99 protein-coding genes and 1 pseudogene (2 of these 100 running past the window's edge) are annotated in these 115,343 nt (G+C 68.2%); 36 read left to right on the top strand and 64 right to left on the bottom strand.

Annotated elements, in window-relative coordinates:
• The 5 genes from recC to BO226_RS02445 all read right to left on the bottom strand — a co-directional run.
• Positions 1-1,161: the start of an exodeoxyribonuclease V subunit gamma gene (gene recC, locus BO226_RS02465; protein ID WP_033097262.1), read on the bottom strand. The gene continues 2,133 nt to the left of window position 1, outside the view; the window shows 1,161 of its 3,294 coding nt (coding positions 1-1,161); the start codon lies at positions 1,159-1,161; its stop codon lies off the left edge, out of view.
• A gap of 129 nt (positions 1,162-1,290) precedes the next feature.
• The gene (locus tag BO226_RS02460; RefSeq protein WP_006550649.1) at positions 1,291-1,521 is read right to left on the bottom strand and encodes an RNA-binding S4 domain-containing protein; all 231 of its coding nucleotides are present in this window, start codon (positions 1,519-1,521) and stop codon (positions 1,291-1,293) included.
• A gap of 100 nt (positions 1,522-1,621) precedes the next feature.
• Positions 1,622-1,819: a hypothetical protein gene (locus BO226_RS02455; protein ID WP_019287992.1), complete on the bottom strand. Its 198-nt coding sequence runs from the start codon at positions 1,817-1,819 to the stop codon at positions 1,622-1,624.
• A gap of 165 nt (positions 1,820-1,984) precedes the next feature.
• Positions 1,985-2,485 carry a DUF2505 domain-containing protein gene (locus BO226_RS02450; protein ID WP_033097261.1) on the bottom strand — a complete coding sequence of 167 codons (501 nt, stop codon included), beginning with the start codon at positions 2,483-2,485 and terminating at the stop codon, positions 1,985-1,987.
• A gap of 66 nt (positions 2,486-2,551) precedes the next feature.
• Positions 2,552-2,887 (bottom strand): hypothetical protein, encoded by a 336-nt coding sequence (locus tag BO226_RS02445; RefSeq protein ID WP_033097379.1) that lies wholly within the window; start codon positions 2,885-2,887, stop codon positions 2,552-2,554.
• 341 nt (positions 2,888-3,228) lie between these two features.
• On the opposite strand from BO226_RS02445, the gene BO226_RS02440 reads away from it, so the two are divergent.
• Positions 3,229-4,188, top strand: coding sequence for a hypothetical protein (locus BO226_RS02440; protein ID WP_006550653.1), 960 nt, complete (start codon positions 3,229-3,231; stop codon positions 4,186-4,188).
• Between the two features lie 15 nt (positions 4,189-4,203).
• On the opposite strand, the gene BO226_RS28365 is transcribed toward BO226_RS02440, so the two are convergent.
• Positions 4,204-4,329 (bottom strand): hypothetical protein, encoded by a 126-nt coding sequence (locus BO226_RS28365; protein ID WP_257785272.1) that lies wholly within the window; start codon positions 4,327-4,329, stop codon positions 4,204-4,206.
• 41 nt (positions 4,330-4,370) lie between these two features.
• On the opposite strand from BO226_RS28365, the gene BO226_RS02435 reads away from it, so the two are divergent.
• Positions 4,371-5,084, top strand: coding sequence for a type 1 glutamine amidotransferase domain-containing protein (locus BO226_RS02435; RefSeq protein WP_006550654.1), 714 nt, complete (start codon positions 4,371-4,373; stop codon positions 5,082-5,084).
• Here BO226_RS02435 and BO226_RS02430 read toward each other — a convergent pair.
• The gene (locus BO226_RS02430) at positions 5,074-6,096 is read right to left on the bottom strand and encodes an alpha/beta hydrolase (protein WP_071934549.1); all 1,023 of its coding nucleotides are present in this window, start codon (positions 6,094-6,096) and stop codon (positions 5,074-5,076) included. The two genes, BO226_RS02435 and BO226_RS02430, sit on opposite strands and share 11 nt — an antisense overlap.
• Before the next feature lie 609 nt (positions 6,097-6,705).
• On the opposite strand from BO226_RS02430, the gene BO226_RS02420 reads away from it, so the two are divergent.
• Complete coding sequence (locus BO226_RS02420; protein WP_006550656.1) at positions 6,706-8,163, top strand: benzaldehyde dehydrogenase; 1,458 nt, start codon at positions 6,706-6,708, stop codon at positions 8,161-8,163.
• Positions 8,164-8,227: 64 nt separating this feature from the next.
• On the opposite strand, the gene BO226_RS02415 is transcribed toward BO226_RS02420, so the two are convergent.
• The 3 genes from BO226_RS02415 to BO226_RS02400 all read right to left on the bottom strand — a co-directional run bounded on the left by BO226_RS02415 (position 8,228) and on the right by BO226_RS02400 (position 11,402).
• Entirely contained in the window at positions 8,228-9,205 is a 978-nt protein-coding gene (locus BO226_RS02415) for an NAD(P)/FAD-dependent oxidoreductase (RefSeq protein WP_071934547.1), read from the bottom strand.
• Between the two features lie 32 nt (positions 9,206-9,237).
• Positions 9,238-10,511 (bottom strand): IS3 family transposase gene (locus BO226_RS02410; protein ID WP_156354424.1). Its coding sequence is split into 2 segments (ribosomal slippage): positions 9,238-10,232 and positions 10,232-10,511, totalling 1,275 coding nucleotides; the frame shifts between segments, so codons are not numbered across the junction.
• Between the two features lie 48 nt (positions 10,512-10,559).
• Complete coding sequence (locus BO226_RS02400; RefSeq protein WP_071934546.1) at positions 10,560-11,402, bottom strand: class I SAM-dependent methyltransferase; 843 nt, start codon at positions 11,400-11,402, stop codon at positions 10,560-10,562.
• A gap of 48 nt (positions 11,403-11,450) precedes the next feature.
• Here BO226_RS02400 and BO226_RS02395 point away from each other — a divergent pair, with 48 nt between their 5' ends.
• Complete coding sequence (locus BO226_RS02395; RefSeq protein WP_019287984.1) at positions 11,451-12,035, top strand: helix-turn-helix domain-containing protein; 585 nt, start codon at positions 11,451-11,453, stop codon at positions 12,033-12,035.
• Positions 12,036-12,053: 18 nt separating this feature from the next.
• On the opposite strand, the gene BO226_RS02390 is transcribed toward BO226_RS02395, so the two are convergent.
• The 4 genes from BO226_RS02390 to map all read right to left on the bottom strand — a co-directional run bounded on the left by BO226_RS02390 (position 12,054) and on the right by map (position 15,098).
• Positions 12,054-12,542, bottom strand: a complete 489-nt coding sequence (locus BO226_RS02390; protein WP_006550660.1) for an FBP domain-containing protein — start codon at positions 12,540-12,542, stop codon at positions 12,054-12,056.
• Positions 12,543-12,628: 86 nt separating this feature from the next.
• Complete coding sequence (fmdA, locus tag BO226_RS02385; protein ID WP_039586368.1) at positions 12,629-13,882, bottom strand: formamidase; 1,254 nt, start codon at positions 13,880-13,882, stop codon at positions 12,629-12,631.
• 40 nt (positions 13,883-13,922) lie between these two features.
• A complete protein-coding gene (locus tag BO226_RS02380) occupies positions 13,923-14,213 on the bottom strand; it encodes an FmdB family zinc ribbon protein (RefSeq protein WP_039586433.1) in 291 nt (96 codons plus the stop codon).
• A 105-nt stretch (positions 14,214-14,318) separates the two neighbouring features.
• Positions 14,319-15,098 carry a type I methionyl aminopeptidase gene (gene map / locus BO226_RS02375; RefSeq protein ID WP_006550663.1) on the bottom strand — a complete coding sequence of 260 codons (780 nt, stop codon included), beginning with the start codon at positions 15,096-15,098 and terminating at the stop codon, positions 14,319-14,321.
• Between the two features lie 91 nt (positions 15,099-15,189).
• Between map and BO226_RS02370 the strand changes: the two genes are divergently transcribed.
• Positions 15,190-15,456, top strand: a complete 267-nt coding sequence (locus BO226_RS02370) for a helix-turn-helix domain-containing protein (RefSeq protein WP_016693921.1) — start codon at positions 15,190-15,192, stop codon at positions 15,454-15,456.
• 81 nt (positions 15,457-15,537) lie between these two features.
• Positions 15,538-16,452, top strand: coding sequence for a hypothetical protein (locus BO226_RS02365; protein ID WP_052227346.1), 915 nt, complete (start codon positions 15,538-15,540; stop codon positions 16,450-16,452).
• 16 nt (positions 16,453-16,468) lie between these two features.
• On the opposite strand, the gene BO226_RS02360 is transcribed toward BO226_RS02365, so the two are convergent.
• Positions 16,469-17,740 (bottom strand): MFS transporter, encoded by a 1,272-nt coding sequence (locus tag BO226_RS02360; RefSeq protein WP_071934545.1) that lies wholly within the window; start codon positions 17,738-17,740, stop codon positions 16,469-16,471.
• Between the two features lie 116 nt (positions 17,741-17,856).
• On the opposite strand from BO226_RS02360, the gene BO226_RS02355 reads away from it, so the two are divergent.
• The 3 genes from BO226_RS02355 to BO226_RS02345 all read left to right on the top strand — a co-directional run bounded on the left by BO226_RS02355 (position 17,857) and on the right by BO226_RS02345 (position 20,264).
• Positions 17,857-18,816, top strand: a complete 960-nt coding sequence (locus BO226_RS02355; RefSeq protein ID WP_071936331.1) for a pseudouridine synthase — start codon at positions 17,857-17,859, stop codon at positions 18,814-18,816.
• 74 nt (positions 18,817-18,890) lie between these two features.
• Positions 18,891-19,679: a hypothetical protein gene (locus tag BO226_RS02350; RefSeq protein WP_006550668.1), complete on the top strand. Its 789-nt coding sequence runs from the start codon at positions 18,891-18,893 to the stop codon at positions 19,677-19,679.
• Between the two features lie 105 nt (positions 19,680-19,784).
• Positions 19,785-20,264: an AAA family ATPase gene (locus BO226_RS02345; protein WP_232238039.1), complete on the top strand. Its 480-nt coding sequence runs from the start codon at positions 19,785-19,787 to the stop codon at positions 20,262-20,264.
• Here BO226_RS02345 and BO226_RS02340 read toward each other — a convergent pair.
• Entirely contained in the window at positions 20,261-21,235 is a 975-nt protein-coding gene (locus BO226_RS02340; protein ID WP_232238038.1) for an ABC transporter permease, read from the bottom strand. The two genes, BO226_RS02345 and BO226_RS02340, sit on opposite strands and share 4 nt — an antisense overlap.
• Positions 21,236-21,238: 3 nt before the next feature.
• On the opposite strand from BO226_RS02340, the gene BO226_RS02335 reads away from it, so the two are divergent.
• From BO226_RS02335 to BO226_RS02325, 3 genes are all read left to right on the top strand, one after another.
• On the top strand, positions 21,239-21,709 hold the full coding sequence (locus BO226_RS02335; RefSeq protein ID WP_232238037.1) for an SbtR family transcriptional regulator: 471 nt from the start codon (positions 21,239-21,241) through the stop codon (positions 21,707-21,709).
• Between the two features lie 87 nt (positions 21,710-21,796).
• Complete coding sequence (locus BO226_RS02330) at positions 21,797-23,422, top strand: LuxR family transcriptional regulator (protein ID WP_006550672.1); 1,626 nt, start codon at positions 21,797-21,799, stop codon at positions 23,420-23,422.
• Between the two features lie 114 nt (positions 23,423-23,536).
• Entirely contained in the window at positions 23,537-24,712 is a 1,176-nt protein-coding gene (locus BO226_RS02325) for a flavin-containing monooxygenase (protein ID WP_006550673.1), read from the top strand.
• A gap of 25 nt (positions 24,713-24,737) precedes the next feature.
• Here the strand turns inward: BO226_RS02325 and BO226_RS02320 are convergent, their stop codons facing one another.
• Positions 24,738-26,501 (bottom strand): GNAT family N-acetyltransferase, encoded by a 1,764-nt coding sequence (locus BO226_RS02320; RefSeq protein WP_071934543.1) that lies wholly within the window; start codon positions 26,499-26,501, stop codon positions 24,738-24,740.
• A 55-nt stretch (positions 26,502-26,556) separates the two neighbouring features.
• Here BO226_RS02320 and BO226_RS02315 point away from each other — a divergent pair, with 55 nt between their 5' ends.
• On the top strand, positions 26,557-27,336 hold the full coding sequence (locus BO226_RS02315) for an alpha/beta fold hydrolase (protein ID WP_006550675.1): 780 nt from the start codon (positions 26,557-26,559) through the stop codon (positions 27,334-27,336).
• A gap of 88 nt (positions 27,337-27,424) precedes the next feature.
• Here the strand turns inward: BO226_RS02315 and BO226_RS02310 are convergent, their stop codons facing one another.
• Entirely contained in the window at positions 27,425-28,390 is a 966-nt protein-coding gene (locus BO226_RS02310; protein WP_039957861.1) for an arabinofuranosidase, read from the bottom strand.
• A gap of 200 nt (positions 28,391-28,590) precedes the next feature.
• Here BO226_RS02310 and BO226_RS02305 point away from each other — a divergent pair, with 200 nt between their 5' ends.
• The 3 genes from BO226_RS02305 (at position 28,591) to BO226_RS26555 (ending at position 33,207) form a co-directional block, all read left to right on the top strand.
• Entirely contained in the window at positions 28,591-31,344 is a 2,754-nt protein-coding gene (locus tag BO226_RS02305; protein WP_071934542.1) for an AAA family ATPase, read from the top strand.
• 5 nt (positions 31,345-31,349) lie between these two features.
• On the top strand, positions 31,350-32,564 hold the full coding sequence (locus tag BO226_RS02300) for an McrC family protein (RefSeq protein ID WP_006550678.1): 1,215 nt from the start codon (positions 31,350-31,352) through the stop codon (positions 32,562-32,564).
• Between the two features lie 325 nt (positions 32,565-32,889).
• A complete protein-coding gene (locus BO226_RS26555) occupies positions 32,890-33,207 on the top strand; it encodes a helix-turn-helix domain-containing protein (protein ID WP_083543569.1) in 318 nt (105 codons plus the stop codon).
• Positions 33,208-33,529: 322 nt separating this feature from the next.
• On the opposite strand, the gene BO226_RS02290 is transcribed toward BO226_RS26555, so the two are convergent.
• The gene (locus tag BO226_RS02290) at positions 33,530-34,066 is read right to left on the bottom strand and encodes a hypothetical protein (RefSeq protein ID WP_156895098.1); all 537 of its coding nucleotides are present in this window, start codon (positions 34,064-34,066) and stop codon (positions 33,530-33,532) included.
• A 51-nt stretch (positions 34,067-34,117) separates the two neighbouring features.
• On the opposite strand from BO226_RS02290, the gene BO226_RS02285 reads away from it, so the two are divergent.
• Positions 34,118-35,362 carry an IS256-like element IS1164 family transposase gene (locus BO226_RS02285; RefSeq protein WP_071934540.1) on the top strand — a complete coding sequence of 415 codons (1,245 nt, stop codon included), beginning with the start codon at positions 34,118-34,120 and terminating at the stop codon, positions 35,360-35,362.
• A gap of 40 nt (positions 35,363-35,402) precedes the next feature.
• Here BO226_RS02285 and BO226_RS02280 read toward each other — a convergent pair whose 3' ends face one another.
• The 18 genes from BO226_RS02280 to BO226_RS02195 form a co-directional block, all read right to left on the bottom strand.
• Positions 35,403-35,753, bottom strand: coding sequence for a hypothetical protein (locus BO226_RS02280; RefSeq protein WP_156895096.1), 351 nt, complete (start codon positions 35,751-35,753; stop codon positions 35,403-35,405).
• Positions 35,754-35,816: 63 nt separating this feature from the next.
• Positions 35,817-36,056, bottom strand: coding sequence for a hypothetical protein (locus BO226_RS02275; RefSeq protein ID WP_071934538.1), 240 nt, complete (start codon positions 36,054-36,056; stop codon positions 35,817-35,819).
• On the bottom strand, positions 36,056-36,265 hold the full coding sequence (locus BO226_RS02270; RefSeq protein ID WP_156895094.1) for a hypothetical protein: 210 nt from the start codon (positions 36,263-36,265) through the stop codon (positions 36,056-36,058). The genes BO226_RS02275 and BO226_RS02270 overlap by 1 nt, the downstream gene beginning before the upstream one ends.
• 26 nt (positions 36,266-36,291) lie before the next feature.
• Entirely contained in the window at positions 36,292-36,651 is a 360-nt protein-coding gene (locus tag BO226_RS02265; RefSeq protein WP_232238036.1) for a P27 family phage terminase small subunit, read from the bottom strand.
• A gap of 177 nt (positions 36,652-36,828) precedes the next feature.
• Positions 36,829-37,425 (bottom strand): hypothetical protein, encoded by a 597-nt coding sequence (locus tag BO226_RS02260; RefSeq protein ID WP_156895093.1) that lies wholly within the window; start codon positions 37,423-37,425, stop codon positions 36,829-36,831.
• The gene (locus BO226_RS02255) at positions 37,391-37,834 is read right to left on the bottom strand and encodes a helix-turn-helix domain-containing protein (RefSeq protein WP_071934534.1); all 444 of its coding nucleotides are present in this window, start codon (positions 37,832-37,834) and stop codon (positions 37,391-37,393) included. Before BO226_RS02255 ends, BO226_RS02260 begins: the two co-directional genes overlap by 35 nt.
• The gene (locus BO226_RS26550) at positions 37,831-41,103 is read right to left on the bottom strand and encodes a phage tail tape measure protein (RefSeq protein WP_156895091.1); all 3,273 of its coding nucleotides are present in this window, start codon (positions 41,101-41,103) and stop codon (positions 37,831-37,833) included. The genes BO226_RS02255 and BO226_RS26550 overlap by 4 nt, the downstream gene beginning before the upstream one ends.
• 515 nt (positions 41,104-41,618) lie before the next feature.
• Complete coding sequence (locus BO226_RS26895) at positions 41,619-41,801, bottom strand: hypothetical protein (RefSeq protein ID WP_156895089.1); 183 nt, start codon at positions 41,799-41,801, stop codon at positions 41,619-41,621.
• Positions 41,798-42,136 carry a hypothetical protein gene (locus BO226_RS02240; RefSeq protein ID WP_071934533.1) on the bottom strand — a complete coding sequence of 113 codons (339 nt, stop codon included), beginning with the start codon at positions 42,134-42,136 and terminating at the stop codon, positions 41,798-41,800. Before BO226_RS02240 ends, BO226_RS26895 begins: the two co-directional genes overlap by 4 nt.
• Positions 42,133-42,432 carry a WhiB family transcriptional regulator gene (locus BO226_RS02235; protein ID WP_071934532.1) on the bottom strand — a complete coding sequence of 100 codons (300 nt, stop codon included), beginning with the start codon at positions 42,430-42,432 and terminating at the stop codon, positions 42,133-42,135. Before BO226_RS02235 ends, BO226_RS02240 begins: the two co-directional genes overlap by 4 nt.
• On the bottom strand, positions 42,429-44,408 hold the full coding sequence (locus BO226_RS02230; RefSeq protein ID WP_071934531.1) for an AAA family ATPase: 1,980 nt from the start codon (positions 44,406-44,408) through the stop codon (positions 42,429-42,431). Before BO226_RS02230 ends, BO226_RS02235 begins: the two co-directional genes overlap by 4 nt.
• Positions 44,405-44,536, bottom strand: a complete 132-nt coding sequence (locus tag BO226_RS28360; protein WP_258913726.1) for a hypothetical protein — start codon at positions 44,534-44,536, stop codon at positions 44,405-44,407. Before BO226_RS28360 ends, BO226_RS02230 begins: the two co-directional genes overlap by 4 nt.
• Positions 44,537-44,827: 291 nt before the next feature.
• Positions 44,828-45,028 carry a hypothetical protein gene (locus tag BO226_RS02220; protein ID WP_071934529.1) on the bottom strand — a complete coding sequence of 67 codons (201 nt, stop codon included), beginning with the start codon at positions 45,026-45,028 and terminating at the stop codon, positions 44,828-44,830.
• A complete protein-coding gene (locus BO226_RS02215; protein ID WP_071934528.1) occupies positions 45,025-45,273 on the bottom strand; it encodes a hypothetical protein in 249 nt (82 codons plus the stop codon). The genes BO226_RS02220 and BO226_RS02215 overlap by 4 nt, the downstream gene beginning before the upstream one ends.
• Positions 45,270-45,569, bottom strand: a complete 300-nt coding sequence (locus BO226_RS02210) for a hypothetical protein (RefSeq protein ID WP_071934527.1) — start codon at positions 45,567-45,569, stop codon at positions 45,270-45,272. Before BO226_RS02210 ends, BO226_RS02215 begins: the two co-directional genes overlap by 4 nt.
• Positions 45,569-46,060: a hypothetical protein gene (locus BO226_RS02205; protein ID WP_071934526.1), complete on the bottom strand. Its 492-nt coding sequence runs from the start codon at positions 46,058-46,060 to the stop codon at positions 45,569-45,571. Before BO226_RS02205 ends, BO226_RS02210 begins: the two co-directional genes overlap by 1 nt.
• An 8-nt stretch (positions 46,061-46,068) precedes the next feature.
• A complete protein-coding gene (locus BO226_RS27585) occupies positions 46,069-46,302 on the bottom strand; it encodes a hypothetical protein (protein ID WP_198040680.1) in 234 nt (77 codons plus the stop codon).
• Positions 46,251-46,490: a helix-turn-helix transcriptional regulator gene (locus BO226_RS02195; protein ID WP_442977169.1), complete on the bottom strand. Its 240-nt coding sequence runs from the start codon at positions 46,488-46,490 to the stop codon at positions 46,251-46,253. The genes BO226_RS27585 and BO226_RS02195 overlap by 52 nt, the downstream gene beginning before the upstream one ends.
• 90 nt (positions 46,491-46,580) lie before the next feature.
• On the opposite strand from BO226_RS02195, the gene BO226_RS02190 reads away from it, so the two are divergent.
• Both BO226_RS02190 and BO226_RS02185 read left to right on the top strand, forming a co-directional pair.
• Positions 46,581-47,219 (top strand): helix-turn-helix domain-containing protein, encoded by a 639-nt coding sequence (locus tag BO226_RS02190; RefSeq protein ID WP_083543567.1) that lies wholly within the window; start codon positions 46,581-46,583, stop codon positions 47,217-47,219.
• Positions 47,203-48,411, top strand: a complete 1,209-nt coding sequence (locus BO226_RS02185; protein ID WP_071934523.1) for a tyrosine-type recombinase/integrase — start codon at positions 47,203-47,205, stop codon at positions 48,409-48,411. Before BO226_RS02190 ends, BO226_RS02185 begins: the two co-directional genes overlap by 17 nt.
• Here BO226_RS02185 and ychF read toward each other — a convergent pair.
• On the bottom strand, positions 48,408-49,487 hold the full coding sequence (gene ychF / locus BO226_RS02180) for a redox-regulated ATPase YchF (RefSeq protein ID WP_016693933.1): 1,080 nt from the start codon (positions 49,485-49,487) through the stop codon (positions 48,408-48,410). The genes BO226_RS02185 and ychF overlap by 4 nt on opposite strands.
• 36 nt (positions 49,488-49,523) lie before the next feature.
• Positions 49,524-49,961 (bottom strand): hypothetical protein, encoded by a 438-nt coding sequence (locus BO226_RS02175; protein ID WP_083543721.1) that lies wholly within the window; start codon positions 49,959-49,961, stop codon positions 49,524-49,526.
• A gap of 172 nt (positions 49,962-50,133) precedes the next feature.
• Between BO226_RS02175 and BO226_RS02170 the strand changes: the two genes are divergently transcribed.
• A complete protein-coding gene (locus BO226_RS02170) occupies positions 50,134-51,351 on the top strand; it encodes an AI-2E family transporter (protein WP_232238035.1) in 1,218 nt (405 codons plus the stop codon).
• Between the two features lie 7 nt (positions 51,352-51,358).
• Here the strand turns inward: BO226_RS02170 and BO226_RS02165 are convergent, their stop codons facing one another.
• The gene (locus tag BO226_RS02165; RefSeq protein ID WP_071936327.1) at positions 51,359-54,337 is read right to left on the bottom strand and encodes an AAA family ATPase; all 2,979 of its coding nucleotides are present in this window, start codon (positions 54,335-54,337) and stop codon (positions 51,359-51,361) included.
• Positions 54,334-55,512 (bottom strand): exonuclease SbcCD subunit D, encoded by a 1,179-nt coding sequence (locus BO226_RS02160; protein ID WP_006553912.1) that lies wholly within the window; start codon positions 55,510-55,512, stop codon positions 54,334-54,336. Before BO226_RS02160 ends, BO226_RS02165 begins: the two co-directional genes overlap by 4 nt.
• Positions 55,513-55,589: 77 nt before the next feature.
• On the opposite strand from BO226_RS02160, the gene BO226_RS02155 reads away from it, so the two are divergent.
• Together BO226_RS02155 and BO226_RS02150 are read left to right on the top strand one after the other, a co-directional pair.
• The gene (locus BO226_RS02155) at positions 55,590-56,753 is read left to right on the top strand and encodes a DNA recombination protein RmuC (protein WP_071934521.1); all 1,164 of its coding nucleotides are present in this window, start codon (positions 55,590-55,592) and stop codon (positions 56,751-56,753) included.
• A 54-nt stretch (positions 56,754-56,807) separates the two neighbouring features.
• Entirely contained in the window at positions 56,808-57,677 is an 870-nt protein-coding gene (locus tag BO226_RS02150; RefSeq protein ID WP_019288719.1) for a DUF6542 domain-containing protein, read from the top strand.
• Between the two features lie 78 nt (positions 57,678-57,755).
• On the opposite strand, the gene BO226_RS02145 is transcribed toward BO226_RS02150, so the two are convergent.
• Positions 57,756-58,754, bottom strand: a complete 999-nt coding sequence (locus BO226_RS02145) for a 4-hydroxy-3-methylbut-2-enyl diphosphate reductase (protein WP_006553909.1) — start codon at positions 58,752-58,754, stop codon at positions 57,756-57,758.
• A gap of 99 nt (positions 58,755-58,853) precedes the next feature.
• Here BO226_RS02145 and BO226_RS02140 point away from each other — a divergent pair, with 99 nt between their 5' ends.
• The 3 genes from BO226_RS02140 to BO226_RS02130 are packed head-to-tail and all read left to right on the top strand — an operon-like array spanning position 58,854 to position 61,080.
• Positions 58,854-59,558, top strand: coding sequence for a lipid droplet-associated protein (locus tag BO226_RS02140; RefSeq protein WP_071934520.1), 705 nt, complete (start codon positions 58,854-58,856; stop codon positions 59,556-59,558).
• The gene (xseA, locus tag BO226_RS02135; RefSeq protein WP_033097245.1) at positions 59,555-60,820 is read left to right on the top strand and encodes an exodeoxyribonuclease VII large subunit; all 1,266 of its coding nucleotides are present in this window, start codon (positions 59,555-59,557) and stop codon (positions 60,818-60,820) included. Before BO226_RS02140 ends, xseA begins: the two co-directional genes overlap by 4 nt.
• Complete coding sequence (locus BO226_RS02130) at positions 60,817-61,080, top strand: exodeoxyribonuclease VII small subunit (RefSeq protein WP_033097244.1); 264 nt, start codon at positions 60,817-60,819, stop codon at positions 61,078-61,080. The genes xseA and BO226_RS02130 overlap by 4 nt, the downstream gene beginning before the upstream one ends.
• Positions 61,081-61,124: 44 nt before the next feature.
• On the opposite strand, the gene BO226_RS02125 is transcribed toward BO226_RS02130, so the two are convergent.
• On the bottom strand, positions 61,125-61,694 hold the full coding sequence (locus BO226_RS02125; protein ID WP_024103281.1) for a DUF4245 domain-containing protein: 570 nt from the start codon (positions 61,692-61,694) through the stop codon (positions 61,125-61,127).
• Positions 61,695-61,877: 183 nt separating this feature from the next.
• Here BO226_RS02125 and glpX point away from each other — a divergent pair, with 183 nt between their 5' ends.
• Positions 61,878-62,912, top strand: coding sequence for a class II fructose-bisphosphatase (glpX, locus tag BO226_RS02120; RefSeq protein WP_006553904.1), 1,035 nt, complete (start codon positions 61,878-61,880; stop codon positions 62,910-62,912).
• 149 nt (positions 62,913-63,061) lie between these two features.
• Complete coding sequence (locus BO226_RS02115) at positions 63,062-64,477, top strand: class II fumarate hydratase (protein ID WP_006553903.1); 1,416 nt, start codon at positions 63,062-63,064, stop codon at positions 64,475-64,477.
• Between the two features lie 124 nt (positions 64,478-64,601).
• On the opposite strand, the gene BO226_RS02110 is transcribed toward BO226_RS02115, so the two are convergent.
• Positions 64,602-65,192, bottom strand: coding sequence for an LGFP repeat-containing protein (locus BO226_RS02110; RefSeq protein ID WP_232238033.1), 591 nt, complete (start codon positions 65,190-65,192; stop codon positions 64,602-64,604).
• Between the two features lie 160 nt (positions 65,193-65,352).
• On the opposite strand from BO226_RS02110, the gene BO226_RS02105 reads away from it, so the two are divergent.
• Together BO226_RS02105 and BO226_RS02100 are read left to right on the top strand one after the other, a co-directional pair.
• Positions 65,353-65,775: a limonene-1,2-epoxide hydrolase family protein gene (locus BO226_RS02105; protein WP_071934519.1), complete on the top strand. Its 423-nt coding sequence runs from the start codon at positions 65,353-65,355 to the stop codon at positions 65,773-65,775.
• 91 nt (positions 65,776-65,866) lie between these two features.
• Positions 65,867-66,295 carry a carboxymuconolactone decarboxylase family protein gene (locus BO226_RS02100; protein WP_019288724.1) on the top strand — a complete coding sequence of 143 codons (429 nt, stop codon included), beginning with the start codon at positions 65,867-65,869 and terminating at the stop codon, positions 66,293-66,295.
• Positions 66,296-66,349: 54 nt separating this feature from the next.
• Here BO226_RS02100 and BO226_RS02095 read toward each other — a convergent pair whose 3' ends face one another.
• The 5 genes from BO226_RS02095 to BO226_RS02075 form a co-directional block, all read right to left on the bottom strand.
• Positions 66,350-67,714 carry a PhoH family protein gene (locus BO226_RS02095; protein WP_198040601.1) on the bottom strand — a complete coding sequence of 455 codons (1,365 nt, stop codon included), beginning with the start codon at positions 67,712-67,714 and terminating at the stop codon, positions 66,350-66,352.
• A gap of 325 nt (positions 67,715-68,039) precedes the next feature.
• Positions 68,040-69,293, bottom strand: coding sequence for an enterobactin transporter EntS (gene entS / locus BO226_RS02090; RefSeq protein WP_071934518.1), 1,254 nt, complete (start codon positions 69,291-69,293; stop codon positions 68,040-68,042).
• Positions 69,294-69,303: 10 nt separating this feature from the next.
• Positions 69,304-70,347 carry an ABC transporter substrate-binding protein gene (locus BO226_RS02085; RefSeq protein WP_006553897.1) on the bottom strand — a complete coding sequence of 348 codons (1,044 nt, stop codon included), beginning with the start codon at positions 70,345-70,347 and terminating at the stop codon, positions 69,304-69,306.
• Positions 70,344-82,571, bottom strand: coding sequence for a non-ribosomal peptide synthetase (locus tag BO226_RS02080; protein ID WP_071936325.1), 12,228 nt, complete (start codon positions 82,569-82,571; stop codon positions 70,344-70,346). Before BO226_RS02080 ends, BO226_RS02085 begins: the two co-directional genes overlap by 4 nt.
• Positions 82,572-82,646: 75 nt before the next feature.
• The gene (locus BO226_RS02075) at positions 82,647-93,272 is read right to left on the bottom strand and encodes a non-ribosomal peptide synthetase (protein ID WP_071934517.1); all 10,626 of its coding nucleotides are present in this window, start codon (positions 93,270-93,272) and stop codon (positions 82,647-82,649) included.
• A gap of 137 nt (positions 93,273-93,409) precedes the next feature.
• On the opposite strand from BO226_RS02075, the gene BO226_RS02070 reads away from it, so the two are divergent.
• Positions 93,410-94,285, top strand: a complete 876-nt coding sequence (locus tag BO226_RS02070) for a siderophore-interacting protein (protein WP_071934516.1) — start codon at positions 93,410-93,412, stop codon at positions 94,283-94,285.
• Between the two features lie 85 nt (positions 94,286-94,370).
• On the opposite strand, the pseudogene BO226_RS02065 reads toward BO226_RS02070, so the two are convergent.
• The 4 genes and pseudogenes from BO226_RS02065 to BO226_RS02050 form a co-directional block, all read right to left on the bottom strand.
• Positions 94,371-94,472, bottom strand: a pseudogene (locus tag BO226_RS02065) (aspartate 1-decarboxylase); the annotation flags it as partial.
• Between the two features lie 33 nt (positions 94,473-94,505).
• Positions 94,506-95,192: an isochorismatase family protein gene (locus tag BO226_RS02060; protein ID WP_071934515.1), complete on the bottom strand. Its 687-nt coding sequence runs from the start codon at positions 95,190-95,192 to the stop codon at positions 94,506-94,508.
• Positions 95,193-95,354: 162 nt separating this feature from the next.
• Complete coding sequence (gene glyA, locus BO226_RS02055; protein ID WP_071934514.1) at positions 95,355-96,650, bottom strand: serine hydroxymethyltransferase; 1,296 nt, start codon at positions 96,648-96,650, stop codon at positions 95,355-95,357.
• A 95-nt stretch (positions 96,651-96,745) separates the two neighbouring features.
• Positions 96,746-97,936 (bottom strand): hypothetical protein, encoded by a 1,191-nt coding sequence (locus BO226_RS02050; RefSeq protein WP_016691281.1) that lies wholly within the window; start codon positions 97,934-97,936, stop codon positions 96,746-96,748.
• Between the two features lie 151 nt (positions 97,937-98,087).
• Here BO226_RS02050 and coaA point away from each other — a divergent pair, with 151 nt between their 5' ends.
• Positions 98,088-99,020, top strand: a complete 933-nt coding sequence (gene coaA, locus BO226_RS02045) for a type I pantothenate kinase (protein ID WP_016691280.1) — start codon at positions 98,088-98,090, stop codon at positions 99,018-99,020.
• 74 nt (positions 99,021-99,094) lie between these two features.
• On the opposite strand, the gene BO226_RS02040 is transcribed toward coaA, so the two are convergent.
• On the bottom strand, positions 99,095-99,862 hold the full coding sequence (locus BO226_RS02040) for an isoprenyl transferase (protein WP_006553884.1): 768 nt from the start codon (positions 99,860-99,862) through the stop codon (positions 99,095-99,097).
• A 157-nt stretch (positions 99,863-100,019) separates the two neighbouring features.
• Between BO226_RS02040 and trhA the strand changes: the two genes are divergently transcribed.
• The gene (trhA, locus tag BO226_RS02035) at positions 100,020-100,688 is read left to right on the top strand and encodes a PAQR family membrane homeostasis protein TrhA (RefSeq protein WP_024103272.1); all 669 of its coding nucleotides are present in this window, start codon (positions 100,020-100,022) and stop codon (positions 100,686-100,688) included.
• Positions 100,689-100,762: 74 nt separating this feature from the next.
• Complete coding sequence (locus BO226_RS02030) at positions 100,763-101,680, top strand: mechanosensitive ion channel family protein (protein WP_033097237.1); 918 nt, start codon at positions 100,763-100,765, stop codon at positions 101,678-101,680.
• A 64-nt stretch (positions 101,681-101,744) separates the two neighbouring features.
• Here BO226_RS02030 and BO226_RS02025 read toward each other — a convergent pair whose 3' ends face one another.
• From BO226_RS02025 to mca, 3 genes are read right to left on the bottom strand one after another with little or no spacing between them, the layout of a single operon-like run.
• Positions 101,745-103,739 (bottom strand): thioredoxin domain-containing protein, encoded by a 1,995-nt coding sequence (locus BO226_RS02025; RefSeq protein WP_071934513.1) that lies wholly within the window; start codon positions 103,737-103,739, stop codon positions 101,745-101,747.
• 43 nt (positions 103,740-103,782) lie between these two features.
• Positions 103,783-104,103, bottom strand: a complete 321-nt coding sequence (locus tag BO226_RS02020) for a hypothetical protein (protein WP_006553881.1) — start codon at positions 104,101-104,103, stop codon at positions 103,783-103,785.
• Entirely contained in the window at positions 104,100-104,978 is an 879-nt protein-coding gene (mca, locus tag BO226_RS02015) for a mycothiol conjugate amidase Mca (protein ID WP_006553880.1), read from the bottom strand. The genes BO226_RS02020 and mca overlap by 4 nt, the downstream gene beginning before the upstream one ends.
• A gap of 162 nt (positions 104,979-105,140) precedes the next feature.
• On the opposite strand from mca, the gene BO226_RS02010 reads away from it, so the two are divergent.
• Together BO226_RS02010 and greA are read left to right on the top strand one after the other, a co-directional pair.
• Entirely contained in the window at positions 105,141-105,569 is a 429-nt protein-coding gene (locus BO226_RS02010) for a DUF4307 domain-containing protein (RefSeq protein ID WP_039584586.1), read from the top strand.
• A 247-nt stretch (positions 105,570-105,816) separates the two neighbouring features.
• The gene (greA, locus tag BO226_RS02005; protein ID WP_033097234.1) at positions 105,817-106,311 is read left to right on the top strand and encodes a transcription elongation factor GreA; all 495 of its coding nucleotides are present in this window, start codon (positions 105,817-105,819) and stop codon (positions 106,309-106,311) included.
• Between the two features lie 92 nt (positions 106,312-106,403).
• Here the strand turns inward: greA and BO226_RS02000 are convergent, their stop codons facing one another.
• The 7 genes from BO226_RS02000 to BO226_RS01970 all read right to left on the bottom strand — a co-directional run bounded on the left by BO226_RS02000 (position 106,404) and on the right by BO226_RS01970 (position 115,112).
• Positions 106,404-107,765 carry a C40 family peptidase gene (locus BO226_RS02000; protein WP_006553877.1) on the bottom strand — a complete coding sequence of 454 codons (1,362 nt, stop codon included), beginning with the start codon at positions 107,763-107,765 and terminating at the stop codon, positions 106,404-106,406.
• Between the two features lie 149 nt (positions 107,766-107,914).
• Entirely contained in the window at positions 107,915-109,825 is a 1,911-nt protein-coding gene (locus BO226_RS01995; RefSeq protein WP_232238032.1) for an SEC-C domain-containing protein, read from the bottom strand.
• A 141-nt stretch (positions 109,826-109,966) separates the two neighbouring features.
• On the bottom strand, positions 109,967-111,118 hold the full coding sequence (locus tag BO226_RS01990) for a cystathionine gamma-synthase (RefSeq protein WP_019288736.1): 1,152 nt from the start codon (positions 111,116-111,118) through the stop codon (positions 109,967-109,969).
• Between the two features lie 13 nt (positions 111,119-111,131).
• Positions 111,132-112,517 (bottom strand): cystathionine beta-synthase, encoded by a 1,386-nt coding sequence (locus BO226_RS01985; RefSeq protein WP_006553874.1) that lies wholly within the window; start codon positions 112,515-112,517, stop codon positions 111,132-111,134.
• Positions 112,518-112,666: 149 nt separating this feature from the next.
• A complete protein-coding gene (locus BO226_RS01980) occupies positions 112,667-113,509 on the bottom strand; it encodes a Bax inhibitor-1/YccA family protein (RefSeq protein ID WP_071934511.1) in 843 nt (280 codons plus the stop codon).
• 96 nt (positions 113,510-113,605) lie between these two features.
• Positions 113,606-114,748 carry a class I SAM-dependent methyltransferase gene (locus tag BO226_RS01975; protein WP_071934510.1) on the bottom strand — a complete coding sequence of 381 codons (1,143 nt, stop codon included), beginning with the start codon at positions 114,746-114,748 and terminating at the stop codon, positions 113,606-113,608.
• A 7-nt stretch (positions 114,749-114,755) separates the two neighbouring features.
• Positions 114,756-115,112: a hypothetical protein gene (locus BO226_RS01970; RefSeq protein WP_006553871.1), complete on the bottom strand. Its 357-nt coding sequence runs from the start codon at positions 115,110-115,112 to the stop codon at positions 114,756-114,758.
• A gap of 159 nt (positions 115,113-115,271) precedes the next feature.
• Between BO226_RS01970 and BO226_RS01965 the strand changes: the two genes are divergently transcribed.
• Positions 115,272-115,343: the 5' end (the start) of a serine/threonine-protein kinase gene (locus tag BO226_RS01965; protein ID WP_071934509.1), read on the top strand. It continues 3,429 nt past the right edge of the window; the window shows 72 of its 3,501 coding nt (coding positions 1-72); its start codon is at positions 115,272-115,274; the stop codon falls past the right edge of the window.

Here is a 115,343-nt window from a genome sequence, read left to right as displayed (position 1 = left end):
GTGGACGAGCGGCGCGTACGTCTCGACGTCGGGGCACATGACGACGACGTCGCGCGGTTCGAGCGTGGGGTCGTCGCGGAACAGGTGCAGCAGGCACTCGCGGAGCACCTCGACCTGCCGGGTGGGGCCGTGGCAGGCATGGATCATCACGGTCCCGTCGGGCGCGGCCGATCCGTGTGCGGGGGCGCGGTCGTCGCGGAGATCGGCCTGCAACCGGCCGAGGAGCGTCGCCGGCGGCCGGGGTGAGGGATGCGGAAGGTCGGTGCACTCGAGGCCGGAGAGCCGGCTCTGAAGTTCGCGCACGTCGCGGCCGAGCGCGGCCAGCAGCGGGTGCTGCACCCCGAGAGCGCTGTGGTCGTCGGCGCGACGCATCGACTCCGGACGCCGGGTCAGTCCGTCCCACATCACCGGGCTCGGATGCGGAAGCCAGATGTGCACGTCGCGGTGGTGCCCGAGCGCGGTCAGCACCTCGACGAGGACGGTGTCGAGGCGGGTGGGACCGAACATCGAGAGTCGTTCGGGCAGGTCGACGACGTCGGGGTCGTCTCGCAGCCGGCCGCACAGTTCGTCGAGTCGCTGCGACGGGCTGTCGACGCCGATGCGGGCGCGCAGCCGTCGCCACAGCTCGGCTTGCCAACGCAGATGGTCGTCGAGAGGCGCACCCGTGCCGTCGGTGTCGTTCCCCGCCGCCCACTGGGAGATCATCCCGGGGCGCTGGAGTCCGTAACTGCGGAGAAGGCCGGTGAGATGCGCTGCGGTGGCGTACCGGCGTCCGGCCCGGTGGTCGCCGGCGCCGTGACCGAGATGCCGCGCGAGGGTGGCGCACCACGGTTCGCCGACGCACTCGTCGATCACCCCGAGCAGCGACCACAACATGCGGGAGGGATGCCACGGATCGTCGTCGGCGGTGATGCCGGAGGCCGCGGCGAGCGCTTCGTCGACGAGGCGGGACGGGGACGGGAAGTCGATGTTGGCGGCCACCCCGTCGCCGGCGGAGGAACCGAGCATTCCCGACAACCGCTGGGTGAGCCATCTTTCGACACCGCGCGCGGGCACCGCGACGACCTCCCGCGCGAACGGATCGTCGAGGGGCTCGGCGAGCACCTCGGCCAGCGCATCCGCCAGGATGCCGGTGCGCTCGGCACGGTGCAGTATCAGCACGCGTCGCTCCCCCTCGTCGTCGCTCGTTCCCGTCCGGTACGGCTTATCACACCGCCCGGACAGGCGACTGCGTCGCAGGTCGCGAGTGCTCCGTGCCGGAGGTTGCGGGCGCTCCGTGCGACGGACGAGCTACAGGACGGGACGAACCCCGCCGGGAGAGACGCCGAAGACCGCCATCGATCGCGTACCCACGATCGAGACGACGTCCCCGGCACGAAGTGGAGTACGGGGACTGCGGACCTGGCGATGATTGACGCGGACGAGACCTTCCATGAGCAGCGCCGCCGCTTCACCGCCCGAGCCGGCCAGTCCGCTCTCCTGGAGGAAACCGAACAGGGAGTCGCGCACGAGTGCCTCCATGACACCTACGGTCCCCTCCGGAGGAGACGATGCCTCCTCACACGGGGTCCGTGCGGGTGCACATCCGATGAACACACGGCGAACACCGGCGGGCCGGGATTCAGGTCTCGGTCGAGATGTCGAACAACGACAACTGGTTCCTCGTCATCTCGGCAGTGATATCCGCGCGGTAGCGCTCCCCCAGATTCTGTGCGACATGGGCAGGGCAACCGAGTTCGCTGCCGATCTGCTCCCAGGTGTATCCGGCCTCGCGGCGTTCCCACGCGTAGCCGCCGTCCTCGTCCCACGGCATCGACATGATCCGATGGTGGCCTGGGTCACACCCCTCTTCAACGACCTGACCCGGTGTGTCGCCGACGAATCCGGCGGGAACGACGATGCCGCCGTACCTCGGAAGAGGAACGACGGCATCGGACCAGATGATCCGTCGATCGGAAGCCGATCGATCGGGCGCCCCTGCGAATCAGTTCTCCGTGAGCCACTTGTCGAGGTCGGTCCGATCGTTCTGGACGATGTTCTCGACGAGCTGGACGATCAGGCCCTCGATCTGCCCACCGACGACGGGAACCTTGACGGTGGCCTCGCCACGCACCTCGATCTCGGTACCGCCGTCCGCGTTGCCACGAAGCTCCGAACGGGCCGCGATCGTGATCGGCAGCCCCGACGTGCTGCCGGCGAGGGTTCCCTGCGCCGTACCGTCCCCGAGTCCGCCCCATTCGTCGGTGCGCTCGATGATCAGAGGTCCTCGCACCACGCCCCGGACGACCGCGGGCAGCGCGGAGGTGTCGATCTGGTCGGAGACCTTCGCGCGGAAGGTCCCGGGACCGGAGCCGACCTCGAGCTGCGCCACGCCGGTCTGGCTCGCAGCCAGTCGGCTGTTCCAGAAGTCCTCGCTGGTCAAAGCGCCGTGGACGCGTTCGACGCTGTGGTCGAGCGTGGACGTGAAAACGAATTCCTTGGACATGACCGGAGACGATATCCTCCCGCTCGGATCTGGACGAAACGGGCCTACCGGTGTCGTTCTGCCACGTCAGAGAACAGCGACGAGGGTCGCCGCCACTCCTCCGACGACACCCACCAGAGCGAGCCCGGCCGCCAGGGATCCTGCGACCACCGCGGCGGCTGCGAATCCGCAGACGGCGAGGACGACGAACATCAGCATGCCCGCGATCGGGTGCTCGAGCAGGGCCGGCATCTCCTCCGTCACCGGAGGTTCCACCTCCCTCGACGCCACGGCGGCCGACGGCGGGGCCTCGACGGACCGCGCGTCGATCGTCTGCGCCGGAATGTCGGCCGACTGCGACGGAGCAACCGTCGCCGGAGCGGTGATCACGTCCGTGGGCATGACGGGTGCTGCCGTGGTCATCGTGTCGTCCCCGCTTTCCTTTGTGCTGCTTGCGGCCGTCTCACGGTCGCCGATCACCTGAGGAGTCAGGCGGACCGCGTCTCGTCCCGGCCTCGATCTCTCACGTCAAGGTGTGCTCCGAAGTTTCCCCGCGAGTAACCGGCTCAAACCGAGACCCGTGCGACTCGCGTGCGCCGAGTGGTCACTGCAGCAACGAACCCGACCAGAGGGTGTGTTATGGATCACATAGACGTTAGCAGTTACGGGGGTCGGGTAGCCGACAGTTGTCACGTCATTTCTCGATGGATGTGAATTCGTCGGTAGATCACCGACTCTTCCAGTGCGAAGGAGGCGAACGCACGATGACCGAGAACCGAACTCCCGCGTTGCTCACCCAGTTGCGCACTCTCCACGAACTGACCCATGCAGAGACCCAGGTCGCCGAAACGCGTGTCGCGCAGGCCCGAACCGAAGCGGTACGCAAGGAGCTGACCGAGAACGCCGAGAACTGCCGCATCCGTGCGGTGGCGATCGAAGAGGCGATCCGCGATCTGGGCGGACTTCCCGATGTGGTCGGGCCGTTCATCGGCCGCGCCGCCATCATGGTGAAGACCCTCACCGAGCAGGCGCAGCCGTTCGACGAAGCACTGCTGTCGGACCTCGCCCTCGAACATCAGCTCCTCGACCGTGCCCGCTACGTGAAGGCGCTGGCCATCGCGGGCGGACACAAGTCGATCGTGTCGCTGGCGGACCGTCTGATCACGGCTCACACGGCGACGGTCGAGTGGCTCACCACCGTCATCGCGGAGGAGGCGCTCGGTGGTCCTGCCGCTCTGCGTCGCACTCCTCTGCAGGCCGCGGCCGGCGCAGCGGTGCGCCTGGTCAACACGCCGGTCACCTGGTCGGCGCGCAGCATCGATCGAGCGATCGATGTCGCCCGCTCGACGCGTCCCCGCATCGAGTCGCTGCTCTCGCGCGGCGCGCATGCCGGTGACGTCGCAGCCAAGACCATCGGTGCCTCGCGCGATGCGGCTCTCGAGACGGCCGAGCGCGTGAGCCGTCGTGAAGGCGCCGACGGTACCGCCGACGCTCTGCACAAGGCACGCAGCGCCTCGGGTGTCCTCACCGAGGAGGAGTTGCCGATCCGGAACTACGACGATCTCACCGTCCCGAAGGCCGTGGCGGCGGTCAAGGAACTGACCGAGCCCGCGGACATCCGGGCGATCGTCGCCTACGAGGAAGCGCACAAGGCACGACACGGTGTTATCTCCGCGGCCCAGACCCGTCTGGCCGCCATCGCGCAGGAGGTGGTCGGCATCTGATCCGCCGCACCCCAGTCACGTCACACGATCGCCGGGTCCCTCGTGGGCCCGGCGATCGTCGTCACTGTCGCGGACCCGGCGACCGTCGTCACTGTCGCGGACCCGGCGACCGTCGTCACCGCCGGTGTCGGTCCCGCTCACAGCGGGTACCCGGCCTCTGCGTTCATCAGAGAGGACACACCATGACCCGCATCCTGTTCGTCGTCAGCTCCGCCGATCATTGGACATTGCAGGACGGCACCCGCCATCCCACGGGCTTCTGGGCGGAGGAACTCGTCGAGCCGTACACCGTCTTCGACGAAGCCGGCTACGACATCACCGTTGCCACTCCGGGCGGCCGCACGCCCGTCGTGGACCAGGCCAGCCTCGAACCCGACGCCGCAGGCGGTGAGGACCGCGTGGCCGAGTTGAAGTCGTCGCTCGAGAAGCTGCAGCCGGTACTCACCGGTGCGGCGGTGCTCGAGGACCAGCGGGCCGAGGACTTCGACCTGCTGTTCGTGCCCGGTGGCCACGCCCCGATGGAGGATCTGGCCGTCGACGAGCGGTTCGGTGAACTCGTCCGGCACTTCGTCGAGGCCGACAAAGTGGTCGCGATGGTGTGCCACGCCCCGGCTGCCCTGCTTCCCGCCCACGAGTCCGGCGGTCGCTGGTTGTTCGAGGGTTACAGCCTGACGGCGTTCACGAACGTCGAGGAGGTCCAGGCGGGACTGGCCGACAAGGCACCCTGGTTGCTGCAGGACCGCCTGCAGGAGGCCGGGGCCGTCTTCTCGTCCACGGACGCCTGGCAGCCGCACGTGGTGGTCGACCGCGTCCTGTATACGGGCCAGAACCCGGCCTCCTCGCGGCCGCTCGCCGAACGCATCGTCGCCGAGATCCCCGCGCGCGCTACGTCGTGACCTTGCGGACGAAATCGATCGTCCGCTCGAGCGCGGCACGCGCATCCGGTGTCGACAGATCGAACTGGTACTCGTGTGCCAGTTCCGGTGTGTGGTCGTCCGGATAGAACAACGCATCCACCTGCACACCCAGTCCGGTGAGCCGCTGCGCGAGCCTCTCGGACTGGGTGGCGGTGAGCGGATCGGCGTTGCCACCGGAGATGTAGGTGGCCGGGAAGTTCTCGGTGACCGAGTTCAATACCGACATCTGGCCCGCCGCATCCGAAGTGGCGAACTCCCGGGCGCCGGTGTAGGCCCACATCGCCTGCTCCACGCCCCATCCGGTCAGCCCGCCGCTCCCACCGATCGCGGACACGTCGTAGATGCCGCAGTTGAGCACGACACCGCGAACGTTCTCCCGAGTGAACGCCGGGTCGACACCGAGGGTCGCGGCGTAGTCGGGGTCGGTGGTCGCCGCGGCGATCTGCGCGGACAGTTGCGCCCCGGCCGAGTCACCGGCGAGCACGATCCGCTCGGTGTCGATGTGCAGTTCGTCGGCGTGCTCGAGCAAGTAGCGCTGTGCATCGACGAGTTGCCGCACCGGGGTCGGATAGCGGTGGCCCGGTGCGAGCGAGTAGCCGACCGACACCACGGTGAATCCGGCGGCCGCGAGACGCCTGTAGTAGCCCGCGTAGTTGGTGCGGTTACCCGACAACCACGCGCCACCGTGCGTCCACACGATCGTCGGCAGCGCCTCGGTGGTCCCCGGCGGTGTGTACACGTCGAGATAGGCGTCCGGGTCGTCCTCCCGATAGTGGAGGTCGGCGACGAAGTCCGTCTCCGGAGCGTCCACCGCGAGCTTCGCGGTCTGCTCCCGCGCGTCGCGTTCGAACACCTTCCGCACCACCAGTGATCCCGGCACAGGGGTGAGGACGAACGCCGCCGCCACGCCGACGAGCACCACGACGAAGACGATCAGGATCCATCGACCGACGCGCCGACGCGGCGCTCTGTCCGTACTGCCCTCCGACACCTGTCACTCCTACCCGGGTCACGACGCGCCCGGGCGGATCCGGACCGAACGATCATGTCAAACAGTGCGGCGGGATGCGGGTTCTCGGGCGGGGCGTCCGCGCCGCGAGACGACCGTCAGGGTTGTTCGCTCAGCGCCTGCAATCGGGTCTCCTCGAGGTCGAGGCGGCGCTGGGCCGCACCGAGCGTCTGCGAACTGTAGGTACCGCGCGCCCGGCCCTCGAGCAGGGCCCCGCGTTCGGCCGCGATGGTGAGCAGCCGCAGTGGTCACGACGACGAGAAGGACCCCGAGTCCGCTGATGGCCTTGAAGTTCCGGCGGAAGTCCTGGGCCGGCATGCTCAGCGCGGCCGAGTACAGCCGCGATGCTCACGGTGCCGGCGATGCCGACCACTGCCATGAGAGCCAGATCCATTCGGATCATCGTGCTCGCTCATGACCCTTCGGCCGCGGAGCGATGCACGTGGTGTTCGTCGTGCGTAGACGGATATCGCGGGCTTTCTCGTTGAATGAGAAGAATCGATCCTACGAGCCGTCATCGCTCCCACACTCGTGGAACACATCGGTGTCCCACGCGCGCGGGACGGCGACGACCACGCTGAGGAGAACTCTATGGCCTTGCTCGACGAAGCCCTGTGGACGGGAAAGATCCATCTCGACGGCTGGCGCCCCGGCAACGGCGGCACCACGAAGGTCACCAACCCCGCGACCGGGGAACAAATCGCCGAGATCGGCCTGGCCGACCCCGATGACGTCTACGCCGCCGCCCGCGCTGCCGCCGCCGCACAGAAGTCCTGGGCCGCCACGGCGCCGTCCGAGCGTGCGGAGATCCTCCGTCGCGCCGGCGAGAAGTTCCGTGAGCACGCCGACGAACTCATCGGCTGGGGACTCCGCGAGGCCGGGTCCATTCCGGACAAGGCCGCCATGGAGGTGTTCGGTTCCGCCACCGAGTGCTTCGAGGCGTCGGCGCTGCCCACCCATCCGCACGGTGAGTACCTGCCGTCGGACAACGGTCACTGGTCCATCGCGCGCCGCCTGCCCGCCGGCGTCGTCTCGGTGATCGCACCGTTCAACTTCCCGTTGCTGCTCGCGATGCGCTCGGTTGCCCCGGCTCTCGCCCTCGGCAATGCGGTGCTGCTCAAGCCGGATCCGCGGACCACCGTCATCGGTGGTGTCGCCGTGGCCCGGATCTTCGAGGAGGCCGGACTACCCGCCGGTGTGCTGCAGGTGCTGCCCGGTGGTGGTGACGTCGGCGCCGCAACCGTCGATGCTCCCGAGGTGCGGGTGGTCTCGTTCACCGGATCCACCGCCGCCGGACGCCACGTCGGCAAGGCCGGCGCGGAACATCTCAAGCGCACCCACCTCGAACTCGGCGGCAACAACGCGATGATCGTGCTCCCCGGCGCCGACGTCGATCTCGCTGCCGGTGTCGGAGCGATGGGATCGTTCTTCCACCAGGGCCAGATCTGCATGACCACCGGCCGGCACCTGGTGCACGAGTCCGTCTACGACGACTACGTGCGCGCCCTCGCCGCGAAGGCGGATGCACTCGTCGTCGGCGATCCCGCAGGCGGCCCGGTTCACCTGGGCCCGATCATCGACGAGCGTCAGCTGGCGAACATCGACACGATCGTGCAGGACACCGTCGCCGCGGGCGGCACTCTCGCTGCCGGAGGCACGCACGAGGGGTTGTTCTACCGGCCCACCGTCCTGACCGATCTGACCACCGAGATGCCCGCCTGGGGCCAGGAGATCTTCGGTCCCGTCGCGCCGGTGCTGAAGTTCTCCGACCCGGACGAGGCCGTCGAACTGGCCAATGCGTCCGAGTACGGCCTGTCGGTGAGCATCGTCGGCGACGTGGGACAAGCGATGAAGATCGCCGACCGGATCCACTCGGGCAAGATCCACATCAACGAGATGACCGTCGCCGACGAGGCCAACGCTCCCTTCGGCGGGGTCGGGGCATCCGGTACCGGTTCCCGTTTCGGCGGTCCAGCCGCGAACATCGAGGCGTTCACCGAGACCCAGTGGGTCACGGTGCGTCCCGACATCGCGCCCTACCCGTTCTGACGCAGATCGCGAATCGGCCGGGCGAGCGTGTGCTCGCCCGGCCGTTCTCGTATGCCCGACAGGACTATTCGGCGAAGGTGAGTCCGCGGGCGGCTCGTTCCTCCACCGCCGCGGCCGTCTCCTCCGCGATCAGGTCGGCGTTCACGGCCGCCCCTGTCATCACGCCGGCGCCTGCAGCGACCACGACCACCGCGGAGAGGTCGGCGGAGTTGCCCGCCGCCCATACGCCGGGCAGAGCGGTCTTCCCCGTCGGATCGGTCTCGATGAGGGTCCCCACGGGATGGTCGGTGACCGTTCCGCCGAGCTGCTCGTACAGGTCGGCGCGGGCGACGAAACGCGGCGCGACCACCACGGCGTCGACCTCGATCTCGGTGCTGTCCTCGAGCACCACGGCACGGACCTCCTCGCCGTCCGCTCGCAGTTCCGCGACCGCGCCGTCGACGATCCGCACGTCGCGCGCCTCGAGCTGGTCGCGGGCCTCGCTCTCCAGGGCGGGCGCCGAGTGGGTGAAGAAGGCGACATCGTCGCTGAGCTGACGGAACAACAGGGTCTGGTGCACGCTCATCGGCCCCGACGAGATCACGCCGACGCGCCGGTCCCGAACCTCCCAGCCGTGGCAGTACGGGCAGTGCAGGACACTCTTCCCCCACAGTTCGCGGACTCCGGGCAGGTCGGGCAGCTCGTCGACCAGTCCCGTCGCGAGGATCAGTCGACGTGCCTGCACGGTGGTGCCGCCGGAGAGACCGATCTCGAATCCCGTGCCGCTGCGACGAGCGGATTCTGCTCGTGCGGACAGGATCTCGGCGCCGTATCCGACGGCCTCCTTCCGCCCGAGAGCCAGGAGTTCGGTCGGCGCGATGCCTTCGTGCCCGATCACGTTGTGCGCGGCCGCGGCAGGGGCGTTGCGCGGTTCACCGGCGTCGACGACGAGCACCGAGCGGCGCGAGCGTGCCAGCGCGGTTGCGGCACTCAGTCCGGCCGAGCCGCCGCCGATCACGACGACGTCGTAACCGTCCTGTGTGGGGTTCTCCTGGGTGTTCATCGGTTTGATCCCTCCCGGCGTTTCCGGAGAGCTCATGGTGTGAGCGCTTCCTCCGGATTGAGGGTGCGCATGCGATCGTAGTGGAGTTGCTCTGCCCGGTCGGGGGTGAGGTCGTGGCAGTAGCTGTGTGGTCGTTCTCGGTTGTAGAACGCCACCCATTCGGCGGTGCCCAGCGACAACTCAGTGGCTCCATGGAACAGGGGCTGGTTGTCGACCAGTTCGTTCTTGTAGTCCGAGTTCACCGATTCGGCCAGGGCATTGTCGAAACTGTCCCCGACGGTGCCGATAGAGGCCGCGATCCCTTCCTCGGCCAATCGCTGCCCGAACACGATGGCAGTATACTGCGATCCGGCGTCGCTATGATGGACGAGTTTGCTCAAATCGACTACCCCGCAACGTTTTCTGTTGTCGATCGCATTGTTGATCGCATCGGTCACCAAGTTCACCGTCATCTCCGTGGCCACCTTCCAGCCGACGATCTTGCGGGCGAACACGTCAGTCACGAAGGCTGTGTACGCCCAACCGGATTCGGTGCGGCAGTAGGTGAAATCGGCCACCCACAGGCGGTTGGGTGCCGCGGCATAAAACTGCCGGTCGACCAGATCCGTCGGCCGCTTGGCCGCCGCGTCAGGGATGGTCGTGCGCACCCGTTTCTTCTTGATCGCGCCGTGCCATCCCATCTCCCGCATGACCCGTTCAACCGTGCAACGGGCGACATCTAATCCGTTGCTGCGCAGCATTATCCATGTCTTTCGTGAGCCCAGAACGCGGGTCAGGGGTTTGTTCTTGCGGAGCATGAAGATCGCATCGATGACCTGCGCGTCAGCGAGCATACGGGCGCTCGGCCCGCGGTTGATGTGGTCGTAGTATGTGGACGGGGCGATGCGCCAGCCGTGCTCAGAGAGCACGGCGCACATCGAATCGACACCCCAGATAAGACCATCCGCACCCACCCGATGTCCCTGGTGGGTGCGGATGAAGTCCACAATTACCGGTGTGGCCGGTCGATTTCGGCCGCGAAGAAAACCGACGCCGCTTTCAGGATGCCGTTGGCCCGTTTGAGTTCGGCGACCTCCTGTTTGAGCCTGCGGATCTCCTCGTTGTCGGCCCTCGAGGCGCCTTCCGCATCAGCGGCCGGGGCCTTACGAACCCACTGACGGACAGTCTCCGCCGAGGTCACCCCCAACAGATCTGCGGTCTTGCGCATCGCCGGCCACTCCGCCGACCCGTGGGCCACCAACTGGGCCACCATGTCCACGGCGTCTCGCTTCAACTCAGCCGAGTACCGCTTCGATCCTGCTGCCATAGGTTTCATCCTCCCTTGAGAGGAGCCCTCCGGAAATCCCGGGAGGGATCAGTTCTCCTCCTTGATTGCCTGTGCGATCCACACGGTTCGGGATCCACGCACCACCAGATCTGCCCGGTGCAGCACCGAATCGGGGCCGTCGCCGACGAGTCGATCGAGCGTGTCGAGATCCTCGTCGGACACGGCGTTGTCGAGGCCGGTCCGCATCCGGCTCAGCACCGCGTGGGCGTATCGGCGTGCGGTGTCGTCGACGTCGGCACCGAGTTCGTCGCGGCGCATCTCGACCATCTCGAACCCGGCGCGACGCAGGTTGTCGCTCCAGTCGGGCCACCTGTTCCACCCTCGGGACGCCGCGGCCTCGTGACATCTCGCTTCGAGTCCCGGTGTACCGATACCGATGTCGTCGGGCAGGAATCGTGGTTGCGACTCCATCTCGGTGACGACCACCGTCCCCCCGGGTGTCATCGCCTCGGCGAGTTGCCGGAGCGTTGCATCCGGATCCTCGACGTGGTGCAGGGACAGGGCCGCCCAGGCGAGGTCGATCGCACCGACGGCCGGAAGTCCTGCATCGAGGTCGGCCTCGACGGTCCGGATCCGATCACCGAACCCGTTGTACGCGGCGGTCTTGCGGAGTCGTTCGAGCATCCCGGCGGACCGGTCGAGAGCGACGAGCTGCGCGTGAGGGAACCGGCGCGCCAGGGCGAGTGTGCCTGTTCCTGTGCCGGCGCCGATGTCGACGACGGTGCGCGGTTCGCGCTCGAGCTGTCCGGCGACCCGGTCGAGCAACGACTCGAAGTAGGGCCGGTTCATCGCGGCGTCGAGGTCGAGCACCTCGGCCATCGACTCGTCGTGCGCGTGGTCGTGCGGTGCGTGGTGGGCGTGGTGGTGCATGACTCCACGTTAGGACGCGTCATCCAGTTTCGGCATATACTCTTGCCTATGGAGCAAGAATCGTCCGATCTGGACCAACTCATCCGTCAGCGCATCCGCAGCCTGCGGCTCGCGCGGGGGTGGACCCTCGACACTCTCGCAGGCCGGTGCCACATCAGCCCGTCCAACCTGAGCCGCATCGAGACGGGCCGTCGCAGGATCGCACTCGACCAGCTCGTTCCCATCGCGCGGGCACTCGACACCACGATCGACCAGCTCGTCGAATCCGGCGAGGACCAGGACGTGGTGATCAGGCCCCAGGCGTGCGACACCCCGGGGTACACGACCTGGCTATTGTCGCGGGAACGATCACTGGGCGGCGTCACCATCGCCAAGATGCGGATCACGAAGCAGGAGCCGGTGCCGGCCGACACGCTCCCCGTGCACCCGGGGCACGAATGGTTCACCGTCCTGACCGGCACCGCCCGGCTCCAACTCGGCGAACGGACGATCCTCATCCAGGAGGGCAACGCAGCCGAGTTCTCGACGATGACACCGCACGCCATCAGCGCGCACGACGGACCGGTGGAGATCCTCACGATCCTCGATCAGAACGGGGAGCGTGCGCACCTGCGCAACCCCGCATCGCACTGAAAGGGCCGGGTTCGCCCGTCAGGCATACAGGCGATCGACGAACGCGCCGAGATTCTCGCGGACGCGCTCGGCCTTCTCCTCCGGCTCGAGATCCTCGCGGTACCGGCTGCCCAGTGCGGGCTTCTTCTTGCCGCGCGCGTACAGCGAGCACTGCAGGTCGATGCACATGTAGGTTCCGACCGCGTTGCCCGCTCGACCCGCATCGCCGACCTTGTTCGCCGTCATCAAAGCGATGCCACCCCGGGTGTGGGTGGTGAGGCAGATCGTGCACATCTGCGTCTTGCCCGAGCCCTGCTGTTCGAACCGCATGGCGACACCCACGAGTTCGCCGTCGCGGGGGACCACGATGTAGCCGCGACCGGGGAACGACGGGTCGGTCCAGCCGAGGAAGTCGAGTTCGTCCCACGGCCGGTCGTCGAGATCGCGCGGCACCGGAAGCCGCTTCGCATCACCCTTGGAGCAGTTGACGAAGGATGTTCGAATGTCCCGTTCGGTGAGCGGGTCCATGGCGGGGACCACCTTTCGTTCGCATATGTACCGACCCGAGGACGGTACGCGCACCGCTCACACCGGGCAAACGATTTTCGCGGCCCTCACGCCGACGAACGCGGTGCTCCGATACCCGGATCGATCGTCACCGGACCGGATGCGGTGGGCGCGACCGGGAAGTCGAAGATCGCCGTCGGAAGATACACCGTGGCACACGAATTCGGGATGTCCACGACACCCGACAAACGTCCCTCGATGGGTGCAGCCCCGAGCAGGAGATACGCCTGCTCGGGGCTGTAGCCGAATTTCGTCAGATAGTCGATGGCGTGCAGACACGCCCGCTGGTACGCCAATTGCGAATCCAGATACCGCTGTTCGCCGTCGAGCGTCACGGACGTGCCGGAGAACGCGAGCCACTCGGAATACTGCGGGTCGGTGTTGCCCGGCATGAAGATGGCGTTCTCGCTCACCCCATAGGTCTCCATACCGCCGGGGATCAGATCGACGCGCAGGTCGATGAACCCGCCCATTTCGATGGCACCGCAGAAGGTGATCTCGCCGTCACCCTGCGAGAAGTGCAGGTCGCCGACCGACAGATTCGCGCCGTCGACGAAGACCGGATAGAAGATCCGGCTTCCCTTCGTGAGGTTCTTGATGTCCTGGTTGCCGCCGTTCTCCCGCGGTGGAGCGGTGCGCGCCGCTTCGGCCGCGACCCGGTCGAAATCGGCGCCCGACAGGCTGCCGAGAATCGCGCCGTTCGGCTCGGGTGGCAGCGCCAGCGCCGGCTCGCGGTCGGGATCCGTCGCGATCAAAGCAGCTTCCCGAGTGTTCCACGTCGACAGCAGTTCGTGCGACGGCGCCGTCCCCATCAGGCCGGGATGCACGATGCCGGTGAACGACACGTGGGGCACGTGGCGGCTCGTCGCCTTCTGCCCGGAGAAGTCCCAGATCGCCTTGTAGGCGTCGGGGAACTGGTCGGTGAGGAATCCCCCGCCGTTCGTCTTCGCGAAGATGCCCGTGTAGCCCCAGCCCTGCCCGGCGAGCGGACCCGAGTCCTCCTGCGGAATCGGGCCGAGGTCGAGGATGTCGACGATCAGCAGGTCGCCGGGCTTGGCACCCTCCACTGCGAACGGTCCCGACAACGCGTGCACGATGTGCAGCGGGGCATTGCGGATGTCGTCGGCGGAGTCGTCGTTGTGGATCTCGCCGTCGAACCATTCGCGGCAGTGCACGCGGAAGGAATCCCCCGGTTTCAGCGTCGCGACGGGCGGGATATCCGGGTGCCAGCGGTTGTGGCCGATCTTCTCCTGATCGGTGAACCGGCGGGTCGAATCGAGGGGGAACACGACGTCGGGCACGGGACCTCCTGCAGCGGTGACGGATCAGGGGCTGTGACGATCAGGGACGTGGTAAGGATCGGTGTCGGGGGTCGGTGGTGACCGGCCGTGACGGACGCCTCGGCACACCCGGCAGGGCGCCCGAGACGACGTCGGGTTCGGATGCGGTCCGTGCCGTGGCGTCGTGCAGGCGCATCGCTGCCGAACCGCCGCGGCCGAGACGGGGCGCAGTGAGCGAACGACGAGCCTGCCGAGCACACTGGGGGCACGGGGTCGACGCGGAGACCTCGCTCATCGGGAGGGAGACGTCGAACGGCCCGCAGTCGGCACATCGGAACTCGTACAGCGGCATCGGCATCGCCTTTCGCCCGTCGGTGCACCGACCATAACGGACCGCACGCAAGCCCGCTCCCCTACTCCGAATGTTCCTGCTGTCCGGAGCTGTTCGGTGCCATCTCTATTCGGTGACACGCTCTCGCTTCGTCAGCACCAGCGGTCCACCCTCGGTGATCGCGATCGTGTGCTCGCTGTGCGCCGTGCGCGAGCCGTCGGCGGAACGGATGGTCCAGCCGTCGGGGTCGTAGACGATCTTGTCCGTCCCCGCCGCGAACCACGGCTCGAGGGCGAGCGTCAGGCCGGGACGCAGCACGAGCCCGCGACCCGCACGTCCGGTGTTCGCCACGTGCGGATCCTCGTGCATGGTGCGGCCGAGTCCGTGACCACCGAACTCGGTGTTGACGGGATAGCCGTACTCGGCGGCGACAGCGCCGATCGCTGCGGAGATGTCTCCGAGGCGGTTACCGGGGAGCGCGGCGGCGATGGCCGCGTCCAGCGCCACCTCGGTCGCCTCGACGAGGTGCCGGTCCTCGGGACGTTCCGCGCCGACGATGATGCTGCGTGCCGAATCGGCGACCCAGCCGTCGATCGAGACGGCGATGTCCATGCTGAGCAGGTCGCCGTCCCGGAGTACGTAGTCGTGCGGGAGCCCGTGCAGCACTGCGTCGTTGACGGACAGACAGATGACGTTGCGGAACGGTCCGCGCCCGAACGAGGGCGCGTAGTCCCAGTAGCACGAGACCGCGCCGCGTTCCTCGATCATGTCCCGCGCGCGCTGTTCGAGATCGAGCAGGTTCACGCCGGGTCGGGCGCGGCCCGTCAGATCGTCGAGCAGCTCGGCGATGAACGTGCCGGTCACGTCCATTGCCGCGATCTCACCGGGGGTTTTCAGTTCCAACACGGGGCACTCCTCAGGATCACAGAACGGTATTTAAATACCACCCTAACGCGACGATCGGTATTTTCATACCGACGCGGCTAGACTGCGGGTCATGGTGCGACTCCCCCTGACCCCGGAACAGCTGGCCGCCGGCAAACGCCTGGGTGGTCGGCTGCGCGAAGCCCGAGGCAGCAGGACGCTCACCGAGGTGGCCCGGGCCGCCGACATCTCGCCGGAGACCCTTCGGAAGATCGAGACCGGACGACTGGCGACGCCGGCCTTCGCGACGATCGCCGCTCTCGCACGGGTGCTACCCGTCTCTCTCGACGATCTCGCCGAACTGGCCCTTCCCTGCACCGACCTGCAACGCACCGGATAGCGCCTCCCCACCGGACGTAACAGCAGGAGACATCGGCAGCGATATCCGGAGGCACACCACCGCGACAGCGAAGGGATCCGGATGTCGATGCAGCCTCCGCAGGACGGGTACGGCTACGGCTACGGCGCTCCCCCGCCGCCCTGGCCCACCCCGACCCCGCCGCGACGACCGAAGTGGCCGTGGCTCGTGGGCGGTGCCCTGCTGGTCGCCGTCATCGCCGCAGTTGCCGCGCTGGTCGTCGTCCTGACCCGCTCGTCCGATACGGACCCGGAAAGCACTGTCGCCGCGAGCCCGCCCCCGTCGACCGTGACGGTCACCGTCTCGCCGTCCGCAGTTCCGCGTGCGGAAACGGATCCGCCCGCCCCACGAGCACAGGCGAGTCGGTCCCTCACCCCGAGCGGCTTCCCGACCAACGGCACTCTGAAGGTCGGGGTGGACATCGCCCCCGGCGAATACGCGCTACGCCCGACGGGTTCGCTCGGCGGTTACTGGGAGCGGTTGTCGTGCCTGACCGGAGACTTCGAGTGCATCACGGCCAACAGCATCGTGCAGGGCAACAGCTACGTCACCGTGCTTCCGGGCGACGTGGCCCTGCGGATCGAGGATCTCGAACTCACGGCCACCGGCAATCCCGCGCCCGCAGCCGGGCCCGCTCGGCCACTACCGCCCGTGTCGGCCTCCGAGGACACCGACGCACAGGGCTTCGTCGGCATCCCCGAGGCACGGTGCAACCACACGAATCCCGCCGTCGCCATCGGCCAGACGGCCGACTCGCTCGTCGTGGTGTGCGAGACCGGGGCCGGCCGGTACTACTACAAGGGCGTTCGTACGAACGACGGTGCGGCGATCGAGATCGACGACCCCGTGCCCTCGGGCGACGGTTTCACCGCCACGAACGCCGGTGTGCAGTACAGCATCTCGTCGCGTGCTCTCGTCATCTCCGAGGGGTCGACGGTGCTCGCCGAGGAGCCGATGCTGCAGTACTGGTCGCAGTGATCGGCGGTACCGGTGATCACCGGGGACGCGAGGCCGCCCGCCCCGCGCCGCTCTGCCACACACCGTGCACCCCGCTCGGCCCGATGCCTCGATCAAGAGCGAGCAGCAGGACGGCACATCCGATTCCCGACAGCACCAGGCTCGTGCCGAACAGCGCGGGATAACCGAACACGTCTCCGACCACACCGGCGGTGAAGCCCGCGATGCCCTGCACGACGACGATCGCGCACGCGAGCAGGGTGTAGTCGCTGCCGGCGTGGTCCCTGTCCGCGGCGTCCATCATGAGCGTGAACACCGCGACCGTCGCGGCGCCGCCGAGGACGTGTTCGGCCAGGCTCGCGGAGACGATGAGCCCGAACCCGCCGTAGCCGAGCGACGCGACGACGTACAGCGCGAGGCTCGCCGTCTGGGTCACGCCACCGATCAGCAGGGCTTGCCGACGACCGCGACGGAAGCACAGCCACCCACCGAGGGCGGCACCGCCGAGAGCGCCTGCCGAGGACAGCACACCCTTGACCAGCGCGATCTGCCCGAGGGTGAGTCCCGAGTCGGACATGAACGGACCGACCATCGCCGAGCCCATCGAGTCACCGAACTTGAAGCCGCCGATGAGCAGGATGAACGCGAGCATCCCGGGGCGGCGCAGACGCGTCCACCACGCGACCGTCATGCGGGTCGCGCTTCGCGGTTCCCGATCCGTCGTGGCTCGTCGCTCCGTGCGCGGCAGTCGCCACACCGGGATGGTCGTCAGCACCAGCAGGAACGCCATCGCGAGGAACAGGCTGCGCCAACCCGCGAGGGAGAACACCCACAGCAGCGCTCCCCCACCGACGATCATCCCGATGCGGTACGCACCGACCTGGATGCCGTTCCCCAGCCCGCGTTGTTTCGGTCCGAGCAGTTGCACGGCCAGACCGTCGGTCGCGACGTCCTGCGTTGCCGAGAGGGCGTTGACCACCGCGATGCCGACGAGCAGCCACCGCAGCGTCGACGACAGGTCGAGGCACGCCAGGATCAACGACACCGCCGACGCCGCGAGCTGAAGCGAGAGCAACCACTGCCGCCTCGTCCCGTAGTGGTCGACGTACGGCGCCCACAGGAACTTCAGCGCCCACGGCGCGAAGAGCACACCCGTCGCGCTGATCGCGATCAACGAGAAGCCGGACTCGCGGAGCACCACCGGAAGCGCCTGCGTGAAGAACCCGTACGGCAGACCCTGCGCGAAGTACAGGGCGGCCAGCAGTGCGAGCGTGCCGGTCGGGATGCCGAGCCGGGCCGGTGCAGTCATGCGGACATGGTGTCAGAACGGTGTGCCCGTGGATCTCGACAAGTCCTGATCGCGCCGTCGCCGATCACCCGAGGCGCAGCTCACGTCGCGGCCGATGGGAGGATGGTGCCGTGCCGATGCCCTCACCGTTGCCCGTCAGGAACGGGGTCGGGCCCACGCGACTGCGTGTTCCGACCTCCGGTCCGTGGTCGACGGTCGCCGAGTACGTCGTCGCGCGTTTCGACCATCTCGACGCCGACGATCTCTACCGTCGCTTCGACGCCGGCGAGATCGTGGGGATCGACGGAGAACCCATCGGTCGCGGCACCGAACTCGGAGCGCACCGGTTCGTCTGGTACTACCGCGATCTGCCCGTCGAGGAACCGGTGCCGTTCCACGAGGAGATCCTGCATATCGACGACGACCTCGTCGTGGTCGACAAACCGCACTTCCTGCCCACCACTCCGGGCGGGCGCTACCTGCGCGAATCGGCACTGGTCCGTCTGCGGACCCGCCTCGACAACCCCGATCTGACACCGATCCACCGGCTCGACCGGGCGACCGCCGGGCTCGTGATGTTCTCGGCCCGGCCCGAGACGCGCGGCGCCTACCAGTCGTTGTTCGAGAAGCGCCGGGTCACCAAGGTGTACGAGGCGGTGTCCGCACTGCCGGCGGAGTGGGATCCGGCAGCGCCGCAGATCGCCGGACGTCCGGTCCCCGTGCTGTACCGCAATCACATCGAGGCGCGACGCGGTGAGTTGCGCGTCGTCGCCGACGACACCCGCGAACCCAACTCCGAGACCCTGATCGAGGTGCTCGGATCCGGGGTGAGCGGGTCGGGACGGGCCGTTCTGCACACCCTGCTGCGCCCGCACACCGGTCGGATGCATCAGCTGCGAGTGCACCTGGCGGCGCTCGGTATCGGGATCCTCGGCGACCACTGGTATCCCGTGCTGCTGCCCGAGACACCGGACGACCATTCGCTTCCTCTCCAATTGCTCGCGCGGGAACTCGAATTCGTCGACCCCTTGTCGGGGGTCGAGCGTCGCTTCGCCACCCGGCGCAGCCTGGCCGAAGCACCGACCACGCAGGACTGAGTGCGCCCGAGCGGATCCTGGTCGATCCTCCGAAAACTCCGACATGCCCGGCTTCACGAAATACGCTGGTAGGCATGACCAAGGTCGTCGACGGTTACCTCCGGTCGCCACTGTCGGGCATCGCACCGTGGATCCTCATGTCCGTCCTGTCGGCCCCGGGACGGTTCGAGGAAGCGGTGTGTTTCGCTCTCGGCCTCGTCCTGCTGACGATGTGGGTGGGCGCGCGACGCGGCATCAAGATACACGCCCTCGACGTGTTCGGCGCGGCGTTCTTCGTCGTGCTGGCCGCGGTGGGCCTCATCGCGTCGGACGGCGTCATCGACTGGATGGAGATCTGGGCCGGTGAACTCACCAACATCGCGCTCGCGGTGTTCGTCGTCGCCACCCTGATCGCGCGTAGGCCGTTCACACTCCCCTACGCGAAAGAGGACACGCCCCAGGAGTACTGGACGTCTCCCCTGTTCATGAAGATCAACTACGTGATCTCCGCGGTCTGGGCCGGTGCGTTCACCTTCTCCGCCATCGTCGGGTTCATCGGCGACGCCGTGATGCGCGACCCGGGCAACTTCTGGACCGGCTGGGTGCTCCAGCTCGCGGCGATCTTCTTCGCGGTCTCCTTCACCGAGTTCTATCCGGACTACGCCGGTGCGAAGTTCGCGGCGTCGCAGGGCGAGTCCGAACCCGCCCCGTCGCTCCTGAAGCTGATCGACTGGATACCGACGTTCGTGCTGGTCGCGGGGATCTTCGGGTGGGTCACCGACTCGATACCGGACGCGGTCGGGATCGGCATGATCGTCGTCGGCATCATCGGAAGCGCCGTGATCGGCAGACTCTCACCGAAGACCGAGAAGGCCTCCACGTGACGCGGTGCCCTGGCGCCCAGGGGTGCGGATCGGGCCCGATTCGATTCGGATCAGCGATGAGCGTTATCGGTCTCGATCTCGGTGGCGGTGTGTACCGTCGGGCCGGTGGCAGCGAACAGGACCCGAGTGTCTCGCGTCGTGATGATGTGCGGCCCGGCCGGTGCCGGTAAGACCACCTATGCCAAGCGCCTGGAGCGCGGGGGTTGGTTGCGTCTGTCGTACGAGGTGGAGTTCTGGGATCGCGGGATCACGACCATGCCCTCCGCCGACGTGGTGGCCGAGGTATCAGCAGATCTGAAGGCGCGTTTGCTTCGCCATGTCACGGCCGGGAACGATGTCGTGCTCGACTTCGGATTCTGGTTCCGTCGACAACGTGACGAGTTCCGCGCACTGCTCGCACCGCAGGGCATCGTGCCGGAGACCGTGTACATCGCGACGGAGCTCGAGACCATCCTGAGCCGGGTCGGCGACCGGCACGGGAGGTGGGCGGACGATTGGCCGCTGACCGAGCGGACGGCGACGGAGTACTTCGAGCGGTTCGAGCCGCCGACGCCCGAGGAAGGACCGCTCGACGTGGTCCGCTAGGCCGCGACCTGCGCCGAAGGACGCTCTGTCGCTTCCTCACCCACCGCACGTCGCATGCCCACCACGTAGAGCACGAGTCCCACGACGATCCACGCGGCGAGGGTCGACAGCGCGACGAATCCGCCGGCACCGTCGAAGTATGCCGCGGAGCGCACGAGGGTTCCGGCAGCCCCCGGGGGAAGGATCTGACCGAAGGTACCGAGTCCGGACGGCAGCCATGCCGACGTCGTCGCGATACCGGCCAGCGGATTGCCGAGGAACATCATGGCCATCGCACCGATGGTGAACCCTTTGGCGCCGAAGGCCTTCTGGAGTCCGGCCAACGGGAGTGCAAGGGCGGCGATACCGAGGGCCATGGATCCCGCGACCGGCCAGAAGGTCGATTCGATGCTTCCGAACGCGAAGGTGAGGATGGACGCGACGACGATGCCACCGACGGCAGCGAAGACGAACAGGCCGGTCAGGTACCAGGCGTCGCTGCGCGGCAGGATCTTCCGGAATGCGACGACCGGGACGATGCCACCGAAGACGAGCGGGAAGGCGAGACCACCGATGCCGATACCGGTGGGGTCGGATTCCGGCAGCGGGACGACGTCCTCGACGCTCACATCGGCCCCGAGTGCTCCGCCGACCGCCTGCGAGGTTCCGGCGAGCGAACCGGAGATGGCGGTCGAGCCGGCGCCGGCGACCAGCGTGCGGACGCCCGACTCGTCGACGACGAACCCTCCGATGACGTCGCGGTCGTGGATGGCGTCGCGCAGTTCCTGCTCGAAGGCGAATCGCTGCGAGGTGTATGCGTCGGGGGCGGCCGTCGCGAGCGACGTCTCGAATTCTTCTGCCGCTGCGGAGGTCCCGACGATACCGACCTGCAGGTCGTGCGGTCCGCTCTTCAGCGACGGCATGATGAAGACCAGCAGCATCAGCACCAGGATCACCCCGAGCCCGCACGTCATTCCCAGCAGCGACAGCACGGGATGACGCTTGCGCGCGGTGGAGTCACCCGCGTCGGGAACTGTCGTCGTAGCGGCGTCTGCCATCGCGCGCTGGCCGACGAGGTCGCGCTGACGATCCTCGCCGACATGCGCGCAGCGGGCACCGAGGCCCTGGAGCGCGTCGGCTCCTCACCCGAGGACGCCTGGGTGGGCTACGTGCAACGGCTGGTCGAACTCGACCTGGGTGCACTCTCGGCCACCCTCGCCGAATTCGTGACCGACGAGATCTCCGGATCGGTGCGCGACGCCCAGACCCAAACGGTCGCCGGGGTCGAGGAACTGCTCGACGCGGTGCGATCCGCCGGCATCGTGCGCCCCGACCTCGACGCGCTGGAACTGGTCCTGGCGATCGGCCTGATCACCCGCCCCTTACCCGACGCGATCCGTGCGGTGACACCGGATCTCGTTCCACGATTGGTGTCGATCGTTCTGGCGGGCATGCGACCGTCGTGAGCCGCGCGCACACCGACGACCCTGCGTATCTGCGGGCGTAGGATCGCAATCAGCCGGTGTCGGCGGCGCTCGATCGCGGGAGCGAACATGGGCAGGTCGGCGGTCCTGGACCACGCGCGGGCAGCGTACCGCGCGCGCGAGTGGCCGCGTGCCCTGGACGGATTCCGCAGCGCCGACACACTCGCTGCCCTGTCCGCGGACGACCTCGATCTGTTCGCCCGAGCCGCGTACCTCGCGGGCCACGACGACGACAGCGTCGCACTGTACGAGCGCGCCTTCGCCGCACATCTCGAAGCCGGCGAAACCGAGAGCGCGGGTATCAGCGCCTTCTGGTTGTGCTTCCTGCTGATGGGACGCGGTGAAGCAGCACGGGCCGGAGGTTGGCTGGAGCGAGCCCGACAGTCGGGTGTCCCGGACCGACCGGACTGCGCGACCAGCGGCTTCCTGATGATCCCCGGAGCAGTACAGCAGATGTACGCGAACCGGCCGACCGAGGCACTGCCGATCTTCACCGCAGCTCAGCGCATCGGACGGGCCTGCCACGACGCCGACCTTCTCGCTCTCGGCTCACTGGGCATCGGACAGTGCCGAGTCCTGCTCGGCGACGTCGACGGCGGGCTGCGGACACTCGACGAGGTGCTCGTCGCCGTCGGATTGGGCGAGGTCTCGCCCGTCGTCTCCGGCCTGGTGTACTGCGCGGTCATCGAGACCTGCTACGGCACATATCATCTGCAACGGGCGAAAGAGTGGACTCGGGCCCTCGGCCGCTGGTGCGACGATCAGTCCGGACTCGCGCCCTTCCGGGGACAGTGCCTGGTCCATCGCGCCCAGATGCTGCAACTCGAGGGCGACTGGTCGCAGGCGATGGACCTCGCCCGCCTCGCACTGCAGCGGCTGTCGGATCCGCCCGGTCAACCCGCGATGGGAATGGCCCTGTACGAGCAGGGCGAACTGCATCGTCTACGCGGTGAGTTCGCCGAGGCGGAAGCCGCCTACAGGTCAGCGGGCATGTACGGGCAGGAGGTACAGCCGGGTCTTGCTCTGCTGCGTCTGAGACAGGGCGACACCACCGCAGCGGTCGCCGGAATCCTCCGGGGTCTCGGCGAAGCCTCGAATCTCGACAGGCCGCGGATGCTCGCCGCCCACACGGAGATCGCGCTCGCCACCGGAGATGTCGCCGCAGCCCGGCGCAGCACCGACGAACTCGAGGCGCTGACCCGGACGCAGGACGCCCCTGCACTGGCAGCGATGGCCGACCACGCGCAGGGCTCGGTCCTGCTCGCCGAAGGTGACCCCTGCGGCGCCCTCGAACGGCTGCGGCGATCCGGCAGGCGCTGGCGTGACCTCGGTGCACCCTACGAACGTGCCCGGGTACGAGTGCTGCAGGGTCGATGCTGCGCCGCACTCGGCGACGACGATGACGCCCGGCTCGAATTCGACTCGGCAGCATCGATTTTCCACGATCTGCACGCGTTGCCGGATCTGCGTGAGCTCCGCGGTCCCGAACTCGCCGACGCACCGAACGGGCTGACGCCCCGGGAGGTCCAGGTGCTGCGCGCCGTTGCCACGGGCAAGACGAATCGAGCCATCGCCCACGAGTTCGTCATCAGCGAGAAGACGGTGGCCCGGCACCTGAGCAACATATTCACCAAGCTCGAGGTGTCCTCACGAGCGGCGGCGACGGCCTACGCGTACGAGCATCGCCTGCTCTGACTGGGTAGAACTGCCCATACGCTGCCACCTTCGACTGCACACTCCTCCCGACGCGGCCGAGGGGCGGCAGTGCCTAACGTCGTCGGTGTAGTTCCCTCACCTCGGGGAGTCGTCATGACCGTCCACAGCGCACCCCAGCAGATCGACACCGTCGTCGTCGGCGCAGGTCAGGCAGGCCTGTCCGCCGGTTACCATCTGGCCCGTCGTGGCCGTCCGTTCCTCATCGTCGACACGTACGGACGCATCGGCGACAACTGGCGCTGCCATTGGGACTCGCTACGCCTGTACAGCCCCGCCGGGTACGACGGACTGCCCGGCATGGCGTTCCCGGGCGACCCGCACCGCTCCCCCACCAAGGACGAGGTCGCCGACTACCTCGAGTCCTATGCCTCCCGCTTCGACCTGCCCGTGCTCGGCAACACCCAGGTCCGCCGGCTCTCCCGCGACGGCGGCCGGTTCGTCCTCGACTGCGGCGACACGCGGATCGAGGCGAACAACGTCGTCGTGGCCACGGGCACGTTCGGTCGAACCCCACGCGTCCCCGACTTCGCCTCCGAGCTGGATCCCGGCATCGTGCAGCTGCATTCGAGCGAGTATCACGATCCGTCGCAGTTGCGCGACGGTCCGGTACTCGTAGTGGGGGCTTCCCATTCCGGCAGCGAGATCGCCTACGAGCTGGCGGCGTCCCATCCGACGACTCTGTGCGGCCGCGACACCGGGCAGCTGCCGGTGCGTGTGGACAGTCCCGCCATGCGCGTGCTGTTCCCGATCCTGTGGTTCGTGTGGGGACATGTGCTGTCCGTGCGCACCCCGATGGGACGACATGCTCGCGAGGACGAACGGCGCCACGGGGCGCCCCTGCTGCGGATCCGTCGGCGGGAGCTGGCCGCACGCGGCGTCACCCGGGTCACCGAGCGCGTGACCGGCGTGGCCGAACTCCGCCCCGTGTTGTCCGACGGCCGGATTCTCGACGTGACGAATGTGGTGTGGTGCACCGGTTTCCGCCAGAAGTACGACTGGATCGACCTACCGGTGTTCGATACGGACGGCTGGCCGCGCGAGGAACGCGGCGTGGTCCCCTCGGTGCCCGGTCTGTACTTCACCGGTCTGTGCTTCCAATCGTCGTTCCGGTCGATGCTCGTCGGCGGGGCCGGTGCGGACGCGGAGTACGTCGTCCGTCACCTCGTCGCGCACGGCGCCCCCGCGTCCGCCGGAACGGATCCGGGTCGGCACACGCCGCACTACCCGGTGAAGCGGAACTCCACCACGTCGCAGTCGGCCACGACGTAGCCCTCGGCCGTCGAGTCGGCCGATGTCAGAGCGCCCGCTCGAATCCGGCGTGGGTGCAGTCGTAGCCGAGCCGCGCCCCGAACGTCCGAACCCGCTCGTCGTCCGGGTCGACGGCGATCTGCGCGAGCGTGGCACCCCGGTTCCGGCCGTGATCGTGGGCCCACTCGAGCATGGCCGTACCGATGCCGCGGGAACGTTCGGACGGGGCGACCCGGATTCCTTCGACGAGCAGGCGGGTGGCACCGCCACGGAACAGACCCGGCACGATCGTCAACTGCATCGTGCCGACGATCCGGCCCACCTCGTCGCGTACCACCGCAAGATAGTGCGAAGGGTCGCGGGCGACAGCGTCGTAGGCCTCTTCGTAACGGGCGAGTTCCACACCGTCGCAGGCGCTCTGCTCGTCGCCGGAGAGCAACCCGACGATCGCCGGTACGTCGGGTCGGCCGGCACGTTGCACCCGATAAATCCTGTCGCCCAATCGGATCAGACCACCGACCGATTCACGGGCGCGTGCCTGTAGCCGGGCGACGAGCAGGTCCAGCCAGCCACCGACGTGCCGCCGGGCCTCGGTGGTGTCGGGATAGCGGCACCGCAGGTGCAGTCCCGAGTCGTCGAGGATGAACCACAACATCACCCCGTCGGTGCGGATGGTCGCGCCGACGTACTGCGCCTCGAGGCCGGTAGCGTCGACCCGGACGGGAAGCCGGCGCAGGTCCAACCAGGAGATCGCGAACATGCCCGGCGCCTCCGGCATGCCCTCCCACGGGCGCAGGATGTCCTCGAGGGGCCAGGATCCGAGCCTGACCGCCTCCTTGACCGCGTCCGCGGCCGCGCGAGGTTCGGGGACGGCCGATTCGAGCACCGAATTGGTGATGAACCAGCCGACGGAGTCGTGCCAGGTGGCGTCGTACCGGCTGTGCACCGGGAACACCGCCCGCAACGGGGCTCCGGCCAGTTCGAGGGTCACCTCGGTCATGGCCGCCACCACCAACGCGAGGGTGGACACCCCGTCGTCCTTCGCCTGAGCGGAGAAGGCGGCGCTGTCGTCGACGTCGAGCACGTCGCGCACCTCCACACGTTCGCGTTGGAGGCTTGCCGCTCCGAGGGAGAGCGGGAAGCGCGGCATCACGTCGCCGCTGGCGGCGAGCACCTCGGCCCAGCGCTCGTGGACCTCGGCGGGTGCGGCCGGACGGTCCCGCAGTGCCCGGGTGTGTTCCGCGAAGGCCGGTGTCGGGGGCAGGGACGGTTCTCGTCCCGCGCGCACGGCGGCGAGGGCGGCGAGCAGGTCGCGGGCGATCACCAACATGGACCACATGTCGACGTGCGAGTGGTCGGCGGCGACCACGACGGTCGGTTCCGTGGCGGTCTCGAGCACGCACAGCCGGTGCGACGGCCGGTTGTAGGGCGAACACGCGCCGTCGAGGACGTCCCGGAGGGCGTCGTTGACGGCCTGACCGGGACCGATCGGATGCTCGACCCACCCGCCCGGGCGGATCTCGGCCTCGCGCAGAAGCGGCTCACCGTCGTCGCCGTGCGTGAACACCGAGCGCAGGGTGCCGTGCCGCGCGATCACCGCCAGCCAGGCGGTCGCGAGGTCGTCGGGCGAAACCGGCTCGAACAGGCGGAAGGACAGAGCCATCCAGGAGCCGGGACGTTCGCCCGCGCCGACATGCCGCCGCTGGTCGAACGACACGGGAAGCGCCCGGCCGAGCCCCGCGACGGTCACGTCGTAACCGAGCAGTCGGCCGAACGGCAGGCGCAGGTGCGCCACATTTGTCAGCCGCATGCCGGGTATCCTAGGCGCCTTCCCCAGCAACCGCTTTCCGACGTCGGGAGACGATGTGCCGACCTTCAGTGTGCCGGGGGCCGAACTCGACGTGGAGCTGAGCGACGAGGGTGGCCACCCGGTCGTCCAGCTCCACGGCCTGACCTCGAGCCGCCACCGCGACCGCCTCATGGACCTCGACCTGGGCCGCGGGCTCAGCGGCACCCGACTGCTGCGCTACGACGCGCGGGGGCACGGCCGCTCGACCGGTCGTGCGGTGCGGGAGGACTACCGCTGGCCGGTGCTCGCCGACGACCTGCTGCGGCTGCTCGACCACTACTTCCCCGGCGAGCGGGTACACGGGGTGGGGCCGTCGATGGGCACCGGAACCCTGCTGCACGCGGCGGTGAAGGATCCGGAGCGCTTCAGCAGCCTCACCCTGCTGGTGCCGGCGACCGCCTGGGCCACCCGCGCCGCGAAGGCCGCCGAGTACCGGGCCGCCGCCGATCTCATCGAGCAGCAGGGACTCGCGGCGTTCCTCACGCGCGATCTGACCGCGCCACGACCGCCGGCCACCGTCGACGCGCCGGAGACCGTCCCCGACGTCACCGAGGAACTGCTGCCCTCGCTGTTCCGGGGCGCCGCGCTGAGCGACCTGCCCGATCCGGAGGCCGTGTCCGACATCGACATTCCGGTGACGGTGCTGGCGTGGATCGACGATCCCGCGCACCCGGTGTCCACGGCGGAGTCGCTGGTGGGTCTGCTCCCTCACGCGAAGCTGGAGATCGCGCACACCCCGGCCGATCTCGCACAGTGGCCGAGCATCCTCTGCGAGGACGTCGCCCGGCACGGTTGACTCGCGGTGACGACGTTCGTGCCTACGTGCCCCGACTTGGATTTCGGTGTTCTCGACTGCAGCACGCGCAGTCGAGAACACCGAAGTGTCAGGCGGCTTCCCGGATCACGGTGAAGTGCCGCACGGTTCCGGACAGGCCGGGAAGTTCCTGCCGCGGCGACCAGGTGTTCAGATCCCGGCTGTCGGAGTAGTAGTACTTGCCCTCGTCGTAGGCGTCGAAGAACAGCCGCCAGGTGCCGTCGGGCAGCTGGATCACCGACGGGCCCTCGACGAAAGTTCCCCAGTCCCCGGGTTCGACGAACCGGTAGGGGCCCGTCACCGACGGGGCGACGGCGTGCTCGATGACCTTCCGGTGCTCGTTCTTCGTGAAGGCGTGATAGGTCCCGCCGACCTCCACGACCGTGGTGTCGATGCGGTCGGCGCCGATGCCGTCGAGCGGCACGGGAAAGCTCCACCGCTGCAGCGACGGGTCGAGGGCGGTCATCAGATAGGGCACGAAGCCGCCGCCGGTCGACATCGACAGGATCACGTGGACGCGGTCGCCCTCCACGAACCATTCGGGGGCCCAGGCCTTGGTGGTGAACGGCGACAACGACGGTCCGTCACTCGACCCCGCTGACCCCGACGACCCCGGCAGGCTCGCGGAGCCGGTGCCGTCCCCCGTTCCCGGCAGGAAAGCACAACAGAACGGGACGGGCCATTCCCCCACGTGTGTCCACGCGACGCGGTCCGGGCTACGGGCGAAGCCGACACTTGCGCCGTCCGCCGTCGTGTAGGTGACGTAGTAGAAGCCATCGGAATGCCGGAAGATACTCGGGTCGCGCACCAGTCCGGACGGCGGCCGGTAGGCCGAGGCCTGGACGAGGTCGAACCGTGTGCCGTCCACGGACTCGTAGACGTCCATGTCTCGGTCGCTGGTGCTGCTGAACCCGACCATCGTGTACCGCAGGCCGAGCGGTGCGGCGGTACTGCTTCCCGACGTCGCGACCAGCAGGCTCGCGATCACGAACACCACCGTCGATACAACGGAGAGACCGGTTCGGACGGGGCGCATACCGGAGGAGTATTCACGACGGTGGTCCCGCGCCGTAGGAATTTCGACCGCACAGGTACTGAGGCGATGCCGATACCCCGATCGCGTAGGGATAGGCGGGGCCGGAACCATCGACATCTGATGATGTACGACTGCCGATCCGGCCCCAACCGGCTCTTCGCACCCCACCGATAGACTCCTCGCGGATTGAAAGGTGGGACATGGTCGATCACACGGAAATCGACGCGCGCGAACTCGAGTTTCGACGTCGATGGCACATGGCCCACGTCGAGCACGCACAAGGTGCGCTCGATTTCCGTTCGGGCTGGCGTGCCAGGAATCTGACTTCCCACGCAAACGAGGCCCGTCTGCTGCTCGACACACTGCGGCGAACCCGCAACCTCGGCGCGTTCCAAGCCGAGAACTCACGATGGGTGGGAAGCTTCGAGTCCGGGTACAGCGGTGCGGCCGGGCAGATGATCATCAACCAGATCAACAAGATGTCGCCCGCTCCGGAGACATCCGTCGCTGTGTTGGTCGACGCACTGGCGACCCCAATAGACCTCGACGATGCTGAGCGGAAGATCCGGGTCCTGGCCGACCATCTGGAAGAGATTCGGGTGGGCGCGCACCCGAGCCCGAAGCGCGCACCGTTCGTCGCGTCGTACTACTGGGGTCTCGACGCCCCGGAGACCTGGCCGGTAGCGTGGCCAAAATCCACAGAGTATGTGGACTTCTGCACGGGAAAGTCTGAATATCCCGATCAAGGTGAGCGCTACGCTGAACTGTATCGCTTCGCGAGGGAGTTGGACGGCGACGTAGTCCGGTTCGAGGAAGTCGCAGCCTGGTGGGCCGATACCAGACCAGCGGTGATCGACGAGGTCCTGTGCGATCGTGCGCTCTTGCGTGAGGGCGCCAAGGAACGTGGCGACGATCCCGAACTGTACCGTGACAACGCCCGGGTTCTGGTCTCCGTTGCGCGCCATATCGGTGCTGCCCTCGAAGGCGATGTCGCGCAGGCCGCGGGTCGCACACTGAAAGCATTCAAGCCAACGCCGATGTGGGACGAGATCTGGCCCCGCGGGGACATGTGGGTCGACTGGCGGGTGCCCGGAACCTACGGTCTTGCCGTTCGTATCTGGCTCAACGGTCACGGACTCGCTGTGGGGCTGCGTCCCTTCCCGCACGCCGAATCAGGAGCCACCGAGGAAGCGGTAGGAATCATCGAGAGTCACCCCCTCCCAGATTACGAGATCATCGCCGGTGGCCGGTCCATCGTCGGTACGGACCGGGGTTTCGTGGGTGGCGGATCGGGCGAGATCGTCTACGCGCGCTGGTTCGACCGCAGCGAGTTGTCGTCGCTGGACCTGCCTGCGGAGATCCTGCGTACCACCGAGCAAGTGGCTCCGCTGATCGCCGAATTGAACGGCGAAGCCACGAGTACCTCTACCCAGGACGACGAATTGGCAACGCTCGTGGCGGAATTCAAAGAGGCGGCGGGATATCCGACTCCCGGTCACGAGCAGGACATCGCCGACCGCCGGGACTTCGCCCGGTTACTCGACGTCGACGAGTTGCAGGTTGCCGATCCCGCGGAACTCCGGCGCATCTGGAATTCCGGCCGCTACGGCAGCACCGGGCCGATGTCGGTGCTCAACACCAGCATCCGCGACGCAGACGAGGCCGAGTACCGCCGGATCATCCAAACCTTCAAGTACCTTTGCTGGGGCGGCGATCCGCCGGCTACCCGCATCGACCGTGTTCTCGACGACGAGGCCCTGCGTGTCCGAGGGCTCGGCGAGTCGGTAATCATGAAGATGCTGGCGATCACACATCCCGAACGTTTCATCACCGTCTATCCGTACACGGGTCCTCGGGGGAAGCTGAAGATGCTCAAGCTGCTTGGACTCGAAACACCACAGCTGTCGTCCCGCGGCGAACTGCAGGTGAATTCCAACGACGCTTTGCGCGCACGCCTGGACAATCACTTTCCCGGTGATCCGCTGGGCGTCGGGTCCTTCCTCTACTGGCTGGCCGAACGCGACGAACAGCCTCAGGACGAGACGGATTCCGATCCTCTCGACGCGCTGGCCGAGGAACTGCTCGTCGAGCGGTCCTTCCTCGACGACATCGTGGCGCTGCTCGAGGACAAAAAGCAGGTCGTCTTCTACGGCCCGCCGGGAACTGGCAAGACCTACTTCGCGCGCAAGCTCGCCGAGGCACTGGTGCCCGACGCGGAGCGGCGCCCGATCGTCCAGTTCCACCCGTCCACCTCGTACGAGGACTTCTTCGAGGGGTACCGTCCCGAGACCGACGCCGACGGGGTGATGACCTATCGCCTCAAGAGGGGTCCTCTCGCCGAGCTTGCGGCGCGGGCGCAGGACGCACCCGGTCGCCAGCACATCATGATCATCGACGAGATCAATCGTGCCAACCTGCCGAAAGTACTGGGTGAACTGCTGTTCCTCTTCGAGTACCGCAACACCCCGGTGCGCACCCTCTACCGCCCCGATGATCCGTTCGAACTACCGAAGGACATCTGGTTCATCGGCACCATGAATACGGCGGACCGCTCCATCGCCCTGATCGACGCGGCACTGCGGCGGCGGTTCCACTTCATTCCGTTCTTCCCGAACCGCGGGCCGTTGAAGGGGGTCCTAGATCGATGGTTGGCATGTGAAGGCGAGCCGGCGTGGGTGGGCGAGCTCGTGGCACAGGTGAACGACGAACTCGAGCGCGAACTCGGTGGACCTCATCTGCAACTCGGCTCGAGCCACTTCATGAAGCACAATCTCGACCGCGACGCCCTTCGCCGTATTTGGGAATACAACGTCGAGCCGTTCATCGAGGACCAGTTCTTCGGCGATCCCGAACGGATCAACAGGTTCCGCTTCGGTCAGGTCTGGAGCCGGTTCAGCTATCTGGCAGCCGAGTCCATCAGCGAAGGTGAGTCCTCCGGAGAAGTAGGGAGCTGACGGACGTGTCGGTCCTCTTCGAACATCAATCGGACGAGAGCCTGAGTCTGACCCGGCGCCAGGCCGAGGAACTCCAACAGACCGGTTACGTCGACGTCCAGCCCCTACCCGGGGATCGTTGGCGGGTGAGTGCGAAGAACTACGTCGGCACGCTCGTCTCGGACGGACTCGAACTGCTGATCAGACCGAAGATCGAGCCGGATAACCTCTTTCTGCTGCTCGAGCCGGGCCTGCCGGCCAACGCATGGCGGAATGAGGCGTTCGAGTACGGTGCGTCGTCGAATCTACTGCCGGCGGTGATCTCGTTCTTCGCAAGAACGGTGGAGGGCACCTTACGGCGCGGGGTGCTTCGCTCATACGAACAGAGAGAGGAGGCACTAGTCGCTCTCCGCGGGCGGCCGAACCTCACCGGGCAGTTCCGGAATCCGGGTGTGCTGACCCCGACTTCCTGTTCGTTCGACGACTTCTCGGAGAACATCGCCGAGAACCGGGCACTTCGCTCCGCCGTGCGGGCAGCGCTGCGTGTTCCACTGATCGACGCGGGCACTCGTCGACGGCTCATGCAACAGTTGATCGCCCTCGAAGGCGTAGACGACATCCACGTCCACCCCGAGTCGATCGACTCAATTCCGTTCACGCGGCTCAACCGGCACTACGCACCGGCGTTGCGGCTGGCTCGTCTCGTGCTCGCGAACCTCACGCTGACCGACGTCCACGGGAAGGTGCAGGCTTCGTCGTTCATGGTCGACATGAACGACCTGTTCCAGCGATTCATCACCGAGCGGCTGCGGCGCATGCTGCGCGGCACGCTCGACGTCATCGGCGAGCCGACCGTACATTTGGGCACCGGCCGCAGCGTGACCATGCTCCCGGACATGGTCTTCCGTACACCCGGCGGACGCCATGTCTACGTCGCGGACATCAAGTACAAGCTCACCGACGATGCGCGCGCCCGCAGTCAGGACTACTACCAGCTTCTCGCGTACACAACAGCAATGGACCTGCCCGAAGGCATGCTGATCTACTGCCGCCGGCAGGACACCACCGCTCTCCGCACGGTGACGGTGCGCAACGCCGACAAGCGGCTCGTCTGCTGCCCGATCGATCTGACAGGGACCCCTGAGGACGTCGAGCGGGAACTCACCGCTCTGGCCGAAAGGATCGCCACCACCGCGTTCGGGGGCGATAGAAACGAACTTCGGTGGTTTCAACCCCGCTGAGCGGGGTTGAAACCACCGAAGTGTCGTGGTGCTAGACGTTGAAGCGGAACTCTCTTCTCGACGTTTGCTGAGATTGACCAATGTCGGAACATGCGATCTAGCTGCGAATACCTCCGTTGGCGATGTTGGCGGCGTAAGGGGGCTCGCGAACCTACTGCGGACGCACTGCGGACGGAACCACAACCCGTGGGGTTACGGATGCGGTCGATTATCGAGCGGCAGTTACGGAGCTGATTCGGCAGCCATGTTGCTTGCTCACCGACACAGTTGCCCACCAGGTGACGATGCGAAGACACGATCGCCGGCGCCTGCCACGTTGAAGACCATGACTACTCAGCAGGATCTGACCACCTTGATCGCTCGGGAACTGAACGCGGCTGCAGACCGAATCGCCGCGGCCCTTGTTCAGGAGTACTCGATCGAGAAGGGTGTACGCACTCTGTACACCCCTGGCGCGGGAAGTCTCGGTCCGAAGTTGCTCCTCAACGCCCTCGAAGCCGCCGAACTCCTCGGCGTCTCCGACACCACCATCCGCGAACTGTGGGGTGCAGGACACCTCAAGTTCGTGCGGATCGGCAAAGGCCGCAAGGTCACCCGCACCGAACTCGGACGGTTCATTGCGGACCGTGAAGAGATGGCATGAGGGAGCATCCACCTGGCGCTGCCTCACGGATTGCCCAGGATTAGTACCTATACGGACAGTGCCTGCACTATGCCCGCCCGGCTGCCCTGCTCGTCTTCGCGCGCCTTGCGCGAACCGCGCGACGGTGTACGACGGGTGCTTCTGCACGCACGGTCTCTCGCGCGGAATCCCAGATCTCCCGCCGGGCGTCCTTGGACGAGAGGTCCACCACGACCCGCCGCTCCGGCTTCGTCATCCGAATCTTGGCCATCTCTCACCCTCCTTCAGCCTCGAGGTCATCGAGGTCATCGAAATGTAGCGCCAGCATGTGACAACCTGCAGGTCACCGCTCGGCCTCGGCAAACGCGATTGCGAGCAGGTCAGCAACCAACATCACGATCTGCTTATCAGTGTCCACTAGATCCCCCGCATTGGGGGCATCTACTGTCACCATGCCATAGGCATACTCACCATTGGTGATGGACGCAGAAATGAACGTCCGATACCCCTTCGCACTTCCCTGATAATGCTCTGGCGGCTCGCGCTCGATGTCGGGAGCGAACTTATCCCCTCCATCGCGCACCATCTTGATTGCTAGATCGCCTCGCGGTGCCCCTGGGACAAAGGGCTGGGGCGGCGTGCCACTGCGGCCGCCATAGTCCAGATATTCCATCCGGCCACTTTGATCGACGATCTGATAGACAACTACCCGCAGTCGGTCAACGTTGTCTAGGAGCAGCTGGATTGCTCCGAGCGACTGGCTCGCCACACGCTTCAGTTCAGCCTTTCGCTCCGATTTTCGGTTGCGTCCATCAGGATGGTGTACGAGCCGGATCGGATCCGATGACCGGCGTGTCGTAACCGGACGAAAGACGGTCACCGCGTGATTCTTCGAGAGAGCTACCAACTCGACTCGACGAAAGAGCACGCGATGACCACTGCCCACGATATCGACCTCCGCCAGCTTGTCGAAGACCGACTCACCGGCGCCAGCCCCGACCTGCTGCGCGAGCTGCTGACGATGTTCATCCACGCCCTGATGGGCGCCGAGGCCGACGCCCTGTGCGGCGCCGACTACGGCCAACGCTCCGACGAACGCGTCAACGTTCGCAACGGCTACCGGCACCGCGACTTCGACACCCGCGTCGGCACCCTCGACGTGGCCATCCCCAAGCTGAGGTCCGGCTCGTACTTCCCGGACTGGCTGCTGCAACGGCGCAAGCGGGCCGAACGGGCCCTGACCTCGGTTGTTGCGACCTGCTACCTGCTCGGGGTCTCGACCCGGCGGATGGAGAAACTCGTCGATACCCTCGGGATCACCTCGCTGTCGAAGTCGCAGGTCTCGGTGATGGCGAAAGACCTCGACACCCAGGTCGAGGCCTTCCGGAACCGACCCCTCGATGCGGGCCCGTACACGTTCGTCGCCGCCGACGCCCTGGTCCTCAAGGTCCGCGAGAACGGACGGGTGGTGAACGTGCACGCCCTGGTCGCGGTCGGGGTCAACGCCGACGGCTACCGCGAGATCCTGGGGCTGGACGTCACCTCCGCCGAGGACGGCGCCGGCTGGCTGACCTTCTTCCGCGGGTTGGTCGCCCGCGGCCTGTCCGGGGTGCGGTTGGTGACCTCCGATGCCCACGCCGGCCTCGTCGCGGCGATCGGCGCAACCCTGCCCGGCGCCTCCTGGCAGCGGTGCCGCACCCACTACTCGACGAACCTCATGGCCGTCACACCGAAGTCGTCGTGGCCCTGGGTGAAGACACTGCTGCACTCCGTGTACGACCAGCCCGACGCGGATTCCGTTCACGCACAATACGATCGAATCATCGATGCACTCACCGAGAAGCTGCCGAAGGTGGCCGATCACCTCGACGCCGCCCGGTCGGATCTGTTGGCGTTCACCGCGTTCCCGAAGCAGATCTGGAAACAGATCTGGAGCAACAATCCGCAGGAGCGCCTCAATAAGGAGATCCGCCGCCGGACCGACGTGGTGGGGATCTTCCCGGACCGCACCGCTCTGATCCGACTCGTCGGGGCGGTGCTGGCCGAGCAGCACGACGAGTGGATCGAAGGCCGCCGCTACCTCGGCCTCGACGTACTCGCCCGCTCCCGCACCGACAAGCCCGCCGACAGTGTCACCGAGGGCACCGAGGAGGTGACACCGGCCTTGACCGCCTGATCCACCGACGAGGAATCACGCGACGACGTCGTACACCACCTCACGGGACTTGACCCGATTTTCCCTTGCTGGGCATAGCCGCGATGAGTTCCGCCACGCGTTGGAGTGCGTCCTTCATAGCCACACGTAGACGGTCGACCTCACTCAGCTCCTGCCCCCTCAGCCGCTTTCTTAGCTGATGAGAAGCAACCTGAATCCCCACGACAACGAGAAGTAAGACGGAGCCGCCGAGAATCCAAGCCCAGTCACCCCGGTCCTCAAGCGCCTGGCCGAACGTCACGAAGAGAGTCGCAATGACAGGCAATACCCCGGAAATAGCTACGGGAACCCATGAATCCTCGAACCATGAACCCGTCAGGTCCAGTACAAGATCACGGCGAGTCGATGTCACTCGCTGTATGGTACGCACGGACTGATGAGAGATTCGTGCGGCGCGTATCTGCGGTACTGACTCTCAGATCTTTAGATCGTCCCACGGCTCATCAGGGATATGCGCACTCGCGGTGATCTCCTCCGACTTCCGCGCAATGTCACCCGACGGCCACCCGTGCACCCCCGCCCAGGCAGCCCGCTCCGCGCACCACCCCGAGAAGGCGTGCTCCTCGTACCCGACGAGACCACGGGCGTCGCACCACAGCCGGTAGTCCAGCAACTCGGCCGGCACCCGGCCCGCGAACTTGTTCTTCCGTCGCATCAGATCACCGACCAATCCACCGGCGGATACGGCACCGTACGGCCCACCGCTGCCCGCTCCTCATCCTCGGCAACATCACCACCAGGCCAACCATTCACCGCCGCGAACTCCCGGCGAGCATCCGACCACGCCACGAACGAGAACCACGGATGCTCCCCCTCCGGCCGCTGCTCACACCACGCCGAGAAATCGAACAGCAGCGCGTCCACGGATCCCTCGAACCTGTTACGACGCCTCACGACACCACCCCCGTGATTCCGTACGTGCCCCGCACACTGCGCCGCTGCTGCTTCGGGGCCTCGTCCTCCTGCACCCCCGACTCAAGACCCAGCGCAGCGACCAGACGAGCGAACGTGATGCGCTGCTGACGCAACTCAGGCAACGCCGGATGCACCCGCGTCCCCTGGGAGGATTCGTTCAACACCCCATCCCGGTCCAACACCTTCTGCAGCTCGTCGAGAGAGTCGGCGGTCCGGCACGCTTGGAGCAGTAATCCCCGCTCATGTTCGGCGAGGTCGAAGTCCTCGAGGGTGTCGGACCACAGTCGTTTGCCGGCAGCTCGGAGGCCGGTCGGAGGCTTCGCTTTGTCGGCCACAGATGGGCCTCCCTTCATGCTCAAGGTCGATTTGATTCAGGTCGCGGAGAAGGATGCCCGCCTGGGCCGGAGGGTGCGGGAGGACCACCCCTGGGTCACCTCCCCCTGGGGTCACCAGGTTCGGTGGATGCAGCTGCGCCCCTGCAGAGCGGGTTGTCTGCAGGGGCGCGGGTTCGATCAGAGACTCCACTCGTCGGCGAGCTCGGAAGGCTTGGCGAGCCATGTGGTCATCGCCTGCCCGAATGATCTGCCGGGGTTTGCGGCCGCCTTGGTGAGGTCCAACAACTCTCGGAGGTCGTCCTCGGTGGTGGGGTGCTCGTCGACGTAGGCGTTGATCACGTCGAACCAGTGCTGCGGTCTGCCGTTGAGCGGGTTCAGTTCGGCGCCGGCCTCGAAGGCGCGACGGAGGATGGCGCGCTCCAGCATGAGGTCCTTGAAGGTGATGGCGCTTCGCATCATCGCGAGGGCTTCTTCTTCGCTGGACAGAGCTTCCGCTCGGTCGTTCGCGTCCCGCTGCGCGATGACGTCCTGCGCGGAGGCTCCGACTGTGCCGAACAGTCGACGCTGCAGGGTGGTGATTCGGTTCGTTTCGTCCTGCGTGGTCTGCGCCTTGAGCTTGTCCATCTGAGCCTTCGAGCTCACGTACAGATCCCGGATGCGTGACTTCTTGCCTTCGTCGCTGAGCATACGGTCGGCGCGGATCTCGTCGAGCGCACGAGCGAAGCTCGTCTGGATCTTCTCAGCTTGCGCGCGCAGATCTTCCATGGTTGCCATGGGTGTCTCCTCTGGTTTGGTAGTGGGCGAGGTCTTCGCGGTTGATGAACCAGCGCCCTTCGATGTTTTCGGCGGGGATCGCTCCGCGGTCGATTGCTTTCCGCACTGCTCGGTCTGTGATCCCTAGGCGGTCGGCGACCTGGATGGTGCTCAACCACTGGGGACAGGGTGCCTGTGGTTCCGCGGATTCCGCTGGGGCGGTTCCGTCTACGGAATTTCGCCAGACGAGGGCGCCGAGGTGCAGTGCTCCGAGGACGGCGTCTACTTCGGGGTCGAGTCCTCGGTTGCTGATGCGGAGTGCGTTGAGGTTGGCTCGGCGTTCGAGCCAGGCGGCCACCCGGGCGGGGACGATCACGACGTGGCCGTCCCCGTGCAGGTAGTGCTCGATGGGCCGGGGTTCTCGACTCATCCGAATGGCCTCCCTTGATGACGCAGCGCCTTCCGGCTCTGCATCGACTCGATTCGGCGCACGATCTCGTCGATGATTCGTTGGTCGATGAGACCGGTCGCCTCGACCCGCACCGAGTTGTCGACCGTTTCCGCTGGCTTGTCGGCGGGCGCGTTCCGTGACTGCTGGTCCGCAAACGCCTGCGCGACCTCACGTCCCGTCTGCCAGAACCGATGGTTCGGATCGAACAAGGTTCCCTCGAGTCCGAGCGTTTCCAGTGCCGCGGCCTGCGCGATTCCGCCGACGTCCTCTCCGTATTTGCGGAGCCGGTCCTCGACCGAGAACGCGTTGGGGTCCTCGACCGCCGCGGCCGGCGGATCCTCGGTCTTCGGCGCGAAAGCCGACTCGTCCGCGGTGTTGCCGGTCTGGATCGGTTCGACGGTGCGCATTCCGGACGGCCAATTGGTGACGAACACCGCCACCGCCGACCCGGAGGGCTTGGCGTTGGAGGTTCCGCCACCGGTGCCGCCGGTCGAGGCACCACCGCCACCGGCGCCGCCCCCACCACCGCCTCCGGTGGATTTGCCGAGGGCCTGCAAGCCGTCGATGCCGACGATCGATGCTCGACCTGAATCCAGATCCTCCATGCTGGGGTCGTCGCCGCCGGACGCCCCGGGCCAGTGGTACACGAACGGGAAGTCCAATGCACCGTCGGCAGAGCCGCCGTACTGGATTCCGTTCGATCCGTCGGATTCGATATTGACGCCGAACAGGGTGCCGGCCATGTGACCGTTCGCCCCGACACCCTTGTCTGTTCCGATGGAGAATCCGTTCGGGTCGTAACCCGGCTCCCAACCCATCGCTTCGAAATCCGATCCGGTGACGAACCGCACCGACTGCCCCGTACCTGCGTTGAACACCGCGGACAGATAGCCGGAGCAGTCCAGACCGCCGTACACGTACGGCTCCCCGTTGTGCGCCTGCGCCTTCGACTTCGCCGCATCCGCATTGAAGTAACCACCGGTGGCGAACGCGGGGATCTGGTCGTTGTTGATCGCCTCAAGCAAACCGCGATGCTTCTTGGTCATCGCCGCCCGCGTCACGAACTCACCATCCGAGATACGGATCAGGTTCGAGTCCGAGGTGCCGGTACCGCGGCCAGTGAAGTAGCCGCCGGTGGCGAACCCTTGCCCGGTCCCTGGGTCGTAGAACGGCCCCAGTGCATCTTCGGCGATGCCGAGTGAGGCTTTCCGCTCGCGCAGCGTCACCCACACGTCGACGTTCTTGCCGTTGTTCTCCCTCAGGAAGTTGTCGACGATCCGCTGACCTTCTTCGGTGTTCGCGGTGACCTCGAACGTCCCATCCGGCAGCTTGGTGACAGTCAACCCGAGCTTCTCGAGTTCGGCCTGCCGCTCCGGGGTGTTGTCCTTGATGATGATCCGCTTCTCATCGGGAATCATCTCGACTTCATCACCGAGTGCCCGCATCATCAACGCGGAATCCTGCGCCTGCTCCCCGGACAGTGCGAGATCCTGCCGCATGTTCTGCAGACCCGGGATCACCGTCGAGCCGATGGAGTCCGCCAGCTCGATCATCGCCCCAGCGCCCTGCCGGGACTTGTCCGAATAGTCCTGCAGAAAGTCCGTGGCACCCTGTAGGTCCTTGGACATCCCGTCCATGCCGAGTGCGCCGGCGACTTTCGCAGCGGCACCCGTGAATCCGGCCATGGTGTCGAGCACTGCGGCGAACCCGTCAGCGGTGATCGCCACGAACGGACCGATCACATGCAGAGCGCCCTGCACGAACCGGGCGATACCTTCACCGGCGAGCAGGGCACCGTCGACGAGGCCAGTGAAGAAGCCGATGATTTCCGGCTTGTGTGTCGACACCCAGTCTGCGAGCTGTGACAAGTACGGACCCGCCATCTCCGCAAGGGCAAGCTTCGCATTGTCCGCCTCCACTGTCAGGGTGTTGACGGCCCTGGTCCAGTCGTCGTTCTGACCGAGGACATCTCGCGCGTCCTTCGCTGCGCCCGCGACTTCGCCGAACGCGAGCGCGGCCCGCGACGGATCCCACTGCGTGAAAGTTCCGATGAAGTCACCCGCGGTGTCACCGAGCATCGCCTGAGCCAACGCGGCACGCTCGAGGGGATCTTCGACCTTGCGGATCGCGTCGAAGATCCGATCGAACGCTTCCTCACCCTTCGGGCCGCCTTCGGACAGAGCGGTGAACAGTTCATCGACCGGCAGGTCGAGTGCACCGAGGGTTTCCTTGATCGTGTCGCCTTCTTCGACCATCCGCCGGCCGAACTCGCGAAGTGCATCCGCGGCGCGGTCGGTGTTGTCGGCGCCAAGATCCATCGACTGATTGATCAGCCCGAGTGCGAACTCTGCGGAGAAACCTGTCTGCTTCCAACCCGCCGAGTATTCGGACAGTGAGTCGATGAGGTCGTCACCTATGTTGCCGCCACGCTGGTAGCCGCGGGTGATGACATCGAATGCTTCCTCGGAAGAATCGACGAGGTCGTTCTTCATCAGGGCGGACACGGCCCGGATGGAGTCCGACATCTCACCGCCCATGAGGTCGGTGACCCCCTGCAGCCCTTCGATGATCGGCTGCATCTCCGAGGCAGTTTCCTCGCCGTTCAGCACCCCGGACTGGATAGCGAGTTGGGCGGTCTCCATGTTCGCTTCGACAGACTCGCCGAAAGCATTGGAGAACGCCGCCCCGGCGGCCTTGCCGATCTTCTCCATCGTCTCTTCGTTGGTGCCGAGACGGGCCTGGATCAGATCCCGGGATTGCTGCTGCTGCATTCCGTCTGCGATAGCGGAAGCCAGCACCGCACCGGCACCCAGACCGATCGCGGCCACACCAGCAAGCGCAGCACCGATCGGTCCGGCCTTCGCCCCCAATGAACCGACCTGACCGGCGAACCCGGTCAGGAACGATGCGCCGCCGGAATCACCGGCCATCCCACCGATGCGATCTGCCGCGCCGCCGAGTCGGTCACCGACCGAGTCACCGAGACCACGGAGACGATCCGAGAAGGACGAGGAGAAGCGGCGACCTGCCTCACCGCCCTCGTCCCCGCCGGTGTTGCCGAGCCTGCGGGATACATCGTTGTCGATGTCCCGGGTTTGGCGAGTGAACGAATCGGCGAAGTCCGAGCCTGCCCGGCGGCCGGCCTGGTCTCCTGAGCGCTGCAGGTCCCGTTCCAACGTGCGGCCGAGATCCCGGGTCTCAGCCACCAGCGAGACATAGGCAGTTGCCAGCTCAATTCCTGCTGCCACTGGTTACCTCCTTTCGATGTGCAGACCTCGAGATGCTTCGGCGCGTGTGGGTATGGCGCGTTGAATGTGGGCCTCCGCCGCGGGCTTCGGCGATGGTGGAGGCAAGTTCTTCGTCTGTGAGGGCAGCGAGATAGTCGGCAACCTCACGACGTGTCGGTGCGGTCATGGTGTCCTGCCTTCGATGTGTTCGATGACGGCTCTGCGATCCAGTAGCCACCGGCCCCCGACACGGCGGCCGCCGAGGCGCGGTGCAAGGCGTCTGGCCTGGCGGCTGCTGCATTCGAGCATTCGTGAGGCTTCCTCGGTAGCGATCATTTCCATTTCATCCTCGAGCGGTTCCACGCGACGGGCGTCCGTTTGTCCTGCGGCGGACGCGAGTTCGGCGAGGGCGTGTGAGGGAGGAAGGTTGTTTCGCTGTCGAGCACGCTGTGCGACCTGCACGGCGTAGAGGAGGGCGTCCACCGCGCCCCCGGTGAGGAGAAGGACACCGGGGGCGAGGCGTTGAACGGGTGGGGTCACGGGATCCGCTTTTCCTCCGCGAGCGCGAGCTGCTCGGCGGCGTCGACGAGTTGGTCAGCGAGCGTGGTGGCTTCGCCGATGGTCAGAGTCCACAGTTCGGCGCCGAGGTAGAGGCGGATCCGTTTCTCCGGGTGATGGGCCACTGCACGCGCCGATGTCCTGTAGGGATGGCGCCTCATGCCTGTCCCCCGGCCTTGCGGTAGGTGTCGGTGATCTTCTCCCGCACCGGGATCGTGGGATCGAACTCTTCGACGATCTGAATGATCGGGTCGAGGATGCAGTGCGTCATGATGCGCAGTGCGCCGGCCGCGACATATCCGTAGGTTCCAACCCCGACGCGGGAAACCCACTGTGAGACCACGTCGGCGATCGCGGCCTGGTCGTTGCTGTGAAGGGCGAGGTCACATGCGAGTTGAAGACTGTCATTGTGCAGCTTGTCGACGTCGATCACGCCGAGGGGTTGATCGTCGCCGCCGAGGACCATGAGCAGATCGGGTGCGTCGTTGTCGTTCACTGCGTTTCCTTCGTGAGTGTCGGTCGGCCGGGGAGTCCGTGCACGTGGCCGGCCCACATCCCGAAGGGATGTTCCTGTTCCCCCGCTGCGGTTCGGCACGGTCCTGCTACTGGGCATCGGGTGCATTGGCTACGTGCCCAGCTGAGCCGTTCGGATCGTTCCTCGGTGGTCTCGTTGCCGAGTTCTGCATCGAACAGTGGGGACTTGCCGGCACATCGAGCACCGCGGAGTCGGGGGTCGACGAGAGCGACAATCCGGTCCGGGATCTGCGGCAGGCGGGATGCCCGGCGGGTCATGCTGCATCACCTCCGAAGAGTGCGGTCGATTGCTGGGCGCGGCGTTCGCAGTCGGCGTGCATCGCCCGGCCGGTCGCTACCCCGTCGAGGGGAAATCCGCACTCGGGGCACCCCGGAACAGCGGTCGGGTCACCAGTGGGGCCATTCACGGATGTGTGGCCCGACTGGGAATCTGCCTCAATGGGGCCACTGCGTTTCCGCAGGTCACGCCCAGTTGGGCCAGTAGGGCCAGTGGGGCCATGTATGAGGTCCGACTGTTCGTCGTGGCCCGACTGTGTGGGCAGTGCCCATCGGGTCGTTCTCGGGAATCCTTCGGTGGTGTAGACGACGCCGAGTTCCTTCGCTGCGCGCTTGAGGGTGCGTTCAGCGATGCCAGCTTTGCGGGCGTCGTTCTTCACGTCCTTGGCGGGGGTGCGGCCGTGCTCGGTGAGGTAGTCCTCGAGCCACACTTCAGCCTCGTTACGGTCCTCGCGATCGGTCCCGTCCGGTTCGGCGAGAAGCTCTCGCGCGTCCCGGGTGGTTTCTCCCAGCCAGTGCAGTGCGCCGACCTCCGCCGGTCCGTCCTCGGTCATGACGGTGGTCGAGACGAGTGTCGCCTCCATCGATCGGATGCGGGGTGCAAGGTTGCCCTTGGTGTTGGTCACCACGAGGTTGCCGCTGTCCTCGTCCTTGGCGACGGACAGCACCGAACGCGCCACCTGAGACCAGGCGATCGACCCGAGGATCAGTTTCCCGGTGTCAGCTCCGTCCCTTTTCCCGAAATGGCACAGCCCGAACACGACACAGCCCTGTCTCGAGGCGAGCTGTGCGAGAGGTTCGAGGTACTGCCGGACCGCACGGTCGTCCTTGCCGGACAGTTCCGAAGACATCGACGAAGTAGCGGCATCGAGGACCACGAATGCGACCTGGTGCTGTGCAATGACCTTTTCGAGCGCGAACGTGTCGAGTGGCAGGATCAATGTTCCCGAATCGGTGTGGGAAGTCTCCACATCGACGAACAACACCCGGCTCATGTCCGCCCCGGCCGCTTTCAATCGCGGTGCCACGGTGAACTCCCGGGAGTCCTCGGAATGCACGTAGAGCACATTTCGCGGAGTGCCGTGCAATTCCCCTTCGAGCTGTCCTTGGGTGACCTGAGCGCAGATCTGAGCGGCGATGGTGGACTTACCGAGTCCTTCCCGGCCTGCGAGCAGGGTCAGCGATCCTGCCGGGATCCAGTCCTCCATCACCCAGCGGATGCGCTGCATCTTCACTTCGGATCCACGGGTGACTTTCAGTCGGCGGCTCGTGGTGCCGCCGAGGTCGACGATCTCAAGTTCGTCGAGTCCATATCCCGCGGCGATGTGGTCGGCGGCGTCCTTGCCGACCTTGGCGGTGGCAACGGCGACACCAGCGGCGATCGGTTCGACGATCTCGTATACCTGCATCGCGTGCCGGCGGCCGGGGTCGTCATCGTCGGCGACGATCACCACGGTGTGCCCGGCCAACGGTGACCAGTCGAACAGGTGCGCCTTGCCGGCGCCCATCGCCGAACACACGGCAACAGCGCCGACGGATTCAACGGCGTGCACGTCCTTTTCGCCTTCGACGACGTAGACCGGAGTACCGGTAGCGAGCTGGTCGAGGCGTTCGACGCGGTAGAGGTCGCGACCCGTGGTGTTGCCGGCCTGCCGGAACTTCTTGTGGCCGCGGTCGTCGTAGGTGCGGTGCACGGTGCGGCCGTCACGGTAGGTGTAGCTGGTGCCCGCGGTGTCGTCGAACAGGTCTCGCATGGTCAGCCCTACGGCATCGAGCACGGCCTGTTTGTCGTCGGCGTGACTGTTCATCAGCACCTGGTCTGAGATCTGCCGGAAGGTCACCGAACGGTCGGCCGGCGAGTGCCCTGGGGCCTGGGCAGAGGCGGTGTCGCCGGCACCGTCCTTCCAGACCAGTCCCTGGTCACGCCAGCGGTCGCGGAGCCGGTCGAGTGCCTTCATGCGGCCTCACCTTCGACCCGTGCGGCGGTGCGACGCCAGACCCGTGCCGGGGCGTCCCAATCGCCGTCAGCGGCACGGGGACCGTATCCGTGGAACTCGATATAGCCGCGGCGATTCAACTCACGCACGAGAGCTCCCAGGCGACAAGGCTTGTCGTTCGCGTGCGGTGGTAGGTACAGGGCCATTTGCGCGGCCGTGAATGTCGTCCCCGACGGTTGGTGCGAGATCCACTGCTGCGCCACGGCGAGTAGGTCGCGGTGAGCGTGGTCTAGAGCGGCATCGGAGCCGGTAGCGGTAGTCTTGGTGTGACGCATTGCTGCTGCGTCCTTTCATCTGGTGGGCCGGGAGCCTTTTGTCGGGCTCCCGGCCCGAAGCGTTCAAGTGGTTTCGCAGACCTTTGAGCGCGGGATGTCGTCAGGTCACGGGCTGCATCTCCTGCCTGCTTGCAGTGCTTCCGTGAAGTGATCGTGTTCGAGTCGGGGGCGCCGGCGCATCGCGATCGTGGCGTCCTCTCCGAACCCGTCGCGGTCCGCGACCTGGCGGTCGACGATGTGCGCCACGATCAGTGCGATGTTCTCGACCATCAGCGCCACGATGAGGAACAGTTCGAGATCGGTCATTGTCCGACCTCCCGCTGTGCCCAGTACTCGAGGGCCCCGAGCATGTCGTCTCGTCCGGTGGCAGCCTGGTATTCCTTGGAACGGCGTTTGCCGGCCTTGACCCATTCATCGGGGAGGGCTGCAACTCCGGTGCCGCGGAACATTGCGAGGGCGCGCACCTGGTCTTCTGGGACGCCGAGCAGCAAGGCGAGTCCCTTTGCGCTGACGACGGGCTCGCCGTCGATGTAGTCGTAGAGGTCGCTCACAGTGCCTCCCGAACGTCGGCAGCCGCGCGGATTTTGCCTTCGTCCCAGACGAGAACGTGGTCTGCCTTGGCGTCTCGTTCCTCGGAAGCGCGGTTGAGCGCGTCGTCGATCTCGAGGCAGTGCTTGCACATTGCGGAAGGAGCACTGCCGTAGATCTCGTGGCCGGTGTCGGGGTTGATCACATCCCAATCACGGCTCGGGATGCCGCAGAGGGACGGCACCTCAATGTCGAGCTGGTCGGACACCCAAAGGTGCCATTCGGTGACGAGGTGATTCACGTCGAAATGAGTGCTCATCACGCGTCCACCCCTTCTGTTTCGGCGAGTGCACGAACAGCGACCTGCAGAGCGTCGATGATCTCGTGGGTTTCCGATGCGGAGAACGCACCCCTGACGTTGATGCAGAGATCGGGGGCATGGCGGATGATGCGGCCCTCGACGATCTCGTCGATGACGCGCACGGCGATGCTCGCGGCGGTGTCTCCGATTTCCTTGCCCCACCATCGGGTGATGCGATCGTTCCGGACGATCGCCCAGTCGTCGGGTTCGATACCGTCGAATCCTGCGGGTGGGTCGATCTCGTCGACGGTGGACGCGGCGATCATGGCGAGGTTGTTGTCATGGATGCTTTTCGCGCCGATCATGGCGAGCTCGAGCCACACTTCGCGGGTGTATCCGGGGTCGTGCATGTCGTTGAGCTGCGCCCAGATGCCGGCGGCTTGGGTGACGGTCAGCGTGGTGTGCCCTGCGGAGAACGCCGCTTCGACGATCTCGAGGGAGGAAGGCATAGAATGGTTCATGATTCCTCGTTCTGGTGAGTGATGGATTCGTTGCCCTCGATGCCCTGGCCGGCATCGGGGGCGTTCTCATTCGGTCGCTCGGTGTAGTCGTGTTCGACTCCGAGCAGGTGGTGGAGTCTGCGTGGGTAATCGCACCGCACGCAGGTCGGCTCTCTGTCGAAGTAGCCGTCGCGGCGCATCAGGCGATACCGCCTGCGGTAGTGGTTGCGGCTTCCTGTGCTGCAAGCCACGCCATGACAGCCGACTTCTTCCAGACACGACGGCGGCCCAGTTTGAAACTGGCGGGCCCCATGTCGCCTCGATGCGCCCAGTAGCGCAGAGTGCCTTCCGGAATTCCCGTGCGATCGCTGACCTGTTTCGCTTGCCAGAACTCTTCGTCTACGCCAATGGATGAGACGGGAGATCGCCGATGGTCCACTTCTTCCTCCTGTGGGTTGAGACTTCCTATACGAGAAGTACACCACCCTTGGGCCTGTTGGCAACCTTCAGCGGGTGCTAGCTTTCCCGTATGGGAAGTGAAGACGTTGGGATGACTCCCGAACAGGTGTTCGGTACTCGGGTGCGGATCGAGCGCGAAACCCGCGGATGGAGCCAGGCGGAACTTGCCGCCAAACTCGAAGGCGAAGGGTTAAAACTCCATCCCTCAGCGATCGCCAAGATTGAACTACGGAACGCTGAAAAACCCCGGGCCATCCGGCTAGATGAAGCGGCGGCACTGTCTTCCTTGTTCGAGGTCCCATTAGACGAACTTTTAGGCAGGAACAAAACACGTGATCAAAAGGCGGCAATTGAACGCGTCACTTCAACCGGAGTAAAAACACTCAGAGGAATATCGGATTCGATCGGAGAGCTTGAGGAGTCGGTCAAAGCCCTTGACGTTAACCCTGATTCACTTCGGCGGGATGCAACACTTGCAGAGAACGGCCTCTTGGATCTGTCCCCTGAAGGACAAATCGTTTTGATGAGGTCAATGCTTATTCACAATGCACTCCGCGAACTCCACCGAGTAGTTCAACCAGTAAGTGACCAAATAGGGAGGCTTGTGCGATATGGATATATGCCAGCGGAGGAAGTTCGTCAGGAATACGCAGAGTTCTCTAAGCAGGTGTTGAAGTTGGAGTCCCAGCCTGATGGCTCCGAAACGTAATCGGCGTGCCGGCGTCGAAGATCGCTGGTACAAGACCATCTACGACGAGCAGAAACAACCGCAGCGCGTCGAATCTTCGAACCACGGCAAGGGGAAGCGCTGGCGTGCACGGTACGTCGACGATGACGGCCGGGAACACGTGCGCGGATTCACCCGAAAGACAGACGCTCAACAGTGGCTCGATGAGGTGACGGCAGCTCAAGTCACTGGAACCTACATCGACCCCGCGAAAGGCAAAGTCACCTTCGCATCGTTTTACCGCGAGTGGTCCACACGGCAGGTGTGGGTGACGGGAACCGCGCAAGCAATGAACCTCGCAGCGAACAGCGTCATCTTCTCGGACGTGGCACTCGCAGACCTGCGTCCGTCTCATATCGAGAAGTGGGTGCGGTCGATGGTCGACGCGGACCTGCAGCCGTCGACGATCAAGACCCGCTTCAACAACGTGCGGTCCGTTCTGCGAGCTGCAGTGCGTGACCGGATGCTCGCTCACGACCCGTCGCAGAACGTGGCACTCCCCCGAGTTCGTCGCACCGAGGCGGCGATGGTCATACCGACACCCAGGGAAGTCGGCGCCCTACTCCGTGGATCCGACGACGACTTCCGAGCATTCGTCGGACTCTGCGCGTTCGCTGGTCTACGGCTCGGGGAAGCTGCAGCCCTCCAAGTCAGGGACATCGATTTCTTACGACGGGAGATCCAGGTTCGCCGACAGGTGCAGAAGGCCAATGGACACGCGGTCGAGATCCGTGGACCGAAGTACGGGTCCGAACGAATCATCCCGGCCCCGCAAGGGTTGCTCGATCTGCTGTCGGCGCACAGCGCGCATTGGCGCGTCGGAACCAACCCTGAGCGGTGGATGTTCCCCGGCAGAGGCGAGCATCCGTGGCACCAGAACAGTGTCGGCTACCGCTGGCGCAAGACACGAGAAAGTGCAGGCGCAAGAGATCTACGCCTGCACGATCTACGGCACTTCTATGCGTCTGGGCTAATCGCAGCGGGCTGCGACGTGGTGACCGTGCAACGTGCCCTTGGGCATCACTCCGCGGCGGTCACGCTGACTACATACTCGCATCTGTGGCCGGATGCTTCCGACCGGACCCGTAAAGCTGCGGACGGGCTCTTCGCGGAGGCTACTGCGGACGCACTGCGGACTGAGGACGATAAAACACCCATTAACCAGGGTGTTTAGACGTTGAAGCGGAACTCCACCACGTCGCCGTCGGCCATGACGTAGTCCTTGCCCTCCATGCGGACCTTGCCCTTGGCCTTCGCCTCGGCCATCGAACCGGCCGCGTCGAGGTCGGCGAACGAGACGATCTCGGCCTTGATGAAGCCGCGCTCGAAGTCGGTGTGGATCACGCCGGCCGCCTTGGGGGCGGTGTCGCCCTTGCGGATGGTCCAGGCACGCGATTCCTTCGGACCCGCCGTCAGGTAGGTCTGCAGACCGAGGGTGTGGAAACCGGCGCGCGCGAGCTGCTTCAGACCGGCCTCGGTCTGGCCGATGGATTCGAGCAGCTCCATCGCCTCGTCCTCGTCGAGCTCGAGGAGCTCGGACTCGACCTTGGCGTCGAGGAAGACGGCGTCGGCCGGTGCGACGGCCTTGCGCAGCTCCTCCTTGCGCTCCTCGTTGGTGAGGACGGCCTCGTCGGCGTTGAAGACGTACAGGAACGGCTTGGCGGTGAGCAGGTGCAGGTCGCGCAGCAGCTCGCCCTTCACCTCCGCCTGGGCGGAGAAGATGGTGCGGCCGTCCTCGAGGATCGCCTGAGCCTTCTTCGTCTCCTCCAGCTGAGCGACGAGTTCCTTGTTCTTCCGGGACTCCTTCTCGAGCCGCGGCAGCGCTCGCTCGATCGTCTCCAGGTCGGCGAGGATCAGCTCGGTCGCGATGACCTCGATGTCGGCCATCGGGTCGACCTTGCCCTCGACGTGGACCACGTCGGGATCGTCGAACACGCGCACGACCTGACAGATGGCGTCCGCCTCACGGATGTTGGCGAGGAACTTGTTGCCCATGCCCTCACCGGCGGAGGCCCCCTTGACGATGCCGGCGATGTCGACGAACGACACCGTGGCCGGGAGGATGCGCTCGGAACCGAAGATCTCGGCGAGCCGGTTCAGTCGCGGATCGGGCAGTTCGACGACGCCGACATTGGGCTCGATGGTGGCGAACGGATAGTTCGCTGCCAGCACATCGTTCTTGGTCAGCGCATTGAACAGCGTCGACTTGCCGACGTTGGGAAGACCGACGATTCCGAGGGTAAGGCTCACGGAATCGGTATTCTACGCGGCCGTCCGCCGCTCATTTCACCCGCACGCCACCCGCACCAGTTGTGCGATGCGCGCTGCCTGGTCCCCGTCGGGCACGGTCGATCCGTTGGCCGCGACTTCCTGAACCTTCGCGTTCACTTCCTGGTCGGATGCACCATCGTCGATGAGAGGGCAGGTCTCGGTGACGATGGACTCGATGTCCTGCGTCTCCCGGTCGGCCGACAGCTGCGGGTAACCGGTGCGGAAGGCCGCGACGAAGACATCGAGCTTCGCCTTGTCGAAGATGTCGCCGGCCCGCTCGGCCGCGCTGGACGCGACGCTCTGCACCGACGAGATGGCGCCCTCTGCCTGCTCCTGAACGCTCGTGACCGCGACATCCGCCGAGGAGCGCACGTCCTCGTCGCTGGGAGTGTCGTCGGAGCTGCACGCGGTGAGCGCGAAGGCGGCGGCGATCGCCACAGTCGCAGCGGACACACGCAGGAGTCGGGTCGTGCTCGTTCGGTTCGTCACGTTTCGAGAATGCCACGGCAGGGGACCCTTCAGCGCCGTTTCCGGCGTGTCGTCCGGACCACGCGCGGCGCTCGGTGACCGTAGATTGGCGACTGTCGATCGGTATCGAGCTCGATACATGTCGGAAGGACCGTCGTTGACCGAATCGAAGACCGCGCCCAGCGGAAACAGCAGTGGGAAGCCGTCGGCTGAACCCGACCGCGGAAGCCTGCTGGGCACGGGCGGAATCTGGCTCGCCAAGTGGTCGGCCTGCCTGGTCGTCATCGCCGCCGGTGCGGTGGTGATCGGCTGGATCATCGAGAAGATGTGGGTGATCGTGCTGCCGGTCGCCCTCGCGATCGTCGTCTCCACGATCCTGTGGCCGCCCACCCGCTTCATGACCAAACGCGGCGTTCCTCCGGCTGCTGCGGCCGGCCTGACCCTCGTGATGTTCTTCGCGATCGTCGGCGGCATCATCGCCGGCATCGTCCCGTCGGTGGTCTCCCAGATGCCCGACCTGGCCAACAAGGCCACCGAAGGCATCAACACCGTGCAGGAGTGGGTGAAGGGACCCCCGATCAACCTGCGCGACGAGCAACTCGACAATGCCGTCCACGCCGTGGTCGAACGAGTGCAGGGCAGTGCTGCCACCATCGCGGGCGGTGTCTTCTCCGGTGTCAGCACGGCGGGCTCACTGCTCGTCACGCTCGCTCTCGTCCTCGTGCTGACGTTCTTCTTCATCAAGGACGGTCCGCGCTTCCTCCCGTGGCTGCACCGTGTGAGCGGTGGCCGCGCCGGACGTCACCTCGAAGCGGTACTCGGCCGCATGTGGGACACGCTGGGCGGGTTCATCCGCACGCAGGCCCTGGTGAGCTTCATCGACGCCCTCTTCATCGGTATCGGCCTGCTGATCCTCGGAGTCCCGCTCGCACCCGTCCTGGCGATCCTCACCTTCATCGGCGGGTTCATTCCCATCGTCGGTGCGTTCGTCGCGGGTGCGTTGGCAGTCCTCGTGGCGCTGGTCGCCAACGGTTTCACGACCGCGATCATCGTGCTGGTCCTCATCATCGCGGTGCAGCAGATCGAGGGGAACGTGCTGCAACCGGTGCTGCAGTCGCGGTCGATGAACCTGCACGCGGCCGTGGTGCTGCTCGCGGTGACGGCCGGCTCGTCGCTGTTCGGGATCGTCGGTGCGTTCCTGGCGGTGCCGGTCGCGGCGGTGGCCGCGGTGGTCATCCGCTACATCGGCGAACAGATCGACGAGCGCGCCAGTGAAGGCGAGGACGACGAGACGAAGGCACTCCCGGCTCCGGGCGACACCTCGGTGCCCGATCCGAAGCCGGCCTCTCCGGCACCGGCCGCCTCCGAGGACTGAGGGGCGGTCAGCTCGCGACGCGGACGGTCGATCCCGAGCGGCCACGGATGACGTGCAGCCTGCTCGGGATCCGCTGCCGCATCTCGTCGACGTGACTGACCACGCCCACCACGCGGCCTCCCGCGCGCAGTTCGTCGAGCACCCCCATGACCGCTTCGAGGGCGTCGGCGTCGAGTGAACCGAACCCTTCGTCGATGAACATCGTGTCGAGCACGAGCCCGCCGGCCTCGGCGGCGACGACGTCGGCGAGGCCGAGGGCAAGGGCGAGGGACGCCTGGAAGGACTCGCCGCCCGACAGTGTCTTCGTCGATCGCACGGCGCCGGTGTACTCGTCGTGGATGTCGAGACCGAGACCGCCGCGACGCCCCCTGCTTTCGGCCGCGTCGGAGTGCACGAACTCGTAGCGACCGCCGGACATCCTGCGCAGGCGTTCGGAGGCGGCGTCGGCGACCTCCTCGAGTCGCGCCGCGAGCACGTACGAGCGCAACGACATCTTCTTGGCGTTCGACCCCATTCCGGCGACGACGTCGGCGAGCGCGGAGAGTTCGGCGTGTTCGTCGAGCAGCGGGACGAGTTCGGCGCAGGCACGCTCGAGTCGCCGGGAGTAGTTCTCGATGTCGAGGTGCCGGCGCTCGGCCTCGGTGGCCGCGCTCAGGGCGGCCTCGACCGCCGCGGCACCGTCGTCCACCGCTGCGCGCGCGGCCGTCACGTCAGCGACCTCGTCGCCGGTGAGGGCCGCGATCGCCGGGTCGTTCAGCGTGGAGGTAGCCACCGCGCGTTCGTCGTCGGCGGCGCGCAGGACGCGGTCGATCTCGGCGAGCCGCTCGGGTGTCCGGACAGCTGCGCGGGCGCTGTCGAGGTCGGTGAAGCCCGCCTCCGCGGCTGCGGTGCGGGCGTCGGCGGCGCGTTCGTCGGCGGCCGTGCGCGCCTGCAGGGCGGCGGTGCGGGCGTCGAGCAGCGCGGTGGCGGCGGCGGACAGTGCCGCGACCGTCCTCCGTCGCGGGGCGAGCAGGTCGAGGTCGCCGACGGCCTCGACGATGCGCTCGCGGATCTCCGTGATCTCGGCCGCGCGGACCGCGTCCTCGCGGGCGAGTTCGGACAGTTCGGCGTCGAGCCGCTTCTCCTGTTCGGCCAGCACCGTGTCGAGTTTGCGCAGGTCCTCGACCGTCGCGCGCAGATGGTCGAGCCGACCGGCGACGGTGGCGGCCTCGTTGTGGGCGCGGACCGCCTCGGCGTGGGCGGTGGTGAGTTCGGCGAGTTCGGCGTCGCCGCAACGCTGTCGGAGGACGGCGACGATCCCGGAGAGTTCGGTGACGGCCTCGCGTGCTTCGCTCAGCGCGGTGGCGGCGCGTTGCTCGGCGGCGTGGGCGCGTTCCTCGTCTGCCTTCGTCGCAGTGTCGGGAGCCGGGCGCGCGGGCTCGGGATGTTCGGTGGAACCGCAGACCATGCACGGTTCGCCGTCGGTGAGACGCGCGGCGAGTTCGGCTGCCATTCCGTCGATCCGGCGCTGCCGGACGTCGAGGTGCGCGTCGCGTGCGTGGTTGTGTTCGGAGTGCAGTTGCAGTACCCGGGCTTCGAGCCGTTCGAGTTCGTTTCGGCGCGAAGCGAGTTCGGTGGCGGCGTCGAGCGCGTCGGCGGCACGGTCGCGTGCGGTGGACAGGCCGAGGAGCATCGCGGCTGCGCGTTCGGCCTCGGCGACCGCATCAGCAGCGGCGGTCGATCGTTCGGGCAGCGCGGCGCGCTCGTCGATCACCTGCCGACGCTCGTCGGTGAGGGCACGGCGACGTCCGGCGAACTTCTCGCGTTCGTTCTCGAGCTCGGTGAGACGACGACGGCGATCGAGTAGGACGTCGAGTCGCGCTGCCTCCGAGGACCATTCCTCGCATCGAGGTCGGATGATGTCGCGGTCGGCGGCGGACGACATCGGCCCGACAGCCTGGAGGAGTTCGCGTCCTTCGTCGTCGTTGCGGAGCGGCGCGGCGGCCGTCTCGGCGCGCGCCACGGCGGCATCGGCCTCGCGCGCGAGGCGGGCGGCCTCCCGATCGACGACCGCGACGCTCACCGCGCGATGCGCGGCGTCGCGTTCGGCTGTCACGGCGACGCGCTGCGTCTGCGTCTGCTCGAGTTCGGCAAGGATGTTCAGGGCGTCGCGGCGGCGGCGGAGTCGGTCGGCGAGAGCGACGGTCTCGTCGAGCCTGCGCCGGTTGACCTCGTCGACGGCGCGGACTCGTGCAAGCGCTGCGGCGGCGTCGTCGCGGCTCTCGGCGGCCTCGGCGAGCAGGCGGCCCGCCCATTCCACCGGATCGGCGTCGGCTCCCGCCTCGATCCCGGCCGACGCGGCCACCTTCGCCGCGAGCACTTCGACCTTCTTCTGTTGCTCGGCAAGCAGTTTCGTTCCGGCACCGCGCCGATCGCGGAACCACTGCTCGACGTCGCCGAAACGGGTGGTGTCGAACAGACGCTCGAGCAGCCTGCCGCGCTCCTCGCTGTTCGCACGCAGGAACCGGGCGAAGTCGCCCTGCGGAAGGAGCACCACCTGGAAGAACTGTTCGGCGCTCATCCCGAGCAACGACTTGACGACGTCGCCGATCTCCTGGGCGCGGGACAGGTTCTCCCCCGACCCGTCGAGCCAGGTGAGATTCGCCTTGGCCTGCTGCTTGATCGTGCCGGTGCCGCGCTTCTTCGGGCGTTCGAACTCGGGGCTGCGTTCGATGGCCAGACGGCGACCCGCGATGGTCGCCTCGAGCCGGACCGTCGGCACAGCACCCACCCGTGCGTGGTCGGACAGCAACCGGCGCCCCTCGGAGCGAGCACCGGGGACGGTGCCGTAGAGCGCGAACGCGACCGCGTCGAGGATCGACGTCTTGCCCGCGCCCGTCTGCCCGTGCAGTAGGAACAACCCATCGGCGCCGAGCTCGTCGAAGTCGATCTCGACGGTGTCGGCGAACGGACCGAAGGCCGTGATCTCGAGGTGGTGCAGTCTCATGCCGGCACGTCCGTCCGCCACTGCGTGTCGGTCTCGTCGCCGATGCCACGACGACGGTCGACCTCCCTCAACGCTTCGTCGATCCAGCCGCGCTCGCGTTCGGACGGCTCGGAACGCACATCGGTGAGGAACGACGCGGCGATGTCGCGATCACTGCGCCCGCGCACCTTGTCGCGGTAGCTGCCCTCCGTGGACCCGGCCGGTCGCTGCCATTCGACGTGCACGGCGTACGGGAACCGCTCCTGCAGGCGACGCATGGCGTCGAGCGGGCGGATCGCGTCGGTCAGCACCGCGGAGACGTAGTGCTCCTCGACGGCGGCATGCGCCGGATCGGCGAGCAGATCGTCCAGTTCGCCTTCGAGACGAGTCAATTCGCGGATCACCGGGAGATCGACCCGCTCGACGGACGCCGCACCCGAGGCGTCGAGGTCGACGACGAAGACCGCCTTGCGGTGCGAGCGCTCGCCGAAGGAGTACGGCAACGGCGATCCCGAGTACCGGACCGTCTCGCTCACCGTCTGCGGGGAATGCAGGTGACCGAGCGCGACGTAGTCGACACCGTCGAACGACGACGCGGCGACCGTCTCGACCCCGCCGACGGAGATGGACCGCTCGGAGTCGCTGGGCTCGCCACCGACGACGAAGGCGTGCGCCAGGACGACCGTGCGGCCGTGCCGATCCGCGACATCGGCGCGCACGCGTTCCATCGCCGCGTCGAGGATCTGCTGGTGCGAACGGGCCTCGGGCACGCCGAGCTCGGCGCGGGTGATCTCGGGTTCGAGATACGGGATGCCGTAGAAGCGGACCGGGCCGTGCTCGTCGTGCAGGACGACAGGGCTGTCGATCTGAGATACGCGGGTGATCAGGTGCAGACCCCCGTGCGCGGCGAAGGCAGCGCCGGCACCGAGCCGGACCGGCGAGTCGTGGTTGCCGGAGGTGGCGACGATGATCGCCCCTGCCTCACGGATGGCCTCGAGGCCGGCGTTGCACACGGCGACCGCGTCGGAACTCGGGATCGACCGGTCGTACACGTCGCCCGGCACGACCACCACGTCGATCCGGCGTTCGGCCACCAGATCGGCGATGGCCCGCAGCGCACGCGCCTGGTCGGCGAGCAGGTCGACACCGTGGAAGGTGCGGCCGATGTGCCAGTCGGAGGTGTGCAGGATCCGCATGGGACAGACGGTAGAGGAGAGGACCGACATCCCCGGATGTCGGGTGGATGTCGCATCGATGAGGCATCATCCGCCACATGACAGCACTCACGGCACTCGGCCTGCTCGTCGCGCTCGGTCTCGGGGTGGTGCTCGGCTGGCTGTTGCGGGCCACCCGCGACGGCGAACGCGCAGCCCGTGCCGAGGCGCAGCTGGCAGCCCTGCGGGACAACGAGGAGCAGCTGCGTCAGTCGCTGGCAGCGGTGAGCGAGGATGCCGCGCGCCGGCAGTCCGGTGCCATCGGCGACCAGGTCTCGCGGCTCGTCGGCCCGTTGAACGAGGCCGTCGGAGCGCTGGCCCGGCAGGTCGAACACGTCGAACGCAACCGCGTGCACGCCTACGCCGGGCTGAGCGAGCAGGTCGAGGGCATGCACCGCGCGTCGCAGCTGCTGTCCACGCGGACCCAGCAGCTGGTCACCGCGCTGCGCGCGCCGCAGATCCGCGGACGATGGGGCGAGATCCAGCTCGAACGCGTCGTCGAGCTCGCCGGGATGGTCCGGCACTGCGACTTCGACACCCAGGTGAGCAAGGACGGGGTGCGCCCCGACCTGCTCGTCTACCTCGCCGGTGGCAAACAGATCGTCGTCGACGCGAAGGTGCCCTTCGCCGCCTATCTGGATGCCGCCGAGGCCGAGGAGCCCGACGAGCGCGACCGGCACCTCACGCGCCACGCACGCCAACTGCGCACCCACATCGACCAACTGGCGGCGAAGGCCTACTGGGAGTCGTTCGACCCGACGCCCGAGTTCGTCGTGTTGTTCGTCCCCGGCGATCCGTTCCTCGATGCCGCGCTCGGCGCCGATCCCGATCTGCTCGAGCACGCTTTCGCCCGGAACGTCATCCTCGCCACACCGACCACGCTCGTCACGTTGCTGCGCACGATCGCACACACCTGGCGGCAGGAGGCGCTCTCCCGCGACGCCGCGACCATCCACCGATTGGGCCGTGAACTGTACCAACGGCTCGGTGTGGTCGGTTCCCACCTCGATCGGCTCGGCAACCAGCTCGGCAAGGCCGTCGATTCGTTCAACATGACGGTCTCGTCGATGGACACCCGGGTGGGCGTGACGGCCCGCAAACTCCACGACCTGGAAATATTCGACGGTGAGGTGCCCGAGGTGCAGCGTGTCGACGCTTGGCCGCGACGCAGCACTCTGGCAGAAAGAGCAGTGGCGGACGGTCCTGTCGACGAAGCGAGCTGACATCGCCACGCTAATGTCTACGTTGTGTCTGCAACCCAACGTGCACGTTCGGCGGTGCCGCTCGACATGCGGTCGTTGGTGCCTACGGTGCCCGGTGTGCCCTGGTGGGGTGCCGTGGCGATCGCAGCCGGAACGACGCTTCTCGGGGTGCTGCTCGACAGCGCACGCGGGAACGAGCTGACCTCTGCGTTCACTGTCTTCTACGTGCTCGGCTGCGTCGCGGCCGTGGTGGCGGTGCGCTATCGCGGACTGTTCACGGCCATGGCCCAGCCGCCTCTGCTGCTGCTCCTCGCGGTGCCGATCGGTCAGGAGATCGTCTCCTCCGCCAGCACCGGCGGATTGAAGGATCTCGCGCTCAACGTCGCCTATCCGCTGGTGAACCGCTTCCCGGCGATGCTGGTGGCGACACTCCTGGCACTGGCCATCGGCGGTTTCCGGATCTTCGTGACCCGACAGAACACGGGAGTACGTGCCCGTGCGCCGCGAGAGCGGGCGAAGCCGCGGGCAGCGAAGACCGGAACCGCGAAGGACCGCCCCGCTCGCGCCGCGGGCGACCGGCCGACACGCGCTGCAAACGACCGGCCGACCAGGCGTGCGGGCCGGGGGCGACCGGCGACGGCCACCCCTGCGGATGCACGTCGCACCGCTTCGGGCCGCGGGACGCCGGCCGCGAAGGCGTCGGTCCGGGAGGTCGCCGACACCCGATCCCGTCGCCGCGTCCGTCCCGAATCCCCGACCGCCGAGCAGCCCGCTCCCCGGCGTACCCGCGCTCCCCGACCTGCGGACCCGGTGCAGCCGGAGGTCCGCGAGCCGCGGCGCCGTCCCGCACCCGAGCCGGACACCGGTCGACCGGCGCCCTCCCCCGCACCCACGCAGGGCTACGAGCCGCCGCGCGTGCGGTACCGCGACCGCTACGAGGACTGACCCACACGACGAAGACGACCGGTCACGTGCCGATTCACGGCGGTGACCGGTCGTCTTCGCTCTACGGAACTACCCGGTTCAGCGACGCGACGCGCGCAGTTCGCGCGGGAGAGCGAACACCAGGGTCTCGTTGGCGGTCGTCACCGACTGCACGTCGTGGAAACCGCGCTCGTCGAGGAACTGGACGACGCCCTGAACGAGGATCTCGGGGACCGACGCGCCGGAGGTGATGCCGACGGTCTCGACACCCTCGAGCCAGGCCGGATCGATCTCCTTGGCGTAGTCGACCAGGTGCGCTGCCCGGGCACCCGCACCGAGGGCGACCTCGACGAGCCGCACGGAGTTCGACGAGTTCCGCGACCCCACGACGATCACCAGATCGCACTCGGGCGCCATCGCCTTCACCGCGACCTGGCGGTTCTGCGTGGCGTAGCAGATGTCGTCGCTCGGCGGATCCTGCAGCTGCGGGAACTTCTGGCGCAGACGCTGCACGGTCTGCATCGTCTCGTCGACGCTCAGGGTGGTCTGGGACAGCCAGATGACCTTCGACGGATCGCGCACGGTCACCGAATCGACGGCGTCGGGACCGTCGACGAGCTGCACATGGTCGGGGGCCTCACCTGCGGTGCCCTCGACCTCCTCGTGGCCCTCGTGACCGATGAGCAGGATGTCGAAGTCGTCGCGGGCGAAGCGCTTGGCCTCCTGGTGGACCTTCGTCACCAGCGGGCAGGTCGCGTCGATGGTGCGCAGCTGCCGGGCAGCGGCCGATTCGTGGACCGCGGGCGACACACCGTGCGCCGAGAACACGAGCACGGCACCCTCGGGCACCTCGTCGGTCTCGTCGACGAACACCACGCCGCGGTCGGCGAGCGTGTCGACGACGTGGCGGTTGTGCACGATCTCCTTGCGGACGTAGATCGGCGCACCGTACTTGTCGAGCGCCTTCTCGACGGTCTCGACGGCGCGGTCGACGCCGGCGCAGTAGCCGCGCGGCTCGGCGAGCAGGACGCGCTTTCCGGAGGTGGAGAGACCGGCGGACCGTGTGATCCCGACTTCGAGAGGAACAGGCGCAGACATACCTCCAGAGTACGGGGCGCGTCGGAGTGTGGCTTTCCAGCTCGCAGCCGACGTGCTCCCCGGCTACCAATCACGCCGATCATCGGGCAGTCTTGGGGCATGATCCGTCCACCGTTCCTGGCACGGGTGGCTGCCGGCGTTGCTGTCACCGCGTACGAAGAGACCCTCAAGCTGCCGAGCACAGCCGTTTCGTTGCCGATGACGACGGTGAGCCAGATCCTGCAGACGACGATGCGAGTGCAGCAGATCATGACCTCGTTCGCCATCAAGGGCGACCAGTTCTTCGAGATCTTCGGAGCGGAGCCCGCCGAGACCGCACAGTGGGCGACCTTCGACGACGACGGCTCGACCCCTTCGGACGAGACCGCGACCTCGACGAACAGCGCCGCGAACGGCGCTCCCGGCCGGTTCGCCCTGTACTCGATCCCGCCGGCCACCGAAGCCGACGCACCCGTGGCCGAGCAGGCCGCACCGGTAAAGGCCGGCACCGCGACGACGAAGGGGCCCGCGAAGAAGACGGCAGCCGAGAAGTCTGCTCCGAAGAAGGCCGCCGCGAAGTCCGCAGACGCCGAGGTCACGAAGATCGGCGAGACCACGGACACGAAGGTCGCCTCCGACGATCGTTCCGAGATCGTCGAATACCTCGACTACGACTCGCTGACCCTCGCCCAACTGCGTGCCCGCCTGCGCGCACTGTCGGTGGACGAGCTCACAGCGGTGCTCGAATACGAGAATGCTCACGCCGCGCGTACTCCGTTCGTGACGATGCTGTCGAACCGGATCACGAGCGCGCGTAACAAGTGACGGCCGGACAGAACGCGGCACGCCCGAACTCCGCGGAGCAGCCCTGGCCCGTCCGCACCGTGGCGCAGAAGGTCGCCGGGTGGATCGACAAGCTCGGCACCATCTGGGTCGAAGGGCAGATCACGCAGATCAACGCCCGCCCCGGGACGCGGACGGCGTTTTTGACCCTGCGCGACCCGTCGGTGGACATGTCCCTGCAGGTGACCTGTTCACCCCAGTTGTTGCAGCAATCGGGGGTGCCGCTCACCGAGGGCAGCCGCGTGATCATGTTCGGGAAGATGACCTTCTGGCCCGGCCGCGGCAGTCTGGCGCTGCGAGTCACGGAGATCCGGGCCGTCGGTATCGGTGAACTGCTCGCGCGGCTCGAACGACTGCGTGCGTTGCTCGCGGCCGAGGGACTGTTCGACCCGCGGTTGAAGCGCCCCCTCCCCTTCCTGCCGCGCCGCGTCGGTCTGGTCACCAGCCGCGGCAGCGCGGCCGAACGCGACGTGCTGTCGGTCGCGCAGCGTCGCTGGCCGGCCGTGCAGTTCGACGTCCGCCACGCGACGGTGCAGGGCCCGACCGCGGTCACGCAACTCATCGACGCCATCGAAGCACTCGACAAGGACCCGGACGTCGACGTGATCGTCCTCGCCCGCGGCGGCGGCAGCGTCGAGGATCTGCTGCCCTTCTCCGACGAGGCGCTGTGCCGCGCGATCGCCGCGTGTACGACGCCCGTGGTCAGCGCGATCGGCCACGAGCCCGACAGTCCGCTCTGTGATCACGTCGCCGACCTGCGGGCCGCGACCCCGACCGACGCCGCGAAGCGCGTCGTACCCGATGCGGTTGCCGAACTCGATCTCGTCGACGAACTGAGAGCACGGTCGGCGGCGGCGCTGCGCAACTGGGTCCGGCGCGAGGAACACGTGATCGCACAGTTGCGCGACCGTCCCGTCCTGGCCGATCCATTCCGCGATCTCGACCGGCGGAACGAGGAGATCGAGCGGTTGCAGCACGCGGCACGACGCGACGTCACGCGATTGATCTCGTCGCAATCGTCGACGCTCGAACATCTGCGGGCACGGTTGGCGACCCTCGGGCCCGCGGCGACCCTGGCGCGTGGCTACGCCGTGGTCCAGCGGATCGTGCCGGGCAGCGCCCCCGAAGTGGTACGCACACTCGACGAGATGCCCATCGGCACCCAGCTGCGAGTGCGCGTGGCGGACGGCGCGGCCCGCGCCGCCGTCATGGGACACGAACGACAAGGAAGATCAGGACAGTGACGAACGCGGGAACCGACGACGCCAACGCCGATGTGCGGGAGTTCGGCTACGAGCGAGCTCGGGACGAACTCGTCAACGTCGTGAAGATGCTCGAGCAGGGCGGACTCGACCTCGACGACTCGTTGCAGCTGTGGGAGCGCGGCGAGGCACTCGCGCAGCGCTGCGAGGAACATCTCGCCGGCGCCCGCGAACGTGTCGAGCAGGCGCTCTCCCTCGCGGACGACGAGGACGAAGACGACGAGTACGAGGACGAGGACTGACCTCGACCGAGCTCACGATCAGGGCTCGGTCGCTCCGACCCGGATCAGGGTTCGAGGGGCTCGGCCCTGCCCGCGGCGGTGGCCAGGGTCGTGAACTCGGCCTCGTCGCCGGAGCCACCGATCAGGATGCGCACGTCGCCGAAGTCCGACACCCAGAGCGCTTCGACGCCCTCGCCGCCGTAGACCACCCAGTCGTGGCCCTCGACGGACCTGGTGTCGGTGGCGGTGCGGGCACCTCCGGCGACGAATCGCACCAGTTCGTCCTCACCGGCATCCGATTGGGTGAAGCGCACGTAGCGACCTGCAGGAGTGATGAAACCGACGGTGCTCGAATCGCCGCCCTGGTTACCGGAAACGATGCTGCGGCTACCGGAGTTGGGCTGCCAGTCCTCGGGCACCTCGGGGTGGCGGATCGGGAATCCGAGTTCCGCCGCGTCGTACTTCAGGCCGGCATCGATGTCGAAGCTCGGCACGGGACCCGCCGTGGGTCCGCCGGGCTTGAACTCGCACTGGCTGGCGATCGCCGCGATGAAGAGGATCAGCACGAGCAGCGGGATCAGCGACCACGCCATATCTCGACCGTCTTGCAGGATGCGAGGTTTCTTGGATGCCACCCGTCCAGTCTGACAGCTACGAAACGGGCAGGCTCAGGCCGGGCGGGTCCGACAGCCCACACCATCGGCCGTGATGAGACAATAGCCACGCGACACACACGGATCGTGCGGGCGCCCTCGGCGCCCGCTCCCTCTGCCGGCGCAACCCGCGTCGACCGAAAAGTCTCCAGGAGGCAGTAGCCCATGACGGCCAGCACCCCACGCCGCGAAGCTCCGGACCGCAACCTCGCGCTCGAACTGGTCCGCGTCACCGAAGCCGCGGCGATGGCGGCCGGCCGGTGGGTCGGACGCGGCGACAAGGAAGGTGGCGACGGCGCCGCCGTCGACGCGATGCGGCACATGGTCAGCTCCGTGTCGATGCAGGGTGTCGTCGTGATCGGTGAGGGCGAGAAGGACGAAGCGCCCATGCTGTACAACGGTGAGGAGGTCGGCAACGGCGACGGTCCGCTGTGCGACGTCGCGGTCGACCCCATCGACGGCACTACCCTCATGTCGAAGGGCGCTCCCGGCGCGATCGCGGTGCTCGCCGTGGCCGAGCGGGGCGCGATGTTCGATCCGTCCGCCGTGTTCTACATGGAGAAGATCGCCGTCGGTCCCGAGGCCGCCGACGTCATCGACATCACCGCCCCGATCGCGGAGAACATCCGCCGTGTCGCGAAGGCGAAGAACATCGCGCACGCCGACCTGACCGTGACGATCCTCGACCGTCCGCGCCACGCGCAGATCATCAGGGAGGTGCGCGAGGCGGGTGCCCGCATCCGTTTGATCTCCGACGGCGACGTCGCCGGCGCGATTGCCGCTGCACGTCCGGGTTCGGGTGTCGACATGCTGCTCGGCATCGGCGGTACCCCCGAGGGCATCATCGCCGCGGCCGCGATGCGCTGCATGGGTGGTGCGCTGCAGGGTCGCCTGGCACCGAAGGACGACGCCGAGCGCCAGAAGGCGATCGACGCCGGACACGATCTCGACCGTGTCCTCACCACCACCGATCTCGTCACCGGCGAGAACATCTTCTTCTGCGCGACCGGCGTCACCGACGGTGAGCTGCTCCGCGGCGTCCGCTACTCCGCCGGGGGCGCGGAGACGCAGTCGATCGTGATGCGCAGCAAGTCGGGCACGGTCCGCATGATCGAGGCGTACCACCGCCTGCAGAAGCTCAGCGAGTTCTCGTCCATCGACTTCCACGGTGTCGCCGGCTCCCCGCCGCCCATGCCCTGATCATCACTGCCCTGATCATCACTGCCCTGATCATCACTGCCCTGATCGTCACTGCCCTGATCGTCACCGATCCTTCCGAGGAGGGGCACTGCACCGAGTTCTGGTGCAGTGCCCCTCCTCGTTCGTTCCGGCGGCATAACGTGGAGGACATGACCGACACCGAACAGTCTTCTCAGCAGTTCCGTATCGAACGCGACACGATGGGCGAGGTCCAGGTTCCGGTCGACGCCTTGTGGCGCGCCCAGACGCAGCGCGCCGTGGAGAACTTCCCGATCTCGGGCCGTGGACTCGAACGCGCACAGATCCGCGCGCTGGGTCTGCTCAAGAGCGCCTGCGCCCGGGTGAACAAGGACCTGGGTCTGCTCGACCCCGACAAGGCCGACGCGATCGTCGCGGCCGCCGATGCCATCGCCGCGGGTGAGTACGACGACCAGTTCCCGATCGACGTCTTCCAGACCGGTTCGGGCACGAGCTCGAACATGAACACCAACGAGGTCATCGCGTCGCTCGCCGCGAAGGCCGGCGTCACGGTCCACCCCAACGACGACGTCAACATGTCGCAGTCGTCGAACGACACTTTCCCCACCGCGACGCATGTCGCCGCGACCGAGGCGACGGTGAAGGATCTGATCCCCGCCCTCGAGCACCTGCACGGTGCCCTCGCCGAGAAGGCGAAGGAGTGGCGCACGGTCGTCAAGTCGGGTCGTACGCACCTGATGGATGCGGTCCCGGTGACCCTGGGCCAGGAGTTCGGTGGTTACGCCCGCCAGATCGAGGCCGGGATCGAACGTCTCCGCGCGACCCTCCCCCGCCTCGGCGAACTGCCGATCGGCGGTACCGCGGTGGGCACGGGCCTCAACGCACCGGCGGATTTCGGGGCGCGTGTCGTGGCCGTGCTCGTCGAGACCACGGGGCTCGACGAGTTGCAGGGGGCCCGCAACAGTTTCGAGGCTCAGGCCGCGCGTGACGCTCTGGTCGAGGTGTCCGGGGCGCTGCGCACCGTTGCCGTGTCGCTGACGAAGATCGCCAACGACATCCGCTGGATGGGGTCCGGTCCGCTCACGGGTCTGGCCGAGATCCAGCTCCCCGATCTGCAGCCCGGTAGTTCGATCATGCCGGGCAAGGTCAATCCCGTTCTTCCCGAAGCGGTTACGCAGGTCGCCGCACAGGTGGTGGGCAACGACACCACTGTGGCGTGGAGCGGCGCCGCCGGGGCGTTCGAACTCAACGTCTACATCCCGGTGATGGCCCGCAACGTCCTCGAGTCGATTCGTTTGCTCGCCAACGTCTCCCGACTGTTCGCCGATCGCTGCATCACCGGGCTGGTCGCGAACGTCGAACATCTGCGCACACTGGCGGAGTCGTCGCCGTCGATCGTCACTCCCCTCAACTCCGCGATCGGATACGAGGAGGCGGCCGCCGTCGCCAAGGAGGCGCTGAAGGAGAAGAAGACGATCCGTCAGACCGTCGTGGACCGCGGCCTCGTCGGCGACCGCCTGAGCGAGGAGGAACTGGACCGCCGCCTCGACGTCCTGGCGATGACGCGGGTGGACGAGAAGTCCTGACCCGCAGGGTTCCGATCGACCTGTCTGCATCCGCTACGATTTTCGCCATCCGCTACAGCAATTGCTGTAGCGGATGGCGAAAACGTGAGCGGATAGCGAGGGCTCAGCGAGTCGGGGAGTCACCTCATTCCTGGACCACCTCGGTCCCGGCGCCGGGCGCCCACGTGATGTAACCGAACTGGAAGTTGCTTCGCGCACCGTCGGGGGTCTGTTCCTCGTCGGTGATCGGGAAGCCCAGGTCGCCACCGGCACCACCCGCGGCCTCCCAGGCCGTGCGGATCTCACCCCACACGATGTGGGAATCGGTGTCGGGGCTCCACGCGATGATGCCGCCCTCGAACTCCGCGACGTAACCGTCGCCGACTTCCTCCTGCTGGCCGGTCGCGGCGCCGAGCGGGCTGGACGCACCGCCGACCTCGGCGTACTTCTGCAGGATCGGCCCGCTGAGTTCGACCTGCTCGCCGTCCGGTCCCGGCACCGCACTGGACCGATCCGCCGCGGGCTCGTCGGCCTCGGGCGAATCGTCGCCCTGCGTGATCGATTCGACGGCGCTCTCCGCCCCGGATGCCACGCTCTCCGCGGCGGACTGGACCGCGCTGGTCGCGCTGCCCACCGTGTCCTCCGCGGATTGGTCGTCGCTGCAACCGGCGACCACCAGTCCGATCGCCGCTGCGGCCGCCACCAACGCTGCTCTGCGTCGGGGAATTCGATTCATCGGTTCACTCCTGTCACTGAGAGGACGGGTACCTGATTTCAGGGTGCCCGACTCCTCGGCGACACAACCCGGTTTCCGGTGATTCCGTGCCGTGCACCAATCCGCCCCACCCCAGGTCTCCTGCCGTTACCATGCGACGCAGCCGACGCCGAGGAGAACGATGAGCACACAGACCGCCACCGCGCAGGACGCCGTCGCCACGGTGACCGATTTCCTGGAGGCAACGGCCGCCGAGGACATCGACCGCGCCGCCTCGCTGATCACCGACGACATCGCGTGGCACAACACCTGGCTCCCCACCATCCGCGGCGGTTCCCGGGTCCGGAAGATCCTTGCCGGTCTCGCGCGACCTTCGGTGGGCTTCGGCGTCGTCGTCCACCACATCGCAGCCGAGGGCGACATCGTGCTCACCGAACGCACCGACATCCTGCGCTTGGGGCCGGTGAGCATCGAGTTCTGGGTGTGCGGCACCTTCGAACTGCGCGACGGGCGGATCGCCTTGTGGGACGACCACTTCGACGTCCTCACCTTCCTTCGTGGAACCGTCGTGGGCGTCCTGCGCGCCGTCCTGCGTCGCTCCTGACGCTCCTCGCCCTCACCGCTTCCCGAGGCTGCCCGCATAGAATCCGTTCGTCGCCGAACCGTTCGGCGACGGATCAGCAGGGAGCGATGACATGTCCGACGCCGAGCACACTCCGGGATTCACGACGGGTCTGGAGATCCGGCGCGAAGTGATGGGTGACGACTTCGTCGAGCGGGCGTTCGAGCGTTCCCGTGGCACCGACTCCGAGGCGATGCAGGAGTTCGTGACCGAGCACGCCTGGGGCGCCGTGTGGTCGCGCCCCGGCCTGGACCGCCGCAGCCGCAGCCTGCTCAACCTGGGCATGCTCATCGCGTTGCGTGCCGAGAACGAACTGCGCGGACACGTCCGCGGTGCCCTGCGCAACGGACTCGACCGCACGGAGATCGTCGAATCCGTCATCCACTGCTCGGCGTACTGCGGCGCTCCCGCCGGACTCGCTGCGATGCGCGTCGTCCAGGAAGTGCTCGAGACCGAACTCGGCCCTCTCCCCGAGGACACCGACACCTCCGACGAGGCCTGACGACGACGGCGCGTCCGGCATTGCCGGACGCGCCGTGTCGGCCGTGCCCGGGCGTCAGGCGCCCGGAGCGAACTCCTCGAGCATCTCCGTCACCAGCGCCGCGATCGGCGACCGCTCACTGCGGGTGAGCGTGATGTGCGCGAACAGCGGATGTCCCTTGAGCTTCTCGATGACCGCCGCGACACCGTCGTGCCGGCCGACACGCAGGTTGTCGCGCTGGGCGACGTCGTGGGTGAGCACGACGCGCGATCCCGCACCGAGCCGCGACAGGACGGTGAGCAGTACGTTGCGTTCGAGCGACTGTGCCTCGTCGACGACGACGAACGAATCGTGCAGCGACCGGCCGCGAATGTGCGTGAGCGGCAGCACTTCCAGCATTCCGCGGCTGAGCACCTCCTCGAGCACCGCCGGGCTGGCGAGTCCTTCGAGGGTGTCGAAGACCGCCTGCCCCCACGGATTCATCTTCTCGGCCTCGGTACCCGGCAGGTAGCCGAGTTCCTGCCCACCCACCGCGTAGAGCGGCCGGAAGACCACCACCTTGCGGTGGGTTCGTCTTTCCAGGACGGCCTCGAGTCCCGCCGTCAGTGCCAGCGCGGACTTTCCGGTTCCGGCCTTGCCGCCGAGGGAGACGATGCCGACGGATTCGTCGAGCAGCAGGTCGAGGGCGACGCGCTGTTCGGCGGAGCGCCCGTGCAGTCCGAACGCGTCCCGGTCGCCGCGGACGAGCTGCACCCGCTTGTCGGCGGTGACCCGGCCGAGCGCGCTGGAGGAGCCACCGAGAAGCCTGATCCCCGTGTGGCACGGCAGATCCCGCGCATCGTCGATGTCGACGATGCCCTCGGTGAACATCTCGTCGATGAGGGTCCGGTCGACCTCGAGTTCGGTCATGCCCGTCCATCCCGAGATCACCACGTCCTGGGCGTGGTACTCGTCGGCGTCGAGGCCGACGGCACCGGCCTTGACGCGCAACGGGATGTCCTTGCTGACGAGCACCACGTCGCGTCCCTCGGTGGCCAGGTTCAGGGCGCACGCGAGGATGCGGGAGTCGTTGGTGTCGGTGCGGAATCCCGCGGGCAGGACCATGGGGTCGGTGTGATTGAGCTCCACGTGGAGGGTGCCACCCTCGTCCCCGATAGGGATGGGCTGGTCGAGGCGTCCGTGCCGCTGCCGCAGGTCGTCGAGCAGGCGCAGCGATTCGCGAGCGAACCAGCCGAGTTCGTGGTGGTGCCGTTTCCCTTCGAGTTCGCCGATCACGACCAGCGGAAGGACGACTTCGTGCTCGGCGAACCTGGTGACCGCCCAAGGGTCGGAGAGCAACACTGAAGTGTCCAGCACGTAGGTGCGTACAGCGGATTCTTTCGCAGCGGCGGTACCGGAGGCGTGGCCGGAGCGGGTGGGGACGGAGCGTGTTGCGTTCACGTGGGGCTCCTCGGCCCGGACGGCACCGCCCGGACGTATTCGGTGGGCCGGTGGGTCCCCGGTGTCGTCACGACCACGGAGGCCCGGTGCCGGCCCCCTCGCTCGGACTGTGTCAGCCACACGATCAGGGACCTCCCGTGTAGACGGCACCTGCGCCGCCTACACCCCCGACGCTAACCCCGATACGGGCGATTCGCTCGATGGCGGAGGAAGCGTGTCGGTGAAGATCGCGTTAACGACACCTCATAAGTACCCCTGAACCCCAGCAAACACGGTCGGCTCCGCTGCGTCAGGAACGCGAACCCGTGGATCGCGCGGCGTACGGTCACTCGACCGTCACCGGATGCGCGCTCGGTTCCACCGTCGCGCCGCGCAGTCGTCGCAGCACCAGGGTCACGAGCAGCGCGAGGACGGCCATCGCGGCGCTGTACCAGACGACCGCGTCCGGGGCGTCGAAGATGCCGCCGAACAGACCCGCGACGAGCGCACCGACCGACATGCCCGCGACCTCCTGGGCGGACCACAGACCGTTCACCCGGCCCAGCAGCGTGTGCGGCGTGTGCGTCTGGATCAGCGAGTAGCGCAGCACCTCCTGCACGGCCCCGAACACACCGACGATCACGAGCAGCACGATGGTGAGCGCCAGGACGGACGTGAAGCCGACCAGTGCCTGGACGACGAATCCGAGGACCAGGGCGGTGAGCAGCACGCGGCCGGGCCGCACCGAACGGCCGAGCCATCCACTGGTGACCGTGGCCGCGGCGGCGCCGAGCGCGATCGCCGCGTACATGACGCCGATGGCGACCGCATTGCCCTCGAAACGCGCGTCGGCAAAGGCCGGCACGAGCACGAGCACACCGCCGCCGAGCATCGCGACGACGCCGGCGATCATCACCCCGCCGACGACGCGTTCGCGGCGCAGGAAGCCGGTCACCGTCTCCGCGGGTGCGTCGGCGTCGTGCCCGGCGTCCGCCATCGGTGGGTTCAGCGCCGGCAGGCCCGAGAGCAGGGTGACGGTCACGGCGGTGCCGATCGCGGCCACCCAGTAGTTCCACGCCACCGAGAACGTCGCGATCACGAGACCGCCGAGCGCCGGGGACAGGACGGCTCCCGTGCGGGCGCTGAGCACGTTGAGCGCACCGACGGCGACGAGCTGGTCCTTGGGGACGAGCGTGGGCACGACTGCCAGCAGAGCCGCGATGCTGATCGACCCGATCAGGCCGTTGACGACCGTCAGGGCGATGATCGCCGGCACCGAGGGCGACGACAGACCGGCGTTGACGGCCAGTCCGACGAAGGTGAGACCGGAGACGGTGCGGGCGAACAGGATCAGGAACTTGCGGTTGTAGCGGTCGGCGAGCATGCCGCCGAGCAGCATGCCGCCGATCGCAGCGCCCCCTTCGAGCGCGGAGACCAGACCCACCATCGGCGACGATCCGGTCAGGTCGTAGACCTGGATCGGTACGCCGACCATGAGCATCCCGATACCGAAGATCGAGATGGTGCGAGCGATGAAGATCCGGCGGAAGGCCGCGCTCTCGCGCAGCGGCCGCAGATCGAAGAGGGCGCCGTTGCTCATTGCCGGGCCGTCACTCGGACTTCGCGGCGGCGTCGGCGAGCATCGGAGCGATCTCGTCGGTGGCCCACTTCAGCGACAACGCCGACGGGAAGCCCACGGCGTTCGGCATGCCGGTGTTGCGGGCGAGCGAGACGACCGCGCCGCGCTCGACGGCCGGAAGACGGTTCCACGCCTCGAACTTGGTCAGGTATCCGAGATCGCCGGTGGGCGAGACGACCACGAGCAGGTCGGCGTCGAGCTGCGAGATCTCCTCGTAGGACAGCACACCGCGTCCGTCCGCATCGACCTGCAGTGTGTTCGCGTACTCGCTGAGCTCGAGGCCGAGCGAGTTCAGGAACTGCCCGATGCCGCGGTCGTCGGCGGCGAGCACCGACAGCTGGCCACCGGTGTCGCCGATGATCGCGTTGTAGGTCGCGCCCTCGAGTGCGGGGTACTGCTCCTTGGCGGCGTCGAGATCGACCTCGGCCTGCTCGATGACCTCCTCGGCCTTCTCGGGGATGCCGAGGGCCGAGGCGATCTTGCGGGTGGAGTCCTGCCACGGCTCACCGTTGGCGCGGTAGTCGAAGTGGACGACGGGGAACTGTTCGGCGAGCTGGTCGTAGGTGTTCTGTTCGAGTCCCCAGAAGCCGGTGGAGACGATGATGTCGGGCTGCAGCGCGGCGATCTGCTCGGCGATCACCGTGGCACCGCCGTCCATGTTCAGCAGCGGCGGGACGTCGGCGCCGAGTGCTTCGGCCTCCCACGGCCACACGCCGGTGCCGCCGGTCGCCGCGAGGTTCTGGGCATCGACGGGGAGCGCGAGCGGGGTGACGCCCAACGACAGCAGGATGTCGGCGTCCTGCGGCGACAGCGGCAGGGCGCGGGTCGGGGCCGACTCGACGGTCGTGTCGCCGAACTTGCCGGAGACGGTGACCGGGAACTCGCCGTTCGCCGCCGTCGCGCTGCCGGACGAGCTGCCGCTGTCGGTGTCCGAGCCGCACGCCGTGACACCGACCAGCATGGCGGTGGCGGCGAGGGCGACGCCGATCCGGCGCAGTCGCTTGTGGATCCTCATCGATTCTCCTCTGCTGTAGAACTCTTCGTAGGTCCGTCGTCCGGGTGTCCGTTCCCGGCGCCGCGGATCTCGTCCTCGTGGAGGGTCGCGGCGAGTTCGCCGATCGACCCGGCGGTGAAGATCGACTCGGCGTCGATCACGTATCCGGCCGCCCGCAGTCCGCCGAGGATCCGCATCACCGAGATGCTGTCGCATCCGAGTTCGAGCAGATCGTCGTCGACGCCGACCTGCTCGACGCCGGTGACCTCGGAGGCGAGGGCGCACAGCAGCTCTTCGGCCGGTGTGGACGGTGCCCGGCGCGTTCGCGGGGCGAGTTCCGGTCGCGGCAGCGCTGCGCGGTCGATCTTGCCGTTGGCGAGCGTGGGCAGGGCGTCGAGCACGACCGTCGCCGACGGCACCATGTAGTCGGGCAGCACCCGCGCGACCGCGCGTCGCAGCGTCTCGGCGTCGAGGGTGTACCCGGCGGCCGGGACGACGTAGGCGACGAGACGTGCCGTCGCACCGAGATCGGTGCGGGCGAGCACCACTGCGGTCGCGACGTCCGGTCGCGACGAGAGCACGGTCTCGATCTCGGCCGGTTCGATCCGGTATCCGCGGATCTTGACCTGGTCGTCGCCGCGTCCGCGGTAGCGGATGTGTCCGTCGGGCGTCCACAGGGCCCGGTCACCCGTGCGGTACATGCGGTCTCCGGGGAATTCCGGATCGATCGTGTCCGCGACGAAACGGTCGGCGGTGCGACCCGGGTCGGCGAGATAGCCGCGGGCCAGTCCACGACCGGCGAGGTAGAGCTCGCCCTCCACACCGATCGGCGCGGGACGCATCCACCGGTCGACGATGTAGGCCCGGGTGCCGGCGACCGGTCGGCCCGCAACGGGCGCCTCGGCGTCCGAAGCCCGTGCGACGAGCGCGTCGACGGTGCTCTCGCTCGGCCCGTAGAGGTTGTAGGCGCTCACGCCGTCCAGCCCGCGCAACCGGTCCCACATCGGTTGGGAGACCGCCTCGCCGCCGAAGCCGAGCGAGGCCGGGCACCGTCCGTCGTCCGCGAGTCCGTGATCGAGCAGCTGCGCGAGGTGCGACGGGGTGACCTCGACGAAGTCCCAGCGGGATTCGTGGGCGACGCGGACCATCTCGGCCGGATCGCGCTGGACCTTCTCGTCGACGACGTGCACCGCGTGCCCGTCGAAGAGCCACAGCTGCGGTTGCCAGGACGCGTCGAAGGCGAACGACCACGCGTGGCCGACCCGGAGCCGGTCGCGTCCGGTCCGTGCCTGCGTCGGCGCGTAGAGGTCGGCGCGGTGGCTGTGGAACAGCGCGGTCAGGCCGCGGTGCAGGGCGAGGACCGCCTTGGGTGTGCCGGTGGAGCCGGAGGTGTACACGACGTAGGCCGGGTGGTCGGCGCGCAGCGGTGCGAGCCGGTCGGCGTCGGTCAGCGGGGCGTCGTCGTAGCCGGCGACCCGCGCCGCGAGCGTCTCGTCGTCGAGCGCGAGCACCGGCGCGTCCACCGCGGGCAGCGACGACGCGAGTTCTCGGGTGGTGAGCACGACGGCCGGCTCCGCGGTGCCGAGGATCGTCGCGAGACGCTCGGTGGGAGTGCGCGGTTCGAGCGCGACGTAGGCACCGCCGGAGACGAGCACCGCGAGCATCGCCGCGATCGTGTCGGCCGTGCGGGGCAGCACGAGCGCCACGCGGGTCTCGGGAGCGACACCGTGGTCGACGAGCAGTCGCGCCCACCGGCGGACCAGGGACGCGAGGTCGGCGAAACTCCATTCGAGATCGACTGCCACGAGCGCGGTCTCGTGCGGGTGACGGGCGACCGCGTCGTCGAACAGGTCCGCGACGGTGACGGCTTCGGCGACCGGTGCCGGTGTGGCCCGCCACTGTTCGAGCCGGGCGCGTTCGTCGGCCGGCAGGACGTCGATGGCGGACAGGCGCCGGTGCGCCTCTCCCCCGGCCAGCGTGCGCAGCACCCGGTCGAGTCCGGCGACGAGACGTTCGACGGTGCCGCGGTCGTACAGGTCGGAGCTGTACTCGACGACGCCGACGAGGGTGTCGGTGCCCACATACTCGACGAGGTCGAACGACAGGTCGAACTTCGAGGTCTCCATCGGGTGCGGTTCGGGGGTGACACCCGCCGTGAGCCCACCCGCACTGCGCGGATCGGGTTCGACGAGATAGACGATCATCACCTGGAACAGCGGGTGCAGGGCGCGCGAGACGGATCGGTCGGACCCGAGCACCGCGTCGACGACCTGCTCGAAGGGCAGGTCCTGGTGGTCGAACGCCTGGAGGTCGGTGCGGCGGATCCGGTCGAGCAGTTCGGCGACGGTGGGGTCGCCGGACAGGTCGGTGCGCAGCACGAGGGTGTTGAGGAAGAAACCGACGAGATCCTCGAGTTGCGCGTCGCCGCGTCCGGAGACCGGGGTGCCGAGGGGGATGTCCTCGCCGCCGCCGTAGGCGGCGAGCAGCACCGCGACGGCGGCCTGCACGACCATGAACATCGAGACGTCGTGTGCGCGTGCGAGTTCCCGCAGTGCGCGCACGACCTCCGCGTCGAGCGCGAATGGCACCGCGCCACCGCGATAGGAGGTGCGGGCCGGACGGGTCCGGTCGGTCGGCAGCGGCATTTCCTCGGGCAGGCCGGCGAGGGCGTCGCGCCAGTAGGCGCGCTGACGCGCGGCGAGCGACTCCGCATCCGCCGGGTCGCCGAGCAGGTCGCGCTGCCACAGTGTGAAGTCGGCGTACTGCACGGCGGGCTGCGTCCACTCCGGTGCCCGCCCCACCTGCCGCAGCGCGTAGGCGGTCGCCAGATCGGTGAGCAGCGCCTTGGTCGACCACTCGTCGACGGCGATGTGGTGAATCACCAGCGCCACCACGGTGCCGTCCCCGGCGTCGAGGACCGACAGCCGCACCGGGAGCTCGGCCGACAGATCGAAGCGGTGATCGATCGCCTCGGCCAGAGCATCGTGGACATCGGCCGCGGCGACCGAGCGGTGGTCGACGACCACGCGGACCTCGTCCGGCGCGAGCACCTGCTGGTAGGCCTGTCCGTCGGCGCTCGGGAAGACCGTGCGCAGCGCCTCGTGGCGCAGGACGACGTCGCGCACGGCCGCTTCGAGTGCCGGGACGTCGACGCGCCCGTGCACCCGCCACGTGACAGGCACGTTGTACACGCCGCCGCGGGCCCCGAGCTGGTCGAGAATCCAGAGGCGTTGCTGCGCGTACGACAGCGGCACCATCGCAGGTCGCGGGTCGGCCGCCACCAGCGCGGGTCGCGGAGACGCCTGCCCGGCGGCCGCGCACCGCTGCGCGAGCGACTCCACCGTCGGGGCGTCGAAGACCGTGCGCAGGGCCAGATCCGCGCCGAGCTCCGAACGGATCGCGTTCACGAGCCGGATCGCAGCGAGGGAATGCCCACCGAGCGCGAAGAAGTCGACGTCGATACCGACCTCGTCGAGTCCCAGCGCATCGGCGAACAGTGTCGCGATCGTCGCCTCGAGTTCGGTACGCGGCTGCCGTCCGGATCCGGTGTCGAACTCCGGTGCCGGAAGGGCACCGCGATCGAGTTTGCCGTTGAAGGTCGTCGGGACCGCGTCGATCACGAGAACCCGTGCGGGCAGCAGATAGTCGGGCACACGTCCGACGAGTGCGTCACGGACCGCCACCGGATCCACCGCGACTTCCGCTGCGGGAACGATATATCCGACGAGCACCGAATCGCCTGCGGGACGGGGTTTGATCGCGGCCACAGCACGGGCGACACCGTCGACGGCATCGAGAGCCGCCTCGAGTTCGCCGAGTTCGATGCGCAGACCGCGCAGCTTGATCTGGTCGTCGCCGCGGCCGAGATATTCGAGGTCGCCGTGGGCGTCCCAGCGTGCGAGGTCGCCGGTGCGGTAGAGCCGGTCGCCGGGATCGCCGTAGGGGTCGGCGACGAACCGCTGGGCGGTGAGCGCCGGGCGCCGCAGGTAGCCCTGCGCAACCTGTACTCCCCCGATGTACAGCTCACCGGGGGTGCCGGCCGGCACGGGGCGCAGATACCGGTCGAGCACGTACAGGCACACGTTCGCGCCCGGCCGCCCGATGACGGAACCGCGGGTAGGCGAACCGATCCGGGCACCCGGGTCGGCGTCGAGGGTCACCTCCACCGCGGCTTCGGTCGGGCCGTACAGGTTGTGGACCTTCACCTGCGGGAGCACCGTCGCCGCGCGTGCGACGGTGCGCGGCGACAGTGCTTCACCGCTGCACACGATGCGGCGCAGGCTCGCGGCGTCCGCGGTGGCGGGCACGGCGAGGGTCTCCTCGAGCATCGACGGCACGAAGTGGGCGACGGTGATGTTCCCGTCGCGCAGCAGGGTCGCCGATTCGACGGGATCGCGGTGCGCGTCGGGTCCGCCGACGACGACGCTCGCACCGTCGACGAACGGCGCGAACAACTCCCACACCGACACGTCGAAGGTCGCGGGTGTGCGCAGCAGCACCCGGTCGTCGGGCGAGGCGGGCAGTTCGCGGCGCACCCATTCGAGCCGGTTCGCCACGGCGCGGTGCGACACGGCGACGCCCTTGGGCAGACCCGTCGACCCCGAGGTGTAGATGACGTAGAGCGGGTGGTCGAGGGTGAGCGGCGCGATCCGGTCGGTGTCGGTGACCGACTCCGGGCTGCGGGCGTCGATGCGGGCACGCACCTCGGTGTCGTCGAGGTCGAGTCGCGGATGCTCGCCGGGCAGTTCGATGTCGCTGCGCGTCAGCACGACTCGCGGATGCGCATCGCCGAGCAGGTACTCGATGCGCGTTTCGGGCAGCGTGGTGTCGATCGGCTGGTAGGCCGCACCGGACTTCACGACGGCGTGGATCGCGACGACCTGCCCCACGGAGCGGGGCACCGCGACCGCGACGATCGCACCCGGACCGGCGCCGAGCGCGACGAGTTCGCGGGCGAGGCGGTTCGAGGCGGCGTCGAGGGCGGCATGGGTGAGGGTGTGGTCGGCCGCGACGAGAGCCGGCCGTTCGGCGTGCTCGGCGGCGCTGCGGGCGAGCACCTCGCTCAGCGGGGCGAGAGCGAAGTCGACGCGCTCGCCGGTGCCGACGGCGAGTTGTCCCGCGGCCTCGTCGGCGTCGAGGATCGCGACGTCGCCGATCCGGGCCGCGGGTGCGCTCGCGACCTGATCGAGCAGAGTGAGCAGCGCGGCGAGAAGCGTGTCGGCCATGGTGGCGTCGAACAGGTCGGTCGCGTACTCGACCGATACGGCGACCTCGCCGGTGTCCGGGGCGTCGACGAAGGTGAGGTTGAGGTCGAACTTGGCGCGGACGTTGCTCAGCGGTTCCCAGCGGGTGGGCACACCGAGCAGGTCGGGCAGCTGCGCGGGGCGCTGCAGGTAGCTCATCATCACCTGGAACAGCGGGTTCCGTCCCTCGACGCGCGGCGGTGCGAGTCGCTCGACGAGCTGCTGGAAGGGCACCTCCTGGTGCGCCATCGCCGCGAGATCGGTCTCGCGCACCCGGTCGAGGAGTTCGGCGAAGGTGGGCTCGCCGGACAGATCGGTGCGCAGCACCAGCGTGTTGACGAAGAAACCGACGAGTTCGTCGAGTGCGGTGTCGGAACGGCCCGAGACGGGGGTGCCGACGACGATGTCGTCGCCCGCGCCGAGCCGGGAGAGCAGTGCCGCGACGGCCGCGTGCAGCGCCATGAACATCGTGCCGCCGCGGGCATCCGCGACCGCGCGCAGGCGGGCGGCGATGTCGGCGGGGACCGTCGCGGTGGTGTTGCCCGCCGCTCCGGTCGGCCGCGCGGGGCGGGGCCGGTCGGTGGGCAGGACGATCTCGTCGGGCAATTGCGCGAGAGTGTCGGTCCAGTAGTCGATCTGGGTGTCGATCCGGCCGGCCTCGATCAGTTCGCGCTGCCACAGCGTGTAGTCGGCGTACTGGACGGGCAGCGGAGACCATTCGGGTGTCGCGCCGGCCGACCGGGCTTGGTAGGCGCGGGTGAGGTCGCCGAGCAGCGGCGCATCCGACCATTCGTCGGTCGCGATGTGGTGCAGCACCACTGCGAGGACGTGCCGGTCGGGCGCGACGCGCACCAGCACCACGCGCAGCGGCGGGTCGGTGTGCAGATCGAACGACGCGGTGAGCCGCTCGGTGAGCAGCGCCCGGACGGCATCCTCGGACTCTGTCTCGTGCAGTTCGAAGCGCACGGCCTCGGGCGTGTCCAGGATCCGCTGGTAGGGCGTGCCGTCCTCGGAATCGACGACGGTGCGCAGGCTCTCATGACGTTCCACGACGTCGGCGACCGCCGCGACGAGGGCATCGGCGTCCACCGCGCCGTCGAGGCGGGCGACGTGCGCGTAGTGGTAGGCGAGGCTGTCGTCCTGCAACTGCTGGAGCAGCCACAGGCGTTCCTGGGCGGCCGACAGCGGCACCCGGTCGGGGCGCGTCCGCGCGGTGATCGGCGGGAGCGCCGCTGCGGCGCCGGGGATGCGGCGGGCGAGTTCCTCGACGCTGCGAGCCTCGAACAGGTCGCGGATGGTGACGTCCACACCGAGTTCGGAGCGGATGCGGCCGACGATCCGCATGGCGATCATCGAGTGCCCGCCGAGTTCGAAGAAGTCGTCGTCGGCGCCGACCTCGTCGACCCCGAGGACGTCGGCGAAGACCTCGCACAGGACCTTCTCGGTCTCGGTGCGCGGGGCGCGTCCACCGAGGCCCGTGGCGGCCTGCGGTTCGGGCAGGGCGCGGGTGTCGAGCTTGCCGTTGACGGTCATCGGCACGGAATCGATGAGCTGTACCCCGGCCGGGACCATGTAGTCGGGCAACTGGGCGCGCAGGTGGGCGACGAGCCGCGACGACAGGTCGGGCGGATCGCCGTCTCCGACCGGAACGGCGTAGGCAGCAAGTCGTTTCGTGCCGGGCACGAGCGGGTCGTCGACGGCGATCACCGCCGCGGTACCGACCTCGGGGTGCTCCTCGAGCACAGCCGCGATCTCGTGCAGTTCGACGCGGTAACCGCGGATCTTGACCTGGTCGTCGACGCGGCCGAGATAGTCGAGGTTGCCGTCGGTGCGGCGGCGCATGAGGTCGCCGGTGCGGTACATGCGGCCACCGGCCGACCACGGATCGGCGACGAAGCGGTCGGAGGTGAGCCCGAAACGGTTCAGATAGCCGCGCGCGAGACCCACACCCGCGATGTACAACTCGCCGACGACACCGTCGACGACGGGTCGCAGCCACGGATCGAGGATGTAGGCGCGGGTCGCGCGGATGGGGACGCCGACCGTGGGGGTCGCGCTGTCGTCGGTGCCGCCACCGAGGGTGTTGATGGTGTACTCGGTGGGGCCGTACAGGTTGTACCCGAGGGTGCCATCGGTCTCGCGCAGGCGCGTCCACACCGAATCCGACACGGCCTCACCGCCGAGCAGAACGAGCGGCGGGCGGTGCTGTCCCGGACCCTCGTCGAGCATGCCGTCCGCGATCAGCTGCGTCGCGTAGGTAGGGGTGACGTTGACGACGTCGATGGCGTGGGTGTTGCAGTACTCGACGAGCGCGGTGGCGTCGCGACGCAGGTCCTCGTCGCAGACGTGCACCTCGTGGCCCTCGACGAGCCAGAGCAGTTCCTCCCACGACATGTCGAAAGCGAACGACACGGTGTGCGCGACCCGCATCCGGCGTCCGTCCACCGACGAGACCACCGGATCGAAGATCTCGTCCTGGTGGTTGCGCTGCATGTTGGTCAGGCCCCGATAGGGGGTGACCACGCCCTTCGGCTTGCCGGTGGACCCCGAGGTGTAGATGACGTAGGCGGGGTGCTCGAGCCGGCCCGGGCGACCCGGGGCGAAGGCACCGAGTTCGGCGTCGGTCAACGGCGCGGTACTCGCGGCGAGGGGCCCGTCCAGGCGGATGCTGCGGTCGGCGGGCAGGCCGAGACGGTTCTGCACCGCGGTCGTGGTGAGGAACAGCGCCGGCAGCGCGTCGTCGATGACGGTGCGCAGACGCTCGTCGGGCTGGTCGAGTTCGAGCGGCAGGTAGGCGGCACCGGTGCGCAGGATCGCGAAGAGCGCGACGACGGTGTCGATGCTGCGGGGCAGACCGAGGCACACGATGGTCTCGGGTCCCGCTCCCCCGGCGATGAGGGTGCGGGCGAGCGCTTCGACGCGGCCGGCGAGTTCGCCGTAGGTGCTGCTCTGTTCACCGGAGACGAGGGCGATGCGGTCGGCGTCGGTCGCGGCGCGGGCGATGAGCATCTCGGCGACGGTGACGTCCTCGACCTCGGGGATCTCGGCGCGCAGCCGGGCGTCGGTGACGGTGTGTTCGGCGGCCGTCAGTGCGGGCACGGACGCGACCGGCAGATCGACTCCGCGGGCGACGAAGTCGAGCAGCGCCACGAAGCGGTCGTGCAGGGCCCGGGCACGCGCACCATCGACGACGTCGGGCCGGTAGTCGATCTTGACGTGCATGGTCCGCCCCGGCGACACGACGATCGCGAGGGGATAGTGCGTGTGGTCGAGGCTGTCCTCGGCGAGGATGTCGTGCCGCGCGGACTGCCGGGCCATCTCGTCGGCGTCCTTGAAGTTCTGCAGTACGAACAGGGTGTCGAACAGTTCGGAATGACCGACGGCACGGAGGATGTCGCCGAGTCCGAGATACTCGAACTCCATGCGGTCGGCGTACTCGTCCTGCATGCGGCGCAGCAGGTCCGCGACGGTCTCGGCGCCGGACAGGCGCACCCGCACCGGGACGGTGTTGAGGAACATGCCGACCACGCGGTCGAGTCCGACGATCTCGGTGGGCCGCCCGGCGACGGTGGAGCCGAACACGACGTCGGTGCTGCCGGATTCGGCGGCGAGCAGCAGGCCGACGACGGCGTTCATCAACGCGTTGAGGGTGACGCCCGTGCTGCGGGCCCGATCGCGCAGTGTCGCGGTGAGCGTCTCGTCGATGTACGACTCGATGCGCAGCGGCACGATGGCGGCGCGGTCGCGGGTGGATCCGGCGAGCAGCGTGGGCTTGTCGAAACCGGCGAACTCGTCGCGCCAGGCCTGCTCGGCGGCGGCGCGGTCGCGGGCGGCGAGCCACTGCAGGTAGTCGGTGAAACCCGCTTCGGGCGCCGCGATTTCGTCACCGGCGTAGCGGGCGAGCAGTTCGTCGACGAACAGCGCACCGGACCAGCCGTCCCACAGGATGAATTCGCGGTTGACGACGAGACGGTCGATGCCGTCGAGGTGCAGCAGCAGCATGCGCCACAGCGGCGGGGACGCGAGGTCGAACGGCTGCAGCCGATCCTCCTCGATGAGTTTCTCGGCGCGGGCCTGCTGCTCGGCGGGGTCGAGGTCGGTGAGGTCGACCTCGGTGAACGGCACCTCGAGATCCGCCGCGCCGATGAACTGCACCGGATCGGCCAGACCGTCGTCGGTGAAACCGGCACGCACGGTGGGGTTCTCGGCGAGCAGACGTGCGGCGGCGCGGCGCAGGCGCTCGACGTCGAGGCGGTGGCCGAAGTCGAGCGAGAACTGGGCGGTGTAGATGTCCTTCGACGAGTCGAAGACCGACTGGAAGTACAGGCCGCGCTGCAGCGGCGACAGCGGCCAGATGTCCTCGATCCGCACGGGCGCGATCCGTGCGACGCGGTCGATCTCGGTCTGCGTGAGCGTGACGTGCCCGAGATCGGACGGAGTGAGACAGGTCCGCCCCAAAGCTGCGTCGGCGCGGCCGAGGAGATCGTCGAATGCCGCGCGCCATGCCTCGGCGAGCCGGGCCACGAGATCGGGGTCGAGCGCCTCGTCGGCGGTCAGATGCACCGTGGCGCCGCCGGTTCCCCGTTCGACGTGGATATCGAGCAGGTAGTTGCCGATGCGGTCTCCGCCGCTCCGCACGAGCACCTGCGGCTGTCCGAGCGGCGCGAGGGCCGGTCCGGCCTGGACGTTGGCGTAACGCAGCATCGGCCAGCCGATGCCCCGGTCGGGGGCTGCGCGCAGGCGTTCCTTCGCGGTGCGCAGGGCGTCGAGCGGATCGGTGGCGAGCGCCAGCCGCACCGGCGTCGTCCAGTCGAGCGCGCCGACGGTGCGGGTGAGGTCGGCGTCGGGGGCCAGTGCGATGCGGCCGTCGCGGACGATGTCGACGAGCAGTTCACCGTCGCCGCTCTCGCGGGTGTTCGCGACCGCGGCTGCGGTCACCGCGGTCCACACATCGGTCGAGACGCCCGAGACGAGACCGGCCACTGCGGTGGTCGCCATGGAGAATTCGTCGTCGGTCAGGGTGAGGGTCACAGGCGTCCGTGTGCGGCCGGTGGCCACCGCTGCGGCGAACTCGGCACCGGGTGCGACGGTGGTCATCCAGTCGGGAAGCTCGGCGAGTCGCTGCGGGGAGGCGGCCTGCTCGGTGAAAACGCGGGCGTGGGTCGCGGGCGAGGTGGGCACGGGCGGCAGCACGATCTGCGTGCCGCGCCGGGCGGCGCGCAGGGCACGATGCAGGTCGGCGGTGACGATCGACCAGGACGTCTCGTCGACGAGCCCGGCGGGGGCGAGGAAGACCAGTTCCCCGGCGCTCTCCTCCGCAGCGGTGAGCCGCACCGCGGTCAGGACCCGGCCGGCGGTGGCGTCGGGGCGCAGGGGCAGGTCGGCGGTCGCGGTTCCCACCGGCAGGGCGGCGTTCGCGACGAGGGTCCGGGCGTCGACGGCGGCGGTATCGTTCACCGACAGCAGCCACAGCACCGGGGCCGGTGCGGTGAGGGTCGTCCGCAGCGCCGGGTGGTGCTCGACCACGGCGGCGACCGCGGCGAGCACGGCGTCGTCGGTGAGATCCTCCGGAGCCGGGACGCGGTATTCGCGCAGGTCGGCGTCCACGGAGAGTCCGGCGTCGCGGCGTCGCGCGGTGGCCGGCAGCAGCGCGAGCGGTCCGGCGGCGGTGTCCTCGTGGTCGGCCTCGGAGCTGTCGCCGAGGGCCGGCGCCGGGGCGACGTCGAAGGTGCCGAGCGGCGCGTCGAGGTCGTCGAGGATCGCGGCGAGGAAGTCGTCGAGATCGGCGGCGCAGCGCTGCGCGAGCGGTGCGTCGTCGGCATGACCGCGCAGTCCGATCTCGATCGGGTGCCCGGCCTTCTCGAGCACGAGGATGAATTCCAGTTCGCCGACCGGCCCGGAGGACAGCATGTGCGCCTGCGATTCCCGCCCGACCGAGTACCGCGAGGCAGCTGCGGGCATGATGTTCACGCCGACGGTCGGGGGCCGCCAGTCCGGGTCGATCTCGGCGAGTTCGCGACCGAGATCCTCACCGCGGTACCGGCCGTGTTTGAGCAGGCCGAGCAGTTTGCCGTCGATCACCTCGGCGACGTCGGCCAGGCGCGCGTCGTCGGGAACGTCGAAGCGCAGGGGCAGGACGCTGGCGACCATCGCGGGCACGGTGCGCAGTTCGCGGGTGCCGCGCGCGGTCGTGGGCAGGCTGATCACCACGTCACGGCGACGGGTGGCCCGGGCCAGATAGGCGCCGAGGAGGGCGATGAGCACGGTGGCGGGCCGGGTGCCGTGGGCCTTGGCGTACCGCTCGAGCCGGCCGCGTCCGTCGGCGTCGATGTGCGACCAGGCGACGAGTTCTCCGGGGCTCGACAGGCGACCAGAGCCGAGCAGGCGCGTCACCTGCGGGAGGTCGGCGAGTTCGTCGAGCCAGTAGCGGCGGTCGAGTTCGCGTTGTTCGCTCGCGACGTACTCCTCGTCGACGCGCACGTACCGTTCGAGCGTCCACTCCGCGGCGCGGTCGGGACCCTTGCCTTCGACGTACGCCCTGGTCATCGCGGTGGTCGCGAGACCGATGCCGTAGCCGTCGTTCACGATGTGGTGGTACTGCTGGTACAGCCGTACGGTGTCGTCGGAGAGGCGGTGGATGGCGAATCGGAACAGCAGGTCGCGGGCTAGATCCTGCGGTTCGTTCATCGTGGCGCGCATCCAGCGGTCGGACGCCGCGGCCGGGTCGTCCTCGCCGCGGAAGTCGATGACCGGCAGGTCCCACTCGCGGGTCGCGCGCGGGATCTGGACGACATTGCCGTCGGCGTCGACGTCGAAGTTGACGTGCAGGGTCTCGGCGGCGTCGAGGACCGAGTGGATCGCCGTGATCATCCGGTCGATGTCGATGTCGTCACCGATGGTCTCGGTGTACATGCCGGTGTTGTAGAGGTGCCCGGTGGCGTCGAGCTGATGACCGAAATAGATGGTCCGCTGCGCGCGCGTGACGGGATACACCGACTGCATCGAACTTCTCTCTCCCACGGATGCCGCGACGAACCGCAGGCGCATACCGACTAGCTAATGGTTAGGCTAACCATACTAGGCGCCCGAGGGGGTACTGAAACCTGCTCCCACCGGCGCGTTCATCGCCGTCGTCCAGGCCTCGGACAGCCCTCGGATCTCCTCGCAGGAAATTCGTCCGTCCGACCGCATCGTGGCTGTGAATATACGACCGCCCGCTTTCTCCTCGATCCGCACCGACAGCTCGAGGGCGCGCCCGCACGGGGTCCGCCGCTCCGTCGGCACCGTGTCGATCCGGACGAGAACGTCGGGCCGGGCCAGTGCCATGAAGGCCGGTGCGGCCTGGGCGTTGAGGTGCCGCAGCAGCGCGTAACCGGACCCGTCCCCGGGCACCGCGTCCACGGCGGCGGCCACACCGGTCGACACCGCGTCCGGATCGTCGGCGACGGGAACCCGCACGGGCACACCGACGGCGAACGGACCCACGGTCCGGGTGCAGTCCGGCTCGCCGTCGGAGAATTCACGTGCGTCGCGTTCGATCTCGACGAGCAAATGTGCCGGCGCGGCCTCGCGGACGCGTCCGACGGCGACTGCCAACGCGGTCACTGCCGCGACAGCGAGGTCCTGCCCACCGGACGGACCGGCGTTGACCTCGACTGCGGCGATCTCGACCGGATCGCCGACGGGGAGCACCGCGGTGCTCAGCGCGGCGCCCGGGGCGAGGACCTGCACCCAGTGCGCCAGTTCCCCGAGCAGCGCCGGGTCCTGCGCGCGCTCGTTGATGCGGGTCGCGAGTCCCTGCGCGGTGGCTGCGGGAACGGCAACCGGTCCCCCGGTGACCGCCGCAGCCAGGTCGGCGGCGAGCACGCCGACGGAGACACCGTCGGCGACGATCGGGTGGACCGCCACCACGAGTCGACCGGTCTGCCCGGTGGTCAGCCACACGGCCGAGAGCACCGGTCCGGCCTCGGGGTCGAGAGCCTCGGCGGCCTCGGTGCGGGCCTGCTGCTGCGCTGTTGCGAGGTCGGTGGTCTCGACGACCCGTACCGGTACCTCGTCGCCGGCGGGGTGGGTGTCGAGCGACCACAGCACCGAGGACACGCGGGTGAGCCGCATGCGCAGCGCATCGTGAGCGGCGACCACCGTGCGCACGGCACCCGTCGCCTTCTCCTCGTCCGCCTGGGTGTCGACGGCGAACACGAGTGCGGCTCCGGCCGGCTCTGCACCGATCTCTCGCAGTGCGTGCACGGCCGGCGGCACGGGCACCGGGCCCGGTTCCCGGTCGTCCACGGGGCCCGTCGGCTGTTCCTCCGTCTCGGCGAACTGCGCGACGGCGGCGAGACCGGCCGGGGTGCGCCACCGGAAGATCTCGCGCGGGCCGAATTCGATGCCCTTGCGGCGCGCGGCCGTGACGACCTGCATCGAGACGATGCTGTCGCCACCGAGCGCGAAGAAGTCGTCGTCCGGTCCGACGACGTCGAGACGCAGTGCCTCCTCGAACAATTCGCACAGTGTGGCCTCGGCGGGGGTCTCCGGGTCGCGGCGCGTCGTCGCGGTCGGTTGCGGATCGGGGAGTGCCCTGCGATCGAGTTTGCCGTTCGGTCCGAGCGGCAGTACCTCGAGCACGGTCACGGTCACCGGGACCATGTGATCGGGCAGGGAGGTCGCGGCGTGCGCGAGTAGATCGGCCGGTTCGACGGTGCGCCCGGACAGGGGCACCACGTAGCCGGCGAGCATGCCGTCGCGCACCACGACGGCGCTCTGCGCGACGTTCGGATGCGCGACCAGCGTCGCCTCGATCTCCCCGAGTTCGATGCGCAGGCCGCGGAGTTTGACCTGCCCGTCGGCGCGGCCGATGTAGTCGAGTTCGAGGCCCGCGCCCCGGTCGCGCCACCGCACGAGGTCGCCGGTGCGGTAGAGCCGCTCCCCCGCGTCGCTGTAGGGGTCGGCGACGAACCGGCCCGCCGTCAGGCCCGCGCGCCGGTGGTAGCCGCGGGCGAGCTGGACACCGCCGAGATACAACTCGCCGACGACGCCCGGCGCCACGGGCCGGAGCCGCTCGTCGAGGACGAGGGTGCGGGTGTTGTCGATCGGCCGTCCGATCGGGACCCACGGAATGTCCTGCGCCGGAATCGGTGCCGCGGTGACGTCGACGGCGGCCTCGGTGGGGCCGTAGAGGTTGTGCAGTTCGGCGTCGACGAGGGTGTGGAAGCGGTCGCGATGGTCGGCGGTCAGCGCCTCACCACTGCAGATCACCCGGGTCAGGCGCAGTGCCCGGTCCTGCTCGGCGGCGAGCACGTCGAGCAACGCCGCGAGCATCGACGGCACGAAGTGCGCCGTGGTGATCGACTGCCGGGCGATCACATCGCGCAGATAATGCGGGTCGCGGTGACCGTCGGCGGTCGCGACGACGAGCGTGGCGCCGGTGATCAGCGGCCAGAAGAACTCCCACACCGACACGTCGAATCCGGACGGGGTCTTCTGCAGCACCCGATCCTCGGCGGTGAGACCGTATTCGTCCTGCATCCACCGCAGCCGGTTGGCCACGGCGCGATGGCCGACGACGACACCCTTCGGGGTTCCGGTGGATCCGGAGGTGTAGAGCACGTACGCCGCGCAGTCGAGGGGCATCACAGTCGGTGCTGCGACCGGATCTGCGGGATCGGTTCCGACGGAACCGGATTCGTCGACCTCGAGCACCGGCACACCGGAGTCGAAGGTCATCGCCACACCGGCGGCCGCCACGACCGCGACGGGCTGCGCGTCGGAGAGCATGTACGCGAGTCGCTCGGCGGGATAGTTCTCGTCGAGCGGCAGATAGGCCGCACCGACGCGGTGGATCGCAAGGAGGGCGATCACGAGAGCGGTGCTGCGCGGAATCGCCACGGCCACGACGGCATCCATTCCTACTCCGGGAACGGCACGCAGATGCCCGGCCAGCGCGGCGACGGCACGGTCGAGTTCGGCGTAGGTCCACCGCCGTCCGGTGGCGTCGTCGACGAGCGCGAGGGCATCCGGTGTCGCAGCGACCTGCTGCGAGAACAGCTCGGGGACCGTGCGATCGGGACCGTCGTCTCGGACCGTGCCGATCTCCGCTGCCACCAATGCCTTCCGGTCGTCGACGGTGAGCACGCTCAACTGCGACAGCGAGGCGTCCGGATTCGCCGCGATCTCCGCCAGCAGAGCCGTGAGCCGCTGCACGAATCCGTCGACGGTGCCGCGGTCGAACAGGTCGGTCGCGTACTCGATGCGACCGCGGATCCCGCCGTCGTCGGTCTCGGCGAGGTCGAAGGTCAGGTCGAACTTCGACGTGCCGGTCTCGACGAAGACCGGTTCGGCGTCGAGACCGGGCATGCGGATCTCGTCGAGCCGGTCGCGGTACTGCACCATGATCTGGAACAGCGGCTGGCGCGCGAGCGACCGGGCCGGGGCGAGTCGTTCGACGAGCACCTCGAACGGCAGGTCCTGGTGCGCGTAGGCGTCGAGATCGACTTCCCGGACCCGCGCGAGCAGGTCGCGGACCGTGGGATCGCCGGACAGATCGGTGCGCAGCACGAGCGTGTTGACGAAGAAGCCGACGATCCGATCGAGGGCGGCGTCGGGGCGCCCCGCGACGGGAGTGCCGACGACGATGTCGTCCCCGGCGCCGTGCGCGCGCAGCAGTGCCGCGACGACGGCGTGGGTGAGCATGAACATCGTCGCGCCGGATTCGGCGGCGACATCGGCGAGTGCCGAGCGGGTCTGCGGGTCGACGGTGAACGGGACCGCGCCGCCGCGGTAGCTGCTGACGGCACCGCGCGGCCGGTCGTGCGGCACGGCGAGTTCTTCGGGTGCGCCGTCGAGGACGCGTGCCCAGTACTCGGTCTGGACCTCACGCAGAGACTCTTCCCCGGTACCGAGACGTTCGTCCTGCCAGAGAGTGAAATCCCGGTACTGCACCGGCAGCGACGCAGGTGCGGGCGCCCCGGTGGTCAGGTGCGCGTACCAGGCCGACAGGTCGGCGACCAGCGGCGTGGCGGACCACTCGTCGGCGGCGATGTGGTGCACGAGCACCATCAGGTGCGCGTCGTCGGGAGCGGTGCGCACGAGCGTCGCGCGGATCGGCAGGTCGTGGGCGAGATCGAACGGGCGGCCCGCCTCCTCGGCGAGCAGCGCGTCGAGATCCGCCGGGGCGGTGTCGACGATCCGCAGGTCGACGGTGCAGTCCTCGACGGGCAGCACCCGCTGGTAGCCGATCTGCTCGACGTCATCCTCGTCCGGTTCGGTGAACACCGTGCGCAGCGTGTCGTGCCCGGCGATCAGGTGCTGCAGGGCGCCGCGCAGGGCGTCGATGTCGAGTGTGCCGCGCAACCGCATCGTGTACGGGATGTTGTAGGTCGCCGACGCGCCCTCGAGGCGGAAGAGGAACCACAGCCGGCGCTGCGCCGCCGACATCGGGACGAGATCGGCGTGGTCGCGGCGCACGAGTTCGGGTCCGGCGGCGGTGGCCGGGACCGTCGCCGCGAGTCGCGCGGGGGTGCGCAGATCGAAGATGTCGCGGATCGACGGGTTCCGGCCGGTGCGCACGCGCAGCACAGCGGACAGACGTGTCGCGAGGAGCGAATTGCCTCCGAGGGCGAAGAAGTCGTCGTCGGGGCCCACCTGGGGGACACCGAGGAGTTCGGCGAGCACCTCGCACACGGCGCGTTCGTCGTCGGTGGCCTCGCGCGTGCTGTGGCTCTGCGCGGGATCGGGCAGAGCCGCGCGGTCGACCTTGCCGTTGGGCAGGGTCGGCATGGCGTCGAGGACGGCGAAGACGGCGGGAATCATGTAGTCCGGCACCACCGTCCGCAGGTGGTCCTGCAGGTCGGTGACCGTCGGGCGCGGTGCGGCCGGATCGGCGACGACGTAGCCGACGAGCAGATCGGTTCCGGACGCCGACGGGCGCACGGTGACGAGGGCCGCGGTCACCGCCGGGTGGCGCCGCAATGCGACCTCGACCTCGCCGGGTTCGATGCGGAAGCCGCGCAGGCTCAGCTGGTGGTCGGCGCGCGAAACGAAGTCGAGTTCTCCAGAGGAACTGCGCCGCACCAGGTCTCCGGTACGGAACAGCCGAGCGCCGCTCCCGGTGGGGTCGGCGACGAACCGCGCCGCGGTCAGGTCCGGGCGGCCGAGATAGCCGCGGGCGGACTGCACTCCCCCGACGTAGAGTTCGCCGGTCACCCCGTCCGGGACGGGACGCAGGTGCCGGTCGAGGATGCGTGCGGTCACGCCGTCGACGGGGGCACCGATGCGGACGCGGTCGACGTCGGAGCCCGGCGCCGTCCAGGTCGTGACGTCGCCGGCGACCTCCGACGAACCGTACGAGTTGATCACCCGTGCGCCCGGCAGTGCCGCGATCACGCTCGCGCCGAGGGGTTCTCCGCTGAGGAACCACGTGTCGACGAGTTCCGCGGCCTCGGGGCGCAGGGCGGCGAGGGTCTCGGCGAGGCTGGGCACCGCGGTGAGCATCCGGACGCGGTGCCGGGCGACGAGATCGGCGAGGGTCTCGGCGTCACGGGAGGCCGCGTCGTCGGCGAGGACCATCGTCGCACCGGAGAGCAGACCGGCGAACAGTTCGGTGGAACCGTCGATGAAGCTCAGCGAGCTCTTGGCCAGGCGCACGTCGTCGCCGGCCGGGCGGACGCGTGCCGCCTGCCACGCCAGCCGGTTCGCCAGCGCCGCAGCGGTTCCGACGACCCCCTTGGGCACACCCGTCGAACCGGAGGTGTAGACGACGTACGATCCGTCCTCCGGATGCAGCGGCCGGGTGCGGTCGAGGTCGGTCACCGGCGCGTCGGGGTGGCCCTGTGCCGCCTCTGCCAGTGCGGCGAGGGTCAGCTCCGGTGCCCCTCCGGGCACGGCGCCGTCCGTATCGACGAGCACGAGATCGGGTGCGGCGTCGGTGAGCATGAACTCGATGCGTGCCGGCGGGTACGACAGGTCGACGGGCAGGTAGGCGGCACCGGCGACGACGACGGCGGCCAGGGCCACCACGGCGGCGTCGGAGCGTGCCGCCGCGACCGCGACGACACTGCCGGGTCCGATGCCCCGCTCGGCGAGCGCACGAGCCGAACGATGCACGCGCGCCCCGAATTCCCGATAGCTCAGGGTCTCGGTGCCGAACACGAGCGCCGGGCGATCCGGGTGGGTGGCGAAGGCCGCCGCGAGCAGATCCGGCAGCAGCTGCGTGGTGGCGGGCACCGCCTCGGCGGTGCCGGCGGCGCGCTCCTCGTCGGTGCGCACGTCGATCGTCGAGAGGTGCCGCGGTTCGGGTTCGGCGAAGGCCGCGAGCACCGACAGCAGACGCTGCCCCAGGGTCCGTACGCTCGTACGGTCGTAGAGGTCCTCGGCGTACTCGAAGCGGATCGACAAACCGTCGGTGGCGTCGACGAAGTCGACGGTGAGATCGAACTTCGACGCGCCGGTGGACAGATACGACACGGTCGCGACGGTGTCGCCGATCTGCGGGACGACCGGTTCGGTGCGGTACTGCACCATCGTCTGGAAGAGCGGGTGCCGCGCGAGCGACGGGGTGACACCGACGGCGTCGACCACCTCGTCGAACGGCACCTCCTGGTGGGCGAGCGCGGCGAGGTCGGCGCGCCGTACGCGTGTCAGGATCTCGGCGGTGTCGGGATCGCCGGACAGATCGGTGCGCAGGGCGACGGTGTCGACGAAGAAGCCGACGATGTCCTCGAGCCCACTGTCGGCGCGACCCGCGACGGGCGCGCCGAGCACGATGTCGTCGCCCGCACCGAGCGCGGTGAACAGGGTGGCCACCGCGGCGTGGGTGAGCATGAACATGCTCGTCCCGGAACGGGCACACGTATCCCGAAGGGCCGCAGACAGTTCCGAACCCACCTGCACGTGCACCTCGCCACCGCGGTGACTCGGCACCGCGGGTCGCGGACGGTCGTGCGGCAGGGCGAGTTCCTCGGGTGCCCCGGCGAGGGTGGAACGCCAGAACGCGAGATCGCGGTTGCGGAGCGCGGCCGCGGCGGGGTCGTCGGCGAGACCGCGCTGCCACACCGCGAAGTCCGCGTACTGGGGACGCGGCGCGTCGTCGGGCACACGACCCGCCGAGAGATCCGCGTAGGCGGCGGCGAGGTCGGCGAAGACCGTCTCGGCCGACCACTCGTCGCCGGCGATGTGGTGCACGACGAGCAGCAGCACCGCGTCATCCGGTGCGCGTCGCACGAGATGCGCACGGAACGGACGGTCCTGTCCGAGGTCGAAGGATGCCCGCGCAGCCGCGTCGAGAAGTGCCGCGGCATTCCCGTCGCGCGCCTCCGCGACCTGCAGGACCGTCGACGGCGTGTCGGTGACGACCTGCACGGGCTCACCGTCGACGACGTCGACGACGGTGCGCAGCACCTCGTGCCGGGCGACGACGTGCACCAGCGCACGGTCGAGCAGGCCGGCGTCGAGCCGGCCGCGCAGTTCGAGGGCGAAGGGGATGTTGTAGGTCGGCGACGGTCCCTGGGCACGGTCGAGGAACCACAGGCGCTGCTGGGCCGACGACAGCGGGATCCGCGCCGGTCGCGGTCCTGCGACGAAGCGGGGACGTGCCGGGCTCGCGCCGTCGACCACCACGGCCAATTCGGCCACGGTGGGAGCGTCGAAGACGTCGCGCAGCGACACCTCGACGTCCAGCGCCGAGCGGATCCGGGCGACGAGACGGGTGGCGGACAGCGACGTTCCGCCGAGGGTGAAGAAGTCGGCGTCGACACCGACGGCCGGGAGTCCGAGCAGGTCGGCGAAGACACCGGCGAGGGTGTGTTCGGTGGCGGTCTCGGGATCGCGACCGGTGTCGGGGGCGCCGATCTCCGGGGTGGGCAGTGCCTTGCGGTCGACCTTGAGGTTCGCGGTGAGCGGGAACTCGTCGAGCACGACCGTCAGCGACGGCACCATGTACTCGGGCAGACGTGTGCGGAGGAAGTCGTGCAGTGCTGCGGTGTCGACGTCGGTGCCGGTCACGTAGCCCACGAGGCGGGCCGCACCGGTGGCGTCGGGCCGGGCGACCACGACGGCCTGCGCCACGCCGGCGAATTGCGCTGCGGCGGTCTCGATCTCACCGAGTTCGATGCGGTGTCCGCGGACCTTGACCTGGTCGTCGCCGCGTCCGAGATACTGCAGGGTGCCGTCGGCGGTCCAGCGCACGAGATCGCCCGTGCGGTACATCCGGCCGGCGCCGAAGGGATCGGCGACGAAGCGGGCCGCGGTGAGGTCGGGGCGGCCGCGGTAGCCGCGCGCGAGCTGCTGCCCCACGACGTACAGCTCACCGGCCGCGCCGACCGGCACGGGCTGCAACTGCCGGTCGAGCACGCGCACACCGGTTCCCGGATAGGGGCGGCCCACCGACCCGGTCCACGGCAGATCCGGCGCGACCGGAGCGGAGGTGCACCACACCGTCGCCTCGGTGGGGCCGTACATGTTGGCGACCGAACACGCTCGCGCAGCGAGGGTTCCGGCCAGGACGGCGGGCAGGCCCTCGCCGCCCACAAGCACGCCCGTACCGGCGAGATCCAGACCGTCGTGTTCGACGATCGCGCCCCACAGCGACGGGGTGGCCTGGATGCAGTCCACCGACTCGGTGGCGGCGAGCGCGGCGAGGGCTGCCGGATCGCGCGCCTCGTCGTCGCCCGCGAGCACGACGGCCCCGCCGCGGCACAGCGGCACGATCAGTTCGAGCACCGAGATGTCGAACGACAGGGTGGTCAGGGCGAGAAGCCGAGTGTGCGTGCCGATTCCGGCGAGATCGGTCGCGGCGTCGACGAAGCGGGCGAGTGCGCCGCGCGAGAGCACGACACCCTTCGGCCGGCCGGTCGAACCCGAGGTGTAGATGACATATGCCGACTGGTCGGGCACAACTCGCTCGGAAGGCGTGGTGCCGACGGGGACGTCGCCGCGCCAGTGCAGGACGCCGTCACGGAAGACCGCCGTGGCGTCCGGGGTCGATGCGCCGAGACGGTCGGCGAAGTCGTCGGTGGTGAGCAGGATCGCCGGTCGCGCGTCGTCGAGCATGTACTCGAGTCGCTCGGCGGGGAAGGCGGGATCGAGCGGCAGGTACGCCGCGCCCGTCCGCAGCACGGCGAGGAGCGCGACCACCATGTCGGCGGTGCGTGGCAGGGCGAGCGCGACCGTCACCTCGCACCGCGCACCAGCCCGTGCGAGTTCGCCTGCGACGGCATCGATGCGCGCGTCGAGCTCGGCGTAGGTGAGACGGTCGGCGCCGGCGACGAGCGCGGGTGCGGCACCGGCGGCGGCCACCTGCGCGTCGAACAGATCCATCGCGTCGGGCGCGACAGACTCGGATACGACTCCGTGCCAACGGGATTCGAGATCGGCGCGGAAATCCGGGTTCAGCAGGTCGGCATGGGCGAGAGGACGTTCGTCCGCGTCCTCCCGGGCGGCGAAGGTGAGCAGTCGCGCGATGGCCGCGGCGTGACCGGCGACCTCGTCGGCGGTGTACCGGTCGGCGTCGGCGTCGAGGGTCAGTTCGAGTGCGCGGGTGCTGTCGACACGACGGGCGACCACCGCGAGGTCGTGGACGGGACCGCGCGCGAGCGAGTGCACGGTGGCGGTCGCGTCGCCGAATCGCACGGTGTCGCCGAACGGCTTGATGTTGACCGTCGGGCCCACCGGACCGGGACTGGTCGCGGGCAGACGCAGGTCGCGGTGGATGTCCTCGCCCCGGTAGCGACTGTGGCGTCCCTGCGCAGCGACGGTGGCGCGCACGTCGGCGGCGAGCGCCGCGAGACTCGCCTCCGGAGCGACCTCGATGCGGAGGGGCACGACATTGACGGCGGTGGTGAGCACCTTCGCGGCGACGCTGCCCATCCGGTTCATGGCCGGGAAGCCGAGCACCACGTCGCGGACCGCGGTGACCCGGCCGAGATAGGCGGCGGTCGCGGCGGTGACGAGGTCGGGCCAGCCCACCCCGGCGCGGCGTGCCGCTACGTCGAGCGCCTCGGCGACGTCCCCGGGGACCTGCACCGATTCGGTGACCACCGCGCGGGCGAGCGAGGACGCGGCCGGCACCGCGGTCTCCGCGAGGCCGAGCGCGTCGGGTGCACCATGCAGCGTCTCGGTCCAGAAGTCGCGGTCGGCGACGATGCGCTCGCCGCTGCGGTACTCCTCGTCCTCGGCGACGACCTGCTCGACGGAGCCGAAGGTCGCGGGCGGGACGTCCTCGCCGCGCACGAGTGCGGTGTACACGACGACGATGCGGCGTTCGACCAGGCTGTAGCCGTAGACATCGAGCAAGGCGTGGTGGGCGCGCAGGAACAGCAGGACACGGTCCGGTCCGAGGACGAACACCCGGGCGCCGATGCCGGCTTCGGCCGTCGGATCCATCGGCACGCGCAGGATCGCGCGCATCGTGTCGACGGCCGTCCGCCGCGGATCGGCGTCGGCGGTGAGGTCGGTGACCTCGATCTCCGGCGACGGATGGGCACCGGGGAACTGGACGGGCACCTCGTCGACGACGGCGATCCGGGCGCGCAGTCCGGCGGATTCGTCGAAGACCGTGTGGACGGCGCGGGCGAGCACGTCCGGATCCATGGCGCCGTCGATCTCGAGGAAGTGCCCGGTGACGAGTGTCGCGTTCGAGGGGTCGATCGTCTGCGCGAACCACATTCCCGCCTGGGCAGCGGTCAACGGCAGAGGCACGATCGATTCCACGGGTACTCCTCGGCATTCCTGGACCCGCCCCCTCGGATCCGCCCCTCCGTCCGGATATAGTTAGGGCCGCCTAACCATACCAGCAGCGACGCGCCCGCCCGAATTGTCCGGCCGGTCCCGTCCGGAAGGAGCTCACCATGCCGGTGACGACGCCCCCGACCCGCGTCTCCCTGCCCATCGTCCTGCGGCGCCTGACCGTACTCCGCGCGGTGGACGTGACACCGCGGATGCGTCGGATCACCCTGGGCGGCGAGCAGCTCGGTGCCTTCCGCAGCGGCGACTACGATGCCCCGGCGTTCACCACCGAGGGTGCCGACGACTACGTCAAGATCTTCCTGCCCGAACCCGGCAGCGAGACCCCTGTCCTGCCCGAACAGCACGACGGGCACCTGCACTGGCCCCGCAAGCCCGCACCCGTGGCCCGCGCCTACACGGTGCGTCGCTTCGATCCCGTGGCCGGGGAGCTCGATCTGGACTTCGTCCTGCACGGACACGGCCCCGCCGGTAACTGGGCCCGCACCGCCGAACCCGGCAGCGTGCTCCACCTCGCGGGACCCAAGGTCGCGATCATCCCGCCGCAGGGCGCCGACTGGTGGCTGCTCGCCGGCGACGAGACCGCACTACCCGCACTGGGGCGCTTCGTCGAGACCTACGGTGGCACGGTGCCGATGCACGTCTTCGCGCTGGTCGACGGTCCGCAGGAGGAACAGTCCGATCTCGCAGGCGTGAGGTGGGTGCACCGTCGTCCCGGAGTCTCCGACGCCACCGTGCTCGCCGAGGCCGTCGAGTCGGGTGCGCCGCGCGGCGGTGAGGGCTGGATGTGGATCGCCGGCGAGGCATCGATCGTGAAGGAACTGCGCGCCGTGTCGAAGCGACTCGGCATCGCCAAGCCGATGCTCGACGCGTCGGGCTACTGGCGCAGCCCCGAGTCCGATCGTCCGCTGGCCCGCCTGCGGCTGCTGCGCGAGCAGGCCGTCGAGACGCTCGAGGCGCGTCGTCGCGGCACCACCTAGACGATTCCTGTGTGCTCTGTTTCGGTGTTCTCGACCGCGCCTGGCGACGTCGAGAGCACCGAAATCGCTTCCCGCGTCAGCGCGGTGAGAGTTGGTCGCGGTCGATCGTCACCGATCCGACGTAGTGCAGATCCGCGTGGGTGACGGTCGCGCGATGGATCTTGCCGGACAGAAGAATTCGCTGCATGTGCTGAAGTTCCCGATTCTCGGACCGTGTCGGTCAGCGCAGCGATGCGGTGAGTTCTTCGGTCTCGCGGTCGCGGCGACGCGCTGACGCGGTAATCGACTCGATCAGCGCGTCCGTGGTCTCGACCCGGCCGACCCGCTTGGCGACGTACTGGAGCGCCATGAGGTGCTCGTCGCGGGAGAAATCGGCGGTGGCGTCGAGGGCCATGAACGGCGCGACGTCGCTCATGAAGGCGTCGGCGGCGCTGAGCATGCAGCCCATGTGCGCGTAGACGCCGGTGACGATGAGCTGGTCGCGGCCGTTGTGCGCGAGCAGCTGACGGAAGTCGGTGCGCTGGAACGCCGAGTAGCGCCACTTGGTGACCTGGATGTCGTCCGGGCCGGGGGTGAGTTCGTCGATGACCTCGGTGTCGCGGCCCGTGCTCAGCCCCACGCCCCAGAAGTCGGCGAGGATGCCGCGACGCGACGGATGCTGGTCGCCGGGCTGCATCGTGTAGACGACGGGGATACCGGCGGCCAGGCACGCCTCGCGGAGGCGGACGATGTTGGGCACCACGGTCGCGAGCGGTTCGGCGTCGCGCTGGTAGGCGTCGATGAAGTACTTCTGCATGTCGTGGATCAGCAGGGCGCAGCGGGACGCGTCGAGCGTCCAGTCCACCCGAGCATCGGGAATCTCGTCGCCGGTGGGCAACTCGTACGGATCGATGCTCGGGATGGCCATGCGACTTCCTTCTGCTGTTCGGGGGTACGCGTGCGGGCACCGACAGTGTCGGCGTGCGTAGGCTACCCTAACCAACCCTGCGGTGGGATGTCTCGTCCCCCGGATACGCGACCGGCCCGCACCGGAGTTCGGTGCGGGCCGGTCGGCGACAGTAGGAAGCCGTCAGATCAGACGCCAGTCCTCGAGACCCTCGTACAGCGGCACGGACTGCGCCAGGGCGCTCACGCGGGTGCGCAGCGACTCGGCGTCGGCGCCACCGATGAGCGTCTGCGCGATGATCTCGGCGACCTCGGTGAACTGCTCGTCGCCGAAACCGCGGGTCGCGAGCGCCGGGGTGCCGATGCGCAGACCCGAGGTGACCATCGGGGGACGCGGGTCGAACGGCACGGCGTTGCGGTTGACGGTGATGCCGACCTCGTGGAGGGCGTCCTCACCCTGCTGGCCGTCGAGCTGCGAGTTGCGCAGGTCGACCAGGACCAGGTGCACGTCGGTGCCGCCGGTGAGCACCGAGATGCCCTTGTCGGCGACGTCGGACTGCGACAGGCGATCGGCGATGATCCGGGCACCGGAGAGGGTGCGCTGCTGACGGTCCTTGAACTCGTCGCTCGCGGCGATCTTCAGTGCAACGGCCTTCGCGGCGATCGCGTGCATGAGCGGGCCGCCCTGCTGGCCGGGGAAGACGGCCGAGTTGATCTTCTTCGCCCATTCCTGCTTGGCGAGGATCAGGCCGGAACGCGGGCCACCGAGCGTCTTGTGCACGGTGGTGGAGACGACGTCGGCGTACGGCACCGGCGACGGGTGCAGACCCGCGGCGACCAGACCGGCGAAGTGCGCCATGTCGACCCACAGGTAGGCACCGACCTCGTCGGCGATGGAGCGGAAGGCGGCGAAGTCCTCGTGACGCGGGTAGGCGGACCAGCCGGCGACGATGACCTTCGGCTTCTCGCGCAGGGCGATGTCGCGGACCTCGTCCATGTCGATGCGGTGGTCGTCCTTGCTGACCCCGTAGGACGCGACGTCGTACAGCTTGCCGGAGAAGTTGAGCTTCATGCCGTGCGTGAGGTGGCCGCCGTGCGCGAGGTCGAGACCGAGCAGCTTCTCGCCGGGCGTCATCAGCGCCATGAGCACCGCCGCGTTCGCCTGCGCACCCGAGTGCGGCTGGACGTTCGCGAAATCGGCGCCGAAGAGCTCCTTGGCGCGGTTACGGGCGAGGTCCTCGACGACGTCGACGTTCTCGCAGCCGCCGTAGTAGCGACGGCCGGGGTAACCCTCGGCGTACTTGTTGGTCAGGACGCTGCCCTGGGCCTGGAGGACGGCGCGCGGCACGAAGTTCTCCGACGCGATCATCTCGAGCGTGTCGCGCTGACGCGACAGCTCGCCGGCCATGGCCTCGGCGACCTCGGGATCGAGGTCGTTCAGTGCGGCAGTGTTCACGTCGGCGCCGGGCGCAGCGGTCATCGAGGTTTCTCCAAGCAGAGGGCGTCAGGGATACGACCTCCAGTCTACGAAGGCCGTCCACCGCTGCGGAAGCCGGTCCCCGAGCAACCTGCGGTTCACCGCAGGCTGCTGGGCACCAGGGGTTCGTCGAGCAGGCGCCGGAAACGGTCGGCGCGCTCGGCTCCGGCCGGAACCTGCTCGAGCCAGCCGCCGAGGAGCCGGTAGCCCTCGACGTAGGTGCTGATGTAGGCACGCCACAACGGCGACGACAGAAAGCGCAGCGACTGCCGGGCACGTTCGGGGCTCGACAGCGACCAGCGCTGCAGGAATTCGACGACCTCGTCGTGGCTGCGCCCGCGGTCGTGGAGCAGCAGCGCGGCGTCCTGCCGCACCGACAGCAACTGCTCGGACGCCTCGGACAGTTGTTCGGCGAGTTCGCCGTCGAACCGGAGCCCGAGATCGGCGTAGATCTCCTGCGCCCACGTCCCCCAGCCCGGGCCGACGATCGCGTCGAGTGCGAGATCGGCGAGCCCTTCGGCCATGAGGCACTGCGGGGTGTTGACGAGGAACAGCGTCTGCTCGGCCTGACCGCCGGCGACGAGACCGGCCTCCTTGCGGCAGTGCTCGGTGTGGTGACCGGGATACGCCTCGTGCGCGATCAGCCGGGGCAGGTGCGCCATCGTCTGTTCGAGATCGGAGTTGATCGCGACCCGCGACCGGTAGTCGCCGAGGTAGTAGTTGAAGCCCGACCACGGCTTGTCGCCGACGACCTCGTACTCGACACGCTCGGTGTCGGGCAGCGGGTGGACCGCCCGCACCTTCTCCCGCAGAGCGCTCGAGAACGCCTCGACGCATTCGGCGAGACGATCGGCGGGGATCACCTCGGACTTGCGGTGGGCCTGCATCCGTTCGGTGAGCGATCCGGTGCCGGGCAGCAAAGCGTCGAGGCGACGGTGCGCGTCGCGGTAGGCGTCCTCGTCGCCGGGCTCGATGCGGACGTCGAAGTACGCCTCGACCTCGTCGACGAAACCGATCTCCTCCCCCGCGAACTTGCGGGCCGAGCAGTCGAGGGCGCGCAGATGCACGTCGAGGAAACGGGTGCGCTCGTCGGACAGTCCCGCACCGGGCAGTTCGTCCCGCAGCCGTCGCGCGGTGTGTGATAGATCACGGGGATCGGGAGTCGGGGCGTTCTCGACCTTCCGCCGCAGCGCGGGATCGCCCGTGTAGGCGTCGACGAACCCTTCCTCGAGCCGGTCGAAAGCCAGGCCCAGCAGCAGATATTCGTTCACGAAGTCGTCGGCTCCCATACCGGCCGAGCCTAGTCGCTCGTCGGCGAGCCGACACAGGAGAACCCGCCGGAGTGGGGACCCCGGGGAGGCATCCGCCTGTGTCAGCGAGCACAATCCGTTACATGGACATGCAACGCCGCATCCGCCGCGCCACCGGGAAGCCGTGCCGATGGCTCGTCTGAACGAACCGAGCCCGTATGTCGAGTTCGACCGCAAGCAGTGGCGGACGCTGCGGAAGTCGACTCCCCTCGTCCTCACCGAGGACGAACTCATCGGGCTTCGGGGCCTGGGCGAGCAGATCGACCTCGCGGAGGTCGCGGAGGTGTACCTCCCCCTCGCCCGGTTGATCCACCTGCAGGTCGCAGCGAAGCAGCGGTTGTTCGCCGCGACCGCGACCTTCCTCGGGGAGAAGCATCCCGACCAGCAGGTGCCGTTCGTGATCGGTGTGGCCGGTTCGGTGGCGGTCGGCAAGTCCACCACGGCACGTGTGCTGCAGGCGTTGCTGGCACGCTGGGATCACCACCCGCGGGTGGATCTCGTGACCACCGACGGGTTCCTCTACTCCACCAAGGAACTGGTGCGGCGCAACATCATGCACCGCAAGGGTTTTCCCGAGAGCTACGACCGGCGCAAACTGCTGCGGTTCGTCACCGAGGTCAAGTCGGGAGCGAAAGAGGTTGCGGCGCCGATCTACTCCCACATCTCGTACGACATCATCCCGGGTCAGTACCACATCGTGCGGCAGCCGGACATCCTCATCATCGAGGGCCTGAACGTGCTGCAGACCGGTCCGCGGTTGATGGTCTCCGACCTGTTCGACTTCTCGATCTACGTCGACGCGCGTATCGAGGACATCGAGAAGTGGTACGTGGAACGCTTTCTCGCGCTGCGTAAGACGTCCTTCGCGGATCCCGAGGCGCACTTCCACCACTACGCGAACCTGTCGGACCGGGACGCGATGAGTGCCGCGAAGGAGATCTGGCACTCGATCAACCTGCCGAACCTGGTGGAGAACATCCTGCCCACGCGACCGCGCGCGACCCTGGTCCTGCGCAAGGACTCGGATCACGCCATCAACCGGCTCCGGTTGCGCAAGCTCTGACGCGCCCCGCCGCTCGGCCCTGTTCCAGGCGCCGAACCGGCGGGCGCCGTCAGGCGCCGAACCGGCGGGTGCCGTCAGGCGCCGAACCGGCGGTGCCGGGCGGCGTAGTCGCGCAGCGCGCGCAGGAAGTCGACCCGGCGGAACTCGGGCCAGTACGCCTCGGTGAACCAGATCTCCGAGTAGGCGGACTGCCAGAGCAGGAATCCGGACAGTCGCTGCTCGCCGGAGGTACGGATCACGAGGTCCGGATCGGGTTGACCGGACGTGTAGAGGTGGCTGTCGACACCGTCGACCGTCACGGACTCGACGAGCTCTTCGCCACGCAACCCCTGCGCGTAGCGCACCCGCAGGAGCGACTGCACCGCGTCGACGATCTCCTGGCGACCGCCGTACCCGACGGCGACGTTGACGTGCGTGCCCGTCCGGCCCGCGGTGCCGGCCGCGGCCTCGTGCAGCCGCTTGGCGTGGTCGGCCGGGAGCAGGTCGGTGGTGCCGACGATCTTCACGCCCCAGTTCTGGCCGGGCGCGGAGATCTCCTCCACCACGTCGGAGATGATCTCGAGCAGAGCATCGAGCTCCTCCGGGTCGCGCCGGAGGTTCTCGGTGGACAGCAGGTAGATCGTCGCCGTCTCGATACCGGCCGCGTCGCACCAGCTCAGCAGCTCGGCGATCTTCTTGGCACCTTCGCGGTGGCCGTGACTGACGTCGGTGAAGCCGTTCTCGCGCGCCCAACGCCGATTGCCGTCGCACATGACCGCGACGTGTCGCGGATGCCGTGCTCCGTCGAGTTCCTTCAGCAGCCTGCGCTCGTAGAGCCGGTACAGCAGTCCGCGGACGCTCACCCCGTCATCACCACGCGAGTCACATTACGCCCAGGCGTACGGACGGTCGCGTCGGTGGTCACAGAGTCTCCCGGAGCGCCCTCACGGGCTGTAACGTGACGACGGAACAAACCTACGGTTGCGTAGGTTACTGATCGGTACCGAGAGGAGCGCACGCATGACGGCATTCGGCCTCGAGGAACTACCCGTCAAACCGCGGATGCGCGGATGGATCCACGCCTGGGCCTTCGGTGTGGCCGTCATCGCCGGCGTCGCCCTCGTCTCGGCCGCCGCCTTCCTCGCCGACCGCCCGGACGCCGTACTCCCCGCGACGATCTACAGCCTCACCGTGTGCGGTGTGTTCGGCGTCAGCGCGCTCTACCACCGCCTGAACTGGGGGCCCCGGTCCCGCGTGTGGATGAAGCGCGCCGACCATTCGATGATCTTCGTGTTCATCGCCGGCAGCTACACCCCGTTCGCGACACTCGCCCTGCCCCCGGAGTCCGGGCGACCGCTGCTGATCGTCGTGTGGGCGGGCGCGCTGGCGGGCGTGGCCCTGAAGATGCTGTGGCCTACGGCGCCGCGCTGGGTCGGTGTGCCGCTGTATCTGCTGCTCGGATGGGCCATCGTGCCCGTTGCCGGACAGCTGGTCGCCGAGGTCGGTCTCGCTCCCATGCTGCTCCTGCTGGTCGGAGGGCTGTTCTACAGCGGAGGAGCGATCCTCTACGCGACCCGCTGGCCCGATCCGTGGCCCGCGACGTTCGGGCACCACGAGTTCTTTCACGCGGCCACGGTCATCGCGGCACTGTGTCACGCGATAGCGGTGTGGCTCGTGATTCTCGGTTGAAACCTCACCGACCGCTTCGTGCAACTTCTCACACCACCTGAAGCCTCCGGCACCCGTTTGTAAACTCGCGGGGGATGTCTATTCCGTTGCTCGCCTTCGAACTGACCGAGACCAACAGGGACTGGCTGATCCACCGGCCGCTCGCGATCGTGAGTTACATCGTCGTCGCGATCGTGCTCCGCTTCGTCCTCCACCGACTGATCGACCGCATGACGAAGCCGCGTGAGAAATCCGGCAAGCCCCGCCGATCGTTCCTCGCACCGCTGCAGGAACGCGCCGAACGCGCCATCGGTGATCCCTACGCGCGCGAACGCCGGATCCAGCGTGCCCAGACGATCGGCTCGGTATTCAAGTCCGGTGTGTCGGTCGTCGTGCTCGTCTGGGTGGTGCTGCAGACGCTCGACACGCTCGGCTTCAACGTCGCGCCGTTCATCGCCTCGGCCGGTATCGCCGGTGTTGCTCTTGGTTTCGGTGCGCAGAACCTCGTGCGGGACTTCATCTCGGGCATGTTCATGCTGCTCGAGGACCAGTACGGTGTGGGCGACGTGGTGGACCTCGGCGACGCGGTGGGCACCGTCGAGTCGGTCGGCCTGCGCGTGACGACCGTCCGCGACATCGACGGCACCCTGTGGTTCTGCCGCAACGGCGAGATCCTGCGCGTCGGCAACATGAGCCAGGGCCACGCGGTCTCCGTGATCGACGTACCCATCGCACCGACCTCCAATGTCGACCGCGCCTGCCAGATCGCCCTGCGGGCCGTACTCGACGGCGTCGAACGCGAGGACATCGCACCCGACGTCCTGGAGAAGCCCGAACTGCTCGGGGTCAACTCCGTGACGGCGGGTGCGGTGACGCTGCGGCTGACCGTGCGCGTGCGCGCCGGCAAGCAGTGGGCGATCCGCCGCAGTCTCACCCGCGCGGTGCTCGAGGCGTTCGATCAGAACGGCATCGAGTCGCCGAACGTCGCGGTCGCAGCCGCCGTGAGCAGCTAGACCCTCGAAGTAGAGGACCGAGCGCACCGATTCACCGCCCCTGGCACCGCCTGGCCCCGACGAGTCAGAGCGCGGCGAGCACCTCGCGCAGATCCGTCTCCGTCGTCACCGGCCGATCGCACACGAAGCCCCGGCACACGTAGGCCGCGGATGCTCCGTCGACGAGCGGCCGACCATCGAGCAGCGGCGACGAGTCGGGTTCGCCGCCCACCACGATCGCTCCCCCCGGTGCGAGCCGGCGCGCGAGGTCGAGGAGTGCGCCGCCACCCGCGACGGCGACCTGCAGCGGACCGCGCACCGACGCCTCGGCCACGGTCAGCCAGTGCCCTCCGGCACGCGGCGCTTTCTCGAGCAGGATCGAGGCCGCCGACAGCGACAGCGCGGCGGCATCGGCGTAGCGGGGGTCGTCGTGCACCAGCGCGGACAGACCGAGCAACGCCTCGGCGATCAGCGACGCCCCCGACGGCGTCGCCCCGTCGACCGGATCGCGCGGCCGGGCGACCAGCGATTCGGCGTCGTGCGCGGTGTCGAACCAGCTCCCGGGACGTTCCGGATCCGCGAACTGCGTGAGCGCGACGTCGGCGAGTTCTCGCGCGCGCTCGACCCAGCTCCGATCCCCGGTCCCCTGATGGACGGCGAGCAGCGCGGTGACGAGTGCTCCGTAGTCCTCGAGCACGCCCACCGGAGATCCGACGACACCTCCGAGCGACGCGCGGCGCAGTCGTCCATCGACGAGGTGCCGGTCGAGCAGGAACCGCGCGCACCTCGCCGCCGCGTCGATCCAGGCGGGTTCGCCCAGTGCGATGCCGGCCTCTGCCAGTGCGGTGATCGCGAAGCCGTTCCACGCGGTGACGACCTTGTCGTCGCGTCCGGGTTGCGCGCGATCCTGCCGGGCCGCGAACAGGCGTGCCCGCACGTCGGCGAGACGGGCCGGATCGTCGGGCTCGTCGAGCAGCTGCAACACCGAGGTGCCGTGTTCGAAGGTGCCGCCGGGAGTGACGGTGAAGGCCTCCGCGGCCCACCGGCCGTCGTCCGCGCCGAGCACATCGACGAGCTGATCGGGGGTCCACACGTAGGTCAGGCCCTCGACCCCGTCCGTGTCGGCGTCGAGCGCCGAGGCGAATCCGCCGTCGGTGGTGAGCAGGTCGCGCAGCAGGAATTCGGCGGTCTCCCGGGTGACCCGCGTCGGCAGTTCCGCGCCGGTCACCCGCGCGAGGTGCGCGTACAGCCGTAGGAGCAGCGCGTTGTCGTAGAGCATCTTCTCGAAGTGCGGCACCGTCCAGGCGGAGTCGACGCTGTAGCGGGCGAAACCGCCACCGAGCTGGTCGTAGATCCCACCTCGCGCCATCGCGTCGGTCGTGCGCTCGACGAGACCGAGCGTGTCGGCGGAGCGCGTGCGCTCGTATCCGCGCAGCAGGCCCTCGAGCAGGTTGGACGGCGGGAACTTGGGTGCGCCCCCGAAGCCGCCGTGTTCGCGATCCTCGTCGGTGGCGATCGCAGCGGCCGCCGCGTCGAGCAGGACCGCCTCGACAGCGGCCTCCCCGACGGGCAGTCCCCCGCTGCTGCGACGGAGTTCGGTGGCCACGGCGTCGGCGGCCTGCGAGACCTCATCGCGCCGGTTGTGCCAGGTCTGGGTGATGGCCTCGAGAAGTTGGACGAAGGACGGCATGCCGCCGCGCGGCGTGTTCGGGTAATACGTGCCGCAGTAGAAAGGCGAGCCGTCGGGGGTGAGGAAGCAGGTCATCGGCCATCCGCCCTGACCGGCCATGGCGACGGTCGCGTTCATGTAGACCGCGTCGATGTCCGGCCGTTCCTCACGGTCGACCTTGATGCACACGAAGTTCTCGTTCATGACAGCGGCCGTGGCCTCGTCCTCGAACGACTCGTGTGCCATGACGTGACACCAGTGGCAGGCCGCGTACCCGATCGACAGCAGGATCGGCACGTCGCGCTCGCGCGCCTCCGCGAGCGCGTCGTCGCCCCATTCCTGCCAGTGGACCGGATTGTCGGCGTGCTGCCTCAGATAAGGGCTCAGGGCGTCGGCCAGTCGGTTCGCCATGCCCCCACGCTACGGAAGGAGCACCGCCGGTGACGGCCGGTCGTCAGCTTCCCTTGGTGGGTTCCGGACGTTCCGGACCGGTGGCCTTCGTGCCGCCGGCCTTCTCCTCGGCTCCGCCGGGCATCGCACCCGGCAGCGTGCCGTCGTCCACGGCCTGGTCGGGTTCGGGATGCTCCGGCTGGAAGTTCTCGGGCAGCTTCTTCAGCCGCTTGTTCATGTTCCAGATCAGCAGAGCGGTCGCGACCAGCAGGACCACCACGATGGCCAGTCCGAGCGGAGACGCCTTGCCGAACTCGGGGCCGGTCGGCTCCTGGGCCAGAATCTCGACGGCCAGAACATCGACCGCGAGCGTGCCTATCGTCATTTGCCCTGTCCGTCCTCGATGCCCGCGAACAGATCCGTCTCGGGAAGTACCGTGCTCACGCGGGTCTTGGCCAACTCGAACTCCTCGGTCGGCCACACCTTCTGCTGGATGTCCAACGGCACCGCGAAGAAGGATCCGTTGGGGTCGATCTGGGTGGCGTGGGCCCGCAGCGCGTCGTCGCGCTTCGGGAAGTAGTCGCCACAGGTGATCTGGGTGGTCACGCGCCCCATGATGTCGCCCTGCTCGGTGCGCCACTTGTTGAGCCACTGCTCCATCGGGAACGGCTCCCCGCGACGCTCGTACTCCTCGCGGAACAGCTCGAGCCGCTTACGGATGAAACCGTGCGAGTAGTAGAGCTTGCTCACCGCCCAGGGCTCGCCCAGCTCGGGATGGAAATCCGGATCCGCGGCCGCTTCGTAGGCCGCGACCGACACCTCGTGGCACCGGATGTGGTCGGGATGCGGGTAGCCACCGTTCTCGTCGTAGGTGGTCATGACGTGGGGGCGGAACTCGCGCACCGACTGCACGAGCCGGCGGACCGGTTCGTCGAGCGGGATCGCAGCGAAGCAGCCCTCCGGCAGCGGAGGCTTGGGGTCGCCCTCGGGCAGTCCGGAGTCGACGAAGCCGAGCCACTGGTGCCGCACCCCGAGGATGCGGGCGGCCTCGGCCATCTCCTCCTGACGCACCTCGCTCATGCGTTCGCGAATGCCGGGCACGTCCATGGCGGGGTTCAGGATGTCGCCGCGCTCTCCGCCCGTGAGCGTGACCACCAGGACCTCGTGTCCCTCGGCCGAGTACCGGGCCATCGTGGCCGCGCCCTTGCTCGACTCGTCGTCGGGATGGGCGTGCACGGCCATGAGCCGTAGTCCGCTCACGTGTATTCCTCCACCTCACGTCGTCTGCTTCGCCGGAACCGACCCTGCGCCCGCGTCGCGGTCGCTACGGATCCGTCCTCTATAGTTCCACCTGATAATTCCGACGTCAGCCGTGACCCTGCGGCGACGCCCGATCCATCGTTCCGCTGTGAAAGCAAAGTGATGAGCAACACCCTGCCCACCGACCGGTACCCCTCCTCCCGGTACCCCGGGCCCCGCGTGTCGACACGCGGCAAGCGCTGGGGTTTCACCATCGCCGGTCTGCTCGCCGGGCTCGTCGTGGCGTTCGTGCTGTTCCAGAACAACTCGGCTCCGATCGAGTCGGAGGTCCTCGCCTTCGAGATCATCGACGACAGCACCATCGACATCCAGCTCAAGGTCACGCGGGACGATCCGTCCGAGGATGCTGTCTGCATCATCCGGGCGCGGTCGAAGGACGGCAGCGAGACCGGACGGCGCGAGGTCCTCATCCCGGCGTCCGATTCGCAGACGGTCGTGCTGACATCCACGGTCAAGACGTCACAACGCCCCGGAATGGGCGATACCTACGGCTGCAGCACCGAGGCTCCCGACTACCTCCGCGCACCCTAGGAATCTACCGCGACCAGCGGCTTCCTGCGCTTTTCCGGAGCAGCGACGATAGTGATGCTAAAATAGCCGGATACACGGTTCCACCCTTTGGGGCCGTGTATTGCTGCATAAGAGCATCAACAGACAGTACGACTTCCGTTCAGCCTGACAACCAGGGGGGACGACGGGGGTCGTGCTGTCGCGGTCGTTGCATGTGCACGACTTGTCCACGGAGCCGGGGGCTCCAACCCGAAGGAAGTGATCGAGGATGACCGAGACCCAGGTGACCTGGCTGACGCAGGAGTCGTACGACCGACTCAAGGCCGAGCTGGACCAGCTCATCGCGAATCGTCCTGTCATCGCCGCCGAGATCAACGAGCGTCGCGAGGAAGGCGACCTCAAGGAGAACGGCGGCTACCACGCGGCCCGCGAGGAGCAGGGCCAGCAGGAAGCCCGTATCCGTCAGCTCCAGGAGCTGCTGGGCACCGCCAAGGTCGGCGTTGCTCCGACCGAGTCGGGCGTGGCCCTCCCCGGTTCCGTCGTCACCGTCTACTACGCCGGCGACGAGTCCGACACGGAGACGTTCTTGATCGCGACCCGCGAAGAAGGTGCCCGCAACAGCGAGCTCGAGACCTACTCCCCCAGCTCGCCCCTCGGTGGCGCCCTGATCGACGCGAAGGTCGGCGAGACCCGCGAGTACACGCTGCCCAACGGCAACACCATGAAGGTGACACTGGTGAGCGCGGAACCTTACCGCGGCTGATCGCCGAGTGCCGCACCGCGGCAGTCCCCTCTGCAGCCGAAAGGCCCGACCGGATTCTCTCGGTCGGGCCTTTCGCGTGTTCACGGCAGGTGTCAGAAGATGCGCCGCGCCTTCATGTCGGGGAAGACCGGCCCCACCCGCACGACGTCGCCGGTGGTGGGTGCGTGCACCATCTGCCCGCCACCGATGTAGATGGCGACGTGACCGGGTCCGCCGGCCTGCCAGTTGCCGAACAGCAGGTCGCCGGGGCGCGCCGCGTACAGCGGCACCTCGGTGCCGATGTGCCACTGTGTCTCGGACGTGCGCGGCAGCGTGATGCCCGTCGCGGCGAAGACCGCGTACGACGTCAGGCCGGAGCAGTCGAAACCGCCGCCGGACGGCCCGTTGATATTGCCGCCACCCCAGACGTACGGCAGGCCGAGGTACTTGAAGGCAAGGTCGACGATGCGATTACCGACGTCGCCGGCTCCGCCTCCGATGCCCAGACCCAGGAACGGCGAGAGCATGCGGGCGAAGACGTGCTCGGTCGCGCGGATCTTCGCGACGTAGGGCTTCGTCTGGTTCTCGTAGTCGGGATGACCGGACGGCATGCCACCCGAGCGCTTCACCGCGCCGACGCCGGCGTTGTAGGCCGCGAGGGTCAGATCGAGGGTGTCGCCCTCGACCAGTCCGCGCTTCTTCCAGTCGTCGATGAGCTTGTAGTTGTCGCACAGGAGGTTGCCCGACGCCATGACCGGGTCGGCGATGCCGAGGACGTCGGCCTTGCCGTCACCGTCGGCGTCCTTGCCGTACTGGTCCCAGGTGCCGGGCATGAACTGTCCCGGGCCGCGGGCGCCGACCGGCGAGACCGGCGCGGTCGGGCCGTACCGGAAACCGTTCTCGGCGGAGTAGAGGGCCGCGAGGACCGGCGCGGAGACCCCTTCGCACAGTTCGCCGGCCTTCTTCAGCCACGGCGCGAACACTGCGATCGCACCGATGGGTGCGAGTCGCGTTCCGGGAAGGATGGCCGGGATCGACGGCAACGTGATCCCGGTGCCCGGGATCGTGGGACCCGGTTGCGGGTTCCCGACCACACCGGTCGCCGGGGGTTGGACCGGTATTCCGAAGGGCCCGGGACGCGCGGCCGGCGGTTCGGGCGCCAGAGCGGGCGGAGCTGCTTGCGGATCGGCGGGGTGCAGGGCCGCGGCCGCATCCTCGGGCAGATGCGGCTCGATCGCTCCCGCGACCGCCGTCGTCGCATCCGCGACCGCCTGTTGTGCTCCCTGCTGCATCGGTTCCGGCAAGGACGCGACGAGATTCGCCGCATCCGTGTCGGCGTTCTCGGCAGTTGCCTCGAACGACTCGATCGCCCCGTTGATCTGATCCTTGATCTCTGCTGGTAGGTCCACGCCCTGAACGAGCGCACTTGCTGCCGTAGCCACTGCCACGATGACCGCAGACGGGTCCACCGACATCCGCTACCCCCACATCCATCCATCAACCGCTCTCACCGTAGCTGTGAGGTCGATCACCAGTGCGGCTTCCGGATGTTCTTATCACATATATTCAGGAACACGTTCTAGTACTGGGACCAGTGGGACCGGTGCTTCCTGAGGGTCCGGAGTTACGGTTCCGGATAGAAGTCTGCGGCGTCCGGCTGGGTCAGGACGTCCATGATGTCCACCGGATCGACCGCGTCCTCGTCCAGCAGCGTGACGAGCGTGTCCCGCTGATCCTTCGTCACCGGTTCGCAGCCGCCGGGCATCACCCACCGGTCCTCCCCCACCGGCATCACACGGGCGCACAGCAACGTCCCGGCGGGCACCTCACCCGCGAGCCAGGGCACGGACACCTCCACCACCCGATCGCTACGGACGTTGCGCAGCGTGAGCGACTCCTCCGGCGCACTCGCCTCGACCTCGAAGACCGAACGCTCGACCGCCAGCCACGAGCGGGCGAGCTCGGCCTCGTCCTCGGGCAGCAACTCACCGCGACGCTCGACGAAATCCGCGAAGGCGCCGGCGTCGAAGAGCAGGACGTCCTCGACGAGAGGATCGGCGACGGCCTCGGCCACCGCGTCGTCGTCCCCGTAGCCGGAACGCGCCTCCGCCAGCGCGACCCGCTGTTCGGCCCATCCGGGTTCGAGGGCGTGCATGGCCGCCTTCATGTACAGCCAGTCGGAGCGTTCCTCGAGCGAGTGCTCGGCGCGCCCGAGATGGCACGCCTTGTACTTGCGGCCCGACCCGCACCAGCAGCGGTCGTTGCGGCCGAGCCCCGGGACCTCCTTCGGCCGGTACCGTTCGAGCACTTCGTGGAGGGGATGTTCGTCGCCGCCCGGCACCCGGGCGAGCAGAGACAGCCCCCGTATCGCGTCCCCGCGATCGGAAGCGAAGCGCGCGAGGTCGAACAACGGGAGGTCGAAGGCGGAGTCGAGGTCGGCCGAGCGCTCGTAGTGCCGTTCGGCTTCCGTGAGGCGTCCGGTCGATTCGGCCGCGCGACCGGCGATCCAGTGCGCTGCCCCCGCCGCACGTCGCGGCGCATGGTCGAGCAGCCACAGCGCGGCCTGTTCGATCGCCTCGGGCGCGAGCTTCTCCCCCACCAGTTCGTCGTAGACGGTCTCGGCGATCTCGGGATCGGACAGCACCGAGTACAGACCGGATTTTCCCACGGCGAAACGCTCGTCGAGTTCGGCGTCGTCGCCGCGTTCGAGGGCTTCGACCAGCGACGCGAACAGGGCCACGCCGGGCACGGCGTCGACGGGGATCCCGAGCTGTTCGGCATAGATCTCGAACATCGCCCGGTCGGAGTATCCGTCGAAGTCGAAACCGTTCGGTGCCACCAGGTCTCCGCTGCGGGCCAGACCGGCTCCGGCGAGCAAGTCCCCGAGCGGCAGGGACGGCGCGGAGAACGCGTCCGGTACATCGGCGAGCACGTCGAGGAAGGCGCCCCCGAGGCTCGCCACCTGCTGACGGGCGATGGTCTGTTCGAGCGCGTGCACGAATTCGGCCTCACTACTTCGGACTTCGTCGTCGACCGGAGCGAACGACAAGCGACCGTCCCGCACGGTGAGTGCGAGCAGGTCTCCCGCCTCGTGACCCGCCAGGGCTCCTTCGGGAAAGACGATCGTCTCCTTGCGGACGATCTCATCCGAATCCGGATCGTTTTGCGTGGCAGCAGCTTCGAATCCACCGGGCTGCACGAGATCGAACTCGTCGTCCTCGGAGACGAGCAGCAGGAGCGGTTCGATGTCGTCGACCGGGATCGCGTGCCGGTCGAGTTCGTCCGCGGTGAGGCGGTGTGTGAGCATCCTGCCCTCGAACAGCGCATCCGTCGCCGCGACACGGTCGTCGGACAACCACATCAACAGCGGATGCGGTTCCGACTGTTCGAGATCGATCATCACTTGCTCGGCCGAGCCGAATCCGTGCTCCTCGAGATGATCGGCCACCTCGTCGATCGTCATGGGTCCATGGCGCCGTACCGTGTCGAGCACGGTGTCCCACAGGGCGGATTCGGGATGTTCACTGTCCGTCACCACGTGATCGTACGGCGCCCGGCAATGCTTCCGGGGGCTATGCGGTTCCTTCCGCACGTCGCCGTCGATGTTTTCCCGATCGACAGGAGAAGAAGGCGTCCTTCGGGACGCCTTCTTCTCCTGTCTTCTACGACCGGTGTGTCAGCCGAGCGCCTGTTCGACGTCGGCGAGCAGGTCGGCGGCATCCTCGATACCCACCGACAGCCGGACGAGATCCTCGGGGACCTCGAGCAGCGACCCGGCGGTGGAGGCGTGGGTCATCGCACCCGGATGCTCGATGAGCGACTCCACACCACCGAGCGACTCGGCGAGGGTGAAGATCTCGGTGCGCTTGCAGAAGTCCAGCGCGGCCTGGCGGCCACCGGCGAGGCGCACGGAAATCATGCCACCGAAGCGACGCATCTGCTTGGCCGCGTACTCGTGGCCCGGATGCGATTCGAGACCCGGGTACAGCACCTTGGTCACGGCGGAATGTCCCGACAGGAAGTCGACGAGCTTCTCGGCGTTGTCGGAGTGCTTCTCCATCCGCACCGCGAGCGTCTTGATGCCGCGCAGCGTGAGGAAGGCGTCGAACGGGCCCGGCACGGCGCCCGCACCGTTCTGCAGGAACGCGAAGGCGGCGTCGAGCTCCTCGTCGTTCGTCACCAGCGCGCCACCGACGACGTCGGAGTGACCACCGATGTACTTGGTGGTCGAATGCAGCACGACGTCGGCACCGAAGGTGAGCGGCTGCTGCAGGTACGGCGACGCGAAGGTGTTGTCGACGACGAGCTTGGCACCACCCTCGTGCGCGATGTCGGCGAGCGCCGAGATGTCGCCGATGTTGAGCAGCGGGTTGGTGGGCGTCTCCACCCACACGAGCTTGGTGTTCGGGCGCACGGCCGCGCGCACCTCGTCGGCGTCGTTGATCGCGGCCGGGGTGTACTCGATCCCCCACTGCGTGAACACCTTGTCGATGAGACGGAAGGTGCCGCCGTACGCGTCGTTGGGGATGACGAGGTGGTCGCCCGGACGCAGCACCGAACGGAGCAGGCAGTCGGTAGCGGCCATGCCCGAGCCGAACGCCCGGCCGTAGGTGCCGTTCTCGAGCGCGGCGAGGTTCGCCTCGAGGGGACGACGGGTGGGGTTGCCGGTGCGGGCGTACTCGAAGCCGTTGCGCATCTCGCCGACGCCGTCCTGGGCGAAGGTCGACGACGCGTAGATCGGCACGTTGACGGCACCGGTCTGGGGGTCGGGCTCGTACCCGGCGTGGATGGCGCGGGTCGCGAAACCGTGCTGGTTCTGGTCTGTCATGAAGATCTGTGTCCTATCGGCCTTGAGAGATGAATCCGAGCAGGTCGTGGCGGGTGATGACACCGACGGGCTTGCCGTCGTCGATCACCATGAGCGCGTCGGTATCGCCGAACGCCTTCGTGGCGGAGTCGATCGACTCGCCCACGCCGATGTTCGGCAGCGGCGGGCTCATGTGCTTCTCGACCGGATCGGCGAGATTCGCGCGACCTTCGAAGACGGCGCTGAGCAGTTCGCGCTCGCTGACCGAACCAGCCACCTCACCTGCGGTGACGGGCGGTTCGGCACCCACGACCGGCATCTGCGAGACGCCGTACTCCCGAAGGATCTCGATGGCGTCGCGCACCGTCTCGGACGGGTGGGTGTGCACGAGGTCGGGCAGGTCGCCGCTCTTGCCGCGCAGCACGTCGCCGACGGTGGAGTCGTCGGGCTTGCCGTCGAGCGGCGCGCGGAGGAAGCCGTAGCTGGCCATCCACTTGTCGTTGAAGATCTTCGACATGTAGCCGCGACCACCGTCGGGCAGCAGCACGACAACGACCGCGTCGGGGCCCTCGCGCTCGGCAACCTGCAGTGCGGCGACGACGGCCATGCCGCAGGAGCCACCGACGAGCAGGCCTTCCTCGCGGGCGAGGCGACGGGTCATCTCGAACGAGTCGGCGTCGGAGACGGCGATGATCTCGTCGGGGATCGACGGGTCGTAGGCCGAGGGCCAGAAGTCCTCACCGACACCTTCGACGAGGTACGGCCGGCCGGTGCCGCCCGAGTACACCGAGCCCTCGGGGTCGACGCCGACGACCTTCACCGCACCGTTGGAGACCTCCTTGAGGTACCGGCCGGTACCCGAGATGGTGCCGCCGGTGCCGACGCCAGCAACGAAGTGCGTGATCTTGCCGTCGGTGTCGTTCCAGATCTCCGGGCCGGTGGTCTCGTAGTGGCTCGCCGGGCCCCCCGGGTTGGAGTACTGGTTGGGCTTCCAGCCACCGGGGAGCTCACGGGCGAGACGGTCGGAGACGCTGTAGTAGCTGTCGGGGTGCTCCGGCGGGACCGCGGTCGGGCACACGACCACCTCGGCACCGTAGGCCCGCAGCACGTTGCGCTTGTCCTCGCCGACCTTGTCGGGGCACACGAACACGCACTTGTAGCCGCGCTGCTGCGCGACCAGGGCCAGGCCGATGCCGGTGTTGCCGGAGGTGGGCTCGACGATCGTCCCGCCCGGCTTCAGTTCGCCCGACGCTTCGGCCGCATCGATCATCTTCACCGCGATACGGTCCTTGGAGCTGCCGCCGGGATTGAGGTATTCGATCTTCGCCGCTACGAGCCCCGATCCGGGTTTCACCACCGTGTTGAGCTTGACGAGGGGGGTGTTTCCGATGAGGTCGATGACGGAATCCGCAATGCGCATGACTCCATGTTCCCACGTCGTGGCTTTCCGGCAGGGTGACGGTGTACACCCCCCGGGAAAACACCCCCCTGGGAAACGACCTCTGCGAAACGACCCCTGCGAAACGACGAAGACCCCGGACCGTGGTCCGGGGTCTTCGTGGCGTACTGCTAGTCGTTCTGGAAGTAGCTGAGCAGTCGCAGGATCTCGACGTACAGCCACACCAGGGTAACGGTCAGGCCGAGGGCGACGCCCCAAGCAGCCTTCTCGGGGGCCTGTGCGCGGATCAGCTGATCGGCGGAGTCGAAGTCCAGCAGGAAGCTGAACGCCGCGATGCCGATGCACACGAGGCTGAAGATGATGGCGATCGGGCCGCCGTCGCGCAGGCCCAGGCCACCGTCGATGAAGAAGCCGGCGATGAGGTTGCCCAGCGCCAGGACCAGGACACCGACGAGGGCGCCGACGATCATGCGGGTCAGGCGCGGCGTGACGCGGATGGCGCCGGTGCGGTACACGACGAGCATGCCGAAGAACACGCCGAAGGTGCCGAGGACGGCCTGCGCGATCAGGGTCGCGCCGCCGGCGCCACCGAACGTGATGTCGGTGAACATGAACGACAGCGCGCCGAGGAAGAAGCCTTCCGCCACCGCGTAGGCGAGGACGATCGCCGGGTTGTCCATCTTGCGGCCGAACGTCGCGACCAGCACCAGGACGAGGCCGATCAGACCGCCGCCGATGACGAACGGAGCTGCCAGGCCGACGTTGGAGTTGACCAGGACATAGGAGATGAGTGCCGAGACGGCGAGCACGCCGAGCGTGATGCCGGTCTTGGTGACGACATCGTCGATCGTCATGGTCCGCTGGTCGGTGGGACGTGCCCACGGATCCGTCTGCGGCTGACCGAATTGCTGGGTGGCCTGCGCGGCGCCCGCCGTCGCAGAGCCGAACGTGGCGTATCCGCCGCCCTCTTGCTTGGGCAGGTTGCGGAACACCGGGTTACTGGTGGTGCGCACCGTGCACTTCCCTTCTCGTGGTCGCTTCTGTCCGTTCAACGAGGCAGTGACCTCACGAGTTCCCGTTTCGTCGAGAAAGCTCGGACTAATCGGACTCTACCGGCTCCGTACCGACCTGGTCACCGTGAACTTGCGGTTGCGGCCCTCGACGCGGGTCGGCCCGACGATGCCCGACAGCGCGGGGCGGTAGTCGAGGTGACGGTTGTAGACCGTCCACATCTGTCCTCCCGAGCGGAGGATCCGGGCTGCGGCGTCGAACATCTTGTGGGCCGCGCCGGTGTGCACGGCGGCGCCGATGTGGAAGGGCGGATTACACACCACGAGGTCGACCGACCCGGCGGCGATCGAACTCGCGGCGTCGTCGCGGAGCGTGTCGATCCGGTCGGCGAGCCCGTTCGCGGCGGCCGTCTCCGCGGCGGAGGCGACGGCGGCGGCGGAGTGATCGGTCGCGATCACGCGAACGTCGGGCAGTTGCCGGGCGAGCATCGCGGCGAGGATGCCGGTGCCGCAGCCGAGGTCCACCGCGATCTGCTCGTCCGTGTCGTTACGGGGGAAGTCGAGACGGGGGAAGAAGTCGAGGAGGAAACGGGTACCGATGTCGAGGCGCGGGCCGGCGAAGGCGGCCCCGTGCGCGACCACGGTGAGGCCGAGTTCGTCGAGCCTCTCACGGACGGGATACGAGGCCGGTCCGGGCGTTGCTCGGCGCGCGGTGAGCACACGCGACTTCTGCCGTCCCCGCGACGCGCGGACCTCTGCGAAGGACGCAGCGAGGACGTCGTTCATCGCAAGGCTGATGTGCTTGTCGCGGCCACCGGCGAACACGACGACCTCGGGGTCGGCGTGGCGGGCCACGATCTCGGCGATCTCGGTGAGCGCCGACAGCGAACGGGGAAGACGCAGCAGTACCACTCGGGCACCGGCGAGCAGGTCCGCGTCGAGTCCGCAGGAACGGTAGCGGTCGGTGAGATCCTCACGCTCGGCGTTCGCAGCCAAGGCGCGTTCGGCCACCACCGAGTCCTGATGCACCCGGATCCGCTCCGCGCCGAACCGGACGGCCGCACCCAGGGTCAGGGCGCCGTACTGGTCGTCGACGACCACGATCGTGCCCGGCGCTGCGGATTCCAGTGCGGGCGCGGCTTCGTCGAGGAGCAGGCGATCGGCCCCGTCGACGGCGAACAGGTTGGGCGCTTCCACATCCGGGAAGCGCCTCAACCTGTCGTACAACTCGTCGATCACCACTCGACCGTCAGCACTCGCCCTTTCCGGCGTTCTCGATGGCACGCAGGGTGTCGGCCTGCTCCTCTTCGCTGAGATCCTGCCAGGCCGGGAGCTGCTGCTGGGCGTCGGCGACGGCCTGGGCCGCTGCCACGCGGTCCTGGCCCCACTCCTCGAGCTCGTCGAGGTAGGGCAGCAGAGCCTCGCAGTTCTCCTCGTAGCTCTTACCGAGTTCGACGCTGGTGCCCGAGGTGCCGGCCTCCGCCGAAGCCGAGGTGCTCGTGGTGGTGGTGGTCTCCTCGGCCGAGTCGGATCCGTCCGAGGATCCACACGCCGCCGCAAGCAGGACCACACCTGCACCGAACAGCGCCGCGAGAGTCTTCTTCATCTATGTCCCACTTCTGGTCGCAGTGTCGTTTCGTCCGTTCCCGGTGAGGCACCGTGGTCCGGCCGGACCACGTTAGAACAGGGGCGACGCACGATCTGCGGCGGGCGTGCACATTTCGAGACTATCCTGGGGAAACGGCTTCCCGAGGTGATTGCGCCGATGACCGAGAACGATCCGGCCGCCACTGAGCGCGCGCCGATTGTCGACGTCGCAGAGACGGACATCGTGCGC

This window comes from Rhodococcus sp. 2G, assembly GCF_001886355.1.
Lineage (GTDB): Bacteria > Actinomycetota > Actinomycetes > Mycobacteriales > Mycobacteriaceae > Rhodococcus > Rhodococcus pyridinivorans.
The sequence above is the reverse complement of the archived record's forward strand: the minus strand, read 5'-3'. Positions and strand labels throughout refer to the sequence as shown.

Bases quoted from the DNA above. Each gene is read 5' to 3' on its own strand.
- BO226_RS02460 (WP_006550649.1), bottom strand. From the start codon at position 1,521: ATGGAGGCACTCGTGCGCGACTCCCTGTTCGGTTTCCTCCAGGAGAGC.
- BO226_RS02455 (WP_019287992.1), bottom strand. From the start codon at position 1,819: ATGTCGATGCCGTGGGACGAGGACGGCGGCTACGCGTGGGAACGCCGC.
- BO226_RS02450 (WP_033097261.1), bottom strand. From the start codon at position 2,485: ATGTCCAAGGAATTCGTTTTCACGTCCACGCTCGACCACAGCGTCGAA.
- BO226_RS02445 (WP_033097379.1), bottom strand. From the start codon at position 2,887: ATGACCACGGCAGCACCCGTCATGCCCACGGACGTGATCACCGCTCCG.
- BO226_RS02440 (WP_006550653.1), top strand. From the start codon at position 3,229: ATGACCGAGAACCGAACTCCCGCGTTGCTCACCCAGTTGCGCACTCTC.
- BO226_RS02435 (WP_006550654.1), top strand. From the start codon at position 4,371: ATGACCCGCATCCTGTTCGTCGTCAGCTCCGCCGATCATTGGACATTG.
- BO226_RS02420 (WP_006550656.1), top strand. From the start codon at position 6,706: ATGGCCTTGCTCGACGAAGCCCTGTGGACGGGAAAGATCCATCTCGAC.
- BO226_RS02415 (WP_071934547.1), bottom strand. From the start codon at position 9,205: ATGAACACCCAGGAGAACCCCACACAGGACGGTTACGACGTCGTCGTG.
- BO226_RS02400 (WP_071934546.1), bottom strand. From the start codon at position 11,402: ATGCACCACCACGCCCACCACGCACCGCACGACCACGCGCACGACGAG.
- BO226_RS02395 (WP_019287984.1), top strand. From the start codon at position 11,451: ATGGAGCAAGAATCGTCCGATCTGGACCAACTCATCCGTCAGCGCATC.
- BO226_RS02390 (WP_006550660.1), bottom strand. From the start codon at position 12,542: ATGGACCCGCTCACCGAACGGGACATTCGAACATCCTTCGTCAACTGC.
- BO226_RS02380 (WP_039586433.1), bottom strand. From the start codon at position 14,213: ATGCCGCTGTACGAGTTCCGATGTGCCGACTGCGGGCCGTTCGACGTC.
- BO226_RS02370 (WP_016693921.1), top strand. From the start codon at position 15,190: ATGGTGCGACTCCCCCTGACCCCGGAACAGCTGGCCGCCGGCAAACGC.
- BO226_RS02365 (WP_052227346.1), top strand. From the start codon at position 15,538: ATGTCGATGCAGCCTCCGCAGGACGGGTACGGCTACGGCTACGGCGCT.
- BO226_RS02360 (WP_071934545.1), bottom strand. From the start codon at position 17,740: ATGACTGCACCGGCCCGGCTCGGCATCCCGACCGGCACGCTCGCACTG.
- BO226_RS02355 (WP_071936331.1), top strand. From the start codon at position 17,857: ATGCCCTCACCGTTGCCCGTCAGGAACGGGGTCGGGCCCACGCGACTG.
- BO226_RS02350 (WP_006550668.1), top strand. From the start codon at position 18,891: ATGACCAAGGTCGTCGACGGTTACCTCCGGTCGCCACTGTCGGGCATC.
- BO226_RS02335 (WP_232238037.1), top strand. From the start codon at position 21,239: ATGACGCTTGCGCGCGGTGGAGTCACCCGCGTCGGGAACTGTCGTCGT.
- BO226_RS02330 (WP_006550672.1), top strand. From the start codon at position 21,797: ATGGGCAGGTCGGCGGTCCTGGACCACGCGCGGGCAGCGTACCGCGCG.
- BO226_RS02325 (WP_006550673.1), top strand. From the start codon at position 23,537: ATGACCGTCCACAGCGCACCCCAGCAGATCGACACCGTCGTCGTCGGC.
- BO226_RS02320 (WP_071934543.1), bottom strand. From the start codon at position 26,501: ATGCGGCTGACAAATGTGGCGCACCTGCGCCTGCCGTTCGGCCGACTG.
- BO226_RS02310 (WP_039957861.1), bottom strand. From the start codon at position 28,390: ATGCGCCCCGTCCGAACCGGTCTCTCCGTTGTATCGACGGTGGTGTTC.
- BO226_RS02305 (WP_071934542.1), top strand. From the start codon at position 28,591: ATGGTCGATCACACGGAAATCGACGCGCGCGAACTCGAGTTTCGACGT.
- BO226_RS26555 (WP_083543569.1), top strand. From the start codon at position 32,890: ATGACTACTCAGCAGGATCTGACCACCTTGATCGCTCGGGAACTGAAC.
- BO226_RS02285 (WP_071934540.1), top strand. From the start codon at position 34,118: ATGACCACTGCCCACGATATCGACCTCCGCCAGCTTGTCGAAGACCGA.
- BO226_RS02275 (WP_071934538.1), bottom strand. From the start codon at position 36,056: ATGCGACGGAAGAACAAGTTCGCGGGCCGGGTGCCGGCCGAGTTGCTG.
- BO226_RS02260 (WP_156895093.1), bottom strand. From the start codon at position 37,425: ATGGCAACCATGGAAGATCTGCGCGCGCAAGCTGAGAAGATCCAGACG.
- BO226_RS02255 (WP_071934534.1), bottom strand. From the start codon at position 37,834: ATGAGTCGAGAACCCCGGCCCATCGAGCACTACCTGCACGGGGACGGC.
- BO226_RS26895 (WP_156895089.1), bottom strand. From the start codon at position 41,801: ATGAGGCGCCATCCCTACAGGACATCGGCGCGTGCAGTGGCCCATCAC.
- BO226_RS02235 (WP_071934532.1), bottom strand. From the start codon at position 42,432: ATGACCCGCCGGGCATCCCGCCTGCCGCAGATCCCGGACCGGATTGTC.
- BO226_RS02230 (WP_071934531.1), bottom strand. From the start codon at position 44,408: ATGAAGGCACTCGACCGGCTCCGCGACCGCTGGCGTGACCAGGGACTG.
- BO226_RS02220 (WP_071934529.1), bottom strand. From the start codon at position 45,028: ATGACCGATCTCGAACTGTTCCTCATCGTGGCGCTGATGGTCGAGAAC.
- BO226_RS02210 (WP_071934527.1), bottom strand. From the start codon at position 45,569: ATGAGCACTCATTTCGACGTGAATCACCTCGTCACCGAATGGCACCTT.
- BO226_RS02205 (WP_071934526.1), bottom strand. From the start codon at position 46,060: ATGCCTTCCTCCCTCGAGATCGTCGAAGCGGCGTTCTCCGCAGGGCAC.
- BO226_RS02190 (WP_083543567.1), top strand. From the start codon at position 46,581: ATGGGAAGTGAAGACGTTGGGATGACTCCCGAACAGGTGTTCGGTACT.
- BO226_RS02185 (WP_071934523.1), top strand. From the start codon at position 47,203: ATGGCTCCGAAACGTAATCGGCGTGCCGGCGTCGAAGATCGCTGGTAC.
- BO226_RS02165 (WP_071936327.1), bottom strand. From the start codon at position 54,337: ATGAGACTGCACCACCTCGAGATCACGGCCTTCGGTCCGTTCGCCGAC.
- BO226_RS02160 (WP_006553912.1), bottom strand. From the start codon at position 55,512: ATGCGGATCCTGCACACCTCCGACTGGCACATCGGCCGCACCTTCCAC.
- BO226_RS02155 (WP_071934521.1), top strand. From the start codon at position 55,590: ATGACAGCACTCACGGCACTCGGCCTGCTCGTCGCGCTCGGTCTCGGG.
- BO226_RS02145 (WP_006553909.1), bottom strand. From the start codon at position 58,754: ATGTCTGCGCCTGTTCCTCTCGAAGTCGGGATCACACGGTCCGCCGGT.
- BO226_RS02140 (WP_071934520.1), top strand. From the start codon at position 58,854: ATGATCCGTCCACCGTTCCTGGCACGGGTGGCTGCCGGCGTTGCTGTC.
- glpX (WP_006553904.1), top strand. From the start codon at position 61,878: ATGACGGCCAGCACCCCACGCCGCGAAGCTCCGGACCGCAACCTCGCG.
- BO226_RS02115 (WP_006553903.1), top strand. From the start codon at position 63,062: ATGACCGACACCGAACAGTCTTCTCAGCAGTTCCGTATCGAACGCGAC.
- BO226_RS02110 (WP_232238033.1), bottom strand. From the start codon at position 65,192: ATGAATCGAATTCCCCGACGCAGAGCAGCGTTGGTGGCGGCCGCAGCG.
- BO226_RS02105 (WP_071934519.1), top strand. From the start codon at position 65,353: ATGAGCACACAGACCGCCACCGCGCAGGACGCCGTCGCCACGGTGACC.
- BO226_RS02100 (WP_019288724.1), top strand. From the start codon at position 65,867: ATGTCCGACGCCGAGCACACTCCGGGATTCACGACGGGTCTGGAGATC.
- entS (WP_071934518.1), bottom strand. From the start codon at position 69,293: ATGAGCAACGGCGCCCTCTTCGATCTGCGGCCGCTGCGCGAGAGCGCG.
- BO226_RS02085 (WP_006553897.1), bottom strand. From the start codon at position 70,347: ATGAGGATCCACAAGCGACTGCGCCGGATCGGCGTCGCCCTCGCCGCC.
- BO226_RS02080 (WP_071936325.1), bottom strand. From the start codon at position 82,571: ATGCAGTCGGTGTATCCCGTCACGCGCGCGCAGCGGACCATCTATTTC.
- BO226_RS02070 (WP_071934516.1), top strand. From the start codon at position 93,410: ATGCCGGTGACGACGCCCCCGACCCGCGTCTCCCTGCCCATCGTCCTG.
- BO226_RS02060 (WP_071934515.1), bottom strand. From the start codon at position 95,192: ATGGCCATCCCGAGCATCGATCCGTACGAGTTGCCCACCGGCGACGAG.
- glyA (WP_071934514.1), bottom strand. From the start codon at position 96,650: ATGACCGCTGCGCCCGGCGCCGACGTGAACACTGCCGCACTGAACGAC.
- BO226_RS02050 (WP_016691281.1), bottom strand. From the start codon at position 97,936: ATGGGAGCCGACGACTTCGTGAACGAATATCTGCTGCTGGGCCTGGCT.
- coaA (WP_016691280.1), top strand. From the start codon at position 98,088: ATGGCTCGTCTGAACGAACCGAGCCCGTATGTCGAGTTCGACCGCAAG.
- trhA (WP_024103272.1), top strand. From the start codon at position 100,020: ATGACGGCATTCGGCCTCGAGGAACTACCCGTCAAACCGCGGATGCGC.
- BO226_RS02030 (WP_033097237.1), top strand. From the start codon at position 100,763: ATGTCTATTCCGTTGCTCGCCTTCGAACTGACCGAGACCAACAGGGAC.
- BO226_RS02025 (WP_071934513.1), bottom strand. From the start codon at position 103,739: ATGGCGAACCGACTGGCCGACGCCCTGAGCCCTTATCTGAGGCAGCAC.
- BO226_RS02020 (WP_006553881.1), bottom strand. From the start codon at position 104,103: ATGACGATAGGCACGCTCGCGGTCGATGTTCTGGCCGTCGAGATTCTG.
- BO226_RS02010 (WP_039584586.1), top strand. From the start codon at position 105,141: ATGAGCAACACCCTGCCCACCGACCGGTACCCCTCCTCCCGGTACCCC.
- greA (WP_033097234.1), top strand. From the start codon at position 105,817: ATGACCGAGACCCAGGTGACCTGGCTGACGCAGGAGTCGTACGACCGA.
- BO226_RS02000 (WP_006553877.1), bottom strand. From the start codon at position 107,765: ATGTCGGTGGACCCGTCTGCGGTCATCGTGGCAGTGGCTACGGCAGCA.
- BO226_RS01990 (WP_019288736.1), bottom strand. From the start codon at position 111,118: ATGACAGACCAGAACCAGCACGGTTTCGCGACCCGCGCCATCCACGCC.
- BO226_RS01985 (WP_006553874.1), bottom strand. From the start codon at position 112,517: ATGCGCATTGCGGATTCCGTCATCGACCTCATCGGAAACACCCCCCTC.
- BO226_RS01970 (WP_006553871.1), bottom strand. From the start codon at position 115,112: ATGAAGAAGACTCTCGCGGCGCTGTTCGGTGCAGGTGTGGTCCTGCTT.